This is a genomic window from Streptomyces sp. NPDC048383, from assembly GCF_040651775.1.
Classification (GTDB): Bacteria; Actinomycetota; Actinomycetes; order Streptomycetales; family Streptomycetaceae; genus Streptomyces.
The window spans coordinates 1-113,720 of the sequence record NZ_JBEZKS010000015.1 but is presented as its reverse complement, the minus strand read 5'-3'; the positions used below and the strand labels follow the sequence as shown (position 1 = coordinate 113,720).

106 protein-coding genes (1 of these 106 running past the window's edge) are annotated in these 113,720 nt (G+C 72.3%); 43 read left to right on the top strand and 63 right to left on the bottom strand.

Translation table 11 applies throughout. The annotated features are described in order from the left end of the window. From AB0D46_RS13630 to AB0D46_RS13585, 10 genes are all read right to left on the bottom strand, one after another. Nucleotides 1–693, bottom strand: the 5' portion of a protein-coding gene (locus AB0D46_RS13630; protein ID WP_362877493.1) for an NAD-dependent epimerase/dehydratase. 300 nt of this gene lie to the left of the window's left edge; 693 of the gene's 993 nt are visible here — the first part of the coding sequence; the start codon lies at nt 691–693; its stop codon lies off the left edge, out of view. Between the two features lie 98 nt (nt 694–791). Beyond that, on the bottom strand, nt 792–1,895 hold the full coding sequence (locus tag AB0D46_RS13625; protein WP_362877492.1) for a hypothetical protein: 1,104 nt from the start codon (nt 1,893–1,895) through the stop codon (nt 792–794). Continuing rightward, complete coding sequence (gene pelF, locus AB0D46_RS13620; RefSeq protein WP_362877491.1) at nt 1,892–3,520, bottom strand: GT4 family glycosyltransferase PelF; 1,629 nt, start codon at nt 3,518–3,520, stop codon at nt 1,892–1,894. Before pelF ends, AB0D46_RS13625 begins: the two co-directional genes overlap by 4 nt. 240 nt (nt 3,521–3,760) lie before the next feature. Continuing rightward, the gene (locus tag AB0D46_RS13615) at nt 3,761–5,386 is read right to left on the bottom strand and encodes an ABC transporter ATP-binding protein (RefSeq protein WP_362877490.1); all 1,626 of its coding nucleotides are present in this window, start codon (nt 5,384–5,386) and stop codon (nt 3,761–3,763) included. Next, the gene (locus AB0D46_RS13610) at nt 5,383–6,375 is read right to left on the bottom strand and encodes an ABC transporter permease (RefSeq protein ID WP_362877489.1); all 993 of its coding nucleotides are present in this window, start codon (nt 6,373–6,375) and stop codon (nt 5,383–5,385) included. The genes AB0D46_RS13615 and AB0D46_RS13610 overlap by 4 nt, the downstream gene beginning before the upstream one ends. After that, nucleotides 6,372–7,355: an ABC transporter permease gene (locus AB0D46_RS13605; RefSeq protein ID WP_362877488.1), complete on the bottom strand. Its 984-nt coding sequence runs from the start codon at nt 7,353–7,355 to the stop codon at nt 6,372–6,374. The genes AB0D46_RS13610 and AB0D46_RS13605 overlap by 4 nt, the downstream gene beginning before the upstream one ends. Continuing rightward, complete coding sequence (locus tag AB0D46_RS13600; protein WP_362877487.1) at nt 7,352–9,106, bottom strand: ABC transporter substrate-binding protein; 1,755 nt, start codon at nt 9,104–9,106, stop codon at nt 7,352–7,354. Before AB0D46_RS13600 ends, AB0D46_RS13605 begins: the two co-directional genes overlap by 4 nt. Before the next feature lie 174 nt (nt 9,107–9,280). After that, nucleotides 9,281–9,376, bottom strand: a complete 96-nt coding sequence (locus AB0D46_RS13595; protein ID WP_319189154.1) for an Ms4533A family Cys-rich leader peptide — start codon at nt 9,374–9,376, stop codon at nt 9,281–9,283. A 70-nt stretch (nt 9,377–9,446) separates the two neighbouring features. Beyond that, nucleotides 9,447–10,913, bottom strand: a complete 1,467-nt coding sequence (locus tag AB0D46_RS13590; protein ID WP_362877486.1) for a DUF3152 domain-containing protein — start codon at nt 10,911–10,913, stop codon at nt 9,447–9,449. A gap of 5 nt (nt 10,914–10,918) precedes the next feature. Next, the gene (locus AB0D46_RS13585; protein WP_362877485.1) at nt 10,919–11,899 is read right to left on the bottom strand and encodes an alpha/beta hydrolase; all 981 of its coding nucleotides are present in this window, start codon (nt 11,897–11,899) and stop codon (nt 10,919–10,921) included. A 134-nt stretch (nt 11,900–12,033) separates the two neighbouring features. On the opposite strand from AB0D46_RS13585, the gene AB0D46_RS13580 reads away from it, so the two are divergent. From AB0D46_RS13580 to AB0D46_RS13565, 4 genes are all read left to right on the top strand, one after another. Then, the gene (locus AB0D46_RS13580; protein ID WP_362877484.1) at nt 12,034–12,249 is read left to right on the top strand and encodes a hypothetical protein; all 216 of its coding nucleotides are present in this window, start codon (nt 12,034–12,036) and stop codon (nt 12,247–12,249) included. Between the two features lie 168 nt (nt 12,250–12,417). After that, nucleotides 12,418–13,056 carry a TetR/AcrR family transcriptional regulator gene (locus AB0D46_RS13575; RefSeq protein ID WP_362877483.1) on the top strand — a complete coding sequence of 213 codons (639 nt, stop codon included), beginning with the start codon at nt 12,418–12,420 and terminating at the stop codon, nt 13,054–13,056. 120 nt (nt 13,057–13,176) lie between these two features. Next, complete coding sequence (locus AB0D46_RS13570; RefSeq protein WP_362877482.1) at nt 13,177–13,407, top strand: DUF3107 domain-containing protein; 231 nt, start codon at nt 13,177–13,179, stop codon at nt 13,405–13,407. Nucleotides 13,408–13,522: 115 nt separating this feature from the next. Next, nucleotides 13,523–13,825 (top strand): hypothetical protein, encoded by a 303-nt coding sequence (locus AB0D46_RS13565; protein WP_362877481.1) that lies wholly within the window; start codon nt 13,523–13,525, stop codon nt 13,823–13,825. A 132-nt stretch (nt 13,826–13,957) separates the two neighbouring features. On the opposite strand, the gene AB0D46_RS13560 is transcribed toward AB0D46_RS13565, so the two are convergent. Then, entirely contained in the window at nt 13,958–14,716 is a 759-nt protein-coding gene (locus AB0D46_RS13560) for a ferritin-like fold-containing protein (protein WP_362877480.1), read from the bottom strand. Nucleotides 14,717–15,165: 449 nt separating this feature from the next. Between AB0D46_RS13560 and AB0D46_RS13555 the strand changes: the two genes are divergently transcribed. The 3 genes from AB0D46_RS13555 to AB0D46_RS13545 all read left to right on the top strand — a co-directional run bounded on the left by AB0D46_RS13555 (nt 15,166) and on the right by AB0D46_RS13545 (nt 18,457). After that, complete coding sequence (locus AB0D46_RS13555; protein ID WP_362877479.1) at nt 15,166–17,244, top strand: DEAD/DEAH box helicase; 2,079 nt, start codon at nt 15,166–15,168, stop codon at nt 17,242–17,244. Nucleotides 17,245–17,332: 88 nt separating this feature from the next. Further along, nucleotides 17,333–18,208: an alpha/beta hydrolase gene (locus AB0D46_RS13550; RefSeq protein WP_362877478.1), complete on the top strand. Its 876-nt coding sequence runs from the start codon at nt 17,333–17,335 to the stop codon at nt 18,206–18,208. Nucleotides 18,209–18,304: 96 nt separating this feature from the next. Beyond that, on the top strand, nt 18,305–18,457 hold the full coding sequence (locus AB0D46_RS13545) for a hypothetical protein (RefSeq protein WP_362877477.1): 153 nt from the start codon (nt 18,305–18,307) through the stop codon (nt 18,455–18,457). A gap of 85 nt (nt 18,458–18,542) precedes the next feature. Here AB0D46_RS13545 and AB0D46_RS13540 read toward each other — a convergent pair whose 3' ends face one another. The 4 genes from AB0D46_RS13540 to AB0D46_RS13525 form a co-directional block, all read right to left on the bottom strand. Then, nucleotides 18,543–19,148, bottom strand: coding sequence for a MarC family protein (locus AB0D46_RS13540; protein WP_362877476.1), 606 nt, complete (start codon nt 19,146–19,148; stop codon nt 18,543–18,545). Between the two features lie 62 nt (nt 19,149–19,210). Continuing rightward, on the bottom strand, nt 19,211–20,077 hold the full coding sequence (locus AB0D46_RS13535; protein WP_362877475.1) for a PHP domain-containing protein: 867 nt from the start codon (nt 20,075–20,077) through the stop codon (nt 19,211–19,213). A 109-nt stretch (nt 20,078–20,186) separates the two neighbouring features. Then, a complete protein-coding gene (locus AB0D46_RS13530; RefSeq protein ID WP_362877474.1) occupies nt 20,187–20,828 on the bottom strand; it encodes a DUF6758 family protein in 642 nt (213 codons plus the stop codon). 83 nt (nt 20,829–20,911) lie between these two features. Next, the gene (locus AB0D46_RS13525; protein ID WP_362877473.1) at nt 20,912–21,496 is read right to left on the bottom strand and encodes a suppressor of fused domain protein; all 585 of its coding nucleotides are present in this window, start codon (nt 21,494–21,496) and stop codon (nt 20,912–20,914) included. Between the two features lie 371 nt (nt 21,497–21,867). Here AB0D46_RS13525 and AB0D46_RS13520 point away from each other — a divergent pair, with 371 nt between their 5' ends. Then, complete coding sequence (locus AB0D46_RS13520) at nt 21,868–22,992, top strand: magnesium and cobalt transport protein CorA (protein WP_362877472.1); 1,125 nt, start codon at nt 21,868–21,870, stop codon at nt 22,990–22,992. A gap of 31 nt (nt 22,993–23,023) precedes the next feature. Then, nucleotides 23,024–23,539, top strand: a complete 516-nt coding sequence (locus tag AB0D46_RS13515; protein WP_362877471.1) for a hypothetical protein — start codon at nt 23,024–23,026, stop codon at nt 23,537–23,539. 10 nt (nt 23,540–23,549) lie between these two features. Here AB0D46_RS13515 and AB0D46_RS13510 read toward each other — a convergent pair whose 3' ends face one another. Then, nucleotides 23,550–24,356, bottom strand: coding sequence for a hypothetical protein (locus AB0D46_RS13510; protein ID WP_362877470.1), 807 nt, complete (start codon nt 24,354–24,356; stop codon nt 23,550–23,552). Nucleotides 24,357–24,524: 168 nt separating this feature from the next. On the opposite strand from AB0D46_RS13510, the gene AB0D46_RS13505 reads away from it, so the two are divergent. The 3 genes from AB0D46_RS13505 (at nt 24,525) to AB0D46_RS13495 (ending at nt 27,672) form a co-directional block, all read left to right on the top strand. Further along, a complete protein-coding gene (locus AB0D46_RS13505; protein WP_362877469.1) occupies nt 24,525–25,796 on the top strand; it encodes a CBS domain-containing protein in 1,272 nt (423 codons plus the stop codon). Between the two features lie 166 nt (nt 25,797–25,962). Continuing rightward, nucleotides 25,963–26,469: a DUF1003 domain-containing protein gene (locus AB0D46_RS13500; protein WP_362877515.1), complete on the top strand. Its 507-nt coding sequence runs from the start codon at nt 25,963–25,965 to the stop codon at nt 26,467–26,469. Between the two features lie 69 nt (nt 26,470–26,538). Continuing rightward, entirely contained in the window at nt 26,539–27,672 is a 1,134-nt protein-coding gene (locus tag AB0D46_RS13495; protein WP_362877514.1) for an Mrp/NBP35 family ATP-binding protein, read from the top strand. 118 nt (nt 27,673–27,790) lie between these two features. Here the strand turns inward: AB0D46_RS13495 and AB0D46_RS13490 are convergent, their stop codons facing one another. The 5 genes from AB0D46_RS13490 to sigE all read right to left on the bottom strand — a co-directional run bounded on the left by AB0D46_RS13490 (nt 27,791) and on the right by sigE (nt 32,500). Further along, on the bottom strand, nt 27,791–28,525 hold the full coding sequence (locus AB0D46_RS13490; RefSeq protein ID WP_362877468.1) for a hypothetical protein: 735 nt from the start codon (nt 28,523–28,525) through the stop codon (nt 27,791–27,793). A 138-nt stretch (nt 28,526–28,663) separates the two neighbouring features. After that, a complete protein-coding gene (locus AB0D46_RS13485) occupies nt 28,664–29,113 on the bottom strand; it encodes a sec-independent translocase (RefSeq protein ID WP_362877467.1) in 450 nt (149 codons plus the stop codon). A 122-nt stretch (nt 29,114–29,235) separates the two neighbouring features. After that, a complete protein-coding gene (locus AB0D46_RS13480) occupies nt 29,236–30,960 on the bottom strand; it encodes a trypsin-like peptidase domain-containing protein (RefSeq protein WP_362877466.1) in 1,725 nt (574 codons plus the stop codon). 104 nt (nt 30,961–31,064) lie between these two features. Beyond that, nucleotides 31,065–31,724 carry a zf-HC2 domain-containing protein gene (locus AB0D46_RS13475; RefSeq protein ID WP_362877465.1) on the bottom strand — a complete coding sequence of 220 codons (660 nt, stop codon included), beginning with the start codon at nt 31,722–31,724 and terminating at the stop codon, nt 31,065–31,067. Then, nucleotides 31,721–32,500 (bottom strand): RNA polymerase sigma factor SigE, encoded by a 780-nt coding sequence (gene sigE / locus AB0D46_RS13470; RefSeq protein WP_362877464.1) that lies wholly within the window; start codon nt 32,498–32,500, stop codon nt 31,721–31,723. Before sigE ends, AB0D46_RS13475 begins: the two co-directional genes overlap by 4 nt. Before the next feature lie 166 nt (nt 32,501–32,666). Here sigE and AB0D46_RS13465 point away from each other — a divergent pair, with 166 nt between their 5' ends. Further along, on the top strand, nt 32,667–33,329 hold the full coding sequence (locus AB0D46_RS13465; RefSeq protein WP_319189129.1) for a class I SAM-dependent methyltransferase: 663 nt from the start codon (nt 32,667–32,669) through the stop codon (nt 33,327–33,329). Nucleotides 33,330–33,534: 205 nt separating this feature from the next. On the opposite strand, the gene AB0D46_RS13460 is transcribed toward AB0D46_RS13465, so the two are convergent. Then, nucleotides 33,535–33,702 (bottom strand): DUF3117 domain-containing protein, encoded by a 168-nt coding sequence (locus tag AB0D46_RS13460; RefSeq protein ID WP_009997451.1) that lies wholly within the window; start codon nt 33,700–33,702, stop codon nt 33,535–33,537. A 332-nt stretch (nt 33,703–34,034) separates the two neighbouring features. Between AB0D46_RS13460 and AB0D46_RS13455 the strand changes: the two genes are divergently transcribed. Beyond that, complete coding sequence (locus tag AB0D46_RS13455) at nt 34,035–34,838, top strand: enoyl-CoA hydratase-related protein (protein ID WP_362877463.1); 804 nt, start codon at nt 34,035–34,037, stop codon at nt 34,836–34,838. Nucleotides 34,839–34,903: 65 nt separating this feature from the next. Here AB0D46_RS13455 and AB0D46_RS13450 read toward each other — a convergent pair whose 3' ends face one another. Next, entirely contained in the window at nt 34,904–35,485 is a 582-nt protein-coding gene (locus AB0D46_RS13450) for a DNA-3-methyladenine glycosylase I (RefSeq protein WP_362877462.1), read from the bottom strand. Continuing rightward, nucleotides 35,482–35,835: a DivIVA domain-containing protein gene (locus AB0D46_RS13445; RefSeq protein ID WP_362877461.1), complete on the bottom strand. Its 354-nt coding sequence runs from the start codon at nt 35,833–35,835 to the stop codon at nt 35,482–35,484. The genes AB0D46_RS13450 and AB0D46_RS13445 overlap by 4 nt, the downstream gene beginning before the upstream one ends. Before the next feature lie 76 nt (nt 35,836–35,911). Here AB0D46_RS13445 and folP point away from each other — a divergent pair, with 76 nt between their 5' ends. Further along, the gene (gene folP / locus AB0D46_RS13440; RefSeq protein WP_362877460.1) at nt 35,912–36,772 is read left to right on the top strand and encodes a dihydropteroate synthase; all 861 of its coding nucleotides are present in this window, start codon (nt 35,912–35,914) and stop codon (nt 36,770–36,772) included. Between the two features lie 88 nt (nt 36,773–36,860). On the opposite strand, the gene AB0D46_RS13435 is transcribed toward folP, so the two are convergent. Together AB0D46_RS13435 and dapE are read right to left on the bottom strand one after the other, a co-directional pair. Next, nucleotides 36,861–37,628 (bottom strand): TIGR00730 family Rossman fold protein, encoded by a 768-nt coding sequence (locus tag AB0D46_RS13435; RefSeq protein ID WP_362877459.1) that lies wholly within the window; start codon nt 37,626–37,628, stop codon nt 36,861–36,863. A gap of 64 nt (nt 37,629–37,692) precedes the next feature. Further along, the gene (gene dapE, locus AB0D46_RS13430) at nt 37,693–38,772 is read right to left on the bottom strand and encodes a succinyl-diaminopimelate desuccinylase (RefSeq protein WP_362877458.1); all 1,080 of its coding nucleotides are present in this window, start codon (nt 38,770–38,772) and stop codon (nt 37,693–37,695) included. Between the two features lie 86 nt (nt 38,773–38,858). Here dapE and AB0D46_RS13425 point away from each other — a divergent pair, with 86 nt between their 5' ends. Together AB0D46_RS13425 and AB0D46_RS13420 are read left to right on the top strand one after the other, a co-directional pair. Further along, nucleotides 38,859–39,806, top strand: a complete 948-nt coding sequence (locus AB0D46_RS13425; RefSeq protein WP_362877457.1) for a hypothetical protein — start codon at nt 38,859–38,861, stop codon at nt 39,804–39,806. A gap of 255 nt (nt 39,807–40,061) precedes the next feature. Beyond that, complete coding sequence (locus tag AB0D46_RS13420; protein WP_362877456.1) at nt 40,062–40,385, top strand: ATP-binding protein; 324 nt, start codon at nt 40,062–40,064, stop codon at nt 40,383–40,385. An 85-nt stretch (nt 40,386–40,470) separates the two neighbouring features. Here AB0D46_RS13420 and dapC read toward each other — a convergent pair whose 3' ends face one another. Together dapC and fdxA are read right to left on the bottom strand one after the other, a co-directional pair. Beyond that, nucleotides 40,471–41,565, bottom strand: coding sequence for a succinyldiaminopimelate transaminase (gene dapC / locus AB0D46_RS13415; RefSeq protein ID WP_362877455.1), 1,095 nt, complete (start codon nt 41,563–41,565; stop codon nt 40,471–40,473). A gap of 106 nt (nt 41,566–41,671) precedes the next feature. After that, entirely contained in the window at nt 41,672–42,001 is a 330-nt protein-coding gene (fdxA, locus tag AB0D46_RS13410) for a ferredoxin (RefSeq protein WP_362877454.1), read from the bottom strand. Between the two features lie 116 nt (nt 42,002–42,117). On the opposite strand from fdxA, the gene AB0D46_RS13405 reads away from it, so the two are divergent. Then, on the top strand, nt 42,118–43,107 hold the full coding sequence (locus tag AB0D46_RS13405) for a GNAT family N-acetyltransferase (RefSeq protein ID WP_362877453.1): 990 nt from the start codon (nt 42,118–42,120) through the stop codon (nt 43,105–43,107). Beyond that, complete coding sequence (locus AB0D46_RS13400; protein WP_362877452.1) at nt 43,104–43,895, top strand: transglutaminase-like domain-containing protein; 792 nt, start codon at nt 43,104–43,106, stop codon at nt 43,893–43,895. The genes AB0D46_RS13405 and AB0D46_RS13400 overlap by 4 nt, the downstream gene beginning before the upstream one ends. A gap of 69 nt (nt 43,896–43,964) precedes the next feature. Here the strand turns inward: AB0D46_RS13400 and AB0D46_RS13395 are convergent, their stop codons facing one another. The 9 genes from AB0D46_RS13395 to AB0D46_RS13355 form a co-directional block, all read right to left on the bottom strand. Beyond that, a complete protein-coding gene (locus AB0D46_RS13395; RefSeq protein WP_362877451.1) occupies nt 43,965–45,773 on the bottom strand; it encodes a hypothetical protein in 1,809 nt (602 codons plus the stop codon). A gap of 343 nt (nt 45,774–46,116) precedes the next feature. Next, nucleotides 46,117–46,488, bottom strand: a complete 372-nt coding sequence (locus AB0D46_RS13390; RefSeq protein ID WP_362877450.1) for a DUF6113 family protein — start codon at nt 46,486–46,488, stop codon at nt 46,117–46,119. Then, on the bottom strand, nt 46,485–47,387 hold the full coding sequence (mshB, locus tag AB0D46_RS13385; protein WP_362877449.1) for an N-acetyl-1-D-myo-inositol-2-amino-2-deoxy-alpha-D-glucopyranoside deacetylase: 903 nt from the start codon (nt 47,385–47,387) through the stop codon (nt 46,485–46,487). Before mshB ends, AB0D46_RS13390 begins: the two co-directional genes overlap by 4 nt. Before the next feature lie 22 nt (nt 47,388–47,409). After that, nucleotides 47,410–47,604 carry a hypothetical protein gene (locus AB0D46_RS13380; protein WP_136213899.1) on the bottom strand — a complete coding sequence of 65 codons (195 nt, stop codon included), beginning with the start codon at nt 47,602–47,604 and terminating at the stop codon, nt 47,410–47,412. A gap of 417 nt (nt 47,605–48,021) precedes the next feature. Further along, on the bottom strand, nt 48,022–49,080 hold the full coding sequence (locus AB0D46_RS13375; RefSeq protein WP_362877448.1) for a dipeptide ABC transporter ATP-binding protein: 1,059 nt from the start codon (nt 49,078–49,080) through the stop codon (nt 48,022–48,024). After that, on the bottom strand, nt 49,073–50,047 hold the full coding sequence (locus AB0D46_RS13370; RefSeq protein ID WP_362877447.1) for an ABC transporter ATP-binding protein: 975 nt from the start codon (nt 50,045–50,047) through the stop codon (nt 49,073–49,075). The genes AB0D46_RS13375 and AB0D46_RS13370 overlap by 8 nt, the downstream gene beginning before the upstream one ends. Before the next feature lie 15 nt (nt 50,048–50,062). Further along, on the bottom strand, nt 50,063–51,010 hold the full coding sequence (locus AB0D46_RS13365; protein ID WP_362877446.1) for an ABC transporter permease: 948 nt from the start codon (nt 51,008–51,010) through the stop codon (nt 50,063–50,065). Nucleotides 51,011–51,071: 61 nt separating this feature from the next. Then, nucleotides 51,072–51,995: an ABC transporter permease gene (locus tag AB0D46_RS13360; RefSeq protein WP_362877445.1), complete on the bottom strand. Its 924-nt coding sequence runs from the start codon at nt 51,993–51,995 to the stop codon at nt 51,072–51,074. 85 nt (nt 51,996–52,080) lie between these two features. After that, nucleotides 52,081–53,712 carry an ABC transporter substrate-binding protein gene (locus AB0D46_RS13355; RefSeq protein WP_362877444.1) on the bottom strand — a complete coding sequence of 544 codons (1,632 nt, stop codon included), beginning with the start codon at nt 53,710–53,712 and terminating at the stop codon, nt 52,081–52,083. Between the two features lie 381 nt (nt 53,713–54,093). On the opposite strand from AB0D46_RS13355, the gene AB0D46_RS13350 reads away from it, so the two are divergent. The 6 genes from AB0D46_RS13350 (at nt 54,094) to AB0D46_RS13325 (ending at nt 62,256) form a co-directional block, all read left to right on the top strand. After that, entirely contained in the window at nt 54,094–54,288 is a 195-nt protein-coding gene (locus AB0D46_RS13350; protein WP_362877443.1) for a hypothetical protein, read from the top strand. 94 nt (nt 54,289–54,382) lie between these two features. After that, complete coding sequence (locus AB0D46_RS13345; RefSeq protein ID WP_362877442.1) at nt 54,383–57,514, top strand: lantibiotic dehydratase; 3,132 nt, start codon at nt 54,383–54,385, stop codon at nt 57,512–57,514. After that, a complete protein-coding gene (locus AB0D46_RS13340) occupies nt 57,511–58,857 on the top strand; it encodes a lanthionine synthetase C family protein (protein WP_362877441.1) in 1,347 nt (448 codons plus the stop codon). The genes AB0D46_RS13345 and AB0D46_RS13340 overlap by 4 nt, the downstream gene beginning before the upstream one ends. Nucleotides 58,858–58,874: 17 nt before the next feature. After that, nucleotides 58,875–59,864: a thiopeptide-type bacteriocin biosynthesis protein gene (locus AB0D46_RS13335; RefSeq protein ID WP_362877440.1), complete on the top strand. Its 990-nt coding sequence runs from the start codon at nt 58,875–58,877 to the stop codon at nt 59,862–59,864. Next, complete coding sequence (locus AB0D46_RS13330) at nt 59,861–61,660, top strand: ABC transporter ATP-binding protein (RefSeq protein WP_362877439.1); 1,800 nt, start codon at nt 59,861–59,863, stop codon at nt 61,658–61,660. The genes AB0D46_RS13335 and AB0D46_RS13330 overlap by 4 nt, the downstream gene beginning before the upstream one ends. Beyond that, entirely contained in the window at nt 61,648–62,256 is a 609-nt protein-coding gene (locus tag AB0D46_RS13325; RefSeq protein WP_362877438.1) for a GNAT family N-acetyltransferase, read from the top strand. Before AB0D46_RS13330 ends, AB0D46_RS13325 begins: the two co-directional genes overlap by 13 nt. Here AB0D46_RS13325 and AB0D46_RS13320 read toward each other — a convergent pair. The 8 genes from AB0D46_RS13320 to AB0D46_RS13285 form a co-directional block, all read right to left on the bottom strand. Beyond that, the gene (locus tag AB0D46_RS13320) at nt 62,246–63,190 is read right to left on the bottom strand and encodes a GNAT family N-acetyltransferase (RefSeq protein ID WP_362877437.1); all 945 of its coding nucleotides are present in this window, start codon (nt 63,188–63,190) and stop codon (nt 62,246–62,248) included. The genes AB0D46_RS13325 and AB0D46_RS13320 overlap by 11 nt on opposite strands. Before the next feature lie 146 nt (nt 63,191–63,336). After that, complete coding sequence (locus tag AB0D46_RS13315) at nt 63,337–64,383, bottom strand: dipeptide ABC transporter ATP-binding protein (RefSeq protein WP_362877436.1); 1,047 nt, start codon at nt 64,381–64,383, stop codon at nt 63,337–63,339. Further along, a complete protein-coding gene (locus AB0D46_RS13310) occupies nt 64,376–65,434 on the bottom strand; it encodes an ABC transporter ATP-binding protein (protein WP_362877435.1) in 1,059 nt (352 codons plus the stop codon). Before AB0D46_RS13310 ends, AB0D46_RS13315 begins: the two co-directional genes overlap by 8 nt. Before the next feature lie 13 nt (nt 65,435–65,447). Beyond that, nucleotides 65,448–66,404 (bottom strand): ABC transporter permease, encoded by a 957-nt coding sequence (locus AB0D46_RS13305; RefSeq protein WP_362877434.1) that lies wholly within the window; start codon nt 66,402–66,404, stop codon nt 65,448–65,450. Next, the gene (locus AB0D46_RS13300; RefSeq protein WP_362877433.1) at nt 66,397–67,341 is read right to left on the bottom strand and encodes an ABC transporter permease; all 945 of its coding nucleotides are present in this window, start codon (nt 67,339–67,341) and stop codon (nt 66,397–66,399) included. The genes AB0D46_RS13305 and AB0D46_RS13300 overlap by 8 nt, the downstream gene beginning before the upstream one ends. Before the next feature lie 92 nt (nt 67,342–67,433). After that, complete coding sequence (locus AB0D46_RS13295; RefSeq protein ID WP_362877432.1) at nt 67,434–69,053, bottom strand: ABC transporter substrate-binding protein; 1,620 nt, start codon at nt 69,051–69,053, stop codon at nt 67,434–67,436. Between the two features lie 530 nt (nt 69,054–69,583). Beyond that, complete coding sequence (typA, locus tag AB0D46_RS13290; protein ID WP_362877431.1) at nt 69,584–71,488, bottom strand: translational GTPase TypA; 1,905 nt, start codon at nt 71,486–71,488, stop codon at nt 69,584–69,586. Between the two features lie 353 nt (nt 71,489–71,841). Further along, nucleotides 71,842–74,298, bottom strand: a complete 2,457-nt coding sequence (locus AB0D46_RS13285) for an ABC transporter family substrate-binding protein (protein WP_362877430.1) — start codon at nt 74,296–74,298, stop codon at nt 71,842–71,844. A gap of 353 nt (nt 74,299–74,651) precedes the next feature. Between AB0D46_RS13285 and AB0D46_RS13280 the strand changes: the two genes are divergently transcribed. The 7 genes from AB0D46_RS13280 (at nt 74,652) to AB0D46_RS13250 (ending at nt 83,771) form a co-directional block, all read left to right on the top strand. Next, nucleotides 74,652–74,876: a hypothetical protein gene (locus AB0D46_RS13280; RefSeq protein WP_362877429.1), complete on the top strand. Its 225-nt coding sequence runs from the start codon at nt 74,652–74,654 to the stop codon at nt 74,874–74,876. A 95-nt stretch (nt 74,877–74,971) separates the two neighbouring features. Continuing rightward, a complete protein-coding gene (locus AB0D46_RS13275) occupies nt 74,972–75,796 on the top strand; it encodes a hypothetical protein (RefSeq protein WP_362877428.1) in 825 nt (274 codons plus the stop codon). A gap of 1 nt (nt 75,797) precedes the next feature. After that, nucleotides 75,798–77,708 (top strand): fumarate reductase/succinate dehydrogenase flavoprotein subunit, encoded by a 1,911-nt coding sequence (locus AB0D46_RS13270; protein WP_362877427.1) that lies wholly within the window; start codon nt 75,798–75,800, stop codon nt 77,706–77,708. Next, on the top strand, nt 77,705–78,478 hold the full coding sequence (locus tag AB0D46_RS13265; RefSeq protein WP_362877426.1) for a succinate dehydrogenase/fumarate reductase iron-sulfur subunit: 774 nt from the start codon (nt 77,705–77,707) through the stop codon (nt 78,476–78,478). Before AB0D46_RS13270 ends, AB0D46_RS13265 begins: the two co-directional genes overlap by 4 nt. Nucleotides 78,479–78,581: 103 nt before the next feature. Beyond that, nucleotides 78,582–80,738 carry a protein kinase gene (locus AB0D46_RS13260; protein ID WP_362877425.1) on the top strand — a complete coding sequence of 719 codons (2,157 nt, stop codon included), beginning with the start codon at nt 78,582–78,584 and terminating at the stop codon, nt 80,736–80,738. A 176-nt stretch (nt 80,739–80,914) separates the two neighbouring features. After that, the gene (locus AB0D46_RS13255) at nt 80,915–82,972 is read left to right on the top strand and encodes a TPM domain-containing protein (protein WP_362877513.1); all 2,058 of its coding nucleotides are present in this window, start codon (nt 80,915–80,917) and stop codon (nt 82,970–82,972) included. A 70-nt stretch (nt 82,973–83,042) separates the two neighbouring features. Continuing rightward, nucleotides 83,043–83,771, top strand: a complete 729-nt coding sequence (locus AB0D46_RS13250) for a PspA/IM30 family protein (RefSeq protein WP_362877424.1) — start codon at nt 83,043–83,045, stop codon at nt 83,769–83,771. Between the two features lie 95 nt (nt 83,772–83,866). Here AB0D46_RS13250 and AB0D46_RS13245 read toward each other — a convergent pair whose 3' ends face one another. The 7 genes from AB0D46_RS13245 to AB0D46_RS13215 form a co-directional block, all read right to left on the bottom strand. Then, nucleotides 83,867–86,455, bottom strand: a complete 2,589-nt coding sequence (locus AB0D46_RS13245; protein WP_362877512.1) for a SpoIIE family protein phosphatase — start codon at nt 86,453–86,455, stop codon at nt 83,867–83,869. Nucleotides 86,456–86,640: 185 nt separating this feature from the next. Continuing rightward, a complete protein-coding gene (locus tag AB0D46_RS13240; protein ID WP_362877423.1) occupies nt 86,641–87,069 on the bottom strand; it encodes an ATP-binding protein in 429 nt (142 codons plus the stop codon). 154 nt (nt 87,070–87,223) lie between these two features. Continuing rightward, on the bottom strand, nt 87,224–87,658 hold the full coding sequence (locus AB0D46_RS13235; protein ID WP_362877422.1) for a (deoxy)nucleoside triphosphate pyrophosphohydrolase: 435 nt from the start codon (nt 87,656–87,658) through the stop codon (nt 87,224–87,226). Nucleotides 87,659–87,698: 40 nt separating this feature from the next. Then, nucleotides 87,699–87,893, bottom strand: coding sequence for an SPOR domain-containing protein (locus AB0D46_RS13230; RefSeq protein WP_362877421.1), 195 nt, complete (start codon nt 87,891–87,893; stop codon nt 87,699–87,701). 620 nt (nt 87,894–88,513) lie between these two features. Next, nucleotides 88,514–89,266, bottom strand: coding sequence for a GntR family transcriptional regulator (locus AB0D46_RS13225; protein WP_362877420.1), 753 nt, complete (start codon nt 89,264–89,266; stop codon nt 88,514–88,516). A 208-nt stretch (nt 89,267–89,474) separates the two neighbouring features. Next, nucleotides 89,475–90,632 (bottom strand): DUF4190 domain-containing protein, encoded by a 1,158-nt coding sequence (locus AB0D46_RS13220; RefSeq protein ID WP_362877419.1) that lies wholly within the window; start codon nt 90,630–90,632, stop codon nt 89,475–89,477. 147 nt (nt 90,633–90,779) lie between these two features. Beyond that, the gene (locus AB0D46_RS13215; RefSeq protein ID WP_362877418.1) at nt 90,780–92,354 is read right to left on the bottom strand and encodes a S8 family serine peptidase; all 1,575 of its coding nucleotides are present in this window, start codon (nt 92,352–92,354) and stop codon (nt 90,780–90,782) included. Between the two features lie 209 nt (nt 92,355–92,563). Between AB0D46_RS13215 and AB0D46_RS13210 the strand changes: the two genes are divergently transcribed. The 3 genes from AB0D46_RS13210 to AB0D46_RS13200 all read left to right on the top strand — a co-directional run bounded on the left by AB0D46_RS13210 (nt 92,564) and on the right by AB0D46_RS13200 (nt 95,586). Further along, on the top strand, nt 92,564–93,676 hold the full coding sequence (locus AB0D46_RS13210; RefSeq protein WP_362877417.1) for a pyridoxal-phosphate dependent enzyme: 1,113 nt from the start codon (nt 92,564–92,566) through the stop codon (nt 93,674–93,676). A gap of 96 nt (nt 93,677–93,772) precedes the next feature. Next, entirely contained in the window at nt 93,773–94,606 is an 834-nt protein-coding gene (locus AB0D46_RS13205) for an isocitrate lyase/phosphoenolpyruvate mutase family protein (RefSeq protein ID WP_362877416.1), read from the top strand. Nucleotides 94,607–94,650: 44 nt separating this feature from the next. Continuing rightward, nucleotides 94,651–95,586, top strand: coding sequence for an EamA family transporter (locus AB0D46_RS13200; RefSeq protein WP_362877415.1), 936 nt, complete (start codon nt 94,651–94,653; stop codon nt 95,584–95,586). Between the two features lie 15 nt (nt 95,587–95,601). Here the strand turns inward: AB0D46_RS13200 and AB0D46_RS13195 are convergent, their stop codons facing one another. From AB0D46_RS13195 to AB0D46_RS13180, 4 genes are all read right to left on the bottom strand, one after another. Continuing rightward, the gene (locus tag AB0D46_RS13195; protein WP_362877414.1) at nt 95,602–96,369 is read right to left on the bottom strand and encodes a trypsin-like peptidase domain-containing protein; all 768 of its coding nucleotides are present in this window, start codon (nt 96,367–96,369) and stop codon (nt 95,602–95,604) included. Nucleotides 96,370–96,386: 17 nt separating this feature from the next. After that, entirely contained in the window at nt 96,387–97,481 is a 1,095-nt protein-coding gene (locus AB0D46_RS13190) for an alpha/beta hydrolase-fold protein (protein ID WP_362877413.1), read from the bottom strand. Nucleotides 97,482–97,674: 193 nt separating this feature from the next. Continuing rightward, nucleotides 97,675–98,799: an alpha/beta hydrolase-fold protein gene (locus AB0D46_RS13185; protein WP_362877412.1), complete on the bottom strand. Its 1,125-nt coding sequence runs from the start codon at nt 98,797–98,799 to the stop codon at nt 97,675–97,677. Between the two features lie 136 nt (nt 98,800–98,935). Further along, nucleotides 98,936–99,373: a MarR family transcriptional regulator gene (locus AB0D46_RS13180; protein ID WP_362877411.1), complete on the bottom strand. Its 438-nt coding sequence runs from the start codon at nt 99,371–99,373 to the stop codon at nt 98,936–98,938. A gap of 77 nt (nt 99,374–99,450) precedes the next feature. Here AB0D46_RS13180 and AB0D46_RS13175 point away from each other — a divergent pair, with 77 nt between their 5' ends. After that, complete coding sequence (locus AB0D46_RS13175) at nt 99,451–100,479, top strand: superoxide dismutase (protein WP_362877410.1); 1,029 nt, start codon at nt 99,451–99,453, stop codon at nt 100,477–100,479. Here the strand turns inward: AB0D46_RS13175 and AB0D46_RS13170 are convergent. Beyond that, nucleotides 100,451–100,882: a hypothetical protein gene (locus AB0D46_RS13170; protein WP_362877409.1), complete on the bottom strand. Its 432-nt coding sequence runs from the start codon at nt 100,880–100,882 to the stop codon at nt 100,451–100,453. The genes AB0D46_RS13175 and AB0D46_RS13170 overlap by 29 nt on opposite strands. 152 nt (nt 100,883–101,034) lie before the next feature. Beyond that, a complete protein-coding gene (gene ychF, locus AB0D46_RS13165; protein ID WP_362877408.1) occupies nt 101,035–102,123 on the bottom strand; it encodes a redox-regulated ATPase YchF in 1,089 nt (362 codons plus the stop codon). Nucleotides 102,124–102,419: 296 nt separating this feature from the next. Between ychF and AB0D46_RS13160 the strand changes: the two genes are divergently transcribed. Next, the gene (locus AB0D46_RS13160; RefSeq protein ID WP_362877511.1) at nt 102,420–102,818 is read left to right on the top strand and encodes a DUF6542 domain-containing protein; all 399 of its coding nucleotides are present in this window, start codon (nt 102,420–102,422) and stop codon (nt 102,816–102,818) included. A 19-nt stretch (nt 102,819–102,837) separates the two neighbouring features. On the opposite strand, the gene ppgK is transcribed toward AB0D46_RS13160, so the two are convergent. Together ppgK and AB0D46_RS13150 are read right to left on the bottom strand one after the other, a co-directional pair. Beyond that, the gene (gene ppgK / locus AB0D46_RS13155) at nt 102,838–103,584 is read right to left on the bottom strand and encodes a polyphosphate--glucose phosphotransferase (RefSeq protein ID WP_362877407.1); all 747 of its coding nucleotides are present in this window, start codon (nt 103,582–103,584) and stop codon (nt 102,838–102,840) included. Between the two features lie 75 nt (nt 103,585–103,659). Next, nucleotides 103,660–104,673 (bottom strand): 4-hydroxy-3-methylbut-2-enyl diphosphate reductase, encoded by a 1,014-nt coding sequence (locus AB0D46_RS13150; RefSeq protein ID WP_362877406.1) that lies wholly within the window; start codon nt 104,671–104,673, stop codon nt 103,660–103,662. A gap of 86 nt (nt 104,674–104,759) precedes the next feature. Here AB0D46_RS13150 and AB0D46_RS13145 point away from each other — a divergent pair, with 86 nt between their 5' ends. From AB0D46_RS13145 to AB0D46_RS13130, 4 genes are all read left to right on the top strand, one after another. Further along, a complete protein-coding gene (locus tag AB0D46_RS13145) occupies nt 104,760–106,103 on the top strand; it encodes an APC family permease (protein WP_362877405.1) in 1,344 nt (447 codons plus the stop codon). A gap of 63 nt (nt 106,104–106,166) precedes the next feature. Further along, complete coding sequence (xseA, locus tag AB0D46_RS13140) at nt 106,167–107,462, top strand: exodeoxyribonuclease VII large subunit (RefSeq protein WP_362877404.1); 1,296 nt, start codon at nt 106,167–106,169, stop codon at nt 107,460–107,462. A 56-nt stretch (nt 107,463–107,518) separates the two neighbouring features. Next, nucleotides 107,519–107,752, top strand: a complete 234-nt coding sequence (locus AB0D46_RS13135) for an exodeoxyribonuclease VII small subunit (protein WP_362877403.1) — start codon at nt 107,519–107,521, stop codon at nt 107,750–107,752. A 115-nt stretch (nt 107,753–107,867) separates the two neighbouring features. Next, the gene (locus AB0D46_RS13130) at nt 107,868–108,455 is read left to right on the top strand and encodes a malonic semialdehyde reductase (RefSeq protein WP_362877402.1); all 588 of its coding nucleotides are present in this window, start codon (nt 107,868–107,870) and stop codon (nt 108,453–108,455) included. Between the two features lie 120 nt (nt 108,456–108,575). Here the strand turns inward: AB0D46_RS13130 and AB0D46_RS13125 are convergent, their stop codons facing one another. Beyond that, the gene (locus AB0D46_RS13125) at nt 108,576–109,103 is read right to left on the bottom strand and encodes a DUF4245 domain-containing protein (RefSeq protein WP_362877510.1); all 528 of its coding nucleotides are present in this window, start codon (nt 109,101–109,103) and stop codon (nt 108,576–108,578) included. 228 nt (nt 109,104–109,331) lie between these two features. Here AB0D46_RS13125 and glpX point away from each other — a divergent pair, with 228 nt between their 5' ends. After that, nucleotides 109,332–110,363 (top strand): class II fructose-bisphosphatase, encoded by a 1,032-nt coding sequence (gene glpX / locus AB0D46_RS13120; protein ID WP_362877401.1) that lies wholly within the window; start codon nt 109,332–109,334, stop codon nt 110,361–110,363. Between the two features lie 155 nt (nt 110,364–110,518). Here glpX and AB0D46_RS13115 read toward each other — a convergent pair whose 3' ends face one another. Beyond that, the gene (locus tag AB0D46_RS13115) at nt 110,519–110,896 is read right to left on the bottom strand and encodes a WhiB family transcriptional regulator (protein ID WP_362877509.1); all 378 of its coding nucleotides are present in this window, start codon (nt 110,894–110,896) and stop codon (nt 110,519–110,521) included. Nucleotides 110,897–111,130: 234 nt separating this feature from the next. Next, entirely contained in the window at nt 111,131–111,784 is a 654-nt protein-coding gene (locus AB0D46_RS13110; RefSeq protein ID WP_362877400.1) for a DUF1707 domain-containing protein, read from the bottom strand. 146 nt (nt 111,785–111,930) lie between these two features. On the opposite strand from AB0D46_RS13110, the gene AB0D46_RS13105 reads away from it, so the two are divergent. Next, nucleotides 111,931–113,619 carry a fumarate hydratase gene (locus tag AB0D46_RS13105; protein WP_362877399.1) on the top strand — a complete coding sequence of 563 codons (1,689 nt, stop codon included), beginning with the start codon at nt 111,931–111,933 and terminating at the stop codon, nt 113,617–113,619. Nucleotides 113,620–113,720 lie beyond the last annotated feature (101 nt).

Sequence of the window (113,720 nt, the reverse complement as noted above, 5' to 3'; positions counted from 1 at the left end):
GTCGCGCAGCCGGACGGCGCGGCCGGTGCCGATGTTGACGACGCCCTGGGCGGCGGACAGCGAGGCGGCGTGCACGGCTCGCGCGACGTCCCGTACGTCGACGAAGTCGCGCTGCACGCCGAGGCCGCTCAGCTTGAGTTCGCCGTCCCCGGACTGCATGGCCCGCCGCATGGCCTCGGCGAGCCGGCCGAGCGGGGAGCCGGCGGGGGTGCCGGGACCGACGGGCGAGAAGATCCGCAGGACGACGGCGTCCAACCCCGACCCGAGGACGAGCTCGGTGGCGGCCAACTTGCTGACGCCGTACGGCCCCCCGGGTCTCGGCACGGCGTCCTCGGCCGTGGACGAACCGGGCTGGCTGGGCCCGTACTCGGCGGCGCAGCCGAGCTGGACGAGCCGGGCCCCGCAGCCGCTGCGGCGCAGCGACTCGCAGATGGTGGCGACGGCGACGGTGTTGTGCCGGGTCAGTTCCCGGGCGCCGCCGCGGGTGGCGCCCGCGCAGTTGATGACGACGCCCGGGTGGACGGCGTCGAGGAAGCGGGTGAGCGCGCCGGGGCTGCCCGTGGCGAGGTCGAAGCGGACGTCGGCGTCGTCCCCGCGGCCGAGCGCGGTGAGCTGGACGGCGGGGTCGGCGAGCAACCGGTCCGCGACGTAGCGGCCGAGGTACCCGTTGGCTCCGATCAGCAGCACCCTCATCGCGCCGCCCCTTGGTTGTTTGGCTGGCCGGTCATCCTGTTGCTCCTTGGTGGTGGGGTTCGGTAGGGGGTACGGCGCTCCGGCGTCGGCTCCGAAGCTCAGGGACGCGCGTGGGCCGAGGCCCGGGACAGCGCGAGGAAGGCGTGGACGAGGAGTCCCGCGGCGGCGGCCGTCACCACCGCCGGGACCGGGACCAGGGCCAGGGCCAGGGCCACGGCCGGCGGAGCGCCGCGGCTGCCGTGGCCGAGCAGCAGGCGGGCCAGGAACAGCAGCACCGCGAGCGGCACCGCCGTGGCGAGGGCGGCTCCGGTCACCGCGGCCGCCCCCGTGGCGGCCGCGGTGAACAGCAGGAGGGTCCCGGCGAGCAGGGGCCGCGCCCCGTCGGCGAAGTCCTCCAGGGCCCGGCTGGCGGCGAGCCGGCGCCGGGCCCCGGCGGCGAACAGGACCGCGGCGAGGTGCCCGGGGGCGACGGCCAGGGCGAGGGCGGCGCCGAGGGCGGGTCCGTGTCGGTGCACGGCCCAGCCGACGGCGGCGGCGCCGAGCAGGTGGGCGAGCCGGGGGAACCTGCCCCCGGCGACCCGCCCGGGCCACACCAGGGCCCCGGCGGTGACGAGCACCGCGAGGGGGCCTGCCCACGGCGTCCCGGTGGCGGCCGCACCGAGCGCGAGGGCGCCGGGCAGCAGGGAGTACCCGACGCGGCGCAGTGCCGGCCCGCTCGCCGCCCGGCCGGCCGGCGCCGGGGCGGCGGGAACGGGGCGGGCGGCCTCGTCCCGGGGGGCACGGGCGTACAGCTCCTCCGCGAGGGAGAAGACGTCGCGGTGCCGGAACCGGGCGGCGGTGCGGTCGGTGATGCCGTGCGCTTCGAGTCCGGCGGCGATCTCCAGCGGGTCGACGGCCCGCTCGCAGAGCTCCCGGTGCCGGTACAGCAGCGACTTGACGGGGTCCCCGCCGGGGGTCCGCCGCCGGGGGGCCTGCGGGGCGGTCCCGTCGGAACCCGCACCCGGGCCGGGGCCAGGGCCGGGGCCGGGGCCGGGGCCAGGGCCGGGTCCAGGCCCGGGATCGGCGGGAGCCGGCCCGGCCGGGGCGACCGGTACGGCCGACGCGACGGAGACGACCGGCCCGACCGGGGCGACGGGTACGGCCGCCGGCCCGCCGGGGCCGTGCGCGTCGCCCGCGAGGGGGCCGTGGTCGAGGGTGGTCACGCGGTGGCCTCCGTGATCCCGGAGGCGCCGCCGGTGGGGCCGGGGGTCGCCCAGGTGGGGGTCGTCCAGTGGCCCGGGACCCGGGCTTCGGCGGGCTGCTCGAACGGGATCTCCCCGTCGGGCCGGGCGGAGCCGCGGGCCAGCAGCCGCAGGTAGATCTCCTGGAAGGCGCCGACGTTCTGCTCGACGGTGAACAGTTCGAGGGCCCGGGCCCGGGCGGCCGCGCCGAGCCGCTGGGCCCGTTCGGGTTCCCCGAGCAGGGCGAGGCAGGCGTCGGCGAGGGCGCGGGGGTTGCGGGGCGGGACGACGAGCCCGGTGCCGCCGATGACCTCGCGGACGGCGCCGACGTCGGTGGAGACGGTGGCCCGGCCGCAGAACATGGCTTCGGCGAGGGTGAGGGGGAAGCCCTCGATCACCGAGGACAGCACCACGATCCGCCCCGCTCCGTACGCGTCGGCCGGCGAGGGCACCTCGGGGCCGCCGACCTCCTCGAAGGTGACCGGGCTCTCCCCCACCGTGCGGGCGTCGGCGGCCTCGTAGGGGAAGAGCTGCGCGGCCAACGAGCGGCAGTCGGCGAGGTAGTTCACGGCGGTGGCGCCGGGCGCGACGGCCGTGGCGAGGATCCGCAGCCGGGCGCGCGGGGCGGCCCTGCGGACGTCGGCGAAGGCGTGCAGCAGGGCGATCAGGTCCTTGGCCGGGTCGATCCTGCCGACCCACACCAGGGTGTCGGGGTCGCCGCGGTCCGGCTCCTCCCCGACGGCGGCGAATCGGTCCGCCTCCATTCCCGGGTAGACGGTCCGCAGCCGGTCGCGGGGGGCGCCGCAGCGCTCCTGCCAGCGGCGGGCGTGGGCGTTGCCGGGGGTCAGCAGGTCGGCCCGGGCGTAGATCTCGCCGGCGAGGCGGGTCTGGAAGGCGGCGAGCAGGGCGCGCAGCGCGGGCCGGGTGTCGTCGGTGTCGGCCAGGTAGTGGGAGCGCAGTTGCACCCCGTACTCGGTGACCAGCAGCGGGACCCCGAAGAAGCGTTTGGCCAGGAGTCCGGGGAGCGCGGCGATCCCACCGGCGGCGGCGTGGCAGACGTCGACCGCGCCGAGGCCCTCGGCGCCGTCCTCGTACCAGTCCAGGGACAGCGGGCGCAGCGCCCGTTCCAGTTCGTCGACGAACTCCAGCAGGTCCGGTACCTGCGCCGTGCGCACGGCGCGGCCCGCGCCCGCGGCCCGGCAGGCGGACTCGACCGTGCGCACGGCCGTCTCGGAGCGCAGGGCGGCGTACATCCCGCCCTGTTCGCGGGCGAGTTCGGCGAGGCCGTAGAGGCCGGCGGCGAAGGGGTCGCCCTGGCCGGCGCAGACGCCCCGGACCAGGTCCCCGAAGGCTTCGGTGAAGCGGCGGCGCTCGCGGCGGGAGTGGGTGCGCCCGTCGTCGGCGGGGGCCCACAGCGGGGCGGTCCGTACGCGGGTGACGTGGTCGGGGAGCGGGACGCGGCCCGCGCTCTCCTGACCGGCGCTGCGGCTCAGCGCGTAGAGCTCGAACTCGTGCTGCGGGAGCCCGCGCACGAGCCGGTCGCACCACAGCCTCGCCTCTCCGGCCGCATACGGATATCCGCCTTCCGTGAGCAGTGCGATCCGCACGGGTGGTACCCCCGATCTCCCTTTCAGGGGGTCGCCGTTGGCCCGGCGACCCGCCGCGGAAGAACTCAAGCGGATATGCCGAAGGCGCGACGGACGGTTGTCCGTCGCGCCACCGGAAGGGGTGAAGAGTCGTAACTTTCCCGTACGGTTCGCGTTCGAGCACGCTAGGAAAGGGTGTCTCAACGGCCTCCCGCGCACTCCCCCGAACGCGCCCCGACTTCCCGGGAGCGTCCCCCACGACTACGCGATGGCCTCCTGTCGCGCGGAGCGCCGGTCGGCGGCCAGCGCGGGGTCGAGGGCCGGTACGGCGTCGAGCAGCCGGCGGGTGTACGGGTGCTCGGGCCGGTCGTAGACCCGGTCGACGGGGCCCTCCTCGACGATCAGTCCGCCGCGCATGACGGCGACCCGGTCGCTGACCTGTCGGACCACCGCGAGGTCGTGCGCGATGAAGACCAGCGCGATGCCGAGCTCCCGCTGGAGTTCCGCGAGCAGGGCCGTGACCTGGGCCTGGGTGGTGACGTCGAGGGCGGAGACCGGTTCGTCGCAGACGATGAGGCGGGGCCGGGGGGCGAGCGCGCGGGCGATGCCGACGCGCTGGCGCTGGCCGCCGCTGAACTCGTGCGGGTAGCGGTCGTGGTGCCCGGCCTCCAGTCCGACGCGGACGAGGAGTTCCCCGACTCGGGAGCGGATGGCGTCCTCGTCGCGTTCCCCGGCGGCGCGCAGCGGGTCGGCGATGGACTCCCCGACGGAGCGGCGCGGGTTGAGGGAGGACACCGGGTCCTGGAAGACCATCTGGGCCCCGGCGGAGATGCCCTTGACCTCGGCGCCCGCGCGGCGGACCTGCCCGGAGGTGGGCGCCAGCAGGCCGACGAGCATCCGGCCGAGGGTGCTCTTGCCGCTGCCGCTCTCCCCGACGATGCCCAGCGTCTCGCCTTCCCGTACGGCGAGGGACACGCCTGCGACGGCGGTGGTCCGGCGCCCGCCCCGGCCGAACTCGCGGCGCAGGTCGAGGGCCTCGACGGCGGGCGCGGACTCGGCGGGGGCGGCCCGCAGCCGGGGCGGGCGAGGGGTGTCGAGCCGGGGCACGGCGGCCAGCAGGGTCCGGGTGTACGCGGCTCGCGGCGCGGTGAGGACCTCGGCGACGGGTCCCCGTTCGACGGCGGCGCCGTCCCGCATGACGAGCAGGTCGTCGACGCTCTCCGCGGCCACGCCCACGTCGTGGGTGACGAGCAGCAGGCCGAGGCCGCGTTCCTCGCGCAGTCCGTGCAGCAGGTCGAGGATCTGCGCCTGGACGGTGACGTCGAGGGCGGTGGTCGGTTCGTCGGCGATCAGCAGGCGCGGTTCGCAGGCCAGGGCCATCGCGATGAGGGCGCGCTGACGCATGCCGCCGCTGAACTCGTGGGGTCGGGACCGGGAGCGTCGTACGGCGTCGGCGATGCCGACCCGGTCCAGGACCTGGACGGCCCGGGCCCGGGCGGCCCGGCGGGTGCCGCCCGCGTGGACCCGGTACACCTCGGCGATCTGGTCGCCCACGGCCTGGTACGGGTCCAGCGCGCTCAGCGGGTCCTGGAAGACCATCGCGGCGGTCGAGCCGCGCAGCCGGCGCAGGTCGGCGGCGGAGGCCGCGTCCACGTCGGTGCCGGCGACGCGGACGGTGCCGCCGAGGCGGGCGCCCGTACCGCGGTGCAGCCCCAACAGCGCGGCGGCGACGGTGGACTTGCCGCTGCCGGACTCGCCGACGATGGCCAGCGCGCGGCCGTGTTCCAGGGTGAACGAGACGCCGTCGACGGCCCGTAGGCGCCGACCGGGCCCGCCGATCGGGAAGTCGACGACGAGGTCGTCGACCTCCACCAGGAGTTCCGTCATGCGAGGGCCACCCTTCGGTCGGCGACGGCGTGGAGCAGGTCGGCGACGGCGCCGGCGATGACGACCGCCGCTCCGATGGTGAGGACGACGCCCACGACCACGGGCAGGTCGACGACGCGCACGCCGTCGATCAGGGTCTTGCCGAGGCCGGGGATGCCGAAGAGGGACTCGGTGAGGACCGCGCCGCCGATCATGGTGCCGAAGTCCACGGCGCTGAGCGCGATCACGGGGGCCACGGCGCCGCGCACGGCGTGCCGGGTGATGAGGGCGCGCTCGCCGACGCCGTAGGCGCGGAAGGTGCGGATGTGGTCCTCCGCGAGCGTCTCCAGCGTCGAACTGCGGCTCAGTCGGGCGTACTTGGCGCTTTCGAACAGGCCGAGGGTGAGCCAGGGCAGCAGCAGGTTCCAGGCCCATTGCTCGGGGTCCTCGCTCAGCGGGACGTACGTCGGGAAGGGCAGCCACTGGAGGTGGGCGCAGACCGTCATGAGCAGCAGCAGGCCGAGGATGAAGACGGGCGTGCCCGTTCCGGCGAGGGTCAGGACGGTCAGGGCCCGCTCGGTGAGGCCGCCGCGGCGCAGCGCGGAGAGCAGTCCCGTGCCGACGCCGACGACGAGCCAGACGACGAGCGCGCCGACGGCGAGCGAGAAGGTCGCGGGCAGCCGTTCCAGGAGCAGCTCGGTGACCTGTCGGTCGTTCTGGTAGGAGAAGCCGAGGCAGGGCGCGTCGCAGTGCAGCAGCAGTCCGGCGCCGCCGGAGTAGTCCCGACCGACCAGGATCCCTTGGACGAAGCGCAGGTACTGCACGGTCACGGAGTCGTTCAGGCCGAGTTGTTCGCGGACCTGGGCGATCTGTTGCGGGTTGCAGCGCTCGCCGCAGGCGAGGCGGGCGGGATCGCCGGGGGCGACGTAGAAGAGGGCGTAGATGACGACGGACAGGGCGAGCATGACGAGCAGGGCGCCGCCGGTCCGTTTGAGCGCGAAGGAGGTCACGCCGTGCGTTCCTTCCTGGTGCCGACCCGCAGGCGCGAGCCCTCGCGCGGGTCGAGGGCCGTGCGGACGGCGTCGCCGAGGACGGTGAAGGCCAGCACGGTGGCGAAGAGCAGCCCGGCGGGGAGCAGGACGTAGGCGGGATCGGCGCGGAACCAGGTCTGCGCGCTTGAGAGCATCTGCCCCCACGAGGGGGTCGGCGGTTTGACCCCGACGCCGAGGAAGGACAGCGAGGCCTCGGCCACCATGGCGGTGGGGACCTTGATCGCGGCGAGGGTGATGACGGGCGCGGCCAGCGCGGGCAGCAGTTCGCGGCGGGCGATCCGCAGCGTGCCGTTCCCGGAGAGCCGGGCGGACTGGACGAAGTCGAGGCCGGTCAGGGCGAGCGTCTGGGCGCGCACCATGCGGGCGGTGCCGCCCCAGTCGAACAGTCCGATGAGCAGGATCAGCAGCAGTTCGCGGGGGAAGTCGGACGGGACGACGGCGGTGAGGGCGATGCCGATGACCAGCATGGGCAGCGCGATCATCACGTCGGTGAACCGGCCGATGAACTGTCCGACGAAGCGGTTGCCGAGGGCCGCGGCGAGTCCGACGGCCACGCCGACGGCGATCTGTACGGCGGTGGCACCGAGGGCGACGAGCAGCGAGACCCGCGCTCCGTACAGGAGGCGGGTGAAGAGGTCGCGGCCGGTGCCCGGTTCGACGCCGAGCCAGTGGTCGGCGGAGACGCCGCCGAAGGAGCCGAGGGGGACGCCGCCGCGCGCGGAGTCGACGAGGTCGTCATGGTAGGCGTTCGGGTCCTGGCCGGTGAGCTGGGCGAACAGCGGTGCGGTGAGGGCGAGCAGGACGAGCAGGGCCAGGGTCGTGGCGGCGGCGATCGCCGAGGGGCGGCGCAGCACCCGGCGCAGGACCTGGCGCGCGGCGCCCGCCGCCGGGGGGACGGCCCCGGCGGCGGAGACCGGCTTGTCGATCAGGACGCTCACTTGACGGAGACCTGCGAGATGTCGAGGACGCCGGTCCAGTCGCTGATGACGACGTTCTTGACGTCTTTGCCGACGAGGCGCTTGTAGACCGGGTGGAAGAGCGGAACGTCGAGGGCCTGCTCGCCGATCTTCTTGTCGAGGGCGCCCCAGCGCTTGCCCGCGGCGGCGAGGTCGGTGAGCTTGGCGATCTCGTCGATCTCGGTGTTCACGGCCGGGTCGTCGAGTTGCGCGTGGTTGTAGTTGGAGCCGTTGGTGACGATCTGCCGGCCGTCGAAGATCGGGGCGAGGAAGGGGGCGCCGGAGGGCCAGTCGGCGCCCCAGCGGGAGAGGAAGAAGCCGGGCGTGTTCTTGACGTCCCAGCGCTTCTCGTTGAAGGCGTTGTTCTCCAGGCCCTCCAGCTTGACGGTGATGCCGGCGGCGGCGAGGGCCTGCTGGACGGCGGTGGCGACCTCGGGGCTGGTCTGCCGGTTCTGCGCGGTGGAGTGGGTCAGGGTGATGGTGAGGCCGTCGGGGTGGCCGGCTTCCCTGAGGAGCTCCTTGGCCTTCTCCGGGTTGCCGGTCTTTCCCGCCGGGAAGTGGTCGTAGGCGGTGAAGCCGAAGGCCTCGCGTTCGGGCAGGAAGGTGGTGGCGGGCTCGGCGAGGGCGGAGCCGCCGGCCGCGTTGATGACGCTGGTGCGGTTGATCGCGTACGAGATGGCCTGGCGGACCTTCGGGTTGTCGAAGGGGGCGACCTTCGGGTTGAAGGCCAGGTAGTTGATGTAGCCGAAGTGGCCGGTACCGACGCGGGAGGCCAGTTCCTCGTTGCCACCGATCTGGGCGAGTTCCGCGGGACCGAGGTTGGTATCAGTGGTGACGGCAGCCGCGTCGGGGCCGGAACTGGTGGTCAGGCGCTGGTTGATGACGGCGGCGTCGAGTCCGGAGCGGACGTCGATCCTGTCCGGGTAGGCCTTGCGCTCCTCGTCGGTCTTCTCGTCCCAGTGCTCGTTGCGCTCCAGGGTGAGGTGTTCGCCGTCGCCGTCGTTCTTGACGACCTTGTACGGGCCGGAGGAGACCGGGTGTTCCTCGTACTTGACTCCGGTGTCCTTGGACTTGGGCACGGGGGCGAACTGGGTCTGGGTGGCGAGGAAGGGGAACTCGCCTTCGGGCTTGCGGAGTTTGAAGACGATCGTCCTCGCGTCCGGCACGACGATGGAGTCGAGGCCCTTCCCGCCGTCCTTGTAGGGACCCTCGTAGCTCTCCCCGCCGACCAGCCAGTCCCTCAAGTAGGGCGCGCCGCCCGAGAGTTCGGCGGCGAAGGACCGTTCGATGCCGTACTTGATGTCGGCGGTGGTGATCGGGGAGCCGTCCTCGTACTTCAGCCCGTCCTTGAGGGTGTACGTCCACTCGGTGGCGTCGGCGTTGGGCTTGCCGAGGTCGGTGGCGAGGTCGGGGACGACCTTCGCGCCGGCCGGTCCGTCCTCGCGGTTGCGGGTGGTCAGGGTGCGGAAGACCAGCGAGGGAACGTTTCCGCCGCCCGAGGTGTAGAGCCGTGCGGGGTCGAAGTCGCTCTGCGGCTCGTTGTTGAGGACGGTCAGGGTGCCGCCCTTCTGCGGGGCGGCCCCGGCGGTGCCCGGCTTGCCCTCGGCGGCGGCCTTGCCGGTGGCGTCCTCGGGTCCGCACGCCGCGGCTCCCCCGGCCAGTACGAGGCTGACGGCGACCGCGGCGACGCGGCGCGCTCGGTGGGACTGACGGGCTGGACCGACGGAATGCATGGGAAATGGGACCTCTCGGCACGGAGCGGGATGCGGAAAAGGCCACGCGAAGGGCAGCTGTCGCCGGTCGGCGAACGGAAGGGACCGTCAAGAACAGGGCAGCCGCGCCCGCGGGCAGGAAGGGCCCGGGCGCGGCGAAGCAGTCGGTGAGGAAGTCGCGCGCTCAGGCAGGCGTCAGCGACAGGAGATGTCGGCCACGCTGTGCGCGGCCACACCGAGGAGCGCCAGCTCGATGGCGGCGCTCGCGAAGAGGGTGTGGCGGTGCGACATGCGGAGAACAATGACCGATGAGCGGACGCGTTGTCAACGAAACGGCTATGGCCCGCTCCGCGCCTTTGCGTCAACTCCCGGGATATACCCAGGGATTGGGCTTGCATTGAATATTGTTGATGTTGAGGGATTTCGTCTGCTGCTGCATGATCGGCGCGAGCGCACCCGGCGTCTGGCAGTTGACGTGCCCGTGTCCGAGTCGGTGTCCGACCTCGTGGTTGATGAGCATCTGGCGGTAGGCCACCATCTGGTCCGGCCCGAAGGTCGTCGAGCCCTGGGCCCAGCGGAACGCGTTGATCATCACGCGTTCGGTGGAGGCGGAGTCGCAGGAGACGTTGTCGACGGTGGTGTCCAGCGAGGACTTGGCGCACCACACGCCGGTCGTCCCGGGACTGGCCAGGGTGATCACGAACAGCACCTCACCGGCCGGGACCCGCTCGAAGGCCATCTGCCCGCCGTGCGCCCAGCTGCGCGGGTCGTTGAGGGTGCGCTGCACGGCTTCCGCGAAGAGCTTCTGGTCCATGCCGAGCCCCTGCTCGACGTCGACCCGGTAGCGCACCACCGTGCCCTTGCCGGGCGCCTTCTCCACGCCGGGCACGGTGTCGAAGGTGCCGGGGCCCTTCAGTTGGGCGTCGATGGGCAGTTGCAGGGCCATCTGTTGTTCGTACGTCAACGGCTGCGCGGGCGCGGCCACGACCGGCGGGGAGTCGGGGGTCGGGCGGCCCTCGGAGCGGTCCGTACGGCCGCTCATGGCCCGTTCGCCGCCGTCACCGCCGGCGACCGCCGTCCCGGCGCCGGAGTCCCCGTCGAGCGCCACCTGACCCGCGACGACGACGGCCAGCACGGTGGTGACGGCGGCGGCGGCCATCCCGGTGTAGGTACGGAACTTCGCGCCGCGCCCGGAGCCGGTGCGCTCGTCGGGGGCGGCCGGCTCGGACTCCCGCGGCCCGGGCACCAGCGGCGCCGCCGACGGGTCGTCGGCGAAGGGCCGGCCGGTCACGAAGGGGTCGTCGGCGAAGGGGCCGGAGGGGCGGGAACCGGGGCCGGAGGCGCGGGAGCCGGTGCCGAAGCGGGCGGCCGGGAACGGATCGGCGACGGGCGGAGCGGGGGCGGGCGGCGCGGCCGAGCGCGCCGGCGCAGAGGCGTACGCGGACGTTCGGGGGACGCCCCCCCGGTCCCCGTGACCGGCCTGGGCCCCGGTCTCCGTCAGCGGGTTCGCGCCCCAGGCGCCGCCCGGTTCGTGCTGCTCGGGCCGGCCGCCGGGCCGCGCGGCGGGGCCGGAGCGGGCCGGCGGTACGTACCCCTGGTGGATGACGGTGGGCTCCGGCGTCCGGCGCGGGCCGCGCGCGTCCTCGTGGGGGGCGGCGGGCCCCGCCGCGAACGCGGGGGCCGCGGACGCCTCGTGGGGCGCCGGTTCGTACAGGTCGCCGGGGAAGGATCCCCAGGGATCCTCGTACGGCGCGGGCTCCGGCCGCGGCGGGCCGTCCGCCGGAGCGGGTCCGGCGGGTGCGGCGGCCTTGCGACTATGTCGTCCCACGGTCCTCAGCCCTTGCCGTCTTCGGTATCTCGATCGGTGTCGTGCAGCAGCTCCCGGAACGCGGTGGCGACCACGTCCGGGTACTCCATCATCGCCACGTGCCCGGCCTCGGGCAGACACAGCAACCGCGAACCCCGGAAGGCGGCGGCGGCCTTGCGCGCCATACGGTACGAGACCAGTTGGTCCCGGCCACCGTAGACCAACAGGGTCGGTGCGAGCACCCGCTGGGCCTGACGCCACAATCCGTGCTGCCCACCGAGGGTGTAGGCGTCGACGATCCCCCGCGACGAGCGGGCCAACGCGTCCCAGAAGTACGGCAGCGCCATCCGCCGCTCCATCTCCTCGACGGCCCAGCCGAAGCCCTCCGGCGTCACCCGTGCGGGGTCCCCGTAACAGAGCGCCGTCACCCCCCGGGTGCGCTGCTCGGCGGTCAATCCGCGGCTCAGGCGCGTGCACAGCGCGGCCATGCCGGGCAGCGCCAGCAGGGCGGTGGGGACGGCCGACCGCTGCACGCGCAGTTCCGGCAGCGCCGGCGACACCAGCGTCAACGTGCGCACCAGGTCGGGCCGGACGGCCGCGATCCGGGTGCAGACCGCGCCGCCGAGGGAGTTCCCGAACAGGTGGACGGGACCGCGCCCGGCGGCGTCGAGGTGGCGGATGACGGCGCGGGCGAGCGCGCTCAGCGAGTAGTCCCGGTCGGCGGGGGGTGGCGACCAGCCGAAGCCGGGGAGGTCCACGGCCTCGGCGTCGACGCTGTCGGCCAGCTGCTCCATGAGCGCCGACCAGTTCTGGGAGGAACCGCCGAGTCCGTGCACGAACAGCACGGGCGGCAGACCCTCCCGTACGGGTGGCCGGAAACGTACGTTCAGCTCCAGGCCCGGCAGCGTGACGGTGCGCAGCTGCTCCCCCTCGGCCACTCGTACCGCCCCCACCTGGGGGTTCGGCTCGACGGTGGACCGCACACCCGGCAGCTCGGTCGAAGACATGCGGCAATGTTACGAGAGGATCACGCCCACCCCCCGGACTTCCCTTGTGTTGGCGGTCACAGGACCACCTGGCGGCGCATCGCCGATCCTCCTAGGCTCGTAGATGAGGTACGAGCGAAGGCGAGGGGAGCGCGATGACAGCCGACCCCGCGGAACCGGACACCTTCCGGGAAAGCGTTCCGGACATCACCGACCCCGAGGCGCCCGAGGCCGACGCCGCGGAGCAACGGACCGAACTCCAGCCGCAGGAGGACGACCCCCTGTCCGGCCTGGAGCCGGGCGAGGCACCCGAGGCGGACGCCGCCGAGCAGGCCCGCGTCGTCCCGCTCGACGAGGAGGACTACCGCTGACCGGCCCCCGGCGGCCCGCCCACGGCCCGCGCCCGCCGCTGACCAGCGTGTCCGGCCGGTCCGTACCGCGAGAAAACTCGGCTTGAACCCACCAGATCGGGTTACCGAAAAGTACGATGGCGGCGCGGCGCAGAGCGCACTGTGTACTGAAAGAAAGTGGGAGGCGGCGTGACAGCCATCGAGCAGACCGAGGCAGCGCGTCCGCGGGGCACGCGACTGCCGCGTCGCGCCCGGCGCAACCAGCTCCTGGGCGCGGCCCAGGAGGTCTTCGTCGCACAGGGTTACCACGCCGCCGCGATGGACGACATCGCGGAGCGCGCCGGAGTCAGCAAGCCGGTGCTCTACCAGCACTTCCCCGGCAAGCTCGACCTCTACCTGGCGCTGCTGGACCAGCACTGCGAGTCCCTGCTGGTCGCCGTGCGCACGGCGCTGGAGTCGACCACCGACAACAAGCTGCGCGTGGCCGCGACGATGGACGCCTACTTCGCGTACGTCCAGGACGAGGGCGGCGCCTTCCGCCTGGTCTTCGAGTCGGACCTGACGAACGAGCCGGCGGTGCGCGAGCGCGTCGACCGGGTCTCGCTCCAGTGCGCCGAGGCGATCTCCGACGTCATCGCCGAGGACACCGGCCTGTCGAAGGACGAGTCGATGCTCCTGGCCGTGGGCCTGGGCGGGGTCTCCCAGGTGGTGGCCCGCTACTGGCTGTCCAGCGCGAGCCCGGTCGCCCGGGACACCGCCGTGGACCTGCTGACGTCGCTGGCCTGGCGCGGCATCGCCGGCTTCCCGCTGCACGGTACGGACGTCTGACCGGCGCCTGTTCGCTGCGAGCGTGTCCGCCACGAGCCGATCGTGTCCCCTCACCGGGCTAATGTGGACCGGGTACGGCGCGGCTGATCGCGCGAACCGGACCGTCGGAGGGACAAGGCCGTGGAGGTCAAGATCGGCGTGCAGCACGCACCCCGGGAGATCGTGCTGGAGAGCGACCTGAGCGCCGAGGAGCTGGAGAGCATCGTCTCCGCCGCGCTGTCGGGCACGGCGCCGCTGCTCAGCCTCACCGACATCAAGGGCCGCAAGGTCCTGGTGCCGTCGGACCGCCTGTCGTACGTCGACCTGGGCGAGCCGAGCGTGCGCAAGGTCGGCTTCGGAGCCGCGCTCTGAGGCACCGAGAACTGAGAGGAACGGCCCGGTGGTTGACTCCGCCGGGCCGTTTCCCATTGTTCCGCTTCGGGTAGGACCGCAGTGACCGCTTGCCCCGACGCATGGGAGTGACCAGATGCTGCTGATGGAGGCGCTCGGATCCGGTCTACTGGGTCTCGCCCTGGCCGGCGCGGCCGTCCGGGTGTTCGCCCCCCGGCTGCCGTCTCCCGGAACCGTCCTGGTCAGTGGCGCGGCGGGCGCGCTCTTCGGGGCCTACCTCACGCACACCGCGCTGGGCCCCGGGCACAACACCCTGGCCTACACCTTCCTCGGCGCCGCCCTGGTCTCGGCCGTCGTGCTGTCCTTGCTGCTGCGCCCCGCCCCGCAGGCGGGGAGGCAGCGCCGCCGGGCTCCGTTTTCGCTCCCGTCGCAGGGCTGAGCGGCCGCCGCCGAGCGAACCCGGTACCGGGCCCTGAGGCCGCGAGGGGCTGCCGGGGCTACGTGGGGATCCGGAACAGCCGAACGGGGGCCCTGCGGGCAGGACCCCCGTTCTTGCGCGCCCGGGCCGCCGTCAGGCGGCCAGGCCCAGTGCGGCCATCCGCTTGGTGTGCGCCTTGGTGATCCGGGCGAACATCTCGCCGACCGCCGCCAGGTCGAAGCCGGCCGCCATTCCGTCGACGCCGCCGACCAGCATCGTGGACAGCGCGTCGCGCTCGGCGACCACCCGCTGGGCTTGCGAGAGCGCCTCGCCCATCAGCCGGCGGGCCCACAGTGCGAGCCGGCCGCCGCAGCGCGGGTCGGCCTCGATCGCGGCGCGGACCTTCTCCACCGCGAAGCCGCCGTGGCCGGTGTCGTCGAGGACGCCGACGACGAGCGCGCGGGTGTCGGTGTCCAGGTGGGTGGCGACCTCGCGGTAGAAGTCGCTGGCGATCGAGTCGCCGACGTACGCCTTGACCAGGCCCTCCAACCAGTCCGAAGGGGCCGTCTGGCGGTGGAAGTCGTCGACGCCCTTCGCGAAGGGCTCCATCGCTGACGTCGGCTCCACGTCGATGGCCGCGAGCCGCTCGCGCAGCCGCTCGAAGTGGTGGAACTCGGCGGAGGCCATCTTCGCGAGTTCGGCCTTGTCGTCGAGAGTGGGTGCGAGCTTCGCGTCCTCCGCGAGCCGCTCGAACGCGGCGAGCTCACCGTAGGCCAGCGCGCCGAGGAGGTCCACGACGGCGGCCCGGTACTGGGGCGACGCCGAAGCCGTCGCCCAGTCCTGGGCGGCGATTCCGTGCACCTCGGCGGGGGCGCTGTCGTCGGCGGGAGATGCGTTTTCTACGGTCGACATGCTCCGCACAATAGCCGCCCGAAAGGCCGCACAAGTCACCACACCTGCACACTGTCGGTCCGTGTAAACGCGCCTACCCGGTGAATTCACCCGACACAGCTGCGCGATTCCGAGGTACAGTGGTAATGCGCCTGCCGAACACTCGGCGGGCCATCCGAATGAGGATGCCCGGTCGGTGGCCCGATCGGCTCCAACCCGACCGCCCTCGGTGTGGTGCGTACGTCCATGCGTACCGCCTCCGCACGAGGGGCCCCCTCAGCGGCAGATGCGCTTGAGCGAAGGCTAGTGGTCCCGCGCAGCTTCGTACGTAGCAGTACTGCAAGCACGGCACGGTACGACCCCCCTCGCCGCCTCGCGCCGCGTCTCACAGAAGAGGCAGCACCCTGACTACGTTCCGAGACCTCGGGATCTATCCCGAGACGGCCGAGGCCCTTGAGGCCGTCGGCATCGTGTCCCCCTTCCCGATCCAGGAGATGACCCTCCCCGTCGCCCTCTCCGGCTCGGACGTCATCGGCCAGGCGAAGACCGGCACCGGCAAGACGCTGGGCTTCGGCCTCCCCCTGCTGGAGCGCGTCACCGTTCCCGCTGACGTCGAGGCCGGCCGCGCCCGCCCCGACCAGCTGACGGACGCCCCGCAGGCCCTCGTGGTGGTTCCCACCCGCGAGCTGTGCACCCAGGTCACCAACGACCTCCTCACCGCGGGCAAGGTCCGCAACGTCCGCGTCCTCGCCATATACGGCGGCCGCGCGTACGAGCCGCAGGTCGAGGCGCTCAAGAAGGGCGTCGACATCATCGTCGGCACCCCGGGCCGCCTGCTCGACCTGGCCGGCCAGAAGAAGCTCGACCTGTCGCACGTGCGCGCCCTGGTGCTGGACGAGGCCGACGAGATGCTCGACCTGGGCTTCCTGCCCGATGTCGAGCGCATCATGAGCTACCTGCCGCCCAAGCGTCAGACGATGCTGTTCTCGGCGACCATGCCGGGCGCGGTCATCGGCCTGGCCCGCCGGTACATGACGCAGCCGACGCACATCCGCGCCGTCTCCGAGGACGGTGAGGGCGCGACCGTCGCCAACACCACGCAGCACGTCTTCCGTGCGCACAACATGGACAAGCCGGAGCTCGTCTCCCGCATCCTGCAGGCCGAGGGTCGTGGCCTCGCCATGATCTTCTGCCGCACCAAGCGCACGGCGGCCGACATCGCCGAGCAGCTGGAGAAGCGCGGCTTCGCCTCGGGCGCCGTCCACGGCGACCTGGGCCAGGGCGCCCGCGAGCAGGCGCTGCGGGCCTTCCGCAACGGCAAGGTCGACGTGCTGGTCTGCACCGACGTCGCCGCCCGCGGCATCGATGTCGAGGGCGTGACGCACGTCATCAACTACCAGACGCCGGAGGACGAGAAGACCTTCCTGCACCGTGTGGGCCGCACCGGCCGCGCGGGCAAGAAGGGCATCGCCGTCACCCTGGTCGACTGGGACGACATCCCGCGCTGGCAGCTGATCAACAAGGCGCTGGAGCTGGACTTCCACGACCCGGTCGAGACGTACTCCACGTCCCCGCACCTGTACGAGCAGATGAACATCCCGGCCGGCACCAAGGGCATCCTGCCCCGCGCCGATCGCACCCGGGCCGGTCTGAAGGCCGAGAACGTCGAAGACCTCGGCGAGACCGGTGGGCGCGGTGGCCGTGGTGGTCGCGGCCCCGCCGCCGCCGCTCCCGTGGTGACCGAGGAGCGGCCCGCCCGCACCCGTACGCCGCGTCAGCGCCGCCGTACCCGCGGTGGGTCGGACCTCGGCCCCGAGGCCGTGGACGCGCCGGTGACCCCGGCCCCCGAGGCGGCCGAGGCCGCTCCGGGCGTCGACGAGCCGCGCAGGCCGCGCCGCCGCCGCACCCGGGTGGCCGCCACGGCGGCCGCCGCCGCGGTGGCCGAGGCCGCCGTCGTCGAGGCGCCGTTCGCCGAGGCCCCGGCCGTCGTCGAGGCTCCAGTCGCGACCGAGGCTCCGGCCGTGGTCGACGAGGCCCCGGTCAAGGCGCGTCGGACCCGCACCCGCAAGGCCGTGGCGTCCGCCGACGAGGTCGTCGCCGAAGCCGCCGTCATCCCGGCCCCGGCGGAGGAGGCCCCGGCCGCGCCGCGGCGCAGCCGGGCCCGCAAGGCCGTGGCGCCCGTGGCCGAGGCCGTCGTCGTCCCGGCTCCGGCCGTGGCCGAGGAGGCCCCGGTCGCCCCGCGCCGTCCCCGCGTCCGCAAGGTCGTGGCGCCGGCCGCCGACGAGCCCGACTTCCAGATGGCTCCGATGGTGGAGCCGCCGGTGAAGGTCCGCCGGACCCGGCAGCCCCGCAAGGTCGTCGAGGCCGCGCCGGTCGTCGAGGCGGCCGCGCCGGCCGAGGAGGCCGCCACGAAGCCGAAGCGCACCCGGACCCGCAAGGCGGCCCCGGCCGCCGAGGTCGCCACCGCGGCGGCCGTCGCCGAGGAGGCCCCGGCCAAGCCGCGGCGCAGCCGCGCCCGCAAGGTCGCGGAGAGCGCCCCGGAGGCGTAGGCACCCGCCTGGAACGGCCCCGGCCCCTTTCACGAGGGGGCCGGGGCCGTTCGCGCACCCGGGGGCTACGGGCCGGTAGCCTCGGGCCATGAGCAAGCCCTCGCGCCTCACCCTGCCGTCCGTCGCCCGTGCGTACCGCCTGAACACCGCGCGCGGCGCGTTCGCCGTGCACGAGGCCGGGCAGCCCGTACGGGGCACCGCCCTGCTGGTCCCCGGGTACACGGGCAGCAAGGAGGACTTCGTCGGCCTGTTGGAGCCGCTTGCCGGCGCCGGGTACCGGGTCGTCGCCGTCGACGGGCGCGGCCAGTACGAGAGCCCCGGCCCGCGCGACGAGGCGGCGTACGGGTTGGAGGAGCTGGCCCGCGACGTGCTGGCCCAGGCCGCCGCGCTGGGCGGCGGGCCGCTGCACCTGGTCGGCCACTCCCTCGGTGGCCTGATCGCCCGCGCGGCGGTCCTGCGCGACGCCGCGCCGTTCGCCTCGCTCACCTTGATGAGCAGCGGGCCGGGAGCGATCACCGAGGTCCAGCAGGCCCGTACGAAGCTGCTGGTCGCCGGCCTGGAGGCGCTGCGGGACGACATGCCGGCGCTGTGGGCGGCGATGCGGTCCCAGGACCCCCAGAACCCCGAGGACCCGGACGACACGGTCCCGGACGGCCCGGCGATGACGGAATTCCTGCGGGAGCGCTGGCTGGCGACCGTGCCCGAGCAGTTGATCGCCACCGGCCGGGCGCTGATCGGTGAGCCGGACCGGGTGGCGGAGCTGGCCCTGGTGCCGCTGCCCAAGCTGGTTCTGTCCGGAAAGGTCGACTACGCCTGGCCCGTCCCGTTGCTGGACGACATGGCCGTCCGCTTGAGCGCGACACGAGTGGTGGTCGAGGATGCCGAACACTCCCCCAACGCCGAGAACCCGCAGGTCACAGCAGATGCGCTGGCCTCCTTCTGGGGAACCGTCCCGCAGAGGTAGTTAGCGAGGGAAAAAATTTCGTTAGCGTAGGGAATGTTTGCCGCTTACACTTCGTTAACCCTGTGCAAGGAGAAACACCGACGAAGGGAGAAGCCCATGCGCTTCGAGATTCTGCGCCTGAACGACGTCAACGGGTCCGCCGTGGACAGCACCGTCGTGGACGCGGCCTCCGTCAACCGGATCGTGCAGCAGGCCGCCTCTGTGGGCCAGCGCATTCTGATCCGACCGGCCGGACCGGCGTCCTCCTGAACTTCGCGCAACGCCCCCGCACCGGGATCCGGTGCGGGGGCGTTCGTGTGTCCGGGGGCGTGCGCGCGGCCCGGCCCGCGTTTCGTCAGGCGCCGCGGACGACCTGGAGCACGCCGTTGATGATCTGCTGGACGGCGATGGCGGAGAGCATCATGCCCGCGAGCCGGGTCACGAGCACCACGCCGCCGTCCTTGATGACCCGGATGATCACCAGCGAGTAGCGCATGGTCAGCCACAGCACCACGTGCATGGCGATGATGGCGCACCACACCGAAACCTGCCCGGTCACCCCGTCGGCCTTCTGGACGGCCAGGATGACGGACACGATGGCACCGGGGCCCGCCAGCAGCGGCATGCCCAGCGGGACGAGGGCGACGTTCACGTCCTTGGTCTGCTGGGGTTCGTCGGTCTTGCCGGTGAGCAGGTCGAGCGCGATCAGCAGGAGCAGCAGACCACCCGCGATCATCAGCGCGGGCACGGAGACGTGCAGGTAGTCCAGGATCTGCTGACCGCAGATCCCGAAGACGGCGATGACGCCGAAGGCCACGCAGACGGCCTGCCAGGCCATGCGGCGCTGCACCTTGGCGGGACGCCCGGAGGTCAGCGCGAGGAAGATCGGCGTGATTCCCGGGGGGTCCATAATCACGAAAAGCGTGAGAAAGAGGGATCCGAAGACGGCGAAGTCGAGCACAGTGATGCCTTGCAGGTGAGGGGTGTGACGAAAAGGGGGAAGGGCAGCGCGGGACGCGGCGCTTACGCGCGGGGGGCTCCGCCGGCGCCGGGCACGGGGAAGGCGCCGGTCGCCCGGCGCGTGATCTCGCCGTAGATCTCGGGGTCGGTCGTGTGGTCGCCGAGCCGGCAGGTCTTGCGGCTGCCGTGGTAGTCGCTGGACCCGGTCGTCAGCAGACCGAGGTCGGCGGCCAGGCCGCGCAGCCGGACCCGGGTGTCCGGGTCGTGGTCCATGTGGTCCACCTCGACGCCGTCCAGGCCGGCGGCCGCCATCGCGGCCATCGACGCCTCGGACACGCAGGCGCCGCGCTTGGCGGCGCCGGGGTGCGCGAGGACGGTGACCCCGCCGGCCGCCTTGACCAGGCGTATGGCGTCGAAGGGGTCGAACTCGTGTTTCTGCGCGTACGCCCGGCCGCCGTCGGCGAGCCACTCGGGCGTGAACGCGTCGGAGACCGTGGGGACCACACCCAGCTCGACGAGGGCGGTGGCGACGTGCGGGCGGCCGACCGAGCCGTCACCGGCGATCCGCGCCACCTGCTCCCAGGTGATGTCCACGCCGAGCGCCCGCAGCTTGCCGATCATGGCCTGGGCCCGGGGGGTGCGGTCGTCGCGGACGAGCTCCCGCTCCCGGAAGAGCGCGGGCTCCCGCGGGTCGAAGAGGTACGCCAGCATGTGCAGGTTCACGCCGTCGAGGCGGCACGACAGCTCGGCACCGGTGATCAGGGTCAGCCCGGCGGGGAGGGCGGCGATCGCCTCCGCGTATCCGCCGACGGTGTCGTGGTCCGTCAGCGCGACCACGTCGAGACCCGCGGCGGCGGCGTTGCGCACCAGCTCGGCGGGGGTGTCCGTACCGTCGGAGGCGGTGGAGTGGGCGTGCAGATCGATGCGCACAGCCGAACTCCAGGGCTCGCGGGGACGGGGGGACACTCCAGGATAACCGTGTCGGCCCGGTGCCCTTTACCCTGCCGGGCGCCCACTGGCAAGCCCCCGCCGGCCGCCGCTACGGAGTCAGGATGCGCGGGCTCAGGGCGCCGCAGGGCAGGAGCTCGACCTCGGAGCCCGCGTCGCGGAGGTCGGTGAGGACCAGCTCGTCGTACATGAGGAGGCCGGACTGTTCCGGCCAGACGATGGCCCACAGCCACAGTCCCCGCGCCTCGCCCGCGAAGACGGCGCGGTCGTCGGGGACCCCCTTGAGGTGCCACAGCGGCGCCGGTCGCCCCGCCGCGACGACCTTCGCGTCCGGCGGGCCCGATACGTCGATGTGCGGGCCGGGGTCCGGGCCGTCGATGCCCGCGAAGCGCGCGCCGAGTCCGACGCCGAGTTCCTCCGCGACCAGCAGCAGCTCCCCGAGGCCGCCCAGCGGCCCGGGCCCCGAACAGGCGACGGCGGTGGCGCGGCCGCCGCTGCGGTCGTCGCCGGCGGAGACGATCCCGGTGAACAGCCACCCCACCGGCAGGGGCCACGGCATCCACACCGGCACCCGCGCCCGGTGGACGACCACGCCGAGTCCCTCGACGCTGGGCGGGATGACGGGCTGCAACGGGTGGACGGCGCCGTGCGCGGCGCACTGCCAGGAGTCGGCGAAAAGACCGGGCGCACGCACCCGGCCACCGCACTTCGGGCAACTCGGTTCGCCCCTCATAGGAAGCACGCTCCTCCCCGCCCGGCGCCCCGTCAAGGCACGCTCACCCGTCCGGATGTCATCCGTACCCGCGAGCGCGGCGCTCAGTCCAGTGCGACGGCCGTACGCAGAGGGTCCCGCAGATCGGTGCCGCGCGCGAGCCAGCGCTCTTGGAGGGCGGCGGCGCCGTGGACGCGCTTCCAGGCGGCCTCGTTCGCGGTCATCGGCAGCAGGGGCAGGAAGCGGACCGGGTCCAGGGGTTCGTCCAGGTCGAGGTCCTCGACGAGGCCGCCGGACTCGGCGACCAGGACGGAGGTGAACGGGGCTCCGCCCCAGAGCGGTGCGCCCACGTCGAGGGAGGCGCCGGGGGCGACGACGAGCCCCTCGACCATCGGGGAGGCCGCCAGCACCGCGAGCGGGCGCAGCAGTTCGTCGGTCGGGGCGAGCCCGGCCCGTACGGTCAGGACCAGCTCGGCGCGCGGGCCGCGCAGCGGGTCGGCGACCATGTCGGTCGGGTCGGTCATGGGGTGCGCGGACATGCCGAGGGTCGCGTACCGCAGGAGGTCGCCCTCGGCGAAGCGGAGGACCTCGATGCGGTCGGTGCCCAGGAAGGTGACGGCGGCGCGGGCGTCGGGTTCGCCGAACGCGCTGCGGAGCCGGGCTTCCACGAGTGCCGGAATTTCTGCCATGGAGCGAGCATAGAACTCGTATCGCGTGGGTAAAGCGCGGGTCCTGACCACCCGTCGGCTGTTAGTGTGGACAGCTGGTCGGGGCCGCGTACAGCAGGTCCCGTCCCAAGGCGGTTGAGGACGTCCCCCACGGGGGACCGGCCGGAGGAGGTGGGGCTGCAATGGATCGAAGTCGATCGTGCAGTACCAATCGCTCTTCCACTTCTGCGGCGGACGTTTCCCGCCCTCTGTGATCTTCTGATCAGTAGAAGAGCGACGGCAGAACTTAGTCCTCCCGTCCTGCTTCCTTCCGTTCGCCCGGGGCCTGCCCGCCCGCGCCGGAAGGTCTCCCACCCGTACGGTCCGCAGCCGTGCGCGCGAAGGAGCCTGCCATGTCGATGCTGCCCTACCTCCGTGCCGCCGTCCGTCCGGCCCTGCGCAGGTCCACGCCCGCGCAGCCCGGTTACGACACCACCCGCGACCCCTCCGCCAGTAGCGCGGTCGTCGACTGCGCCGTGTACCGCGACGGGCGCAGGGACCGGCGCGAGCCGGGGTCGGCGTGCCTGACGCCGCGTGAGGCGATCCGTCGGGTCCGCGAGGACGGCGGGTTCGCCTGGATCGGTCTGCACGAGCCGACCGAAGCCGAGTTCGCCGGGATCGCCGCCACCTTCGGCCTGCACCCGCTGGCCGTCGAGGACGCGGTGCACGCACACCAGCGGCCGAAGCTGGAGCGCTACGACGACACCCTGTTCACCGTCTTCAAGACCATCCACTACGTCGAGCACGCCGAACTCACGGCGACCAGCGAGGTCGTGGAGACCGGCGAGGTGATGTGCTTCACCGGCCCCGACTTCGTCATCACCGTCCGGCACGGCGGCCAGGGCTCCCTCAAGGGCCTGCGCCACCGCCTCCAGGACGATCCGGACCTGCTCTCGCGCGGCCCCTCCGCGGTGCTGCACTCGATCGCCGACCACGTCGTCGACGGGTACATCGCGGTCGCGGCGGCCGTGCAGGACGACATCGACGTGGTGGAGAGCGAGGTCTTCGCCGCTCCCGCCAAGGGCGTCGCGCGCGGCGGTGACGCGGGCCGGATCTACCAGCTCAAGCGCGAGGTGCTGGAGTTCAAGCGGGCCGTCGCGCCGCTGCTGCGGCCGATGGAGCTGCTGAGCGAGCGGCCGATGCGGCTGGTGGACCCGGCCGTGCAGAAGTACTTCCGCGACGTGGCCGACCACCTGGCGCGGGTGCACGAGCAGGTCGTCGGTTTCGACGAACTGCTGAACTCGATCCTCCAGGCCAACCTCGCGCAGGCGACGGTCGCCCAGAACGAGGACATGCGCAAGATCACCTCGTGGGCGGCGATCATCGCGGTGCCGACGATGATCTGCGGGGTGTACGGGATGAACTTCGAGCACATGCCCGAGCTCCAGTGGAAGTACGGCTACCCGATGGTGATGGGCACGATCGTCGGGGTCTGCTTCACGATCCACCGCGCGCTGCGCCGTCACGGCTGGCTGTAGCGCGCCGCACGCGAAGGCCTACGCTGTGCGCATGACTCTCAGCGCGCTCGACCTGGCCCTCGTCGAGGAGGCCTCCAAGAAGTCCGGCCTGATCTGGGTCCGCGGCGACGGCGCCGACCGGGCCCTGTGGCACGCCTGGGTGGACGGCGCCGCGCACGTCCTCGGTGACGGTCCCGGTGAGCAGCCGTTCCCGGGCCTGGTCGACGGGTCGACCGCCGAGGTGACCGTGCGCAGCAAGGACAAGGGCGGGCGCCTCGTGGCCTGGACCGCGGCCGTGCGGGAGCTGGAGCCGCGCGGCGGGGCGTGGGAGGCGGCGGTGGCCGAGCTCAAGGGTAAGCGGCTGAACGCGCCCGACTCGGAGCACATGACGGACCGCTGGGCGCGCGAGTGCCGGTTGCTGCGCCTGGAGCCGGTGGCGGTGTCGGGGCAACTGCCGGACGGTTCACTGGCCGCGGTCCCGCTGCCGACGCAGGCGACGACCCGCCGGGCGATGCCGGCGGGGTTGCCGAAGCTGCTGCTGAAGCGGAAGAGGAAGAGCGGGCGCTGAGGGCGCGCGCTCAGCCCGTACCCGACCCCGAACCCGAACCGCTGCCCGAGCCGGTGCCCGCGGTGTGGGTGGGGGCCGGTGCGGAGCCGCCGCCCTGGCCGTCCTTGGTGGTCGGCAGTTCGACCGTCTGGTCGTCCTGCGGCGGGTCCAGCGGGAAGGCCTTGCCCCAGTCGGCGAGTTCCACCCGGCCCGCGCCGCCCGCGCGTTCCATCAGCAGCGGGTACGGGGTTCCCGTCAGGGAGACGGAGAGCCGGCCGCCCTTGCCGCCCCCCGCCAGCACGGGTACCACCCGGGTCGGTCCGACCGTGCTGTACGCGCCCTTGGTGAGCTTGCCGTCGAGGCCGAGCAGCCCGTCGAGCAGCACGTCCATGTCGGTGAAGCCGCGGAACTGCTTGTAGGAGGGGTCGTTCTCGGGGACCTTCACGTACTTGTCGCCGAGCTTGCCGGCCGAGTCGGACTTCCCCCAGAAGGCGGCGCTCGCCTTCAGGTAGAGCTGCTCGCCGACGCGCAGCAGTTGGAAGGTGTCCTCCTGCGACTTCACCTCGCCGGTGCCGCCCCCGGACTTCAGCCGCATGTCGAGGGTGAAGGTCTTGCCGCCGGTCACCAGGGTCCCGGACAGGTGTACCGATTCGGCCGCGCCGGCGGCCGCCTTCGCCTGTTCCTCGATCTTCTCCGGGGTCAGCTTGCCGACCCCGTTCGTGCCCTTGTCGGGGTCCTCCTTCTCGCCGCAGCCCGTACCGGTGACGGCGAGGCCCGCGCACAGGGCGCCGATGACGGCGGCTCGGCGCAGCCGTACGGCGGAGGGGTTGGCGGTCACGGGCGGGTGCCTCTCGTCGTGCGGCTGCGGGCAGCAGGCAGCGTACCCGGCCGTGGCCCGGCGGCTTCCGGACCCCCGTGCGGACGGCCCCACCAGGACGGTTGCGCGCGGCACGGGCTAGCCTGAGGCACGGCACGACTGTCGATTGACGCTCTAGGAGGCGCTCGGATGGCTGCAGGCGCCCCGCGGATCTTCGTCTCGCATCTGTCGGGTGTGCCCGTCTTCGATCCCAACGGCGATCAGGTCGGCCGGGTCCGGGACCTGGTCGCGATGCTCCGCGTGGGCGGCCGACCGCCCCGGCTGCTGGGCCTGGTCGTCGAGGTGGTCAGCCGGCGCCGGATCTTCCTGCCGATGACCCGGGTGACGGGCGTGGAGTCCGGTCAGGTCATCACGACCGGTGTGGTCAACATGCGGCGCTTCGAGCAGCGCCCCACGGAGCGGTTGATCCTCGGCGAGCTGCTGGACCGGCGGGTGACGCTGGGGGCGACCGGCGAGGAGGTCACCGTCCTCGACGTGGCCATCCAGCAGCTCCCGGCCCGCCGGGACTGGGAGATCGACCGGATCTTCGTCCGCAAGGGCAAGGCGGGCGCGCTGCGCCGCCGCGGCGAGACCCTGACGGTGGAGTGGTCCGCGGTGACCGGCTTCTCGTTGGAGGAGGACGGGCAGGGCGCCGAGAGCCTGGTGGCGACCTTCGAGCAGATGCGCCCGGCGGACCTGGCGAACGTCCTGCACCACCTGACCCCGAAGCGGCGCGCCGAGGTGGCCAACGCCCTCGACGACGACCGGCTCGCGGACGTCCTGGAGGAGCTCCCCGAGGACGACCAGGTGGAGATCCTCGGCAAGCTGAAGGAGGAGCGCGCCGCGGACGTCCTGGAGGCGATGGACCCCGACGACGCGGCCGACCTGCTGTCCGAGCTGCCGGAGGACGACAAGGAACGGCTGCTGACGCTGATGCAGCCGGACGACGCCGCCGACGTGCGGCGCCTGCTGTCGTACGAGGAGCGGACGGCGGGCGGTCTGATGACCACCGAACCGATCGTGCTGCGCCCGGACGCGACCGTCGCCGACGCGCTGGCCCGGGTACGGCAGTCGGACCTGTCGCCGGCGCTGGCGGCGCAGGTGTACGTGTGCCGGCCGCCGGACGAGACGCCGACGGGCAAGTACCTGGGCACGGTGCACTTCCAGCGGCTGCTGCGGGACCCGCCGTTCACCCTGGTCAGCTCTATCGTGGACACGGACCTGCCGCCGCTGCGGCCGGACGCCTCGCTGCCGGTGGTGACCAGCTACCTGGCCGCGTACAACATGGTCGCGGTACCGGTGGTCGACGAGAGCGGCTCGCTGCTCGGCGCGGTCACCGTCGACGACGTGCTCGACCACCTGCTGCCCGAGGACTGGCGCGAGACGGACTTCCATTCCGAGGAGGCCGTGCGTGGCCACTGAGCGGGGGCGCGGCGAAGCCGCGCGCGAACGGCGCCGGGAGCGGCGCGAGCACGCCCGGGACGGGCTGTCCGACCGGCTGGAGGAGGCGGCGGAGCGGCTGCGGCACGAGCGGCCGGAACGTTCCGCCGACCGGGCGAAGAGCGGCGCGCCGTCCGGGTCGAGCGGGCTGTCGCGTTCACGCGTACGACTCGACCTGCCGCGGCCGGCGCGCCGCCGGTTGCTGCCCGAGTACGACCCGGAGGCGTTCGGGCGGCTGTCGGAGAGGGTGGCGCGGTTCCTCGGCACGGGCCGGTTCATCGTCTGGATGACGCTGGTCATCATCGTCTGGGTGCTGTGGAACATCTTCGCGCCGGACGACCTGCGGTTCGACCAGTACCCGTTCATCTTCCTGACGCTGATGCTGTCGCTGCAGGCCTCGTACGCCGCCCCGCTGATCCTGCTCGCGCAGAACCGGCAGGACGACCGGGACCGGGTCAACCTGGAGCAGGACCGCAAGCAGAACGAGCGCTCCATCGCGGACACCGAGTACCTGACGCGGGAGATCGCGGCGCTGCGGATGGGCCTGGGCGAGGTCGCCACGCGCGACTGGATCAGGTCCGAGTTCCAGGACCTGATCAAGGAGATGGACGAGCGGCGGCTGTTCCCGCCCGAACGTGACGAAGGCGACCGCTGAGGAGCTTTCCCGAGCCGTGCTACCGAGCCGTACCATCGGGGCATGGCTACCGACACAAGCTCCGCCGCCGTGCCTGAGCAGGACGCGATCCTGGACGCGCTGGCGACGGTGAACGACCCCGAGATCCACCGGCCGATCACCGAACTCGGCATGGTGAAATCGGTGGAGATCGGCGAGGGCGGCGCGGTGGCCGTCACGGTCTTCCTGACGGTGTCGGGCTGTCCGATGCGCGAGACCATCACCAAGAACGTCACCGAGGCCGTGGAGCGGGTCGCCGGCGTCACCTCCGTCGCGGTGACCCTCGACGTGATGAGCGACGAGCAGCGCAAGGACCTGGCGGCCACCCTGCGCGGCGGCACCGCCGAGCGCGAGGTGCCGTTCGCCAAGCCCGGCTCGCTGACCCGCGTGTACGCGGTCGCGTCCGGCAAGGGCGGTGTCGGCAAGTCCTCGGTGACGGTCAACCTGGCCGCGGCGATGGCGGCCGACGGCCTGAAGGTCGGCGTGGTCGACGCGGACATCTACGGGCACAGCGTGCCGCGGATGCTCGGCGTCGAGGGCCGCCCCACCCAGGTCGAGAACATGATCATGCCCCCGTCCTCGCACGGCGTGAAGGTCATCTCCATCGGCATGTTCACCCCGGGCAACGCGCCGGTCGTGTGGCGCGGTCCGATGCTGCACCGCGCGCTCCAGCAGTTCCTCGCGGACGTCTTCTGGGGCGACCTGGACGTGCTGCTGCTGGACCTGCCGCCGGGTACGGGTGACATCGCGATCTCCGTGGCGCAGCTGGTGCCGAACGCCGAGATCCTCGTGGTGACCACCCCGCAGCAGGCGGCGGCCGAGGTCGCGGAGCGGGCGGGCTCGATCGCGGTGCAGACGCACCAGAAGATCGTCGGCGTGGTCGAGAACATGTCGGGCCTGCCGTGCCCGCACTGCGACGAGATGGTCGACGTCTTCGGCTCGGGCGGTGGCCAGAAGGTCGCCGACGGCCTGACGAAGACGGTCGGCGCGTCCGTGCCGGTGCTCGGCACCATCCCGATCGACGTACGGCTGCGCGAGGGCGGCGACGACGGCACCCCGGTCGTGCTGTCCGACCCGGACTCCCCGGCCGGCGCGGCCCTGCGCGCCATCGCGGGCAAGCTGGGCGGTCGCGCCCGCGGCCTGTCGGGCATGTCGCTGGGCATCACCCCGCGCAACAAGTTCTGATCCGAAAGTTCTGATCCGACACCTCGCGCCCGTCGCGAACGAGGAGGGGGTCACCGCCGGTCGTCGGCGGTGACCCCCTCCTCGTCGTGCGCGGCCCACGCTCGTGGCCGGCCGGGTGCTACTCGTAGGCGGCCAGGTCCCCGATGACGGAGAAGCCGATCCCGTAGGCGCTCATGCCCCGCCCGTAGGCGCCCAGGTGGACGCCGCCGGGGGTGGATCCGGCGAGCACCCAGCCGAACTCGGACTCCCGGTAGTGGAAGGGCGTCGGCTCCCCGTCGACCGGCAGGGACAGCGTGGACCAGTCCTCGCCGTCGAGGTCGTCGGCGAGCTCCCAGGCGGCCTCGGTCTGCTGGTCCAGCCAGTCGCTGCGCAGGGAGTGGTCCATCTGCCCCGGCCAGCTGTACGAGAGCAGTCCGGAGCCGGCCAGCCAGGCCGCCGAGGAGACCGAGGTGGCCTCCAGGGTGCCGGTGCCGTCACCGCTGCGGCGCAACGGGTTGCTGGCGACGGTGATCACCACCGCGAAGCGTTCCTTCTCACCGGTGGCGAGCTCGCCGCGGGCGGACGGCTCGTCACCGTGCCCGGTGGAGCCGTGTTCCACGGTGCCGTCGGCGCCGGTACCCACCTGCATGAGCCAGCGGCGGCCGGTGAAGGCCGCGTCCAGGCCGTACCAGGGGAAATCCGCGCTCAGGTACCCGTCCACCGTCCTGCGGGCCGCCGGGACGGGCGCAGCGCCGTCCTGGGGCTGCCCGGGCGCCTCCCGGGGGTCCTGCTCGGTGGGCTCGGTCTGCGGTGGTGCTGCGGCGGGGATGTCGGCGGGCTGTGTGCCCACCCGGCTACTGCTCGTCGTCTCCATCTGGGCGGCCTCTCGTTCCGTCGGGTCCGGAACGGCCCTCCCCCTCGCTTCGCTGGGGGGACCCCCTCCCTCGGGCGTCTTCGGTCCGGACAGATGGAGGATAGCCATCGGACCGGGGATCGCCGGGCAGGCTGCGGCTCAGGTGGCGTCGGCGTCGTAGGGCGTACGCGGCTCCGGGGCCGGGGCGGCGGGCTTCTTCAACAGGTCCGGGCCGGTCGCCGCGGCGGGCGTGGCGGCGGCCGCCGCGGCCGGGTCCGCCGGGTCGTGTTCCTTGCCGTTCACCGCGTCCGTGACGTCGGTGAGCTCCTTGCGGAGGTCGAAACTGGTCCGCAGTTCCTTGAGGTCCTCGTTCTCCGTGAGCTGCTTGCGGATGAACGTCTTCGGGTTCAGATCCTCGAACTCGAAGTCCTTGAACTGCGGGCCGAGTTCGGAACGGATGTCCTGCTTGGCGCTGTCGGAGAACGACCGGATCTTGCGGATCACGTTCGAAACGTCCTGGATCACCTTCGGCAGCTTGTCCGGGCCGAAGACGAGGATGGCGAGAACCACGATGGTGACCAGTTCGAGTGCGCCTATGTCGTTGAACACCTTGCCGCTCCTCGGCTCTCTCCACGTCGGGCCCGGACAACGGTACCCGGCGATGACCTCGGTCCCCTACGCCGGTGCGGACCCTTTCCCGGATTCACCCCGCCGTCACCGCGCATTCGGCGTCAGGAGCCGTTCGCGGCGCCGAGCACCACCTCCAGCGTGCGCTCCCTTCCGTCGCGGAGCACGGTCAGGCGCAGCGGGTCACCGGGGCGGTGGGCCCGGATCTTGATGATCAGTTCGTCGCCACCCTGGACGCGGACCCCGTCGACCTTGGTGATCACGTCGCCCGGCTTGATGCCGGCGCGGGCGCCGGGCCCGTCGGCGACCACCGGGGGCTTGCCGTCCTCGCCCTTGGTCCCGACGCGGGCGCCGTCGCCCTTGAACTGCATGTCCAGGGTGACGCCGATGACGGGGTGGGTGGCGCGGCCGGTGCGGATCAGCTCCTCGGCGACCCGCTTGCCCTGGTTGACCGGGATGGCGAAGCCCAGGCCGATGCTGCCGCTCTGGCGGGACCCGGACTCGTCGTCCTCGCCCTGGTCCGCGCCGCGGATCGCGCTGTTGATGCCGATCACGTGGGCGCGGGAGTCCAGGAGCGGGCCGCCGGAGTTGCCCGGGTTGATGGGGGCGTCGGTCTGGAGGGCGTCCACGTAGCTGATGTCGCTGCCGTCGCCCTTGTCGCCGCCCGCCGTGATGGGGCGGCCGGTCGCGCTGATGATGCCCGCGGTGACGGTGTTGGAGAGGTCGAAGGGGGCGCCGATGGCCACCACCGGGTCGCCGACCTTGACGTTCTCGGAGTTGCCGAGGGCCAGCGGCCGCAGGCCCCGTACGCCGGTGACCTTGACGACGGCCAGGTCGTAGCCGCCGTCGCGGCCGACCAGGGTCGCGGGCACGCTCTCGCCGGTGCTGAAGGTGACCGTCATGTCCTTGGCGCCGGCGACCACGTGGTTGTTCGTCAGGATGTGGCCCTGGTCGTCGAGGACGAAGCCGGTGCCGGTGCCGCCGGTCGCGCCGCCGTTGACGTGCAGGGTGACCACGCCGGGCAGGGCCGTCGCGGCGATCCCCGCCACGCTGTCCGGCGCCCGGCCCTTGTTCTCCGCGGCCGCCTGCGGGAGTTCCAGCCGGGTGCTGCTGCGGCGCTCGGCGACGATCCCGAGGTAGCCGCCGAGGGCGCCCGCGAGGAGCGCGATGACCGCGCCGACGGCGGCGAGCTGCCACAGTCGGGGCGCGCGGGGGATGTGGCCGCCCAGGTCCGTGACCTGGAGCGGGCGGTCGGCCCAGGGGTCGTAGCGGGGGGTGCCGACCGGCGCGGCGCCGGGGAACGCGAAGGGGTCCGCGGCGTCCGGGTCGCCCGCGTCCGGCTTCGGCTCCGCCGACCGCGCCTCGTCCACCGGGGCGGCGGCGGGTCGGCTCCACCACCGCGGGGCCGACTCCTGCCGCCGATCGTCGCGCCGCGACGCGGCGTCGGAGCCCTCGCCGTCGAACCGTGGGCCGTCGCCGCCCGCCCCGGGCATGCCGCCGAAAACCTGGTCGCCGGACTCCGCGGCCTCCGGCTCCCGGACGTCGGGTCCGGCGGCGGGCTGGGTTGCGGGGGCTGCCGCGTCCGGCCGCCGGACGTCGGAGGAACCCTCGACGGAGGCCCGGCCGACGGACTCCGCGGCCTCCGGCCCCCGGACGTCGGGTCCGGCGGCGGGCTGGGCTGCGGGGGCTGCCGCGTCCGACTTCCCGCCCTCGGGGGAACGTGCGGCGGAGGGGCGGTGGGCGGCGGTGGGCGGCGGGCCGTCTGCGGGGGGCCGGTTCGGGGGCCCGGCGGGCGGCTGTGGGCGGTCGGGCTGCTGGCTGTCGGACATGGATGCTCCCCGCGGCGTGTCGCACCGCACGGCGGCGCATCTGCCGCAGATTCAACCAGGTACCCGGGCCCACCGGGGGCCCGGGTCCGCGAGGCCCCGCCGGTTCAGCGGGAGAGCGAAACCGGCAGCGCACTGGCCGGCGGCGCGGTCGCGGTCACCGGCAGCTGACCGGACGGGGCCAGGCTGGGCACGCCGCCGGGGCTGGGCAACCGGTCCCGGACGACCGCCGTCAACGGCACCGAGGGCCCGGGCCGGGAAGCCGGAGCCTCACCCCGGGCGTTCGGCTCGACCGCTTCCAGCGGCAGCGAGCCACCCAGCGCGATCGCGGCCAGCGACACGGCTCCGGCCGCGACGAAGGCGAGCCGGCGTCTGGGCCGGCCCATCTCATGGATGCGGAAGCCGTCGCGCTGGGCGCTCGCGGCCGCGTACGCGAAACCGTCGAACGGCTCGGCTCCGGGCGGGGGCGCGAGACCCGGTCCGCGCGCGGGACCGGACGGCCCCGGTGGACCCGACGGACCGTCAACGGAACCCCCCGGCAGCCCCTGGAGCCGGGCGAGCAGCCCGGCGGACAGCGGTGGTGGCGCGCTCTGCACGAACATGGTCTTCAGACGGCGCTGGGCATCGGCCTCGGCCTTGCACTTGGCGCAGGTCGCCAGGTGGGCCAGGACCCGCTCCCGGGCGTCGTGGTTCAGCTCCCCGTCCACCAGGGCGGCGAGCCGGTCGCCCAAGTGTTGTTCCGCGGGGGACGGACTGGCTCCGCTCACTCGGCTCCGCCCTCTCCCCCGGCGCCCGGCGCGCCGACCGCCACCCCGGCCAGCGCACGCTGTTCGGCGCGCGCCTGGGGGGACCGGTGCTTGAGCGCCTTGCGCAGGTGCGAGCGGCCGCGGTGGATGCGGCTGCGGACGGTGCCCAGCTTCACCCCGAGGGTGGCGGCGATCTCCTCGTAGGACAGGCCCTCGATGTCGCACAGCACCACGGCGGCACGGAACTCCGGCGCGAGGGTGTCCAGCGCCTGCTGCACGTCCGCGTCGAAGTGGGTGTCGTGGAGGACCTGCTGGGGGGACGGTTCGCGACTCGGCAGCCGCTCCGCGGCGTCGTCGGCGAGGGCGTCGAAGCGGATCCGCTGCTTCCGGCGCACCATGTCGAGGAAGAGGTTGGTGGTGATGCGGTGCAGCCAGCCCTCGAAGGTGCCCGGCGTGTACGTCGACAGCGAGCGGAAGACCCGGACGAAGACTTCCTGCGTCAGGTCCTCGGCGTCGTGCTGGTTGCCCGTCAGACGGTAGGCGAGACGGTAGACCCGCGCACTGTGCGTGCTGACGATCTCCTCCCACGTGGGAGGGGTCCACGCCTGGGAGCCCGCATCGGCGGCAAAGGTCGCGGTGGTTGCGGTGTCGGCGGTGTGGAAGCGGTCAGCAATGTCGGTCACGGATTTCGGCTCACCAGACGACCAGAAGAAGCGTCTCAGGACGCCCCCACGATCCACAGGCGCAGCCGCACCTCCCCTATCGGCTCTGGTGGTGTCCAGTGGAGCCCCTACCATAACCACCCTTCCCGTCAGCTCCGGATAAGCGTTTTTACGCTAACTTTGCACGGGCCTCGGGCCCCGGCCGCCGATCTGCCCGCTGCCGTCCCCTGCGTCCCGCGTCCACCCCTCCCAACGCCCGGTCCCATCTGCGGGTTCCCGACGCCAGCGGATACAGTCACCGTTGCGCCAACTATGGGGACAGGAGAGGGTCATTAGCGGCAACCGGCAGACGAGCTGGGCGTTCGCCGACGCGTTTGTCGCCGAGGACGACGCTCTGCGATGGGCCCGCGACCGGTCCAGGGAAGCAGGGCTGCGGTCCGTCTCCCCCGGCACCGGGGCCGCGCTGCGCCTGCTGGCCGCCACCGCGGACGCCAAAGCGGTCGCCGAGATCGGTACCGGAACCGGTGTTTCCGGCATCCACCTGCTCCACGGAATGCGCCCGGACGGCGTCCTGACCACCGTCGATCCCGAACCCGACCGGCAGGCCTTCGCCCGTCAGGCGTTCCGCGCCGCCGGCTTCGCGGGCAACCGGGCGCGCTTCATCCCCGGCCGCGCGCTGGACGTACTGCCCCGGCTCGCCGACGGCGGCTACGACCTCGTCTTCTGCGACGGCGACCCCGCGGAGTCCCTCGAATACCTCGCCGAATCGTTGCGCCTGCTGCGACCCGGGGGGCTGGTGTGCTTCGAGGGGGTCTTCTCCGACGGCCTCACGGTCGACTCCACGGCCGTTCACATAGAAGTGACCCGGGTCCGCGAGCTGCTGCGCAGCGTCCGCGAGAGCCCGGCACTGGAGGCGGCGCTGCTCCCGGTGGGCGACGGCCTGCTGTGCGCGGTCCGTCGCTGAGACCGGTACGTCCTGACCGGTCGCCGCCGAGACCCGTACGCCCCTGAGACCGGTCGTCGTCGAGACCCGCACGTCCGTGGAGCCGGTCCGCCACTGGGACCCGGACGCCCCGGACGAAACCCGCACACCTCCCGGAAAACCAACACCGCCCCGGACGCAAGAGCGGCCGGGGCGGTGCGGAGATGGCTCAGATGGTGCCGACGCTTCAGCCGACAACCTTCTTCAGGGCGTCACCCAGGGCTTCCGCTTCGTCAGGAGTCAGCTCGACGACGAGCCGACCGCCGCCCTCGAGCGGTACGCGCATGACGATGCCCCGCCCCTCCTTGGTGACCTCGAGCGGGCCGTCGCCCGTCCGCGGCTTCATGGCCGCCATGCTCGTTCCCCTTCCTGAAACCAGCTCATCGTCAGCCGACGGCCCCGTTCAGGCGCCTAGTACCCGGCATCGAACACATTGCTTCCCGGCCATTATCCCGCATGTCAGGACCCGATGACCAACATCGGTGGGGAACGCTTGCGCAACGCGCTCTGCCAAAACCACTCATTTCGGGGACCCGCCTGCGATACTTCGCCGCCGCTCCTCGGGATGGGCCTCCGCATTGTTTGACGCACATCACATGTCCCAGGGTCGCGGCGTCCGCCATGCTGGCCATTGCACCGGCCGGTACCGGCCGGTAGCCAGCCCGCGACGAAGGGGGACCCCCTGCCATGGCCGACAGCGTGCTCTACGAAGTGACCGACGGACTCGCGACCATCACGATCAACCGTCCGGACGCGATGAACGCCATGAACACGGAGGCCAAGGTCGCCCTGCGAGACGCCGCCCTGGCGGCGGCCGCGGACACCGGCGTGCGGGCCGTCCTGCTCACCGCGGCGGGCACCCGGGCGTTCTGCGTGGGTCAGGACCTCAAGGAGCACATCGGGAACCTCGCGGCCGACCGCGAGAACGGCTCGTCGCTGACGATGGACACCGTCGCCGAGCACTACAACCCGATCGTCCGGGCGCTGACGGAGATGCCCAAGCCCGTGGTGGTCGGCGTCAACGGCGTCGCGGCCGGAGCCGGCTTCGGTTTCGCCCTGGCGGCGGACTACCGGGTGGTCTCCGAGGACGCGTCCTTCAACACCTCCTTCGCGGGGGTCGCGCTGACCGCGGACTCCGGCGTGTCCTGGACGCTGCCCCGCCTGATCGGCGCTTCCCGCGCCGCCGATCTGCTGCTGTTCCCCCGCTCGGTGAAGGCCCGCGAGGCCTACGAGCTGGGCATCGCGAACCGCCTCGTGCCCGCGGCCGACCTGCACGCGGAGGCCGAGTCCGTGGCCCGCGCCCTCGCGCAGGGCCCCACGGTGGCCTACGCCGCACTGAAGGAGTCCCTGGCGTACGGGGCGTCCCGCACGCTCCCCGAGGCCCTGGAGCGCGAGGAGGCGCTCCAGGCCCGCGCCGGTGCCTCGGAGGACCACTCCATCGCCGTCCGGGCGTTCCTCGACAAGCAGCCGCCGAAGTACCTGGGCCGCTGAAGCACGCTGCCCCCGACGCGCCGACCCGGCCCGCCGACATCCCTTCCGGGTTCCTCCCGCGGGGCTCAGCGGGCCCCGCGGGAGACGCAGCCCGCCAGGTGGTCGTCGACCAGCCCGCAGGCCTGCATCAGGGCGTAGGCCGTCGTGGGACCGACGAACCGGATCCCGGCCTTCTTCAGGGCCTTGGCCAGGGCCGTGGACCCGGGGGTGACCGCCGGGACGTCCGCCACGGATTTCGGGGCCGGGCCGGGTTCCTCCGGGGCGTGGGACCAGATCAGCGCGTCCAGCTCCCCCGGCTTCCACCCGGCGAGCTCCTTCGCGTTGGCGAGGGTCGCCTCGATCTTGGCCCGGTTGCGGATGATCCCCTCGTCGGCCAGCAGCCGCAGCGCGTCCGCCTCGCCGAACCGGGCGACGGCCGCGATCTCGAAGCCGGCGAAGGCGCTGCGGAAGCCCTCGCGGCGGCGCAGGATCGTCAGCCAGGACAGGCCCGACTGGAACGCCTCCAGGCACAGCCGCTCGTACAGGGCGTCGTCGCCGTGGACCGGCCTGCCCCACTCGGTGTCGTGGTAGGCGACGTAGTCCTCGGTGGCCAGCCCCCACGGGCAGCGCCGGACGCCGTCCGGGCCGGCGACGAGCCCTCCGCTCACCGGGCGTCCTTGGTCAGGTCGATGGCGGCGGCGGGCGCCTCGTCGCGGGGCGCGGGCGCGGGCGCGGCGGCCGACAGCTCCGCGATCCGCGCGTCGCGTTCGGCCAGTTCGGCCCCAAGGCGGTCCAGTACGTCGTCCACCTCCGCCATCCGGTAGCCGCGCGGGGCGACCGGCAGCCGCAGTCCGTCGATGTCCGCCCGGACGACCGGCCGGCTCTCCGGGAGGCCGTCGGCCACCCGGTCCGGTTCGGCTTCCGGAAGCACGGCCTCCGTACCTCCGCCGACCACCGCGAGGGTGACCGCGGCCACGACCACGACCAGCGCGATCAGCAAGAACCAGAACACGATCATCTCCCCTGAGAGGCTCCGGCCACCAGGTTAAGGTCACAGACGAGGCGCGAGGGTCGCCGAAGGAGGAAAGAGCAGGATGCTGCGACTGGGCCGACGCGAGTTCGCCACCCACGAGCCGGTGATCATGGCCATCGTGAACCGGACTCCCGACTCCTTCTACGACCAGGGCGCGACGTTCCACGACGAGCCCGCGCTGGACCGGGTCGAGCGGGCGGTCGCCGAGGGCGCGGCCATCATCGACATCGGCGGGGTGAAGGCGGGCCCCGGGGAGCACGTCGACGCGGCCGAGGAGGCCCGGCGCACGGTCGGTTTCGTGGCCGAGGTACGGCGCCGCCACCCCGACGTGGTGATCAGCGTCGACACCTGGCGGCACGAGGTCGGCGAGGCCGTGTGCGAGGCCGGCGCGGACCTGCTGAACGACGCCTGGGGCGGGGTGGACCCCAAGCTCGCGGAGGTCGCGGCGCGTTTCGACGCGGGTCTGGTCTGCACCCACGCGGGCGGCGTCGAACCGCGCACGCGCCCGCACCGGACCTCGTACGGGGACGTGATGGAGGACGTCCTGGCCGTCACGGTCGGGTTGGCGGAACGCGCGGTGGCGCTCGGCGTCCGACGGGACGCGATCATGATCGACCCGGGGCACGACTTCGGGAAGAACACCCGGCACTCGCTGGAGGCCACCCGGCGGCTCGGCGAGATGACCGACACGGGCTGGCCGGTGCTGGTGTCCCTGTCGAACAAGGACTTCGTCGGCGAGAGCCTCGACAAGCCGGTCAAGGAGCGCCTGCTGGGCACCCTGGCGACCACGGCCGTGTCGGCGTGGCTGGGCGCGCGGGTCTACCGGGTCCACGAGGTGGCGGAGACCAAGCAGGTCCTCGACATGGTGGCGACGATCCAGGGACACCGTCCGCCGGCGGTCGCCCGCCGCGGCCTGGCCTGAGCCCCGCGGAGGCCGAACCCGGTCCGTGCCCTCCCCCGGCGGTCTACCGCCGGGGGGTGGGGCCGGTGGGTGGGTGGAGCGGCTCGCGCTACTTGCCGACTTCCTTCGTCACCAGGGCGATCGCCTCGTCCACGTCGTCCGTCACGTGGAAGAGGTACAGGTCCTTCTCCGAGGCCTTGCCCTGGGCGATCACCGTGTTGCGCAGCCAGTCGATCAGGCCGCTCCAGTACTCCGTGCCGAACAGCACGATCGGGAAGCGGGTGATCTTCTGGGTCTGGACCAGGGTCAGCGCCTCGAACATCTCGTCGAGGGTGCCGAGGCCGCCGGGCAGGACCACGAAGCCCTGGCTGTACTTCACGAACATCGTCTTGCGGACGAAGAAGTACCGGAAGTTCAGACCGAGGTCGACGTGCTCGTTGAGCCCCTGCTCGAAGGGCAGCTCGATGCCGAGCCCGACGGAGATGCCCCCGCCGTCGCGCGCTCCCTTGTTGGCCGCCTCCATCGCGCCGGGGCCGCCGCCGGTGATGACGGCGAAGCCGGCGTCGACGAGGGCCCGGCCGATCCGTACGCCGGAGTCGTACTCCGGCGAGTCGACCGGAGTGCGGGCCGAGCCGAACACGCTGATCGCGGGCGGCAGCTCCGCGAGCGTGCCGAAGCCCTCGATGAACTCCGACTGGATGCGCAGGACCCGCCAGGGATCGGTGTGCACCCACTCGGAGGGTCCGGCCGAGTCCAACAGCCGCTGGTCCGTCGTACTGCCCGCCTGCACCTGGCTCCGCCTGCGCAGCACGGGCCCGAGCTGCTGCTCCTCGGGCCGACGACGAGCGTCCCCTTCGGCATTGCGGTGGTTGCCCATGATGTGCTCCCTCCTGCTGATCGTTGGATCAGGTTAGGCGCACAAAGGTGACGAGAAGGGGAATTTACGAGGTCAGCCAGGCACGGAGTCGTTCTTCGCAGTGCAGGATCGCCTTCGTCCCGACGCGTTCGTCGACCTTGTGGGCCAGCAACGCGTCCCCCGGACCGTAGTTGACCGCCGGCACGCCGAGGGCGCTGAAGCGGGCCACGTCGGTCCAGCCGAACTTCGGCATGGCGCGGCCGCCGACCGCCTCCATGAAGGCCGCGGCGGCCGGGTGGGACAGGCCGGGCAGGGCGCCACCGGAGAAGTCGTCGATCACGAACTCGGCGATCCCGCAGTCCGCGAACACCTCCTTCACGTGGGCCAGGGCGTCCTCGGCGCTGCGGTCGGGGGCGTAGCGGAAGTTCACGGTGACCGTGCACGCGTCGGGGATGACGTTGTTGGCGACGCCGCCCTCGATGCGGACCGCGTTGAGCCCTTCGTGGTACTCCAGGCCGTCGATGAGCGGCTTGCGGGGCTCGTACGCCGCCAGCTTCGCCAGGATCGGGGCGGCGGAGTGGATGGCGTTGGAGCCCATCCAGCTGCGCGCGGAGTGCGCGCGCTCGCCGGCCGTGCGGAGCAGGACGCGCAGGGTGCCCTGGCAGCCGCCCTCGACCTCGGCGTTGGAGGGTTCCAACAGGACGGCGAAGTCCCCGGTGAGCCAGTCGGGGTGGGCCTCGGCGACCTTGCCGAGGCCGTTGAGGTCGGCGGCGACCTCTTCCTGGTCGTAGAAGACGAAGGTGAGGTCGCGGTTCGGCTCGGGCACGGTCGCGGCGATGCGCAGCTGCACGGCGACCCCGGACTTCATGTCCGTCGTGCCGCAGCCCCACAGGACGCCGTTCTCGTCGAGGCGGGAGGGCACGTTGTCGGCGATCGGCACCGTGTCGAGGTGGCCGGCGAGGACGACGCGCTCGGCACGCCCGAGGTGCGTGCGGGCGACGACGTTGTTGCCGTACCGGTCGACGGTGAGGTGCGGGATGCCGCGCAGCGCGTTCTCCACGAGGTCGGCGAGTACCTTCTCGTCGCCGCTCACGGAGGGGATGTCGACGAGCCGGGCGGTCAGCTCGGCAGCGTCCAGGGTGAGGTCCAGCTCGGATTCGGACATGGCCCCGACCCTAACGCCCCGGGATGCCCCGGAACCGGGTGCGTCCGGCCGCTGGACGCGTCATATGCCTCAAGTACGGTAGCCGCGTGTCCGAGACCGATCGCTCCCGTCCCCGGCGCCGCCGCCCGCTCCGCGGGGCCGCGGCACTGTTCGCGTTGCTCGGCCTGGCCGGGTACTGCGTCCTTCAGTACGAGTCCAACGGCGGGGCCGGCGCCCCGTACTGCACGGTCCGCGACGCCCGTGACGCGGCGGCCGGAGGCGCCGGGCACAGCTACGAGCTGAGCCCCGAGCAGGCCCGGTACGCGGCGACGATAGCCGCCGTCGGGACGACGAAGGGGATGCCCGAGCGGGCGGTGACGATCGCGCTGGCCACCGCCATGCAGGAGTCGGCGCTGCGCAACCTCGACCACGGCGACCGGGACTCGCTGGGCCTCTTCCAGCAGCGCCCCTCGCAGGGCTGGGGCACCCCGGAGCAGGTCATGGACCCGGTGTACTCGGCCGGGATCTTCTACGACCGGCTGGAGGACGTCCCCGGGTACGGGGGGATGCCGCTGACGGTGGCCGCGCAGAAGGTGCAGCGCAGCGGTTTCCCGGACGCCTACGCCAAGCACGAGCCGGACGCGGCGCTCCTGACCACGGCCTTCACCGGCAAGGCCCGCGCCATGCTCGCGTGCGCCGGCCCGAAGGCCCAACCGGAGGGCGATCCGGCGCGCGTGCGCGACGCCCTCGGCCGGGACTTCGGCGCGGGCGTGCTGCCGAAGGCGGGCGCCCCGCACGGCAGTTCCGCGCCCCGGGACACGAGTGAGGTCGCGCTGCCGGTGCGGGACCAGCGGCGCGGCTGGGAGCTGGCGAACTGGGCCGTCGCGCACGCGGCCGAACTCGGCATCCAGCGCGTCTCCTACGACGGCGTGGCCTGGACCGCGGGCGAGAACCGCGGCGAGTGGGTGCCGAGCGTCCCCGGCGCGTCGGGTTCGGGCGATCCGCGCGCGGCGGGCCCGCAGGACGTACGGATCTTCCCGACCCGCCCCCGCTGACCGGAGCCGCGCGGACGGACGTGCGAACCGTCCCCCGTGCGGGGAGGGGCGCGCGGCGCCCGCACGGCGGCCGGACCGGAGCGCGGACCCGCTGGTCGGCGGGCGTGGCGGGAGGGCGTGCGGCCATCTCATGCGCTTGTCGCCGAAGCCGATAAGCGCACGCATTACCCATCCTTTACCCGGGGCATCCGCAACTCGACGCACCCCGGGAGCGGTTGTACACGGCGTACTCAGCCGCTACCGCTTAGGAGCATCATGTCCCTCCCCCTGACCCGTCGGATCGCCCGTACCGCGCTGCTCCTGGCCGCCGGTGCCGCTCCGGTGGTCGGTGCGGCCGGCGCGGCCAGTGCCGCCGGTCTGGAGTCCGTGCCGCAGCTGGGCGCGCTGACGGCGCCGGACTCCGCGGACGCGACCGCCGCCGCGGCCGGCGACGCCACGGGCGCCGTCACCGACGCCGTCCCCGCGGCCGGTCCGGCCGGCGAGCTGGCCGGTACGGCGACCAAGACGCTCGGCGGCCTGCCCGTGGGCGCCCTGCCGATCAGCACCCTGCCCGTGGGCGGTCTGCCGCTGGGTGGCTGACCCCGCCGCGGGACCCACGAACGGCCGGAGGGGCCGGGAGCGCGTGCTCCCGGCCCCTCGGGTGTTCGCGGGGCTCCCGCCCCGCTCAGCCCAGGCGCTTGACCGCGGCGGCGACCCGCTCGTCGGTGGCGGTGAAGGCCACGCGGACGAACCGTGCGCCCGCCTCGCCGTAGAAGTCGCCGGGCGCTGCCAGGATGCCGAGGTCCGCGAGGTGGGCGACGGTGTCCCAGCAGGGCTCGTCCCGGGTCACCCACAGGTAGAGGCTCGCCTCGCTGTGCTCGACGCGGAAGCCGTGTGCCTCCAGGGCCGTGCGCAGCGCCTCGCGGCGGGCGGCGTAGCGCCCGCGCTGCTGGGCGACGTGGGCGTCGTCGCCCAGGGCCGCGATGACGGCGGCCTGGACCGGCGCCGCGGTCATCATCCCGCCGTGCTTGCGGATCTCCAGCAGTTCGCCGAGCACGTCGGCGTCGCCGGCGATGAAGGCGGCGCGGTAGCCCGCCAGGTTGGACCGCTTGGAGAGGGAGTGGACGGCGACGATGCCCTCGTAGGAGCCGCCGCAGACCTCGTCGTGCAGGACCGAGACGGGCTCCGCCTCCCAGCCGAGCTCCAGGTAGCACTCGTCGCTGAAGAGCAGGACGCCGTGCTCGCGCGCCCAGGCCACGATCCGGATCAGGTCCTCCTTGGGGAGGACCCTTCCGGTCGGGTTGGACGGGGAGTTGAGCCAGAGCAGCTTCACGCCGGTCGGGTCGAGGTCGGTCGGGTCGTCGTAGACCACCGCCTCGGCGCCGCACAGGCGGGCGCCGACCTCGTACGTCGGGTAGGCCAGGCGGGGGTAAGCGACCTTGTCGCCGGCGCCGAGGCCGAGCTGGGTCGGCAGCCAGGCCACGAGCTCCTTGGAGCCGACCACCGGCAGGACGTTGCGGTGACCGGCGGCGCTCGCGCCGAGCCGCCCGCGCAGCCAGCCGGTGATCGCGTCGCGCAGCGCCGGCGTCCCCCACACCGTCGGGTAGCCCGGGGAGTCGGCGGCGTCCGCCAGGGCGCGCCGGATCAGCTCCGGGACCGGGTCGACGGGCGTGCCGACCGACAGGTCGACGATGCCGTCGGGGTGGGTCGCGGCCGTCGCCTTGTACGGCTCCAGCTTGTCCCAGGGAAAGGCGGGAAGGCGGTCGGATACTGCGGCCACGGGGGTCTCTGCTCTCTCTGGGTACGTGCTGGTGCGGGGGGTGAAACGGCTCGGTCCCGCGCGGCACGAATGCCGGACGGGACCGAGGAGCTTCTGCCGTGAACGGTCAGTGCTGCGGGTTGATGTCCGCCGGCAGCGCCGCGACGAAGGGGTGGTCGCGCTCGATCAGGCCGAGCTTGGAGGCACCACCGGGCGAACCGAGCTCGTCGAAGAACTCGACGTTCGCCTTGTAGTAGTCCTTCCACTCCTCCGGGGTGTCGTCCTCGTAGAAGATGGCCTCGACCGGGCAGACCGGCTCACACGCGCCGCAGTCGACGCACTCGTCCGGGTGGATGTACAAGGACCGCCGGCCCTCGTAGATGCAGTCGACGGGGCACTCTTCGATGCATGCCTTGTCCTTGACGTCGACACAAGGCTCCGCGATGACGTAGGTCACGCTCTCGTTCCTCCTCGGTAGGGCTGTCCATTCGCGCGGGAGCGCGGCGTCGTCGATGCCCGCACCTAGTATCTCCGTTCCCGGGCACGATCCGAACAGGAGGGGCGGACAGAGCTGTGGAAATCACTGCCGGTGGGCTGCTGGAGATCCGTATCACCCCGGCTGACGTGGGTAAACGAGTCTCTGTACGACGGGTGGAGGAGGAGTCGGGGCGGTCCCCCGTCTTCGCCGACGCCGTAGGGGTTCTCACATCCTGGAACGAGGGTGTGCTCACGATCACACGCAAGGACGGCGTGTCCGTCCACATCCCGGAATCCGCCCTGGTCGCGGGCAAGACGGTGCCTCCGGCGCCGGCCCGGCGCAGGGGTCCGGCGGCCTCCTTCGAGGAGCTGGCCCGGATCACGGCGCGGGCCTGGGTACCCCTGGAGAGCGAGCCGCTCGGGGAGTGGACGCTCCGGGCCGCGGGGGGCTTCACCCGGCGGGCCAACTCCGTCCTGCCGCTCGGCGATCCCGGCATACCCCTGGACGAAGCACTAGGCCGGGTGAGCTCCTGGTACGCGGAACGCGACCTTCCGGCGTACGTGCAGGCCGCGACCGGTTCGGCGGGCACGCAGGAGCTGCTCTGCGCGGAGCTGGAACGGCGCGGCTGGGTCAACGAGGTCTCGGCGGAGGTCCGCACCGCCGGCCTGGCCCCGGTCGCCGACCTGGACGCCGACGTGACGGACGTACGCCTGACCCGCGCGCCCGACGAGGCGTGGTTGGGCCGCTACGGCCGGGTCCGGGACCCGGACCTGGCCCGCCGGACGCTCGTGGCGGGCCCCTCGGTGTGGTTCGCCTCCCTCGCGGACGGCCGGGCGATCGGCCGGTGCGTGGTGGACGGGCGCTGGGCCGGCTTCGCGGCCGTCACGGTCGCCCCGGAACACCGGCGGCGGGGTCTGGCCACGGTGGTCATGACGGCGCTGGCCCGGCGGGCGTTGGAGGAGGGCGCCTCCGCGGCGTGGCTCCAGGTGGAGACGGACAACCCCGGGGCGCGGGCGCTGTACGACGGGATGGGCTTCGCGACGCACCACGCGTACCACCACTTCCGGGCCGGGGCGGCCCGATGAGCGCGCGGACCCGGGAGCTGTTCGCGGCGGAGGCCCGGGCGGAGCGGCCCGACCTGGCGCAGTTGTGCCTGTTGCTGGCGGCGGAGGCGGACCCGGAGCTGGACGAACGCGCCATGGACTGGGCGCAGATCGAGCTGGACCGGCTGGCGGGGATGCTGCCGTACGGGCTGAGCGGCGGGCAGGCCTGGGCCTCGGCGCTGACGGAGCTGCTGGGCGGCCGGATGGGCTTCCACGGCACTCCGGCGGACTACGACCGGCTCTCCTCCTCCCTGCTGCACGAGGTGCTGCGGCGCCGGCGGGGGCTGCCGATCCTGCTGTCCGTCGTCTGGATGGAGGTGGCGCGGCGGGCGGGCGCGCCCGTGTACGGGCTGGCGCTGCCCGGGCACTTCGTGGTGGGCTTCGGCGACCCGGAGGACGGGCACGTCGCGGACCCCTTCGCGGGCGGGGCCTCGCTCGGTACGGGCCCGGCGGAGTTGGCCTCGGGGCCGCGGACCCCGGCCCGGACCCCGGCCATCGTGCTGCGGATCCTGAACAACATCCGGGCCTGGGCGTCGGCCCGGCCGGAGCATTCGGCGGTGGCCCTCTGGTCGTTGGACCTGGCGCTGCTGCTGCCCTCGCACCCGGCGGCGCTGCGCTACGAGCGCGCGCGGCTGCTGGTGGAGCGGGGCGCCTTCACCGAGGGCGCGGGCGAACTGGAGGCGTACGCCGAGGTGATGGACGCGGTGGACACCGAGTCGGCGGCCCGCATCCGCGGCGAGGCCGTGTCGGCGCGCGCGCTGCTGAACTGAGTCCGTACGTGCGCGAGCCCCTTCCCCGGCCGGGAAGGGGCTCGCGCACGCGTGGCCGGACGCCGCCGGTCAGCCGGCGTTGGTCTCGATGACCGCGATCCGCTCGGCGGCCGTCTTGCCCTTGAGGGCCTTGCCGAGGGCGCCCGCGACGTCCTCGGGGGTCACGGCGGTCTTCGCGCCGGTGCCCCGGGTGATCATGACTCCGTCGAAGGCGTTCCCGTAGGTGGCCTTGAGGGCCTCCAGGTCGTACTTCTCGACGAGGCGGCCGTCCACGGCCGTCATGCTCAGGATCTTGGGCAGGGACCTGGCACCGAACGGGAGGGCCTTGCCGCCCGCCTTGACCGTCGCGGGGGAGGCCATCGCCGGTTCGGCGAACTCCTTCATCGCCCGGTCCAGTTCGGCCTGGGTGATGGTGGGTTCCCGGGTGGTGACGGGCAGTTCGACGGGGGCCGCCTTGCCGCCGCCGACGAGCGCGCCGAAGGCCTTGCGGACCAGGTCGACCGAGCCGTCGACGTCGAGGCCCTGGCCCGCCTTGCCGGGGACGGCGACGGCCTTGCCGGTGTCGAACTTGATCGTCGCCTCGGTGACGCCGCCGGCGCCGCCCGCCAGTTCCTGGAGCGCGACGCGCAGCTTCTCCTCGTCGACCGGCATGACGGCCTCGGCCGTGCGCTCGACGCCGAAGAGGCTGCCGATGACGGTGACGGGGTTGTAGTCGCTGCCGGCCGCGTTGCGGACGGTGGTCTGCGCGTCGAGGGTGAGCCCGGCCTTCTCCGGCTTCAGCTCGACCTGCTTGCCGCCGACGCTGAGCTGGAGCGGGGTCGCGGCGCGGGTGCCGAAGGCCTTCTCCAGCTTGTTGACGGCCTCGTCGCGGCTGCCGCTGATGTCGACGCCGAGGACGGTGGTGCCCTTGGGGACGTCGGAGTGGTTCAGCAGCAGACCGGCGCCGTAGGCCAGGCCGACCAGCGCGATGACGCCACCGCCGAGGAGGACCAGCTTGGAGCGGCCCTTCTTGGCGGGCTTGCCGGCCGGCTTGGCGCCCTTGGTCTGCTTGCCCGCCGGGGGCGCGGGCGGCGTCGGCCGGGTCTGCTTCGGCGGCTGCGGTCCGGGCGGGGGCACCGGCGCCACGGGCCCGGGCGGCGGGGTCGGCACGCCGCCGGCCTCGGGGCCCGGCCAGCGCGGAGCCTCGTCGGCGTGTACGGGGACGGTCCCCATCGCGGGCCCGCCCGTCGGCCCGGCGGGCTCCGTGTAGGCGGGGAAGGCCTCCGTGACGGGCCCGGCGTCGTACGCCGGGTAGCCCTGCGGCGGCGTCCCGACGCCGGGGCCGCCGATGTTCGGGGGCGGCGCGAAGCCCGCCCCGTTGCCGTGCGTCAGGGGCGGTTGCGGCATGCCCTGGGCGGCGGGGGGCGCGAATCCGGCGCCGGGACCCGGCGTGCCGGGTCCGCCGTGTCCGGCGGGGACGCCGGGGGCGCCCGGACCGGCGGGACGTCCCGGCTCGGAGCCGTAGCTCGCGCCCGGCGCGGGTCCCTGGCCGGTGGCGGGCGGCGGCGGGCCGGCCTTGCGCGGCGCGAACCAGTTGCTGTTGGCCGCCTCCTGCGGCTCGGCGGGCCCGGGGGCCGGGGGCGCCGGCGGGGTCGGGGCCGGCGCGGCCGGCGGCAGGGCCGAGCGCACGGGCGGCGCGGACCGCGCCGGAGCCGGCGCGGGCTCGGGCGCGGCCTGGACGGGCTCGGGGCCGGCGGGCCGGCCGGTGTCCCGCACCGGCTTGCGCACGACCACGGGCGGGATCGGCCGCGAACCCGGAATGTTGATCCGGATACGGGTCGTCAGGGTGGTCTCGGTCTTCGGCCCGTCATTGTCGGGCGTGGACGGGTTCGACGTCACAGGGTTCTCCTCCGGGGCGGTCGCCGCGGCGTCCGTGGACGGGTAGTGGCCGGTTCCGTACGGCGGTGTACCCGAGGGGTAGACGGCTCCACCGTGCCCTTGGGGCCCGGGGGGCGAACTGTCGGTTTCACGACTCAAGGCAGGTTCTCCCGGTTGGCTCCGCCGCCCGTCATACCGTGCGCGGGCAGCTCGGCGGCCCGTCCACCATACTGGCCGTCGCCACCGCACAACTGTCCCCCAGGAATCCCAGGTTCCTCTTGGCTCTCCCCGGACAGCGTCCCGAGGGCCCGTCAAACCCCCTCAAGCCGTCCCCGATCGGAGTCCCGAGGAGTGGGACGCACCGTCAAGCGCGCGGCCGCACGGCCGAAACGGGACGGTCCGGGAGCAGCCGCATCGTGGCGCAGATCACAGCGATCGCACTACCACCCAAAAGGTATGCGTACATACCGATTCCGGATGAACCGAGCAGGAAATCACCCTCGGGACGCGGAAGGCTGAGCACCACGTACGAGACGAACCAGCCGACCGCCGCCGCGCCCACGCCGATCCCCGTGCCGGTCGAGATCCGACCGGCGAGGAAGAGTCCGAAGAGGGCGAACAGCGCGAGCAGCAGCCCGCCGGGGAACCACAGGTCCACCACGAGCCAGCCGGCCGCGCCGGTGAGCGCGCCGAGGACCAGCAGGCCGAGCAGGACGGCGATCCGGGCGGTGCTCACGCGTCCACCCCCGCGAACAGGTCGCGCTCGCGCCGCCCCGCCGGAGCGCCCGACTCACCGGCGACCAACTCGTAGTACTCGCGGGTGAACAGCGGCTGGGCCAGGTGGTTCGACAGCGCGAAGAACGGCCCGTCGACGGCCACCTGGGTGACGTGGGCCCGCATCGCGGCGGCCTTGGCCGCGGCGAACACCTCCCCCGCGTCGTCGCCGATCTCGGTGGTGATCCGCCGGTCGGTGACCACTCCGGGGATGTCGGCGGGCGTCGCGACACCCGCGAAGGGCACCACGTCGCCGGCCTCGTGGAGCCGGGCGAAGCCCTCCTCGACGACCGAGCGCGGGACGCGGTTCCAGTAGATCTTCGCGATGGCGTGGGCGGCGCCCAGTTCGGGCCGGTAGTCGGCCTGCTCGGCGAGTTCCGCGGCCCGCACCGCGACGCGGTGGGCCTGGATGTGGTCCGGGTGGCCGTACCCGCCGTCCGGGTCGTAGGTGACGAGGACCTGCGGGCGCAGCTCGCGGATCACCTCCACGAGGTACCCGGCGGCCTCGTCCGGGTCGGCGGACCAGAAGGCGCCGGGGCGCGTGTTCTGGGGTGCGCCCATCATCCCGGAGTCCCGGAAGCGGCCCGGGCCGCCGAGGAAGCGGTGGTCGGCGACCCCGAGCTCCTTCATGGCGGCGGCGAGTTCGCCGACCCGGAAGGGGCCGAGCGCGTCCTCGCGATCGGCCGTCAGGTGGGCCAGCTCCGGCGGGATGACCTCGCCCTCCTCGCCGAGGGTGCAGGTCACCAACGCCACGTGGGCGCCCTCGGCCGCGTACTTGGCCATGGTGACGCCGTTGTTGATGGACTCGTCGTCCGGGTGCGCGTGCACGAGGAGCAGCCGGCGGGCGGGAAGACCGTTCATGGGTTCAGCCTACGAGCAGGACCTACAACTTGAGGCCACTGATCATGCTCGCCACGTTGGACGTGAGCTGGCTGAGCGTCGGAGCGATCGTCGAGCTCGCCAGGTAGAACCCGAGCAGTACGCAGACGAACGCGTGTCCCGCCTTCAGTCCCGACTTCCGGACCAGAAGGAAGACGACGATCGCCAGCAGCACCACGGCCGAGATCGAGAGTGCCACGGCGGTTCACCTCCACGTCGAGCGGACATCGGTCGCGTCATTCGCGCGCGCGGCGAAGTCATACCCACCGTGCGCTACGGATCATAACTATCCGTACCAGCGTATCGATCGAATTCCGGCAGCACGAGGGGCGTACGGCGGCCACGGACGGGGGCACGAAAACGCCGGCCGGGGTGGCTGCGCGCCTCCCCGGCCGGCTGTCGGCACCCGCACGGCCGCACCCGCTCAGGGTGCCCAACCCAGATCTCGGGTCAGAAACGGTCAAGTTGCCCCCGTGTTAAGCGTGTTGTCGTTACGGCGGTCACGGGGGCGTCATCGCCGACCGGCGCCGACGGGTGGCCAAAAATGATCGACGGAAGGAGCCCGTCCGGGCGGTCCGCGGGGGTGCCCGGAGCGGGCTTCCCGGGACAGGCCGGGCTAAACCTCAGCCCGGGGCGGCGGGGCGGGCGGCTCCGGGGACGGCGGGACCACCTGCTTCTCGGCCGCGAAGTGACAGGCCGACGGATGGGCGGCCGGACCCGTGGGGAAGACCGCCGGCACCGCCGGCAGCGGCTCCTCCTCGGCGCAGCGCGCCTCGGCCTTCCAGCAGCGGGTGCGGAAGCGGCAGCCCGAGGGCGGGTTGGCCGGCGAGGGCACGTCCCCGGACAGGATGATCCGCTCCCGGTGCGCGCGGGCCCGCGGGTCGGGGACGGGGACGGCGGAGAGCAGCGCCTGGGTGTACGGGTGGGTGGGGTGCTCGTAGATCTGGGTGTCGGAGCCGATCTCCACGATGCGCCCGAGGTACATGACGCCGACCCGGTCGGAGATGTGGCGCACGATCGAGAGGTCGTGCGCGATGAACACGTACGACAGGTCGAACTCGTCCTGGAGCCGTTCCAGCAGGTTGATCACCTGGGCCTGGACGGAGACGTCCAGCGCGGAGACGGGTTCGTCGGCGACGATGACCTCGGGTCGGAGCGCGAGGCCGCGGGCGATGCCGATGCGCTGGCGCTGGCCGCCGGAGAACTGGTGCGGGTAGCGGTTGATGTACTCCGGGTTCAGGCCGACCACGTCGAGGAGGTCCTGGACCTTGCGGCGGCGGTCGCCCTTGGGGGCCACCTCGGGGTGGATCTCGTAGGGCTCGCCGATGATGTCGCCGACCGTCATGCGCGGGTTGAGCGAGGTGTACGGGTCCTGGAAGACCATCTGGATGTTGCGGCGGACGGCCTTGAGGGCCTTGCCGGACAGCCGGGTCAGGTCCTCGCCCTTGTACGAGATCGCGCCGGCGGTCGGCCGCTCCAGGTTGACCAGCATCCGGGCGACGGTGGACTTGCCGCAGCCGGACTCGCCGACGATGCCGAGGGTCTCGCCGCGGGCCAGCGCGAAGGAGACCCCGTCGACGGCCTTGACGGCGCCGACCTGCTTGCGGAAGAGGACGCCCTGGGTCAGCGGGTAGTGCTTGACGAGGTCGCGGACCTCCAGGATGGCTTCAGGCACCGAGGCACTCCTTCCAGAAGAAGCACGCGCTCGTCCGGTCCGGGCCCACCTCGGCCAGCGGCGGCACCTCGGCCCGGCACAGCGGCCGGGCCATCGGGCAGCGCGGGTTGAAGGCGCAACCGGGCGGGATGGCGAGCAGGTTGGGCGGCAACCCCTTGATCGCGTACAGCTCCTGGCCCTTCTGGTCCAGGCGCGGGATCGAGTCGAGCAGGCCGCGGGTGTACGGATGGGCGGGGGCGCCGTAGATCGCGTGGACGGGTGCGGCCTCGACGATCCGGCCCGCGTACATGACGGCGATCTTGTCGGCCACGTCGGCGACGACGCCGAGGTCGTGGGTGATCAGGATCAGGCCCATGTTGAGTTCGCGCTGGAGCTCGGCGAGCAGGTCCATGACCTGGGCCTGCACGGTGACGTCCAGGGCGGTGGTCGGCTCGTCGGCGATGATCAGGGAGGGTTCCAGGGCCATCGCCATGGCGATCATGATGCGTTGGCGCATGCCGCCGGAGAACTGGTGCGGGTAGTCCCCCACCCGCTGCTTCGCGGCGGGGATCCGGACCCGGTCCATCAGCTCGACGGCCTTGGCGCGGGAGGCCTTGCGGGACATCCCGCGGTGGACCTCGTACATCTCGCCGAGCTGGGCGCCCACGCTGACCACGGGGTTGAGGGAGGACAGCGCGTCCTGGAAGATCATGGCCATGCGGGCGCCGCGGATCCGGCGGCGTTCGTCCTCCTTCATCTTCAGCAGGTCCTGGCCCTGGAAGAGGATCTCGCCGCCCGTGATCCGGCCGGGCGGGGTGTCGAGGATGCCCATGATGGCCTGCGCCGTCACGGACTTGCCGGAGCCGGACTCGCCGAGCACGGCGAGGGTCTCGCCCTCGTCGACCGAGTAGTTCACGCCGTTGACGGCCTTCGCGACGCCGTCGCGGGTCTTGAACTCCACGTGCAGGTCGCGGACTTCGAGCAGCATCTGACGGCTCACTCCTCAGCGCAGCTTGGGGTCGAGGGCGTCGCGCACCGCGTCGCCGAGCATGATGAAGGCGAGCACGGTGATGCTGAGCGCGCCCGCGGGATAGAGCAGCATGTGCGGGGCGTTGCGGATCTGCGAGGCGGCGTTGGAGATGTCGATGCCCCAGGAGACCGTCGGCGGGCGCAGCCCGACGCCGAGGAACGACAGGGTGGCTTCGAGGGCGATGTAGGTGCCCAACGCGATGGTGGCGACGACGATGACGGGCGCCACGGCGTTGGGGGCCACGTGCCGCAGCAGCATCCGGCCGTTGCCGGCGCCGAGGGCGCGGGCGGCCTGGACGTAGTCGTTCTGTTTGGCGGTGATGACCGAGCCGCGCGCGATGCGGGCGATCTGCGGCCAGCCGAGCAGCACGATGAATCCGACGACGGGCCACACGGTGGTGCTGGTGACCACGGACAGGAACACGAGGCCGCCGAGGACGACGGGGATGCCGAAGAAGATGTCGGCGACCCGGGAGAGCAGCGAGTCCCCCCAGCCCCCGAAGAACCCGGCGAGGCCGCCGAAGACGGAGCCGAGCAGGGCGGCTCCCACGGTCGCGCAGATGCCGACGGTGATGGAGGCGCGGGCCCCGTGGACGGTACGGGTGTAGACGTCGCAGCCCTGGGTGTCGTAGCCGAAGGGGTGGCCCGGGGAGGAGCCCTCCTGGGACTTGGACAGGTCGCACTGCAGGGGGTCGCCGCTCGCGATGAGCTGCGGCCAGATGGAGATGACGACGAGGAAGAGGATCAGCAGCGAGGAGACGACGAAGACGGGGTTGCGGCGCAGTTGGTGCCAGGCGTCGGACCACAGGGAGCGGGCCTTCTCGCCGGAGCCGCCGGGGCCGTCGGTCTTGCGGACGCCCTCGACGCTCTCGGCCTCCTCCAGCGCGAGGTCCATGGCACCGCCCTGGCCGGTGGGTGACATGGCCTCTCCCTCACGGGGACCGACGGGGTCGTACCCGCCCGGTTGGTCGGGACGCTCGGACTCAGGCATAACGGATCCTCGGGTCCAGGACCGCGTAGAGCAGGTCGACGAGCAGGTTCGCCAGCAGGAAGACGATGACGAGGATGGTCACGAAGCCGACCACGGTCGGTGAGTTGTTGCGCAGGATGCCTTGGTAGAGCTGGTAGCCGACGCCGTGGATGTTGAAGATCCGCTCGGTGACGATGGCGCCGCCCATCAGCGCGCCGATGTCGGTGCCGATGAAGGTGACGACCGGGATCAGGGAGTTGCGCAGCAGGTGCCGGGTGATGACCCGTTGGCGCGGCAGCCCCTTGGCGACGGCGGTGCGGACGTAGTCGGCCCTGACGTTCTCGGCGATGGAGGTGCGCGAGAGGCGGGTGACGTACGCCAGGGAGACCAGGGCGAGGACGATGCCGGGCAGGATCAGCTCGCTGAACGGCGCGTCCGGGGACACCGTGGGCCGCACCCAGCCCCATTTGACGCCGAAGAGGTACTGGAGCAGGTAGCCGGTCACGAAGGTGGGCACCGAGATGACGACGAGGGTGAGGACCAGGACCGTGGAGTCGGTGGCCCGGCCGCGGCGCAGACCGCTGACGACGCCGAGGGTGATGCCGACGAGGACCTCGATGACGATGGCGACGATGGTCAGGCGCAGGGTGACGGGGAACGAGCTCGCCATCAGCTCGGTGACGGGCTGCCCGTTGAAGGCGGTGCCGAAGTCGCCGTGGAAGATCTGGCCCATGTAGTGGAGGTACTGCTTCCACAGGGGTTGGTCGAGGTAGAGGTCCTTGCGGATGCGGGCCGCGGTGGCCGGGTCCGGTGCCTTGTCGCCGAAGAGGGCGGCCACCGGATCGCCGAGCGCGTACACCATGAAGAAGATCAGGAACGTGCTGCCGATGAACACGGGGATCATCTGGAGCAGCCGCCGGATCACGTAACGTCCCATGGAATGCTCCATGCTGTCGGTGGGCGCGGCGGGCCTCCCCCGCCCCGGGGGCGGTGGGAGGCCCGGTTCGATCCGTCGGGGGCGGTCAGGCGACCTTGATCTGGTCGTACACCGGGACGCTGAACTGGTTCAGGGCCACGTCGGAGAGCCGCTCGGAGTAGCCGGCGCTGCCGTTCTGGTACCAGAGCGGGATGGACGGCATCTGCTCGGCGAGGATCTTCTCCGCGTCCCGGAAGATCGCGGTCGCCTTCGTGGCGTCGTTCTCCTTGTTGGCGTCGTCGATGAGCCTGTCGAAGTCCGGGTTGCTGAACTTCCCGTAGTTGGAGGAGGCGCCGGTGTAGTAGAGCGGCTCCAGGAAGTTCTGGATCAGCGGGTAGTCGGCCTGCCAGCCGGAGCGGAAGGGCCCGGTGAGCTTGAAGGAGCTCTGCTGGTTGCGGAAGTCCGCGAAGGTGCCGACCGGGTTGACCGTGCAGACGGGGCCCTCGCCGAGCGCGTTGTTGACGCTGTTGCAGACGGCGTCCATCCAGTCGCGGTGCGAGCCGGTGTCCACGTTGGAGGTCAGCGTGACCTTGCCGCCGGGCAGCCCGCCGCCCTCCTGGATGAGCTTCTTGGCCTGCGCCGGGTCGTAGGCGCAGCCGTCCCCGCAGGCGGTGGAGGAGAAGCCACCCGCCTCGCCGAGCGCCGGGGAGGTCCAGTCCTTGGCCGGGGTGCGGGTCTCGCGGAAGATCTGCTTGGTGATCTCGTCGCGGTTGATCGCCATGGAGATGCCGCGGCGGACCTTCTCCATGCCCTCCTTGCCCCACTGCGGGTCGTACAGCGGGAAGGTGAGGGTCTGGATGATCAGCGCCGGCTGGTTGATGTACCGGTCGCCGAGGTCGTCCTTGACCTTCTTGAGCTGCTGCGCCGGGACGTCGTCGACGAGGTCGAGGTTGCCGGAGATCAGGTCGGTGTAGGCCGTGTTGTTGTCGGTGTACACCTTGAGGTCGACGCCGCTGTTCTGCGCCTTGTCCGCGCCCGGGTACCCCTCCCACGTGCGCAGCTTCATGCCGGTGCCCTTGGTGTACGAGTCCACCGTGTACGGGCCGTTGCCGACGGGCTTGGCGAGCCAGCCGGAGTGGTCGGTGAAGAAGGACTTCGGCAGCGGGGAGAAGGCCTGGTAGCCGAGGGTCTCGGGCCAGGTGGAGAACTTCTCCTTGAGGGCGACGGTGAAGGTCTTGGGGTCCTTGACGACCAGACCGGACATGGTCTTCGTCTTCGGCTCGCCGGCGGCCGGGTGGACGTCGTCGTAGCCGACGATGTCGGAGAAGAACGGCGAGTTGTTCTGCTTGTTGCGGACGTCGGCCCCGTAGTTCCAGGCGTCCACGAAGGACTGGGCGGTGACCGGCTCGTCGTTGCTGAACTTCCAGCCGTCCTTCAGTGTGACGGTGAAGTTCTGGCTGTCGGTGGTCTCGATCTTCTCGGCGAGCATGTCCTTGGCCTCGCCGGTCTTCGCGTCGTACCGCTTGAGACCGCGGAACAGCATGTCGAGGACCTTGCCGCCCTGCACCTCGTTGGTGTTGGCGGGCTCCAGCGGGTTCTGCGGGTCACCCCACGAGGAACTGACGATCCCCGCGCCACCGCCCGCGTCCCCGCCGTCGCTGCCACCGCCGCAGGCCGTCACCGTGAGGGCGACGGCCGCCGCGCATGCGGCCCACTTGACGTGGGTGGCTCCGCGCATGGAGTGCCTCCTATGGGTCCCGGACTCGCTTAGGGCCCACTGTCACCCTCCGCACGGCCCCCTACACTCCCGTTCGACCGATTGCACCCGCACGTCCCGCCGCTGTCACCCCTGCGGGTGACGACACGGCGGACCGAATTTCGCCACACCGTCGCGAATCAGTCAAAGCATCGGTCCACGCGGGGCGAATGAGTCACTCCGCCTCAAGTTTCCCTCAATCATCAACCGTCACATCACCCCGTGAATTAGCATTGACGAATTTTTTTGAATTCCGGATCCAAGAGTGGTCGGATTTTAATTCCTTGACATCCCAAGAAGCGTCAACCTAGGATCACGGAAGGCCGAACAACGGCCCTTGCAATTCGGAATGAGGAGCCCAGCATGACCTCTGCAACACTTCTCTCGACTCCGACGATGGACCTCTCTGATTTCGATCTCGAAATCCAGACGGTCCTCACCGGCGACCCGAACATCCCGATCGCCCCCACGGCCCGATTCACGTCGATCACCTGCACCCCCGCCAACACGACCAACAGCTTCGCGGAGGCCAACGTGCAGGGCCCGATCTGCTGTTAATCGCCGGCTTGCGGAGCCCAGCGCTCCGCAAGGGACCGCCGCGCCCACCCATGGCACGGCGGTCCCGCCCCAGCACTCAGAAAGTGCTCTCCTCATGACATCCGGCAATTACTTCCAGACCGCCGAGCCGATACTCCTCAGGATTTCATCGCTCGCAGCGGACGGAAATCATTCCGAAAACTTTCGACCGGGGCGCGACGAGCTCCCCGACGACGAGCAGCTGATTTCCTACATCCAGGAAATGGCGAAGGACGACTTTTTCCGGGAGTCCGTCGCCGTATCCAGCACCTCCTTGGCGTCGGCACTCGACAAAGTTCAACGACGTGCTGCCATGAGCCGTAAGAACCTTCTGAGCGCGGCCGTCTCACTGACCCGCTACTTCCTGCGCATCACGGGGCGCCCCACCCCGTTCGGACTGCACGCGGGCGTGGCCGAGGTACGGACGGGCGACCGGGCGCGCGCGGTATTCACCGGCACCGCGCAGAAGGCGGTCCGGCTCGACGCAGGCTGGCTGGCCGGCGCCGCGGACTCCTGGCTCGCCCTGCCCGCGGTGCGGCGTTCCGTCGATGTCATGGCCAACGACCTCTGTGCCGTCCGCGGGGACCGGCTCGTCCTGCCCTATGTAACGGCCTCCCCCGCGGGCGATGCGCCCGGCGCCGCACAGACCACCGGCCAGGAACTCTCCCTGCGCGAAACCGCCCTGACGGCCTGGATCCGCGACCGCGCACGAACACCCCTGAAGTACGGGGCCCTGCTCGCGGACGCCGTCGAGGCCTTTCCCGCAGCGGACGAGGAGCGACTGGACCAGTTGCTGCTGTCCCTGGTTCGCAGCGAGATCCTGCTGACCTCCCTGTCTCCCCGCCTGATCGACGAGGAGTTCCTGGCCCGAACGATGACCGCGCTCGGTCCCTCCTCAGACGAGGCCGCCCGCCTGCGCGCCGTACTGTCCGCCCTGGAGGACTACCGCTCGGCTCCTCCCGGCGACGGCACCGGTGCATGGACGGCCCTGGAGGACGTCGGACGGGCCGTCCACCGCGATGGCCGGTCCGTCGCGCAGGTGGACCTACGGTCCCCAGCCGAGGTCGAACTGCCCCGTGGTGTCCTCGACGAGGCCGAGGCGTACGCCACCGCCCTGTGGCGGATCGCCCCCGAGGACAAGGCGCACCGCCGGATGCGCGCCTACTACGAGGCCTTCGTCGAGAAGTACGGGGAAGGCATCGCCGTCCGGCTGCCCGACCTGATCGATCCCCACCGCGGCCTCGGATACCCCGGCGGCTACCTCAACCCCCGTGTGAGCAGGGATCCCCGGCTGTACGTCCACGAACAGGCGCTGGAGGCCGAAGGACCCGGCGACCGGCTGGAACACCTCGCCTCCCTCATTCAGCGGGGCGTCCTCAGCTCCGACCGCGAACTCGTCCTGGGCGACGAGGACATCACACGGCTCACCGTCGAGTCTCGCCCCAGTGCGCTGCCGCACTCCCTGGACCTGTGCTTCCAGCTCCTCGCCGACAGCACCGATGGCATCGACGCGGGCGACTTCCGGCTGCTGGCTTCCCCCATGATCGGCGCAGGCCTCGCGGGCGCGACCACGGCGCGGTTCGCCTCCGTCAGCGGAACCGAGCAGGCCGTCGCCCGGCTCGTGAATCCGGGCGAGGACGAGGACGTGATCACCGCCCAGCTCGTCTTCCGACCGCAGATCCCGAGGCTGCTCAACGTCGTGCAGGTGCCCGAGCTCACCCGCTACGACATACCCGTCGGCGCCTTCCCGGCCGGCACCGGCAGTCGGCACATCGACTGGCGGGCCCTCGTCGTGACGGCCGACGGCGAACGTCTGCGCCTGCTGCTGCCGGACTCCGGCCGCGAGGTGCGACCCGTCGTACCGCACATGCTCTCCATGTCCTCCGTCGCCCCCAACCTCGCCCGGTTCCTCGGTGAACTCCGCTTCACCGGGGAGCGCAAGGTCTGGCAGCCCTGGGACTGGGCCGGCTACGGCCTCTCGCCCTGGCAGCCCCGGGTCCGGATCGGGAAGGTCGTCGCCTCGCCGCTGACGTGGCGGCCGAGCCCGGAGATGCGCCACCTGACGGGCCGTCGGGACGACTGGGAACGGGCCGTCGAACGCTGGCGCCGGGAAGTGCGGGTCGACGACCAGGTCACCGTCGTCAGCGGTGACAAGACGTACGGCATCGACCTGCGCGACGCGTTCCATCGCGAAATCCTGCGCCGCGATCTCACACGCGAGGAGCTCGTCCTCACGGAGACGCCGCAGGCCTTGGGGTTCGGGCACGGCTGGTCCGCCGGCCGGAGCAACGAGATCTGCGTACCTCTGGTCGCCTGCGCGCCCCGCCCGACGTACGTGCCTGCGGCGACGCCGGCGATCGGCGTGGTCGAGCATCACCCGGTCGGCGGCCTGTGGACCAGCGTCCACGTCCAAGCCGTCCTGGAGGCCCACGACGCCCTCGTACGCGGACTCGGCGACCTGGCCGAAGCTGTCGCCGACAGCGTCGACCGCTGGTTCTACCTGCGCTACTTCTCCCCGGAACCGCACCTGCGCCTGCGGCTGCGCTCACCCGACGAGGCTTCGGCCTCGGCCGTGCGCCGGGCCGTCCAGGACCACCTGTACCGCGCCCGGGAGGCCGGGCTGCTCCGTGAGTTCAGCACGCAGGCGTACGAGCCGGAGACGACGCGGTACGGAGGCCCGCGGGCTCTGGACGCGGCCGAGGAGGTCTTCTGCCGGGACAGCCGTACGGCCGTCGCGCAGCTTGCCCTGCTCGGTTCCGGCCGCAGCCCGGTCCCCCGGGACCTGATGATGTGCGCCGGCCACGCGGTGCTGCTGGAATCGCTCGGCGACTGGGACTGGCAGAGCTGGGCCGCCCGCCAGTTCCCGAAGTCCACCGACGGGTCGATCACGCGCGGCGACGTCGAGGCCGCGGCGCGGCTGATCCAGCCGGGCCGGACCGCCGCGAACCTTGCGGCCGCTTGCGGGATCCCGGGGATCGAGACGCTCTGGCGGGAACCGAGCCGGCTCGGCCGCGAGCTGGACCTGTCCGGCGACGCCGGCCACCGGGCCGACCGCAGGCGCGACACGGCACTGGTCAGTCTGCTCCACATGCAACACAACCGGCTGATCGGCAACAACCTGGCGAGCGAGTCCCGGGCGGTCGTGCTGCTCGGACACGTGGCCCGACAGCAGCTCGGCCGGGCCCGGAACGGGAAGGCGAAGTCATGACCCCGACCACCACGCCGCCGGCGCGCACCCCGGCGCCCCTTCACCGCAACGCCACGCTGCGGATCGCGGACACGATCGCCGGGCGGCTTGCCAACGCCGAGGCCGTCGCTGAGGCCACCGGCGTGCCGGGCGTGTTCACCTCCGCGGAACTGCCCTGGAGCCCGCCCTCACTGGGCCGAGGCCATGCGGGGATCTCGCTGCTGTTCACTTCGCGCGTCGCACGGGATCCGGCCAATGCCGCCCTCGCCCACGGACACCTGGCCCGTTCCGCGGCCCTCCGGCAGGAGACCCACGGGACGGAGGTCGGCCTGTACGGGGACGTCTGTGGTCTGTCCTTCGCGATGGAGTGCGCACGCCGCGCCACGGGCGGCTACGGCAAGGCACTCGCGGCCATGGACCCGCAAGTGGCTGCCCAGGCGGATGGCTGGTGCGAGCTGGTGCGCCGGGAGCCCCGGGGCACCATGAACCGGTACGACGTGATCAGCGGGCTGTGCGGTTTCGGCCGGAACCTGCTGCTACGGGGCAGCGCCTGCCGTGACCCGCTCATCCGGGTCCTCGAAACGCTGGTGACGATGGCCCGCTCCACCGGGGACGCGGACGCCGGAACGCCGCCGGGACTGTGGGCCGACGGCCCGCCCTCCAGTGACGGGCGCGGCTCCGACTCGGTCCGAAAGCAGGGCCACCTGAACCTCGGGATCGCCCACGGCATCGCCGGTCCGTTGGCCCTGCTGTCCCTTGCCCACCGACAAGGCGTCGTGGTGCCCGGACAGCGCGAGGCCGCCGAGCAACTGGTCGAGCTGTTGGGCCGGTTCGAGGAAAGCGACGCTTACGGACCCTTCTGGCCAGCGATCCTCCCGTGGGAGGACTGGTGCGCCGGCCGGGTACGGGACGCCCGCCGCGCCCGCCCGTCCTGGTGCTACGGAACCCCGGGAGTGGCCCGCGCGCTCCAACTGGCCGGAGAGAGCTTCGACTGGCCGGACCAAGTGGGTGTGGCCCGCCGGGCCGTGGCCGCCCTGGCCCGTGCCCCGTTCTCCGACTGGGGGCTCGACGAGTCCGGCCTGTGCCACGGCTTGGCGGGCACCCTGCACCTGCTGGGGTACTTCACCGAACCCGAATCCGAGCCCGGCGTCGTCCGAGGCCTGCGGGATGGCCTGGCCGCAGCGATCGTCGCCCGGTTCCGCCCGGAGCAGGCCTTCGGATACCGGGTGGAGATGCTCAACTCCCCCGGGGGCGGGGACTTCCCCGGATTCCTGGAGGGCGCGGCCGGCATCGCCCTGGCGTTGGACGCCTACGCGGACGGCGGTGTGCGTTCCCCTTGGGACGCCGCCCTGCTGACGGCATGAGCGGGAGGGACGACGTCGTGACCCGTACGCCCGGTCCTCACGCTCCCGCGGCGCCGGTACCCGGTACCGACGGCCTCACCCTGCCCGAGTTCCTGCGCCGCATTGCCGACTGGTACGACGCCCCGGACGCGTCTCCCGACCCGCGGCTCACACGCCTCGGCGACGTGTTCACCGCCGCCGGCCTGGCAGCGCTGCACCGGGCGGCGGCCGGATCGGCCTGGTCGGAATTCAGGCTGCGCCCGGCCGACGGCCGGCGCGGGGAACTGTACGCGCGGATGTACCGCCTCGCCCGCGAGGCGCTGGATACCAAGGAGATCGACGCCTTCTTCTTCGTCCACAAGGAGCCGGGCCTGCGCCTGCGCTTCCGGACCGGACCGCACCCGACGGCAGAGCCCGTCCACCGGGCGGCGCCCCGCCTCTGGCAGGACCGCGGCTGCGTGGCGAGCTGGGTCCCGGCCGTCTACGAACCCGAGGAACACCTGTTCGGGGGACCGGTCTCCATGAACAGCGTGCACCGGATCTTCACGGCCGACTCCCTCCTGTGGGCCGGACGCCACGCCTCGGCCGAACGCACCGGTCCGTCCTGGGCCCTGTCCCTGCTGATGGTCCGAGCCCTCTTCGAGGAACTCGGCGTGTCCGGCTGGGAGGACCGCGAGATCTGGGACCTGTTGCGCCGCCGGGCGCACCGCCGGTTCACGGGGGCGACGCCGCCCTCCTGGCAAGGCACCGCCGAGGGTCTCGGGCGCCTGTGGGCGGAGCCGGAGCGCCTGCGTTCCCTGCTGGATCCACTGTGCCTGGAAGCGCTCGGCGAGTACCGCGCGGCCGTGCGCCACGCGTGCGCCCTTTGGCACGAGACGTACTTCGGGTGCCCCGGTGCCGACGTCGGACCGCGGGAAGCAGCCGCCTTCCTCGTCGTCCACCACTGGAACCGGGCGCACCTGCCCATGGAACGGCAGATCGCCGTTACCGAGGCCCTCGTGGGCCCCCACAACCTGGCGGTGCTGTGAGTCCCGGGAAGCGGAGCGCGGAGTCGGCCGCGCAGGTGCACGTGCCGGTGGGACGACTGTTGGAGCTCTTCCGTCCTTACCGCGTGCAGGCGGGGCTGGTTCTGCTGACCATCCTCGCGGACGCCCTGGCCTCGGCCGCCTGGCCGTTCCTACTGCGCGGCATCATCGACACCGCCCTGCCGCAGAAGCGGGTGGGGCTCCTGACGGTGCTGGCCCTGAGCATCCTCACGATCTGCGTGGTGACGAACGTCCTGGACGTGGTCCGCGGTTCTCTGGCGACCCGGACGGGCCAGGCCGTCATGCACCGGGTGCGGACCCAGGTCTACGACAGGCTCCAGGGCATGTCGCTCGGTTTCTACACCCGCACCGGGGTCGGTGACGTCCAATCGCGCGTGGTCAACGACGTGGGCGCGATGCAGGCAACGGTGACCTCCACCGCGACCTCCGTGGTCACGAACGCCACCGGGGTCCTGGCGGTCCTGGCCGGGATGCTGCTGCTGGACTGGAAGCTGACCGCCTTCTCCCTACCCCTCCTCGTGATCTTCGTGTGGGTCAGCCGGCGGGTGGGCAGGGAGCGCCGTACGGTTACCGGTGAACGGCAGGAACAGCTCGCCGTGGTGGGTGGCACGGTCACCGACTTCCTGTCCGTGGGCGGGATCCTGCTCGGCCGCACCCTGGGGCGCCGGGAGCAGCTGTTGGACGACTTCGCCACCGAGTCCCGGCGGCTCGGAGCGCTGGAAACCCGGACGGCGCTGGCCGGCCGGTGGCGGATGTCGTCCATCGGCATGGTGATGGGGGCCATGCCGGTGCTCCTGTACTGGGCGGCGGGCGTGCTGGCCGGGGTGGGCGGCGGCGCGCCGTCGATCGGGACGCTCGTCGCGTTCGTGACCCTCCAGCAAGCACTGGCCTGGCCCGCTGCCCAGTTGATGAGCGCCGGTGTGCAGATCCAGTCCTCCTTGGCGGTGTTCCAGAGGATCTTCGAGTACCTGGACCTGGAGGAGGAGGTCCCCGAGTCCGCGGCGCCGGTGACACTGTCCACGCCGCGTGGCGAGGTCCGCTTCGAGTCCGTCGGCTTCCGTTACGCCGAGGGACTGGACCCGGCCCTGCGCGACGTCACCCTGCACGTGCCGCCGGGCAGCCGGGTGGCGCTCGTGGGCCCGACGGGGGCGGGGAAGACAACGCTCGGCTACCTGGTGCCCCGGCTCTACGACGTGTCCGCGGGTCGGGTGACCATCGACGGGATCGACGTCCGGGACGTCTCCGCGCAGTCGCTGTCCCAGGTGGTGGGGGTGGTGTCGCAGGACACGTACTTCTTCAACGCGTCCGTGGCGGACAACCTGCGCTTCGCCCGGCCGTCCGCGACCGACGCCGAGATCGAGGAGGCGGCCCGCGCCGCGCAGATCCACGACTTCGTGATGTCGCTGCCCGACGGGTACGCGACCCGGGTCGGAGAACGCGGGCACCGGTTCTCCGGCGGGGAGCGGCAACGGCTGGCCATTGCCCGCGTGTTGCTCCGCGATCCGGCGGTGCTGGTCCTCGACGAGGCGACGAGCGCGCTCGACACGAAGACGGAGGCGGCAGTCCAGCGAGCCCTGGACGCGCTGTCGGCCGGCCGCACGACGCTCACCATCGCGCACCGCCTGGGGGTCGTACGGAACGCGGACCTGATCGCGGTGCTGGACGGCGGACGCGTGGTCGAGACGGGCACGCACGCGGAACTCCTGGCACACGGCGGCCGGTACGCCGAACTGGTTGACTGCGACAGCAAGGAAACGGAGACGACATGGAGCCGGTGACCCTGACCAGCGAGCGGCTGGTGTTCAAGCCGCTGGATCCGAGGGACGCCCCGGTGATCGCGGGTGCGTGGCAGGATCCGGACATCCGCCGATGGACGGTGGTGCCGGAGCCCGGCACCGAGGAACAGGCCATGGCCTTCGTCTCCCGGACCTGTGCGTCCGGTTGGACCGACGACACCAACTACGTCTTCGGGACGTACGTCGCGGAGACCAGCGAACTCGTCGGCGTGATAGGCGTGTTCGGTCTCAGCTGGGTATGCCGCTCCGAGAACCTCGCGTCCATGGGGGCCTGGGCGGTGCCCGGCCACCGCGGGCTCGGCTACACCGTGGAGGCCGTCCGTAGAGTGGCGCGCTGGGCGTTCGAGGACCTGCGGACGGACCGGGTCGAGAGCCTCATCGAGGTCGGCAACGACGCTTCGCTGGCCGTCGTGCGCAGAGCGGGCTTCGTTCTGGAAGGCACCCTGCGCTCGCGCGTCATCCAGCACGGAACCCGCAGGGACGCCTGGCTGACGTCCCTGCTGCCGCAGGACGTCGGGGTGGCCCCGCAGCTCCCCTACCCTGCGGAGGCCGGGGCGCCCGCGCCCCTCACCAGGTGAGCTCCCAGGTGTCGACCGCGTAGTGCAGCGCCATGCCGTGCGCCTCGTACAGCGCGAGGGCGCCCGTCTCGTTGTGGGTGTCGACGCCCAGGCCCACCGTCCGCCGGCCGCGGGCCGCGTAGGCGGCGAAGCCGTGGCGCAGCAGGTGGCCGCCGATGCCGCGACCCCGGAGGTCGGCGCGGACGCCGATGTGGCTGAGCCAGCCCATGCTGGTGCGGTCGTCCCGGGTGAGGAGCACGCCGACGTCGCCCTCGGCGGGCAGCGAGGCGATCCACACCAGCGACCAGTCGAGGTCGCGGGCGTCGAGGTGGTCCAACCAGGGCTCGTACGCCCGCTCCACGTGTCCGAAGTGCGCGGCGAAGGTCTCCTCGACGAGGACGTGGGCCCTGCGCCGGTCGGCCTCGTCGGCAGCGCAGTCGCGCAGGGCGAGCCCGGCGGGCGGGGCGGGCGACAGGTCCGTGTCCGGGGCGGTGTCGGCATCCGGGGCGAGGGCGCGGGTCATCACCTGGTAGCGGCGGATCGTGCGGTAACCGCGCTTCCTGAGCAGGCCGAGGTCGAGGGTGGGCTTCACGTTGAGCTGGATCCGCAGGCGGGCCTTCGGGGATCCGGCCGCGAGGACGGCCGCCCGGGCCTCCATCAGCGTCAGCAGTCGCAGGGCGGCCTCGTCCTCGCCGGGCAGGACGTAGTGGTCGCCGTCGACGCGGCCCGGTCCGGAGTCGGCCCAGACCAGGGCGTAGGCGACGAGCCGGCCGCCGCGGAAGGCGAGCCAGGAATCGGCGGCCAGGTCCACGTCGGGGTGGTTCAGGTCGGCCTCGACGGTGCCCAGGTCCGTCTCGGGTCTGCCGATCTCGATGACGTCGACGGCGTTGAGCAGTGCGCAGATGTCGGACGCGTCCCCGGGCCCCGCCGGACGGACGGTCAGCAAGTCGGTCATCCGCCCACTCTCGATGCCGCCGGGGGCTCGCCGCAACCGGCTTTTCCCCTACGGCGGCCGGGCCGCGAACGCGCCGGGGCGCCCGGACCGGAGGTTTCCGGTGCCGGGCGCCCTGGGCGTCGTACGGCCGTGGCCGAGGCGGGGGATCAGACGGGCAGGACCGCCCGCTCCTCCGCGAAGTGGCACGCCGACTCGTGCGCGGCCGGGGTGTCCACGCCGGTGAACCGGGTCGGGATCGCCAGCAGCGGCTCCTCCTCGGCGCAGCGCGCCTCGGCCTTCCAGCAGCGGGTGCGGAAGCGGCAGCCCGACGGCGGGTTGGCCGGCGAGGGGACGTCACCGGTGAGGATGATCCGGTCGCGGCCCTCGCGGGCCTCCGGGTCCGGCACGGGCACGGCGGAGAGCAGTGCCTGCGTGTACGGGTGGGTCGGGTGCTCGTAGATCTCGGCGTCGGAGCCGATCTCGGCCATCTTGCCCAGGTACATGACGCCCACGCGGTCCGAGATGTGCCGGACGATCGAGAGGTCGTGCGCGATGAACACGTAGGACAGGTTGAACTCGTCCTGCAGCTTGCCCATCAGGTTGATGACCTGCGCCTGCACCGACACGTCGAGCGCGGAGACCGGCTCGTCGCAGATGATGATCTCCGGGTTGAGCGCGAGGCCGCGGGCGATGCCGATGCGCTGGCGCTGGCCGCCGGAGAACTGGTGCGGGTAGCGGTTGATGTACTCCGGGTTCAGACCCACGACGTCCAGGAGCTCCTGGACCTTGCGGCGCCGGTCGCCCTTGGGAGCCACCTCGGGGTGGATCTCGTAGGGCTCGCCGATGATGTCGCCGACCGTCATGCGGGGGTTGAGCGAGGTGTACGGGTCCTGGAACACCATCTGGATGTTGCGGCGGACGGCCTTGAGGGCCTTGCCGGACAGCCGGGTGATGTCCTGGCCCTTGTAGAAGACCTCGCCCGCGGTGGCCTTCTCCAGGCTCATCAGCAGCTTGGCGACGGTGGACTTGCCACAGCCGGACTCGCCGACGATGCCGAGGGTCTCGCCCTGGTACAGGTCGAAGGAGACGCCGTCCACGGCCTTGACCGCGCCGACCTGCTTCTTGAACAGGATGCCCTGGGTCAGCGGGAAGTGCTTGACCAGGTTGCGCACCTGAAGGATCGGCTCGCCCTTGGGCTTGGTGAGGTCAGCCATGGATCTGCTCCTTCCAGAAGTGGCACGCGCTGCCGCGGCCGGGCAGCTCGGTGCCGTCCTGCTCGGTCACCTGGTGCAGCACGGGAACGTCCGTGCGGCAGATGTCCTGAGCCTTGGGGCAGCGCGGGTTGAAGGCGCAGCCCGAGGGGATGGCGAGCAGGTTGGGCGGCAGGCCCTTGATCGCGTAGAGCTCCTGGCCCTTCTGGTCCAGGCGCGGGATCGAGTCGAGCAGGCCGCGGGTGTACGGGTGCGCGGGGCGCTTGTAGATCTCGTGGACCGGGGCGTTCTCGACGATCCGGCCGCCGTACATGACGGCGATCTTGTCCGCGACGTCGGCGACGACGCCGAGGTCGTGGGTGATCAGGATCAGGCCCATGTTCATCTCGCGCTGGAGTTCCGCGAGGAGGTCCATGACCTGGGCCTGGACCGTCACGTCGAGGGCCGTGGTCGGCTCGTCGGCGATGATCAGCTCGGGCTCCAGGGCCATCGCCATGGCGATCATGATGCGCTGGCGCATGCCGCCGGAGAACTGGTGCGGGTAGTCCCCCACGCGCGCCTTGGCGGCGGGGATCTTCACCCGGTCCATGAGCTCGATGGCCTTGGCCGTCGAGTCCTTCTTGGACATGCCGCGGTGCACCCGGAACATCTCGCCGAGCTGGGCGCCGACGGTGTGCACGGGGTTCAGCGAGGACAGCGCGTCCTGGAAGATCATGGCGATCTTCGAGCCGCGGACCTTGCGGAACTCCTCGGCGGGGAGCTTCAGCAGGTCGGTGCCCTGGAAAAGGATCTCGCCCTGCGGGATCTTGCCCGGAGGCATGTCGAGGATGCCCATGATGGCCTGCGCCGTCACGGACTTGCCCGAGCCGGACTCTCCGAGGACGGCGAGGGTCTCGCCGGCGTTCACCGAGTACGAGACGCCGTTGACGGCCTTGGCCACGCCGTCGCGGGTGTGGAACTCGACGTGCAGGTCGCGCACGTCCAGCAGGGGGGTGTTGCCCTCCGGCGCCGATCGGGGCGCGGGGACGTTCGAGGTCTTGTCGATGATGGTCAACGTACGCCCTTCCTCAGCGCAGCTTCGGGTCGAGGGCGTCGCGCACCGCGTCGCCGACCATGATGAACGCGAGCACGGTGATGCTCAGCGCGGCGGCCGGGAAGAGGAGCACGTGCGGTGCCTGGAGCCAGCGGACGGAGGCGTCGCTGACCATCAGGCCCCAGGAGATCTCCGGCGGTTGGACGCCGATTCCGAGGTAGGACAGAGCTGCCTCGGCTCCGATGTACACACCGAGGCTGATCGCGCCGACGACGATGACCGGCGCGATGGCGTTCGGCAGGATGTGCCGAACGGTGATGCGCAGGCTGCCGGCACCCAATGCCCGGGCGGCGACCACGTAGTCGTTGTTCTTGTTCTGCAGCACCGAGGACCGCATGATGCGGAAGATCTGGGGCCAGCCGAGGGTGGCGAGGACGACCGAGACGGTCCACGCGTTGCCCGTGCCGAGACCCGACATGATCAGCATGCCGCCGAGGAGCAGCGGGATGGCGAAGAAGATCTCGGTGAACCGGGACAGGACGCTGTCGACGATGCCGCCGACCCACCCGGCCAGCAGGCCGAGGACGCTGCCGACGGTCACCACGAGTGTCGTGGTGACGATGCCGACGATCACGGAGTTACGGGTGGCCCAGATGGTGCGGGTGTAGATGTCGCAGCCCTGGATGTCGAAGCCGAACCAATGGTCGGCGCTCGGACGCTTCAGGGAGTTCTGCAGGGTGCACGCGTCGGACGCGAACGGGCTGCTGGCCGTGAACCACTGCGGGACAGCGGAGAGGACGAGCAGGCACACGACGAGGAATGCTCCGATCAAGAAGACCGGGTTGCGGCGCAGGTCGCCGAGCGCGTCCGACCAGAGGCTGGCGACGCGCTCCTTCTTCCGGTTCGGCTTGTCGGCCGGTGCACCGGTCGTGGGGGCGCCGACGGTCTGAGTGTCGGTCATCTCGGCCCCCACCGTGGTTGTGTCACGCATAACGGATCCTCGGGTCGAGCACGGCGTACAGGAGGTCCACGACGAGGTTGGCCACCACGTAGACGAGGACGAGGAGGGTCACCACTCCCACCAGGACCGTGCCCTGCTGAAGGTGAATCGACTGGGCGATCAGGCCACCGATGCCGTGGATGTTGAAGATGCGCTCCGTGATGACCGCGCCGCCCATCAGCGATCCCAGGTCGGCACCGAGGAAGGTGACGATCGGGATGAGGGCGTTGCGCAGGGCGTGGTGGACGACCACGCGACGACGGGGCAGACCCTTGGCGGTGGCCGTGCGCACGTAGTCGGCGCGCATGGTCTCCATGAGGCTGGTGCGCGTCAGGCGCGCCACATACGCGAGAGACGTGGAGGCCAGTACGAACGCCGGGAGGAGGTACGCGCGCAGGCCGTCGTTCTCGTTGAAGGAGACGGAGAAGATCTCCACGTTCCAGCTGTTCTTCAGCTGGACGCCGAGAGTCAGCTGCAGCACGAAGCCGGTGACGAAGACCGGGATGGAGATGACCATCAGCGTGCTGAGGAGGACCAGCTGGTCGAGGAACTTGCCGCGGCGCAGGGCGGCCATGACGCCGGCGGCGACACCTACGACCGCCTCGATGGCGAAGGCGACCAACGCGAGGTTCAGGGTGTACGGGAACGCGTCGGTGATCAGGTCGATGACGGGGCGGCCGGTGAAGGTCTCGCCGAAGTCGCCCTGGAACACATTGGTGATGTAGTTCCAGTACTGCATGAGGAACGGGTCGTTGAGGTGGTACTTCTCCCTCAGCATGGCGGCGACGATCGGGTCTGCTCGCTTCTCGCCGGCCAGCGCCTGGATCGGGTCGCCCGGCAGCCAGAAAGTAAGCACGTAGATCAGGAAAGTGGCACCGATCAGAACAGGGATCGCCTGTATGAGTCGGCGGATGAGGTAGCGGCCCATCAGACCTCCAGCAAGAACAGGGGGAAAGGGCAGGCAGGCGGAGACCTGCCTCCGCCTGCCCGCCCCCGGGTTCCCCTAAGTGAAGAGGGGTGTTAGTTGAGCTCGACGTTCGCCAGGTCCATGCGGCCCTGGGCGTCGACCTGAACGTTCTTCACGGACTTGGAGTAGGCCGCAGAAGACATGTAGGTGAAGACCGGGATGTACGGAAGGTCCTTGATGATGATGTCATCGGCCTTCTGGTACAGCTTCAGGCCCTCAGCCGCGTCGGTGGCCTTGTCGGCCTCCGCCATGACCTGCTCGAACTCGTCGTTCTTGTAGTGGCCGTAGTTGGAGCCGTTCTCGATCGCGACCTTCGAGAAGATCGGACGGAGGTAGTTCTCCGCCGCCGGGTAGTCCATGGACCACGCCATGCGGAAGGCACCCTTGTACTTCGAGGCGCCGAGGTCGTCCAGCATCTCGCCGAACTTGGCGTACGGCTTGGTGGTGACGTCGATCTTGAGGTTGGTCTTCAGCTGGTTCGCGACAGCCTCGATCCACTCCTTGTGACCACCGTCGGAGTTGTAGCCGAGCTCGATCTTGTTGCCGGGAACGCCACCGGCCTTGTCGAAGACTTCCTTGGCCTTGGTCGGGTTGTACGTGCCGACCTCGCCCAGGGCGCCCTTGCGGTAGCCCGGGATGATCGGGCTGATGAAGTCGTCGGCCGGCTTGCGGGTGCCGTTGAAGATGGTCTTCGTGATGGCGTCCCGGTCGATGGCCATGGAGATGGCCTGACGGATCTCCACCTTGCCGTACGTCTCGGGGTTCTGCTCCAGCGGGAGACCGAGGTAGCCGACGCCCGACTCGGGCTTGTACAGGTACCGGTCGCCGAACTCCTGCGAGACGTTGGCCATCGCGGAGATCGGGAGCTTGTCGACGATCTGGAGGTTGTCGGCGCGCAGGTCGTTGTACGCCGTGTCCAGGTTGTCGTAGATCTTGAAGGTGACGCCGGCCAGCTTGGCGCGACCCTCGGCCGGGTACTTGTCGTACCGCTTGACCTTGATCTGCTTGTTGTGCTCCCAGGCGCCGTCCATCTGGAAGGCGCCGTTGCCGATCGGGGCCTCGCCGAACTTCTTCGGGTCGGCCTCGAACGCCTTCGGCAGCGGGTAGAAGGCGTTGTAGCCCAGCATGGTCTTGAACTGGGAGAAGGGCTCCTTCAGCGTGACGGTGAAGGTCTTCTCGTCAACGACCTTCAGGCCCTTGAGCTCCTTGGAGGTGGGCTTCTTGTCCTTGCCCGGCGCGAGCTCCTCGGAGCCCTCGATCTTCGAGAAGAACGGCAGGCCCTCGGCCGCGTTGTCCTGGTTGGCACCCCAGTTCCAGGCGCGGACGAACGACTGGGCGTCGACCTTCTCGCCGTTGTGGAAGGTGTAGCCGTCCTTGATCTTGACGGTCCAGGTCTTCGAGTCCGTGGTGTCGATGGACTCCGCGACCGCGAGCTTCGGCTCGTTGGTCTTGTTGTCGTAGTCGACCAGACCGACGAAGAGCGCGTTGAGGACCTCGGCGCCCTCGGACTCGGCGGTGTTCTGACCCACCAGTCCGTGCTGCGGCTCGCCGAGCAGCACGGTGATGTTGCCGCCCTCGCCGCCCGCGTTGTCCTTGCTGGTGCTGCAAGCCGTGGCAGCCATCGCCACGATGACGGCACCCGCGACCCACTTGGCGCTCGTTGCTCCGCGCATGGGTAATTGCCTCCTCAGGAGTCACTGTCGATTCGTGAAGGACCCGGCTCCGCTGACACCCCTGACAGCGAAATCCGGTCCCATCGTGTGTGCTCGTGAGTCGACGCTCCCCACAGCGTGTGACCCATTGACCCGAGCTCAATGGAGCCATCCTCGGGGACACCCCGACCGTAAACCACACTTAAGTGGTCTCGTTTTCACAACATCACCTCATGTCGAAAACCCGATATCCGGACAAACTGATATGAGACAGACACGTGCGAAACGGACGGTTAGCCCACCTTCCGGAGTGTCACGGTCGGAATGCGGACACCAGAACGCAATAATCCGCTTGACAAACGCGAACGGCCCCTCCCCTCGCCGGCTCGGCGAGGGGAGGGGCCGTTTCCAGCCGCACGACATTTCAACAGTCGATCGGCCGGCCGTGCTCCCGCTGCGGTACCGCGCTGACGGTACGACAGCACCCTGGAACCCTCTCGGGGTTCACCGGGGCACAACCGCGGCCGGCTACCGCCGGCCGCGGCCGTTGACTACTTGGCGGACTTGGCGCGCGAAGCGGTGCGCGAGCGGTCCTTCTGGTCCAGGACGACCTTGCGGATGCGGACGGCCTCCGGGGTCACCTCGACGCACTCGTCGTCGCGGCAGAACTCCAGGGACTGCTCCAGGGAGAGCTTGCGCGGCGGCACCACGTTCTCGGTGTTGTCCGCCGAAGCCGCACGCATGTTGGTGAGCTTCTTCTCCTTGGTGATGTTCACGTCCATGTCGTCGGAGCGCGAGTTCTCGCCGACGATCATGCCCTCGTACACCTCGGTGCCGGGGTCGGTGAACAGGACGCCGCGCTCCTGCAGGTTGATCATCGCGAACGGCGTGACCGAACCGGAGCGGTCGGCGACCAGGGAACCGTTGTTGCGGGTCACCAGCGGGCCGAACCACGGCTCGTGGCCCTCGTGGATCGAGTGGGCGATGCCGGTGCCGCGCGTACCGGTCAGGAACTCGGTACGGAAGCCGATGAGGCCGCGCGACGGGACGACGAACTCCATGCGGACCCAGCCGGAGCCGTGGTTCGACATGTTGTCCATGCGGCCCTTGCGGACGCCCATGAGCTGCGTGACGGCGCCCATGTGCTCCTCGGGGACGTCGATGGTCATGCGCTCGACCGGCTCGTGCACCTTGCCGTCGATCTCCTGCGTGACGACCTGCGGCTTGCCGATGGTGAGCTCGAAGCCCTCGCGGCGCATCTGCTCGACCAGGATGGCGAGCGCGAGCTCACCACGGCCCTGGACCTCCCAGGCGTCGGGACGCTCGGTGTCGAGGACGCGGAGCGAGACGTTACCGATCAGCTCGCGGTCGAGACGGTCCTTGACCTGGCGGGCGGTGACCTTGCGGTCCTTGACCGCGGACTTGGCGTCCGCGCCCTTGCCGCTGCCGCCGCGACCGACCATCGGGGAGGTGTTCGTACCGATCGTCATGGAGATCGCCGGCTCGTCGACCGAGATCAGCGGCAGTGCGATCGGGTTCTCCGGGTCGGCCAGCGTCTCGCCGATCATGATGTCGGGGAAACCGGCGACGGCGCAGATGTCACCGGGGCCCGCCACCTCGGCCGGCTTGCGGGTGAGCGCCTCGGTCATCATCAGCTCGGTGATGCGGACGTTGGAGATCGTGCCGTCACGCTTGATCCACGCGACGGTCTGACCCTTGCGGAGCTCACCCTGCTCGACGCGGACCAGGGCGATGCGGCCCAGGAAGTTGTCGGCGTCCAGGTTGGTGACGTGGGCCTGGAGGGGGGCCTCCTCGTCGTACACCGGGGCGGGGACGTGCTCCAGGATGGTGGAGAAGAACGGCTCCAGGCTGTCGCTGTCCGCGGGGACGGTGCCGTCCTCCGGCTTGGTCAGCGACGCCACGCCGTCACGGCCGCAGGCGTAGACGATCGGGAACTCGATCTGGTCCTCGTCCGCGTCCAGGTCCAGGAACAGGTCGTACGTCTCGTTGACGACCTCGTCGATCCGGGAGTCCGGGCGGTCCGTCTTGTTGATGCACAGGATGACCGGCATCTTCGCCTGCAGGGCCTTGCGCAGGACGAAGCGCGTCTGCGGCAGCGGGCCCTCGGACGCGTCCACCAGCAGGACGACCGCGTCCACCATCGACAGACCGCGCTCGACCTCACCACCGAAGTCGGCGTGGCCGGGGGTGTCGATGATGTTGATCGTGATGGGCGCCCCGCCGGACTTGGGGTGGTACTTCACCGCCGTGTTCTTGGCGAGGATCGTGATGCCCTTCTCACGCTCCAGGTCGTTCGAGTCCATCATGCGGTCGTCGAGGTGCTGGTGGGCGGCGAAGGCACCGGCCTGCTTGAGCATGGCATCGACGATGGTCGTCTTGCCATGGTCGACGTGGGCGACGATGGCGACGTTACGGATGTCGTGGCGCGTGGGCACTTCGGCGCTTCTCCCGGGATCGTGGATGGCGTCGCGTACGGCCTGGCACGCGCGCCTCGACCGGGCGAAAACCTGCCACGGCCTTACCCCATCGTACGTCGGTTGGCGGGAACCGGCTGCCGGGGGGTCTGTCAAGAGGCCGGACGAGCGAGGACGACCGGGTGTGGGGTGGGGTGTCCCGGTCATCGGTGGAGCCTGTGTTCATGCGGGTCAACGGGTATGAACGACCTTGCCCGCCGGGTGTCCGGCGGGCAAGGGACTTGAGTCACTTCTGAGCTTGTGACCCGCGGGTCACCCGCCGGCACACCCGTTTGTCACCACTTCTCCTCCGGCGGTACGCCCGCCGGCCGCCCCTACTTCTTCTTGTCCTTCGCCTGGACGGCCTTCTTCCACCCGATGTCCTGGAAGCGGGGCGCTCCGAGGCCGAAGGCGCCGGCGTTCACCAGCCCGGGCTTGGCCGCCACCAGCTCGGGGCGCTGGTAGAGCGGGACGGATCCGGCGGCGGCCCAGATCCGGGCGTCCGCCTTGCGCATCAGTTCGCGGGCCTGCTTCTCGTCGAGTTCACCGAGGGCCTCGTCGAAGAGCTGGTCGATGTGGTCGGTGCCGACGCGGGTGTAGTTCTGTTCGACGAGCAGCGAGCCGTCGGCGGCCGGCTCCGGCTTGGCGAAGATCGGCCGGGCGTCGGTGGCCGGGTAGGCCGTCGCGGGCCAGGAGTAGAGGGCCAGGTCGTACTGGCCCGAGGCGATGTGGTCCTTGAAGAAGCTCTCGTCCGCGACCTTGGTGATCTCGGTGCCGATGCCGATCTCGCGGAGCATCACGGCGATCCGGTCGCCGACCGAGCGCAGGGCCTCCGAGCCCGGGCCGGCGGGGAGCACGAAGCGCAGGGTGAGCTGCTTGCCGTCCTTGGCGAGCATGGTGCCGGAGGTGCGGGTCGTCTGCTTGGCGGGGGCGGGGGCGGGGCTGGCCTCCGCGGGCTCCTTGGCGTCGTCCTCGTCCGCCGGCGCCTTGCCCTCGGCGTCCGCCGCGCCCTCGGCGCGCTTGCCGTCGTCCACGGCCTCGGCCTGCGCCAGCAGGACGTCCTCCTGCTGGGCGGCGAGGGAGGCGGGGGCCAGCGCGGCGGGCCGGTCCTGCCGGGCGCCGGGTCCGCCCGGCAGGAAGGCGTCGGCGTCGACGATCTCCCCGTCGAGGCCGTACGCGGACCCGTCCGGGAGCGGCGGCAGGGCGTCGTGCCCCGGCGCCCCGTCGTGGTCGCCCGGAGCCGCGGCGGGGCGGCCGGGGAGGGCTCGGGTGCGGGCGGTCAGCTGGGCGGTGGCCGAGCGCAGGTCGCCGTTGCGGCCGTCGTCCTCGCCCACGATGTACAGGCCGTCGTTGCCGGTGCCCGGGCCCGCGGCGGCCGAGGGGGTCTTCGAGTCGTCCGTCGCGGCGCCCTCCGGGCCCGCCTTGGTGCCGGCGGGGTCGGTCAGCCGGCCGCCCCGGCGCCAGCCCGCGTCGGCGAGGAGCGCCTGGGAGGCCTTGGGGTCCTGGCCGCCGAGGGCGTCGCTGTTGTCGGCGTACGCCTGCTGCCCGGCCAGCGCCAGGTGGCTGCCGACGGGCTCGGCGGGCAGGCCGAGCGGCTTGAGCACGATCTCGGCCAGTGCCTTGCGGTCCAGGGCCCGGGCGACGGCGCGCCGGACCCGTTCGTCGGCCAGCGGGCCGGAGGCGCCGTTCATGGCGAGCTGGGTGTAGGCGGGCTCCAGCGACTTGCGGACGGCGAAGGTGCGCAGGGCCGCCTGCTCGTCGGCGTACTTCTTGACGGCGTCGGCGTTCTTCTGCCGCAGCTCCTGCTCCTCCCGGGCCTTGCCCTCGTCCGCGCCGTGGGCCAGTGCCCAGGACAGGGTGGCCTGCGCGGGCGTCAGGGCGGCGGCGGGGCCGTGCGCCCCGTTGGCGCCCCGGTCGCGCCCGGCGTCGCGGTGGGCGAGGGCGATCCGGTCGGCGCCCGCCCGGTCGAGCTCGCCGAGGTCGATCTTCCCGGCGGCCAGCGCGGCGGGCCGCTGCGCGCGCGGCACCGCCGTCAGGACCAGGGTGTCGAGCTTCGCGGGGTGGCCCCACCAGCGCGGGTTGCGGGTCAGCGCCGCGGTGCCGGTCTGCTTGTCGACGGCCCCGAGGGAGAAGGGTCCGGCGGTGACCTTGAGGGTGCCGCGGGCGCCCTCGTTGAAGGCGTCCGGGGTGCCGGTGACCTGCTTGGGGTACAGCGGGCTGAACAGCGAGCGCCAGTCCGCGTAGGGCTTGGAGAAGGTGACCTTGACCTCCAGGTCGGTCTTGCCCTTCTCGATCTTCTCGATCCGGTCGTAGCCCGCGTTGCGCGCCGTCCAGTACGCCGAGTCCTTGCCGTTCAGGGCCCGCCACTGGGCGACGAAGTCGGCGGCCCCGATCTCGCGGCCGTCGCTCCAGACGGCCTGCTGGTGCAGCTTGTAGAGGACGACCTGCTTGGGCTCGCGGTCGACGACCTCGGCCTTCTCCAGGTAGTCGGGATTGGCCACGGGCCGCCCCTTGCCGTCCAGGACGAACAGGTGCGGCAGGACGGCGCCGGCGATGCGGGAGGTGGTGGCGTCCGCGTCGGCCTGGAACGTGTTCAGCGTATTCGGCACGCTGTCCACCGCCCAGCGCAGGACGCCGCCGTCGGTGACCCGGTCGCGGGCCGTCGTCGCGATGTCCGGACCCGCTGCGGCCCGTCCACCTTCCTCGTCGCCCGCGCCGCAGCCCGCGAGGAGCGGCAGTGCGAGGACTCCCGAGGTCAGGAGCGCCAAGGACCTGCGCGTTCGCTGGGACATGGGTGGTACCTCCGGAGCGGGGCGTGATGGGACGCGAGAGGGGGGTCAAGATCACGTTCGGCGGTATATGGAGCTGATCACACTGGTGTTGAAACCCACTGAAATAGACAGCCCCCCGGGCGCCCCGGAGCCGGACCGCGCCACGCCGCGAACCCCACCCGGGCGGACCAATCCGGCTCGCGAACGGGGCCGTCGCTGCGCCGATCGAGGGACGGGACGGGGCGGGAGGGGCGCGCGTTTCGGCCTGCGCGCCCGCAATCGCCGCACGCGTCTTCACAACCGGGGACGGCAGGGGCGACACTCGCAGGCGCCCATGAGCACGGTCACCGCACCCGCGGAAGTGAGGGCACGTCATGTCCCTGCAAGACGATCTGACCGCCGTACGACGCAACCTGGACGAGCTGGTCCGCTCGGTGGAGCGGCTGGAGCGCGACGTTGCCCGGCAGGCGTCGGGCGACGCACCGCAGCCGCCCGGTCAGGCCCCGATGATCACCGTCCCGGACACGCCGTACGACAGCTCGCTCTGGACGGACTCCGACGACGAGGGCCTCGGAGCCCGCGACCGCCGCGCCCCCTGAGGCGCCGTCGGACCGTCCGCACCCATCCCATCTGGCCCGGCGCCCGCGGCGCCGGGTCTCCTGGGCCACCCCCGACACTCCACCCGGAGTTCTCCTTGGCCACAGGCACGGAACCATCCCAGCAGCGGCCCGGCGGCGTCCACGGGCCCTCCCGGGCCGCCATCGCGGCCCGACACCTGCGCACCGACCGGTGGTGGCTCTCGCCCGCCGGCACCGCGGCCGGGCTGCTCGCCTTCATCGCGTACTCGACCTGGCGGGCGTTCGCCGGCGCCCACTACTACGCGGCCCCGTACGTCTCCCCGTTCTACTCCCCCTGCCTGGCGGAGAACTGCGAACGGATGCGCGGCGGCCCCAACCTGGACCTGTTCGGCAGCTGGTGGGGCCTGTCCCCCGCGCTGCTGATCCTGATCTTCCCGCTCGGCTTCCGGTTGACCTGCTACTACTACCGCAAGGCCTATTACCGGGGCTTCTGGGCGTCGCCGCCCGCCTGCGCGGTCGCCGAGCCGCACGCCTCGTACACGGGTGAGACGCGCTTCCCGCTGATCCTGCAGAACGCGCACCGCTACTTCTTCTACGCGGCGGTCCCGGTCGCCGGGATCCTGACCTACGACACCGTGCTGACCTTCCGCGACGCGCACTACGACTGGGGCCACGCGGGCCTGGGCACCTTGATCTTCCTGGCCAACACCGTGCTGATCTGGGCGTACACCCTGTCCTGCCACTCCTGTCGGCACATCATGGGCGGCCGCCTGAAGCACTTCTCGAAGCACCCGGTGCGCTACCGGCTGTGGGGCCGGGTCAGCCGGCTCAACGCCCGCCACATGCAGTTGGCGTGGGCCTCGCTGATCAGCGTCGCCCTGTGCGACCTCTACGTGTACCTGCTGGCCACCGGCACCTTCGACGACCCGAGGATCTTCTGACATGGCGCAAGTCGACCGGCAGCAGTGGGACGTGGTCGTGGTCGGCGCCGGCGGCGCCGGACTGCGGGCCGCCATCGAGGCCCGGGAGCGGGGCGCGCGGACGGCCGTGATCTGCAAGTCCCTCTTCGGCAAGGCCCACACGGTGATGGCCGAGGGCGGCATCGCCGCCTCCATGGGAAACGTCAACGGGGGCGACAACTGGCAGGTCCACTTCCGCGACACCATGCGCGGCGGGAAGTTCCTCAACCAGTGGCGGATGGCCGAGCTGCACGCCAAGGAGGCCCCGGACCGGGTCTGGGAACTGGAGACCTGGGGGGCGCTGTTCGACCGCACGCCCGACGGGAGGATCTCCCAGCGCAACTTCGGCGGCCACGAGTACCCGCGCCTCGCGCACGTCGGCGACCGCACCGGCCTGGAGTTGATCCGCACCCTCCAGCAGAAGATCGTCGCCCTCCAGCAGGAGGACTTCAAGGAGCACGGGGACCACGAGGCCCGGCTCAAGGTCTTCCAGGAGTGCACGGTGACCCGGATCCTGAAGGACGGCGACGCCGTCTCGGGGGCGTTCTGCTACGAGCGCGAGTCGGGCCGCTTCTTCGTCCTGGAGGCGCCGGCGGTGGTGCTGGCCACGGGCGGGATCGGCAAGTCCTTCAAGACCACCTCCAACTCCTGGGAGTACACCGGCGACGGGCACGCGCTCGCGCTGCTCGCCGGAGCGCCCCTGCTGAACATGGAGTTCGTGCAGTTCCATCCGACCGGCATGGTCTGGCCGCCCTCGGTCAAGGGCATCCTCGTCACCGAATCGGTGCGCGGCGACGGCGGGGTGCTGCGCAACAGCGAGGGCGAGCGGTTCATGTTCGACTACGTCCCGGACGTCTTCAAGGAGAAGTACGCCGAGTCGGAGGAGGAGGGCGACCGCTGGTACGAGGACCCGGACCACAACCGGCGTCCGCCCGAACTGCTCCCCCGCGACGAGGTGGCCCGGGCGATCAACTCCGAGGTCAAGGCGGGCCGCGGTTCCCCGCACGGCGGGGTGTTCCTCGACGTGTCGACCCGGATGCCGGCCGAGCGGATCCGGCGGCGGCTGCCCTCGATGTACCACCAGTTCAAGGAGCTGGCGGACGTGGACATCACCGCCGAGGCGATGGAGGTCGGCCCGACCTGCCACTACGTGATGGGCGGGATCGCGGTCGACTCCGACACCGCGGCGACGGTGGGGGTGCCCGGGCTGTTCGCCGCCGGTGAGGTCGCCGGCGGCATGCACGGCTCGAACCGGCTCGGCGGCAACTCCCTCTCCGACCTGCTGGTGTTCGGCCGCCGGGCCGGCCTGCACGCGGCGGAGCACGCCGCGGCGGCCGGGCCCGCCCGGCCGGCCGTCTCCCCGGGACAGGTCGACGCGGCGGCGGAGGAGGCCCTGGCCCCCTTCCACGCCGCCGAGGGCGCGGAGAACCCGTACACGCTCCACCAGGAGCTCCAGACGACCATGAACGACCTGGTCGGCATCATCCGCCGGGAGGCGGAGATGGCCGAGGCGCTGGAGAAGCTCGCGGGGCTGCGCGTACGGGCCGCCCGGGCCGGGGTCGAGGGGCACCGGCAGTTCAACCCGGGCTGGCACCTGGCGCTGGACCTGCGCAACATGCTGCTGGTCAGCGAGTGCGTGGCCCGGGCGGCGCTGGAGCGCACCGAGAGCCGGGGCGGCCACACCCGCGAGGACCGCCCGACGATGGAGCGGGACTGGCGTGCGGTGAACCTGCTGTGCGTCCCGGCGGAGCCCGGGCCGGACCCGGCCGACCCGGCGGCCGACCGGATCGCGCTCGTGCGGACCCGGACCGAACCCATCCGCCCCGACCTGCTCGCGCTGTTCGAGAAGGACGAGCTGGTCAAGTACCTCGCCGAAGAGGAGCTCTACGGATGACCACCTACGATGCCGCCTTCCGGGTCTGGCGCGGCGACGCCGAGGGCGGCGAACTGCGGGACTTCACCGTCGAGGTGCACGACGGCGAGGTGGTGCTCGACATCGTGCACCGGCTCCAGGCGACGCAGACCCCGGACCTGGCGGTGCGCTGGAACTGCAAGGCGGGCAAGTGCGGTTCGTGCAGCGCCGAGGTCAACGGGCGACCGCGGCTGCTGTGCATGACGCGGATGTCCGTCTTCGACCGGGAGGAGACCGTCACGATCACCCCGCTGCGGGCGTTCCCCGTGGTCCGGGACCTGGTCACGGACGTGTCCTTCAACTACGCGAAGGCGCGGGAGGTGCCCGCGTTCGTCCCGCCGGAGGGGGTGCCGGCGGGCGCGTACCGGATGGACCAGGTGGACGTGGAACGCTCGCAGGAGTTCCGCAAGTGCATCGAGTGCTTCCTGTGCCAGGACACCTGTCACGTGGTCCGCGACCACGAGGAGAACAAGGGCGCCTTCGCCGGTCCGCGCTTCCTGATGCGGGTCGCCGAGCTCGACATGCACCCGCTGGACGCGGCGGCCGAGGCCGGACTGGACCGCGGGCGCGCGGCCCAGGAGGAGCACGGGCTGGGGCTGTGCAACATCACCAAGTGCTGTACGGAGGTCTGCCCCGAGGGCATCCGGATCACCGACAACGCCCTGATCCCGCTGAAGGAGCGGGCCGTGGACCGCAAGTACGACCCGCTGGTGTGGCTGGGGAGCCGGATCCGCAGGCGCGGCGCCCCGTAGGAACGCCGTGCCCCCCCATCGACCCGACCCCCTGCCGTTCACTTCGCGGTACACAATGCCCCCTGGGGAAACGTCATTGACGTGGAGTCAGGGGGCATGCGCGGTGCGGGTGGGGGATGAACTGGCGGGCCGGTACCGGCTGGACGAGCGGCTCGGTCGGGGCGGGATGGGCGAGGTGTGGCGCGGGCACGACCTGAACCTGGACCGGTCGGTCGCGGTGAAGGTGCTGCTGGAGGCCGCCAGCGGCGACGAGCCGGTCGCGCGGTTCCGGCGCGAGGCGACGATCGGGGCGCGGCTCCAGCACCCCGGGATCACCGTGGTGCACGACGTGGGCCGGCAGGACGGCCGGCTGTTCCTCGTCATGGAGCTGCTGTCCGGCGAGGACCTGGCGGCGGTCCTGGCCCGCTCACGGGGCGGGCTACCGGTGGCGACGGCCCTCGACCTGGCCGCGCAGACGGCCGAGGCCCTGTCCGCGGCGCACGCGCAGGCCGTGGTGCACCGGGACCTCAAGCCCGGGAACCTGTTCCTGCTGCCCGGCGGCCGACTCAAGATCTGCGACTTCGGCATCGCCCACTCCTCGGACGCGACGCCGGGCTGGACGGTCACGGGCCGGATGTTCGGCACCCCCGCGTACATGGCGCCCGAGCAGTGGCGGGGCGAGCGGGTCGACGCCCGGTGCGACCTGTACGCGCTGGGGTGCGTGCTGTACGCCCTGCTGAGCGGGGAGCCGCCGTTCGGCTCCGCCGGGAGCCCGTACGCGCTCATGCTGCGCCACGTCGAGGAGGTCCCGGCGGCGCTGCCGGTGGCGCCGGACCTGGCTGCGCTGCTGGCGACGCTGTTGGAGAAGGCCCCGGACGACCGCCCCGCGTCGGCGGCGCGGACCGCGACGGCGCTGCGCGCGCTGGAGCGGGCGTCGGCGGCGGAAACCGCGGCGGCGGCCGGGGCGACCGGCGCCGGGGCGACCGCGGCGGGCCGGGCGGCGGGGGCGGGGGCCGTGAGCGCCGAGCCGGGGGGCGGGCCCGGGACGGGACGGGCGGGGCGCGCGGACCCCGGCGCCGGCCGTGACCCGTCACCCGGCTCCCCGGCCCGGGGCCCCGGGCCCGGGACGGGCCGGGCCGCCGGCGGGGGTCCGGCCGCCGGCGGGCCGGCCCGGACGCGGGACGCGGCCCCGCCCGGGGAGGTGCTGTGGCGCTCCCGCGTCCGGCCGCAGGCCCTGCACGCGGCCGGGGACAGCGTGGTGTGGCGTACCGGGCCGGAGGTGGGCTCGGTGTGGGCCGCCACCGGGGCCGCGCTGTGGACGGCCCACGCCGACGAGGGCGTGCCCGCGTCGGAGCTGCCCGCGGTCTCGGCCGTGTCCTCGGCGGCGGACCCCGGGGCGGTGTACGTGGCCGTGTCGGGCCGGGACGGCGAGGGCGTGCGGGTACTGGCCCGGGAGGCCGGCGACGGCCGGGTCCGCTGGTGGCGCGACCTGCCGGAACCGCCGGCCAGGACCCCGGTGCTGACCGCGCCCGGCGGGCTGGTCCTGTACGGGGCGGGCGGCGGGCTCACCGCCCTGGACGCGGCGAGCGGGGAGACCGTGTGGCGGTACGGGGTCCAGGGCACCGTCTCCCGCCGGCCGACCGTCTCCGGGAACTGCCTGGTCCTGGCGGACGGCCTGCTGCTCACCGCCCTGCACCTGCCCACGGGGAAGCCGCTGTGGCACTGGCCGCGCAACACCCACCGCGGCGGACCGAGACTGCCCGGCGGCCCGGTGCACGTGACGGACGGGAAGACCGTACGGGCACTGCACCGGCGCGAGGGGCACGTCGTCTGGCACTTCGACGCCGGCACTCCGGCTCCGACCGGGCTGCTGTCCCTCGACGACACCGTCCACGTGGCCGCGCACCGGGCGCAGGAGGGCTGGGACACGGTGTGCGCGCTGGACGCGGAGAGCGGCGCGGTGCGCTGGCGGCGGCCGCTGGTCCGCCGTCAGGGCCCGGACTGCGCGGTCGAGCTGCTGGGCGCCGGCCCGGATCCGCGCGGCGTGCGGGACGCGCCCGGCGCGCCCGGCGCGCGGGACCTGCTGTACGTGAAGGCCGCGGACGGCGGCCGCGGCGGGCTGCTCGGGCGCACCCCCCGGGCCCCGTTCCTGGCCGCTCTGGACCTGCTGACGGGGGAACTCCACTGGCGGTGGGAGCACGCCGGCATCGGCAGCGCGGTACGGACCGGCGCCGGCGTCGCGCTCGCCCTGCCGGAGCTGACGACCATCGCGGTCCCGTAGCCGGAGCCGGCCGGTCGCGGCCGGCCCGTCGGGACCGGGTCGCCGCCGGGAGCACGGCAGGCGGTCCACTCCGGGTGCGGGCGGGGCGAACCGACCATAATCTCCGAAATGTGACTCGGCCCCCCTGGACGAAGAGGCGCTCCGCCGCCCGGATATCCCTGCGCACCGGATCGGCCCTGGCCGCCGCGCTGCTGGCGTTCGGCGGGTGGGGGGTGGTCGGGGCGCCCGCGGCCCGCGCCGAGGATCCCGTCACCCTGTCGCGGCAGGGGCAGGTCACCGACCGCGTCGGGGCGCTGGGCGACCGGCTGCCGGCGGTGACGGCGGCGCTCGACCAGTTGTACGCCGACCGTCGGATCCAACTCTTCGTCACCTACGTCAACGACTTCTCCGGGCGCTCCGCGCAGAGCTGGGCGGACGCCACGGCGCAGAAGAACGGGCTGGGGCAGAACGACGTGCTGCTCGCGGTGGCGACCGGGGACCGGCAGTACGCCTATTCGGCCGATACCGAGTCCGGTTTCACGGAGCGGCAGCTGGCGGACGTCGCCCGGACCGCCGTCGAGCCCGCCCTGCGGGAGAACGACTGGGCGGGCGCCGCGATCGGCGCGGCGAACGGTTACGGCGCGGTGCTCGGCGGACTGCCGGTGCCGGTCCCGGCCATCACCCCCGGCGCGGCCGATCCGGGGGGCGGCGCGGGCGGCGGGAGCGGCGCGGGCGACTTCGTCCTGCCGGTCGTCGCGGTCGGCGCGGCCGGCGCGCTCGGCGCGTACGCGTACAGCCGCCGCAAGCGCGGCAGGGCCGGCGGCGGCCGCGGTGCGGCGACCTCGCACGCGGGCTGGGACGGGCAGCGCGCGGAGATGCCGCTGCCGGAGCTGGACGCCCGGGCCAAGGCGCTGCTGGTCGGGACGGACGACGCGGTCCGCACCAGCACGGAGGAACTCGGCTTCGCCGCAGCACAGTTCGGCGACGAGGCCGTCGGCACCTTCACGGAGGCCGTGGCCCACGCGAAGGACGAGCTGACGCACGCCTTCCGGCTGCGCCAACAGCTCGACGACGCCTACCCGGAGGACGACGCGACCCGCCGCCGGATGCTGGACGAGATCGTGGCCCGCTGCACGGAGGCCAACCGTCGGCTCGACGCGGAGTCGGAGGCCTTCGACCGGCTCCGGGACCTGGAGAAGAACGCCCCGGGGGTGGTGGAGACCGTCGAGGCGCACTTGCGGGAGCTGACCGGCCGGACGACGACGGCGGTGGCCACGCTGACGGCGTTGGCCGGACGGTACGCGGACTCCGCGTCGGCCCCGGTGGCCTCCAACCCGGAACAGGCCAAGGACCGGCTGCTGTTCGCGACGACCCATCTCGGGGAGGCCCGGGCCGCGCTCCACGAGGAGCAGAACGGCCGGGCGGCCGTGCACGTACGGGCGGCCGAGGGCGCGGTGGACCAGGCGGCGACCCTGGTGGACGCGGTGGAGCGGCGGGCCCAGGAGCTGGCGGAGGCGGCCGGAAAACTGCCGGGCGCGCTGACCGAGACGGAGTCCGACCTCGCCGACGCCGCCGGGCTGCTGACCGGCACCGCGGAGGGCGTCTCGACGGCGGACCTGCGCGGCCGGATCGGCCGGGCGCAGGCCGTACTGGCGGACGTGCGCCGGGAGCAGGAGGCCGGACGGTACGACCCGATCGACGCGCTGCGGCGCGTGGAGGAGGCCGACGCGGCCCTCGACGGGGCGTTGGCCGGGGCGCGGGAGCAGGAGACGGGCCGGCGCCGCGCGGCGGGCCTGCTGGACCAGGCCCTGCTGTCGGCCCGCAGCGCGATCGGCGCGGCGACGGACTACATCACCACCAGCCGGGGCGCGGTCGCCAGCCAGGCCCGGACCCGGCTCGCGGAGGCGCAGCGGCACCTGGAGCGTTCGGTGTCGCTGGCCGCGACGGACCCGGCGGGCGCGCTGACGGAGGCGCAGCAGGCGGATTCGATGGCCCGGCAGGCGCAGCAACTGGCGGAGCAGGACGTACGGGCGTACCAGAACCCGTACGCCGGTTCCCGCGCCGGCGGCGGACGGGGCGGCGCCGTGCTCGGCGGCATCATCCTCGGCGAGATCCTGCGCGGCGGCGGGGGCTTCGGCGGGGGCGGGTACGGCGGCCGGGGCGGTTTCGGCGGGGGCGGCGGCGGGAGCCGCGGTCCGGGCTCCTTCGGCGGCGGCGGGACGCGCGGCCGGATGGGCGGTGGCGGCCGCTTCTGACCGACCGGCGCGACCGTGGCCATGGCGACCCGGCCACCGGATGTTGACGTTCCCTCACCAGGAGAGACCCATGAGCAAGCAGACCATCCTCGGCCGCGTCACCCAGCTCGCGAAGGCCAACATCAACGCGCTGCTGGACCAGGCGGAGGATCCGCAGAAGATGCTGGACCAGCTGATCCGCGACTACACGAACAACATCTCGGAGGCCGAGCAGGCGGTGGCCACCACCATCGGCAACCTGCGGATGCTGGAGGCGGACCACAAGGAGGACCGGGACGCGGCGGCCGAGTGGGGCGACAAGGCGCTGGCGGCCAGCCGGAAGGCGGACGAGCTGCGGGCGGCGGGGAGCGTCACGGACGCCGACAGGTTCGACAACCTCGCGAAGGTGGCCCTCGGCCGGCAGATGCAGTCGGAGCGGGAGGCGAAGACGGCGGAGCCGACGATCGCCGCCCAGAGCGAGGTCGTCGACAAGCTGAAGTCGGGCCTGGCGTCGATGAAGGACAAGCTGACGGAGCTCCAGGCGAAGCGGGACGAGCTGGTGGCCCGGGCCAGGACCGCGCAGGCGCAGAACACGATGATGGACGCGGTGAAGAACATCGACGTCATGGACCCGACCAGCGACCTGAACCGGTTCGAGGAGAAGGTCCGCCGGGAGGAGGCCATGGCGATGGGCAAGCAGGAGCTGGCGGCGTCCTCCCTGGACGCGCAGTTCGAGTCCCTGGAGGACCTCGGCAGGAGCGCGGAGATCGAGGACCGCCTCGCCGCCCTCAAGGCGGGCCGGCCGGGCCGGGCGGCCTGACCCGGATCCGAACCGACCCCCGGCCCGGGCGGCGGGGGGTGCGACGGGGGTGCGCGGTGGCGCGCCCCCGCGCCCCCCCGCGCCCCCGCGCCCGGCTATCCGTACAGGCCGAGGAGCTGTTCCGCCGTCAGTTCGGTGACGGACTCGCCCGGGCCGCCCGGCATGGGCAGCGGGAGTTCGAACCAGACGGTCTTTCCCCGGTGGGTGCGGCGGGTGCCCCAGCCCGCGGAGAGCAGGCCGACGAGTTGCAGGCCGCGGCCGCCCTCGTCGGTGTCCCGGGCCCGGCGGCGGCGGGGTTGGGCCAGGTTCGCGTCCCACACCTCGCACACCAGGGTCCGGTCCAGCAGCAGTCGGAGCCGGATCTCGCCCTCGCCGTACCGCAGCGCGTTCGTCACCAGCTCACTGACCAGCAGTTCCGTGGTGTCGAGCAGGCCTTCGAGCCCCCAGGCGGGCAGTTTGCCCCGGGCCAGTTCGCGGGCGCGACCGACCGAACGGGCCTCGCGGGGCAGTTGCCAGTCGCCGACCGCGTCCAGGGGCAGTCCCTGGACGCGGGCCATGAGCAGGGCGATGTCGTCCTCCCCGTGCCGGGTGTCGAGGGTGTTCAGTACGTGGTCGCAGACGTCCTCCAGCGGGCGCACCGGGTCCGCGAGGGCTTCGCGCAGTCCGCGCAACCCCTCCTCCAGCGGGTGGTCGCGGGATTCGACCAATCCGTCGGTGTAGAGCGCGAGCAGGGCGCCCTCGGGCAGTTCCACCTCGACCTCCTCGAAGGGCTCGCCGCCCACGCCGAGCGGCATCCCGGTGGGGATCTCCAGGAGCAGCCCGGGGCGGGGGGCGCCGCCCTCCTCGGCCGGTTCGACCAGCACGGGCGGCATGTGGCCCGCGTTGGCGATGGTGCAGCGCCGGGTGACCGGGTCGTAGACGGCGTACACGCAGGTGGCGAGGTACACCTCGGAGCGGTCGGCGTCCCGCGAGTGCAGGGCGGCGCGGGACGCCTGCTGGGAGCCGCCGGGGGCGCCGAGACCGCGCGCGACCTCGTCGAGGGCGGTGAGGACCTCCGCCGGTTCGAGGTCCAGCAGGGCCAGGGTGCGGACGGCGGTCCGCAGCTCGCCCATGGCGACGGCGGCCCGCAGGCCGCGCCCCATCACGTCGCCGACGACGAGCGCCGTGCGGTGTCCGGGCAGCTCGATGACGTCGAACCAGTCCCCGCCGACCTCGGTCGCCGCGTTCCCCGGCAGGTACCGGCAGGCGATGTCGAGGCCGGCGGCCTCCGGGTCGCCGGGGGGCAGCAGGCTGCGTTGCAGTATCAGGGCCCTTTCGTGTTCCCGCCGGTAGAGGCGGGCGTTGTCGATGCAGACGGCCGCCCGCGCGGCCAGTTCGACGGCGACGGCCCGGTCCCGCTCGCCGAAGGGCTCGCTGCCCTTCGTACGGGAGAACTGGGCGAGGCCGACCACCGTGTCGTGGGCCACCATCGGCACGAGCAGCGTGGACTGCACGAGGTCGTCCGATCCCCCGGCGGGGGTGAGCCGGGGCCGCGCCGTGCGCAGGGCGAGCGCCCCGGGCGAGGCGGCCGGATAGCGGTGGATCTCCCCTACGGAGACCAGCGCGCCGGGCCCCGACAGCGGGGCGTCCGACACGGCGGAGGCGAACGCGACCCGCCGCAGCGGCGCGGACGGGGCGCGGCCGGCCCCCTGGCCGGGCAGCGAGGGCACTCCGGGCCCCTGCGGGCGGGCGGGGCGGTCGTCGTCGCCGAGCAGCAGCCCCTGGTACAGGTCGACGGCGGCCAGGTCGCAGAAGCCGGGGACGGTGACGTCGAGCAGTTCCCGGGCGGTGGTCTCCAGGTCGAGGGAGTTCCCGATCCGGTGCCCGGCCTCGTTGAGGAGCGCGAGGTTGCGGCGCACCCCGGCGGCCTCCCGGGCGGCGAGGTGCCGGCGGGTGACGTCGGTGCCGAGGCCGGCGATGCCGATGGGCAGGCCGGTGCCGCCGTGGACCCGGTAGAGGTTGATGGACCAGTGGCGCTTCTCGCGGCTGCCCGGCGCCGCGCCGGTGATCCTCAGGTCGGTGACGGACTGACCGGTCTCCAGGACCCGGCGCAGGGCGTCGGCCATCCGGTCGGCCTCGTGGGCGGGCAGGTAGTCGTGCACGGTCCGGCCGCGGTGTTCCTCCACGGCTCCCCCGAACACCGTCGCGAAGCGGCGGTTGGCGCGCTGCACCGTGAGGTCCGTACCGAAGAGCAGGAACCCGAAAGGAGATTGGCCGAATATCGCCTGCGAAGCCGCGAGATCGGATTCGATCCGCCGCAGCGCGCGCACGTCGACCACGACGCACAGCGCCGCCCGCTCGGCGGCCTCGGTCAGCGTCGGCATCACATAGATCTCGGCCACCCCGTGCGCCCCGTCGCCCTCGGGCAGCCGGAAGGGGACCAGACCGGTCCACTCCTTGCCGTCGAGGATCTCCGCGACCTTGCGGTGCCCGCCGGCCCGCAGCTCCGGGGGCATGAAGGCCTCGACCGGATCGCGCCCGACCGCCTGGGCGGCGGTGAGCCCGAACAGCTCCTCGGCGCGCAGGCTCCATTGGTCGACGAGCCCGTCCGGACCGATCGAGAAAGAAGCGACCTTTATGTAGTCATATATCGAGCCAGGCGGACTGCTGTGCCACAAGGAGTCGTGCCACGTCTCCCTGGGCACTCGGCCCTGATGTGCCTGCGCAGGTATCTCGCTCACGCGACCGTCCCCTCCAGCTCACCGCAACCGGACCGGCCATGACCGAAGTATTCAGCACCACGGCCCCGGACGGCACGGCGTTCACGATCACAAAAAGGTCCCGTTGTTTTCGAGCCATGTCCGGTGATCGTTGGCCACCCTTCACCTTGTTACTCACCAGGAAGAGCCAACTCGAACCACACAGTCTTGCCCGATTTCCCGTGACGGGTTCCCCAGCGCTGCGCCGAGACGGCCACGAGGTGGAGTCCCCGGCCCCCTTCGTCGTCCGGCTGGGCGACCTTCGCGCGGGGCGGATCCGGAAGCGGATCGGAAACTTCCACGAGCAGCGCGTCGCCGCCCGCGAGATCCCCGGCGGCCGGTTTGCGCCGTACCAGACGGACCCCGATGGGGCCGGAGGCGTAGCGCAGGGAGTTCGTCACCAGCTCACTGACCAGCAGGACGGTCACATCGCCGACGGAGTCCAGGCCCCAGGAGCGCAGGGTGCCGCGGACGGCGTGGCGAGCGGTGCGGACGGCACCGGGTTCGGCGGGGAAGGCCCATTCGGCACGTTCACCGTCTGCGTCGATCACGCCGATCACTTCCCGGGCCAGCGGTGACCCCAGTCCGGTTCGTCGGGGACGAAAGGGGGACGAGATAGGGATTAATAGCGACATACCCGATATTCGGGGCGTCGTACCACTCGATCCCCCACGCACCGGCGCACGGTGGCGCAGACGGCCTACCGCGTGAGCTTCACGCGCCCCGGTGCGCCCCGTCGTGCGGCTGCGGGAGCGCGGCGGCGCGCAGCCGGCGCCCGGCCTCGGCGACCGCGGGCCGGTCCTGGTCCAGCCAGTCGACGGAGTCCAGTTCCGCGGGCCCCAGCCAGCGCAGCTCGTCGTGGTCCTCCAGCGGGGCGGGCTCCCCGGACACCAGCCGGGCCGTCCACACGTGCAGCACGAGACCCGGCTTGAGCGGCCACTCCCCCGGAATCCGCTCCAGCGCCTCGGTCTCGACGCCGAGCTCCTCGCGCAGTTCGCGCACCAGCGCCTCGGATACGGATTCGCCGGGCTCGGCCTTGCCCCCGGGCAGCTCCCACCGTCCGGCCAGCTCGGGCGGGGCGCTGCGCCGGGCGGCCAGCAGGCGCCCGTCATGACAAAGGGCTCCGCCCACGACCACGCGTTCAGTCATGGACGGAGCCTATGTCAGTGCCGTCGGGGTTCCGGCGGCCTCAGTTCGTGGTGGCGGTCTGGCTGCCCTGTCCGATCCGCTCGACCCAGTAGAGCTGCTTGTGTCCCCGGTCGTCGAGGCTGTCGACCACCTTCTGGGCCTCGACCCGGGTGGGGTACCGACCCACCCGGTAGCGGTTGCCGTTGTCGTCCTGACGTATGACCAGCCACTGGAGCAGGGCACCGCTGTCGTTCATCGCGCTTCACCCTCCGCCGATGTACCTGCCCAGGAAACCGCATTGCGCATATGCCCGAGCTTACGCCCGACCTTTACTGTGCGGATACGGTTTTTCACGAAGAGGTACCTCGGGGGCGTACGCATCCGGCCAGGCGTACGAATGACATGCGCGCCGGAGCGTCCTCGCAGGTGCGTGGAGGTGGCGGCCCGGCGAACGGGTCGGCCCGGGCCGGGCCGGGCGGTCCGCGGTGCCCGGGGGCTCGTACGCCGTCCCCGAGGCGGAGCGGATGCGCGGGCGGCGCCGTCCGCGACCTCCGCGCCGGAGCGGTTCACGACGTTCGGCCCGGCCGGACCGTTGCTTCCCCCGGTCGCCCGCGCGGTCAACGGACACGACGCGAGCGCCGGTCCGGCGGCGACCCTGGCGGAGGAGGGCCCCGGCACCGCTACCGCCGAGCCCGCCGGGGGCATGGCTCGACACCGCGAAGCCGATCACCATCGCGCCGAAACCCACCGGGTGGACGGCGCCCAGGAAACGCCGATCACGCCGACCGCCAGGGTCGGCACCCCCACCCGGCGCACGCCACCGCGCGCCCCGCCGGGGTCGGGGGCGGCGTTCGCGCGGGGTCGGTTGTCGTGCGGCTACCTCACCGGTAGGTGGTACGCGAGGCGGTAGCGGTCCGCCGGGACGACGACGTCGGCCGTTTCCACCGCCCGCCCGGACGCGAAGTACGTACGGCTGACGACGAGGACCACGTGGCCCGGTACCCCGCCGAGCGACATGATCTCCTCCGCCAGACCGGGTCTCGCGCCGACCTCCTCGACCACGTTGTCGACGACCACGTCGATCGCGGCCATCCGGTCGACCACGCCGGAGCCGCCCAACGGTCCCTCCTCCGGCAGCATCACCGGGGTGCGGCCGGTCACGGCGAGCGGCTCCCAGGAGGTGGAGAGCATCATCGCCTCCCCCGCGTCGCGGAACACGTACCGCGTGCGCATGACCCGGTCGCCCGGTTCGATGCCGAGCCGCTCCGCGATCTCGGCCGGCGCCTGCGCCTGCTCGCTGTTCGACTCCCACGTGCCGCGCGCGCCCGTCTCCGCCTGCTCCTGCCGGAACGGCGTCGACGTCCCGCCCGTGCGGTAGCCGGAACGCGCGACCCGGCGCGGTACGGGTTGCTCGCGGACGTAGGTGCCGGAGCCCGAGCGGCCCTCGACCAGCCCCTCGGCCATGAGGACCTTGCGCGCCTCCAGGGCGACGGTGTCGGAGACCCCGTACTCCTCGCGGATCCGGGCCTGTGAAGGGAGCCGGGCGTGCGGGGGCAGGGACCCATCGACGATCTTCCGTCGCAGATCACCGGCGACGCGAAGATAGGCCGGCTGCTCACCGAAAGTCACTGGCCACTCCCATCAGGTTGACAGACAGCTACACCCTGGCAACCGACGGTTGTACTGCGCAAGCACGGGCCAGAGTTTCACCCGAAGTGATGAAGCCAGGTCACCCAAACCCGTGACCACCCGTTACCCACGAGGCCCCGGACCGATCCGACCGCCGTTGCGCGTACCGACCCCGCGAAGGACCCCGCCCGCCCCGGCGCCCGCACCCTCAGACCGACTCCGCGGAGGGCGCGCCCCCCGCATCCTCGCCCGCGTCACCCGGGTGGTCCTCAAGCCACTCCGGAACCTCGGTCGACAACCCGTAGGCGCCGCGCAACGCCCGCTCCGTGTCGACGGAGACCGCCGCCAGCGCCTGGTCCCACGCGGCCTGGAAATCGGCCGGGCGCGACGCACCCGACGCCTTCTGCCACGCCCGGCGCGCCGCCTCGATCTCCCCCAGCTGCGCGGCTGCCGCCGGACCCGTCCCCGGCCGCCGCGTCACGTCCTGGAGCATCCGGACCTCCGCGCCCAGCGCCTCCTCGACCTCCCGCGCCCACGTCCGGTACCGCGGCAGCGCGTCGGCGACCTCCGCGTCGGGACCGCGCCCCAGCGCCTGGTCCGCCGTGTTCAGCGAACGCAGCAGGGTCACCTGCTCCGGCGTCAGCATCCCCTCGTCCCGGCGCAGGCTGCCCCGGTGCTCCTCCCCCGAGGTGCCGATCACGCAGATCAGGCGCCGGTCGCCCTCCCGCCAGGACTCGCGCGTGGGCGCGAAGTAGAACATCTCCGCGTAGCCGGGCAGGGCCCAGGTGTCCATGGCGTACGCGTCCTGCGCCTTCCAGCACAGGTCCGTGACCGTCTGCTGGAGCTGCTGCGTACCCGGGAAGGAGGCGATGTCGAGCAGGGTCGTGGAGGTCACCTCGGCGTCGTGCACCTGCCCGCAGCCGATGCGGTGGGCGAGCGGGTCCTCGTCGAGGAGGTCGCCGCCGGGGACGTTGAAGCACTCGCCCGCCCGCAGCTCCTCCAGGACGGCCGGCTCGCCCTCGGCCCGCTCGTACGCGGGTGACGGGCCCATCCGGTCGAGGAAGGCCCTCCCGTAGGCGTCGACGCCCACCGCCGCGACGACGGTCATCACCAGCGAGAGGACCAGGCCCACGACGGCCAACGTCCGACCCCGCTCCCCCTTGCGCGCGATCTGCACCAGCGCCACGACCCCGAACACGATCCCGAGCGGCGGGAAGCACAGCAGCCCGACCAGCAGGGAGGCGAGGGCGAACCCGTTGAGCGCCGGCGGGTACGCGTGGGCCGGCGGCCCCCACGCCGGCTGCGGGGGCGGCGGAGGCCAGTGGTGGCCGGGACCGGGGGCCTGCGGCGGGGGCGGGGTGCTCACAGGGTGAGGGGCTCCATCACGGGGGGGCGCGAACGAATGCGCGAAATAGTACGCAGCGGGGGCGACCGGTCATCCGGTCGCCCCCGCGTTCATCGCGCGATCCAGCCTGTTATCGCGCCCCTTGCCACCCGGTCGCCCGGGAGGTCATCAGAACTGCAGCGCCCACGAGTCGATCTTGCCGACGTCGGCGCCCGCCAGGTCGGCGACCCGCAGCTTCCAGACCCCGTTGGCGACCTCGGAGGAGGCGTTCACGGTGAAGGTCTGGATGATGTTGTCCGCGCTGCCGCCGGTGCGGTTGCGCAGGTTGTAGACGGACCCGTCGGGGGCGACCAGGTCGACCTTCAGGTCACCGACGTAGGTGTGCTTGATGTCGACCGGCACGCTCAGCGTGGCCGGGGCGTTGCCGGAGATCCCGCTGACGGTGATCGGCGACTCGACGGTGGCGTTGTCGTTGATCGCGTAGTCGTTGAGGTTCTCGAAGCGGGTGCCCGGGCCGGGCGGGGTGGTCCCCGCGCCGACGTTCAGCAGCCGGTTCGGGGAGCCGGCGCCGGGACCGGTGACCACGTTCGGGGTGGCCGCGGCGACCAGGCCCGCGGAGACCTGAGCCGGGGTACTGGCCGGGTTTTGCGAAAGGTGGATCGCCGCAGCGCCCGCGACGTGCGGGGAGGCCATGGACGTGCCCGAGATGGTGTTCGTCGCGGTGTCCCCGGTGCCCCACGTCGAGGTGATGTTGGAGCCCGGCGCGAAGATGTCCAGGATGCTGCCGTAGTTGGAGAAGCTGGACTTGGCGTCGGTGTTGGTGGTGGAACCGACGGTGATGGCCTCGCCGACGCGCGCCGGGGACTTGGTGCTCGCGTCCGTCGACTCGTTGCCGGCCGCGACCGCGTACGTGATGCCGGCGGCTATGGAGTTGCGTACGGCCGTGTCGAGCGCGGAGTCCGCGCCGCCGCCGAGCGACATGTTGGCGACGGCCGGCTTGACGGCGTTGCGCGTCACCCAGTCGATGCCCGCGACGACCTGGGCCGTGGTGCCCGAGCCCTGGTTGTTGAGCACGCGGACCCCGACGATCTTGGCCTTCTTGGCCACGCCGTGCGCCGTGCCGCCGACGGTGCCCGCCACGTGGGTGCCGTGGCCGTGGCCGTCCTGGGCGGTGTTGTCGTTGTCGATCGCGTCGTAGCCGTAGGAGGCGCGCCCGCCGAAGTCCTGGTGGGTGATCCGGACGCCGGTGTCGATGATGTAGGCGGTGACGCCCTCGCCGGCCTTGTCCGGGTAGGTGTAGCTGTTGTCCAGCGGGAGCGCTCGCTGGTCGATGCGGTCCAGACCCCAGGACGGCGGGTTGGGCTGGGTGGCGTCGACGGTGAAGAGGCGGTTCTGCACGACCGACTTCACGGCGGGGTCGGCGGCGAGCTTTCTGGCCTGCGCCTCGGAGACCTCGACGGAGTAGCCGTTGAGGGCGGCGCTGTAGGTCCGGTCGATCTTCGCGCCGTACCGCTTGGCGACGACCTTGCCGCTCTCGGCGGTGGAGCGGGCGGCGGAGTCGTTCAGGGTCACGATGTAGCTGCCGGAGATCGCTCCCTCGACACCTGCGTTCTCGATGACGCCCAGTGCGCCGCGGTCGGCCGCCGAGGCGGGGAGGGCGGCGGCCGCGCCGAGAGCGAGGGCCACGACGGCGGTCGCGCTGATGCCGGCGATCTTCCGGCGGGTGTGACGCATCACGGACATGTGAGGGGTCCTCCTCATAGGTGGTGCGCTGCGGGGGGTGTGCGACGGCGCACGAAGACCCTGAAAGGCATGTCCATGACAATGAACAGCGCCCAACAGGCCGTCGCTTCCGAAAGGTTGACCCACCTGTGCGCCATCCCACAAGAGGACAACGGACGCGTAACATCCGTGCCATACAACGGCCATGATTGAGCAAAGGCGTTCCGCACATGACGCACGCACTCCCTGGTTATCTCTGCCCCGAGGACGGCACCCGCGCGGACGTGCGGACCGCCCCGTGGTGCTGCCCGGTCTGCGGTGGCCCGTGGGACCTCGACTTCGCACCGGATCCGGCCATCGCCCTGGAGCCGGCCGCCGGCCCGCATTCCCTGTGGCGTTTCGCGGCCGCGCTGCCGCTGCCGGGGGCGTTCTCGGTATCCCTGTCCGAGGGGCACACCCCGCTGGTGCCGCTGGCGGAACGCGTTCACGCCAAACTCGACTTCCTGATGCCGACCCTGTCCTTCAAGGACCGCGGCGCCGTGATGCTCGCGGAACTGGCCCGCCGGCTGGCGCCCGAGCGGGTCGTCGCGGACAGCAGCGGCAACGCCGGCACCTCCGTCGCGGCCTACTGCGCGCGGGCCGGCCTCAGTTGTGAAGTTTTCGTGCCCGAGGGCACCTCGCAGAAGAAGACCGAGCAGATGCGGGCCCACGGCGCGACCGTACGGATCGTGCCGGGCGGCCGCGAGGCCACCGCACTGGCCGCCCGGGCCGCCGCGGACGCCCCCGGGGTCTTCTACGCGAGCCACGTCTTCAACCCCTACTTCCTCCAGGGCACGAAGACGTACGTGTACGAGATCTGGGAGGCCATGGCGGGCCGGCTGCCCGAGGTCCTGGTCGTCCCGGTCGGCAACGGCACCCTGCTGCTCGGCGCCGCGCTGGCGGTGGAGGAGCTGGCCCGGCGCGGGGTGCGGCCCCCCGCCCTTATGGCGGTGCAGGCGACGGCGGTCGCCCCGCTGGCCACGGCGTTCGCCGCGGGGGCGGAGGACGCCGATCCGGTGCCCCAACTGCCGACCCTGGCCGAGGGGATCGCCATTCCGGCGCCGCCGCGGGCCCGGCAGATCCTGGCGGCCGTACGGAAGTCCGGCGGCACGTTCCTGACCGTCCCGGACGACCGGCTGCGCGAGGCCCAGCGCGACCTGGCCGGCCGCGGCCTCTTCGTCGAGCCGACGGCGGCGGCCTGCTGGGCGGCGGTCCGCCCCGGGGCCCCCGACGACCCCCTCCGGGGCCGCACCGCGGTGATCCCGCTGTGCGGCGCGGGGGCGAAGACGGGCCTGGCGACGTAGTCGACCCCGCGGCCGTCGGGTCGGCGCGGCCCGGCGAGGTGACACGGTGTCGGGAATTCGCCGGCCCGGGCGGGGCCGCTCTGGTGGACTGCGTCCATGACCGACACCCGTGACCCCGCCTCCCGTGACCTCGCCTCCCGCGCCGCCGCCTTCGCCGCGCTGCACACCCCCGCCGCCCCGCTCGCCCTCGCCAACGCCTGGGACGTCGCCAGTGCCCGCGTCGTCGAGGCCGCCGGGTCCCGCGCCGTCGCCACCACCAGCGCGGGCGTGGCCTGGTCCCTCGGGTCGCCCGACGGGGACGCCCTGGCCCGCGAGCGGGCCCTCGACCTGATCGCCCGCGTCGCCGGCGCCGTCTCCGTACCCGTCACCGCGGACATCGAGGGCGGCTTCGGCGCCGACCCCGCCGGGGTCGGGGAGACCGTGACCGGGGTGCTGGCCGCCGGCGCCGTCGGCGTCAACATCGAGGACGGCGACCGCGCTCCCGCCGACCACGCGGAGCGCCTGGCCGCGGCCCGCGCCGCCGCCGAGGCCTTCGGGGTCCCGCTCTTCATCAACGCCCGCGTCGACACCTACCTGCGCGGCCTCGGCGCACCGGAGACCCGGCTCGACGAGACCCTGGCCCGCGCCGCCGCCTACCTCGACGCCGGCGCCTCGGGGATCTTCGTGCCCGGCGTGGTCGACCCGGACACCCTCGCCGAGCTGGCCAAGGGCATCGGGGCCCCGCTCAACGTCCTCGTCGGGCCGGCCGCGCCGTCCGTCGCCGCGTTGGGCGCCCTCGGGGTGGCCCGGGTCAGCCTCGGGTCCTGGGTCGCGGAGGCCGCGTACGCCGTGGTCCGTCGCGCGACCGAGGAACTGCTCGCCGGCGGCACGTACGGCTCGCTCGCCGACTCGCTCCCCTACGGCGAGCTGAACGGCCTGCTCAAGGGCTGAGATACCCGGAAGCCCCGACGGGCCGACGAACCTAGGATCCCGGCATGCGCACCTCAGCCCCGACCGTGAGCGGCCCGGCCGCACCCCCGACCGGCAGGATCACCGGCGCGGTCTGGACCGCCCTCGCCCTGGTGTACGTCGTCTGGGGGTCGACCTACCTCGGCATCCGGATCGTCGTCGAGACGATGCCGCCGTTCCTCTCCGCGGGCGTCCGCTTCATCATCGCCGGCCTGCTGCTGGCCGGCATCGTCGCCCGGCGGTTCGGGCCGGCGGCGCTCAAGGCCACGGGCGCGCAGCTGCGTTCGTCGGTGCTGGTCGGGCTGCTGCTGATCCTGGGCGGCAACGGCCTGGTGGTGCTCGCCGAGCGGGACGTGCCGTCCGGACTGGCCGCGCTGCTGGTGGCGAGCGTGCCGATGTGGGTGGTCGTGCTGCGGGCGGGCACCGGGGACCGGCCGCCGGTGCGGACGCTGCTCGGGGTGCTGGTCGGTCTCGCCGGGCTGGCGGTGCTGACCGGTCCGGGGCTTAGCGGCGAGGTCCGGCTGTCGGGGGTGCTGCTGGTGGTGGCCGCGTCGGTGCTGTGGTCGCTGGGCTCGTTCTCGGCGTCGAAGTTGCCGCTGCCGGGCAACCCGTTCACGGGCAGCGCCTACCAGATGCTCGCGGGCGGGACGGGCGCAATCGTCGTCGGCCTGCTGCGCGGCGAGCAACGCGGCCTGGACCTCGGCGCGTTCTCCACGGCGTCCTGGGTGGCCCTGGCCTACCTGGTGCTGATCGGGTCGGTGGTCGGCTTCACCGCGTACGCGTGGCTGCTGCGGGCGGCGCCGCTGTCGCTGGTGTCGACGTACGCGTACGTCAACCCGGTCGTGGCCGTGGCGCTGGGGGCGCTGATCCTCGACGAGGCGCTGACCTGGCCGATCCTGCTCGGCGGCGGGATCGTGGTGGCGGCGGTCGGCGTGATCGTCAGCACGGAGCGCGGGAAGTAGCGGGAGGGGGGCGCGTCAGCCGCCGGCCGCCCGCTCGTAGAGGGCCTTGGCGCGCTCGTCGTAGAGCGCGGCGGTGGAGTCCACGTCGGTGTCGCCGCCGCTCAGCACCCCGATCAGCCGGCCGGGGCTGCCCGTGCCGCCGCGGTCGGCGATCCAGGGGCTGCCGCTGGTACCCGTCCAGAATCCCGAGCAGCTGATGTACAGCATGTCGGGGTCCTCGTCGTCGTGGCGGGTCCGGGTGGTGCAGGAGACCGGCTTGTTCTGCGGGTTGTGCTCGGACTCCGGGTAGCCGATCACGGTCACCTCGCGCTCGTAGCCGGAGGTCCAGTCGGGTCGGGGGGCCTCGCCGGCGCCGACGCGCTGTTGGAGGCTGCGTCCGTCCTCGTCCGGCTCGACGCTGAGGAAGGCGAAGTCGGCGGTGTCGTCGCCCCACTTCGTCCAGCGTTCGTCCACGTGGATCGAGCGGACCTTCCACACGCCGAGCGGCTGGGTGCCCGCGCCCTCCCCGGAGAAGGCGGGGGCGAAGGCGAGCTCGCCGATGGCGAGACCGTCGTGCGCGACCTCGCCCGGGCTGCCGTCCTCGCCCGCCGGGGCCACGCAGTGCGCGGCGGTGGCGACGACGTTGCCCCGGGGGCTGTCGACGACGCTCGCGGTGCACCAGTGCTCCCCGCCCGCCATGAGCACGCCCACGGTGGGGAACGGGTGCACCGACCGGTCCTCGGACGCCTTGAGGAGGACGACGGCGGCCACCGCCGCGATCCCCGCGACGGCGGCGGCCGACACGCTCCGCACCACCGGGCTCAGCCCACGGCGGGCTCGGGTGTCGGTGCTCGCAACACCTTGCTGATCCACGCCAGCGAACCCTCCCTCATGCCGCGTACGTACGACTTTCCGTTGTGCTCACCATCCTGGATCACCTGGAGCCGGGTGTGCACGGGACCCTTGCCGTACTGCTTCATGAACTTCTCGGCCTGGGCCCGGCCGCTCTCCTTGGTGCCGATCTGGAAGTTGATGTAGACGTCCGGGCCGCCGGTCCTGATCAGCTTCTCGGCGAGCTTCTCCGGGTTGTTCTCGTCCATGGCCTGCCGGTTCCCCTTCCAGAGCGGGGAATCGGGGACGAAGTCGACGCCGCTGGCGATGACCGCCTTGAAGCGTTCCGGGTACTTCAGGACGTGCTTGAAGGCCCCGAAACCGCCCGAGGAGGAGCCCATGAACGCCCAGCCGTCGCGGGAGGTGAAGGTGCGGAAATTGGCCTTCGCGAAATCCGGGACGTCATCGGCCATCCAGGTGCCCATCTTCGGCTGGCCGGGGATGTCCGAGCCGTCGAAGTGGTTCTTGGCGTCGGCGTTGATCACCGGCATGACGAGGATGAAGGGCAGGCTGGTGCCCTCCCGCACCCCGTCGATCACGGCCTGCTGGAGACCGAGGCCGGGGCCGGTGCCCCAGTAGTTCTTGGGGTAGCCGCGGCCTCCGGGCAGGGAGATCAGCACCGGGAAGGCGCTCTTGGCGTACTGCGGCTCGTCGTACTCCTTGGGGACCCACACCCACACGTCCCCGGTGAACCCGGACTTCGCCCCGGTCAGGGTGGTCACGGCGATCTGTGTGCCGTCCGGCAGCCTGCTGGTACGGCTGAAGCCGGCCTTCGGACCGGTGGGCATCAGCACCTCGGGCCGGATGTCCTCGGCGGCCGCCGACTCCTGGATCTTCCCGAAGGACACCGGATCCCCTATGTCGGAGAAGAGGCCGGCCCAGTACGCCGCCCCGCCGCCCCCGGCGACGAGGAGCAGCGCGAGGGCGCCGATCAGGAGCCGACGGCGGCGCTCGGGGCGACGACCGCCCCCGGTCGTGGGGCCCCCGGTCACGGGGGTGTCGTCGCCTTGCTGGTCTTGCTGCACGGATTGTTCCCGTTCCTTCTGCGGCGCCCCGGTGGGGCGCGAGTCGGACCGATAGGTCCCCCTTACACACCTGACAGAGGTGTGAACGACCGTATGGGTTGCCTGGGACCGGGGCGACGTGGCGAGGGCCACGCGGGGAGGACGGGAACGGGACGGGCGGCGGGGGCCGGGGCCGCGGCGGCGGCCGGACGGATCAGCCCGCTTCGGGCTTCGGGCCCTTCAGGACCTTGCTGACCTCGGCCAGGGCGCTCTCCTTCATGCCCCGGACGTAGTCCCAGCCGTTGTGGTCGCCGCCCACGATCTCGTGGATGGTGACCTTGACGGGGCCCTTGCCGAACTGCTGCTGGAACGTGTTCAGGCGGGCCCGGCCGCCCTCCTTGGTCCCGTACTGGAAGGCGACGTGGACCTCGGGGCCCTTGGCGTCGATCAGCTTCTGCGCCAGCTTCTCCGGATTGTTGGCGTCCATGTCCGCCTGGTGGCCCTTCCACAGCGGGGAGTCGGGAACGATCTCACCGCCGTTGGCGATCACGGCCTTGAACCGGTCCGGGTGCTGCATGACGTGCTTGAGGCCGACGAAGGCGCCGGAGGAGTTGCCCATGAAGGCCCAGCCGTCGCGGGACTTGTACGTACGGAAGTTGGCGCGGGCGAAGTCCGGTACGTCCTCGGACATCCAGGTGCCCATCTTCGGCTGCCCGGGTATGTCGGAGCCGTCGTAGTAGTACTTGGCGTCCGGGTTGAGGACGGGCATGACGAGGATGAAGGGCAGGCTGGTGCCGGCCTTGGCGCCCTCGCTGACGGCCTTCTGGAGGCCGAGGCTGCGGTCGGACCAGTAGTTGGCCGGGTAGCCGTTGCCCCCGGGGAGCGCGATGAGGACCGGGAAGGCGCTCTTGGCGTACTTCGGGTCGTCGTACTCCTTGGGGGCCCAGACCCAGACGTCACCCTCGAAGCCCGACTTGGCTCCGACCAGTCGGGTCTTGGCGATGATCGTGCCGTCGTCGAGCTTGGCGGTCTGCTTGAAGGCGGCCTTGGGGCCGGAGGGCATGAGGACGTCCGGGTCGCCGCTCGGGGTGGCCGGCGCGACGGCGTCCGGGGACGTGGACTTGGCCCCGCCCTCGGCCGGCGCGCCCTGGTTGTTCTTGCCGAAGCTGACGGCCTCGCCGTTGCCGGAGAACCACTCGTACTTCCAGGCGGCGAAGCCGGCGCCGCCGAGGACCAGCGCGCAGGCGACGCCCGCGCCGATCCACATCGCGCGCCGGGACCGCCGGGGCGCGCGCTCGGGCTCGCGGCTGGACGGCGGCTGCTGCGGGTACTGGTGCACGAACTTCGCTCCGAACGATCATGGCTGCCCCGGGCGGGACAGAACGGCTGGACATCCCGTTGGTTCTGATGGACGAACGCTCGGGACAGTTCCACAACACGGCGAGAACTTGCCCCGAACCTCGGGGGCGGGGCGGTTACCTCAGGGTGTCGAGCACCTCGGCGCAACGGCCCAGCAACCCTACGAGCCGGGCCCGTTCCTCCTCGGAGAAGGCGGCGGCGAGCGCCCGCTCGACCCGCACGGCGGCCTCGTCGGCCAGGTCCAGTACGGCGCGGCCCTCCTCGGTGAGGCGGGTCTCCAGGACGTTGCGGTGCCAGGCGTGGGGGGTGCGTTCGATGAGACCGCGTTCCTGGAGGTTCTTCAGCACCGTGTTCATGGTCGGCGGGGTGACCCCGCAGAGCCGGGACAGGGCCGCCGCCGAGATGCCGGCGTTCTCGCCGAGCCAGTAGAGGGCGGCGTACTGCGGAACCGTTACTGCCGCCGGCTTGAGGGCGGCGTTCTTCGCCCCGAGGAGCGCCTGCTCGGCGCGCTTGACGTGCGAGCCGATGCGCTCCTCGGCGGGCATGGAAGTCATGGGGGCATCCTACGACCCTTGCCAATCATTAGGGTTCTAACTACTGTGCGCCTACACCTGATCGAAAGAGGACACCCATGCCCATGTGGTCGAAGCTCCTGCCCGTGCCCCTCCTGCTGGCCGCCGCGCTGTCGCTGGGGGCGGCGCCGTCCTCGGCGTACGGGACGTCCTCGGCGTACGGGCCACCCGGGTCCTCCGGTCCCGCCGCCCGGGTCACGACCGCCTTCACGCTGCCCGGCGCGAAGGTCTACCCCGAGGGGATAGCGGCCGACGATCGTACGGGCACGGTCTACGTCGGCTCGTACGCGGACGGCACCGTCTACCGCGCCCGCCCGGGAGCCCGCACCGCCGAGGTCTTCCTGCCGGCCGGCGCGGACGGACGCACCACCGCGAACGGCCTGCGCGTCGACGCTCGCGGCCGCCTCTGGGTCACCGACTCCACCAAGGGCGTCACCGTCTACGACACCCGGACCGGCGCCCGCCTCGCCCGCTTCGACGTCCCCGGGGACGCCCCCCGCTTCGTCAACGACCTCACGATCACCCCCGACGGCTCCGCGTACCTCACGGACAGCCTGCGCGGGGTGATCTACCGGGTCACCCCGGGGCAGTTGGCCGCCGCGCGGTCCTCCGGCGGCGGCCCGCTGCGCGTCGCGTACGACCTGACGCCGTCCCTGCGGCCCCGTCCCGCCGGCGGCTTCAGCCTCAACGGCATCGTCTCGGACCCGGTGGGCCGCTACCTGCTCACCGTCGACATGCCGGAGGGCGAGCTGCTGCGCGTCGACCTCCGCACCGGCGCCGTCGGCCGCGTCGCCCTGACCGGCGGGACCCTCACGTCGCCCGACGGGCTGGACCTCGCCGCCGACGGGACCCTGCGGGTCGCCCAGAACGTGCCCAACACCCTGACCCGCTGGCAGCTCTCCGCCGACGGCACCCGGGGCCGCCTGACCGGCACCCTGACGGACCCGTCGCTGCAGATCCCCACGACCCTGACCCACCGCCCGGGCCGCACCCTGGTGGTCCGCTCGCAGTTCGACAAGGACGGCCCGCTGACCCCGTCCACCGGCGCGCCGACGACGTTCACGATCGCCTCGGTCCGCGGCTTCTGACCGACGGACCGCCGCTCACCGCTCGCGGGGACGGACGGTAACGGTGGGGGCCGCCGCGGGAGGGGCCGGCGGCGGGGTGATCGCCTCGGCCCGCTGGGCGACGTCGGCCGGCCCGGGGCTGTGGCGGCGCGGACGACAGCATCTGCCACGCCTCGTCGGGCCGCTCCTCGTCCAGTAGCTTCGCCCCCTTCGCGAGCCACAGGTCGCAGCTCGACTCCAGCCGGAAGTCCACGTACCCGCCGATCCGGAACCGCGAGAGCAGCCGCGTACGCAGCCGGGCGCGCGGCGCGCCGAAGGCGTGCGCCCGGACGTACATCGCCTGGACGGCCTCACCCCGCCCCAGACCCGCGGCGTGCAACCCGAGCCACGCGTCGGCGGCCCCCGGATCGTGCCCGACGGCCACCCGGAAGGCCAACCCCAGCGAACGCAGGCCCTACGAGGGGGCGCCCAGCACCCATCCAGCACGGTGACGGCGAAGGGGCCGACTCCCGCAGGAGCCGACCCCTTCTGACCTGCATGTTCGCCCCGTCAGCGACGTGGTGTTACTGCAGCCGCTCAGACGTTGAAGCGGAACTCCACCACGTCGCCGTCCTGCATGACGTACTCCTTGCCCTCCATGCGGGCCTTGCCCTTGGAGCGGGCTTCGGCGACCGAGCCGCATTCGACGAGGTCGGCGAAGGAGATGACCTCGGCCTTGATGAAGCCGCGCTGGAAGTCGGTGTGGATGACGCCGGCGGCCTCGGGAGCGGTGGCGCCCTTCTTGATGGTCCAGGCGCGGGTTTCCTTCGGGCCTGCCGTCAGGTAGGTCTGGAGGCCGAGGGTGGTGAAGCCGACGCGGCCGAGGGTGGCCATGCCGGGCTCCTCCTGGCCGACCGACTGGAGGAGTTCGAGGGCCTCGTCGTCCTCCAGCTCGATGAGCTCCTGCTCCAGCTTCGCGTTCAGGAAGATCGCCTCGGCCGGGGCGACCAGCGCGCGCTGCTCGTCCTTGAAGGCCTCGTCCGTCAGCTCGTCCTCGTCGACGTTGAAGACGTACAGGAACGGCTTCGTCGTCAGGAGGTGGAGCTCGTGGAGGAGGTCGCCGCGCTCGGTGCCCTTGGTGATGCCCTTCGAGAAGAGGGTGTCGCCGGCTTCGAGGATCTTCTTCGCCTCGACGACGGCCGCGAGGACCGCGACCTTCTCCTTCTGGAGGCGGGACTCCTTCGTCAGGCGCGGCTCGGCCTTCTCGATGGACTGGAGGTCGGCGAGGATCAGCTCGGTGTTGATCGTCTCGATGTCGTCCTTCGGCGAGACCTTGCCGTCGACGTGCACGACGTTCTCGTCCTTGAAGGCACGGATGACCTGGCAGATGGCGTCCGACTCGCGGATGTTCGCGAGGAACTTGTTGCCGAGGCCCTCGCCCTCCGACGCGCCGCGCACGATGCCGGCGATGTCGACGAAGTCGACCGTCGCCGGGAGGACCTTCTGGGAGCCGAAAATGCCCGCGAGGACGGCCAGACGCGAGTCCGGGACGCCGACGACGCCGACGTTCGGCTCGATGGTGGCGAACGGGTAGTTGGCCGCCAGCACGTCGTTCTTGGTCAGGGCGTTGAACAGGGTCGACTTGCCGACATTCGGCAGGCCGACGATTCCGATCGTGAGCGACACGTTGGCGACTTCCCGTAGCTGGAGGGGGCGGCGGCCCGGAGGTGGGCCACCGGACAGTTTACTTTCAGATGAGTGCCACTCGATGTACGCGTGTCCGGGCGGCCGAACGGGGGCCTCACGCCTAGTTTGGTGGGGTGGAGCAATACAGGATGCGTTCGGTACGTCACCCTCAGGCGCCCCAGACGCCTCAGCCGCCCCAGGAGCCCCCGGCGCCCCGGCGTGCGGCGCCCGTCGGCGGCGTGCCCGCGCAGGCACAGCGGTTCCGGCCCCGGGTGCCGGCCGGTCGCCGCCGTCGGATGCCCCGGCCCCGGCTGACGGGGCTCGGCGGCGGCCTGCTCGCGTGCACCGGCACGCTGTTGGCCGCCGGGATCTGCTGGCTGCTCTTCGGGTCCTCGCTGTTCGTGTACGGGCTGCTCTTCCTGCCCGTCGCCGCCGTGACCGCCCTGTGGGTGCGCCCGGCCGACCTGATCACGGCGCCGATCTCCGTCCCGATCGCCTTCGCCGTCGGGGTGTGGCCCGTCTCCGGCGGCTCCGGCGGCTTCGCCGGGGAACTCATGGGCGTGGTGTCCGCGCTCTCCCTGCACGCCGGCTGGCTGTACGCGGGCACCCTGATCGCCGCCCTCATCGCGCTGGCCCGCCGCGCGGTGCTGAGCGACCGCCGCCGCGCCGCCCGACGCGGCACGGCGGCCCACTGACGGCACCGGTCCGTACGCGCTACCCCGCCAGGTCCCGCGCCGCCATCGCCGCGCCGACGATGCCTGCGTCGTTCTGCAGCTTCGCCGGGACGATCTCGGCCCGGATGCCCTCGATCAGCGGGACGAACTTCTCCGGCTTGCGGCTGACGCCGCCGCCGAGGATGAAGAGGTCCGGGGAGAACAGCATCTCCACGTGGGCCAGGTACCTCTCCAGCCGGCGGGCCCAGTGCGGCCAGCTGAGGTCCTCGTCCTCCTTGGCCTTGACCGAGGCGCGGGTCTCCGCGTCGTGGCCCTTCAGTTCGAGGTGGCCGAGCTCGGTGTTCGGTACGAGCAGGCCGTCTCGGAAGACGGCGCTGCCGATGCCCGTGCCGAGGGTGAGCAGGATGACCGTGCCCGAGACGTCGCGTCCCGCCCCGTAGGTGATCTCGGCGATCCCCGCCGCGTCGGCGTCGTTGAGGACCGTCACCTTGCGGCCGCCCAGCCGCGAGGACAACAGGGACGCGGCGTCGAGGCCGATCCATCCCTGGTCGACGTTGGCGGCCGACCGGGTGATGCCGTGCGTGACCACGCCGGGGAAGGTGACCCCGACCGGGCCCTTCCACGAGAAGGCGTCCACCACCTCGGCCACGCATCCGGCCACCCCCTCGGGGGTGGCCGGATGCGGTGTCAGTACTTTGTGGCGCTCCTGCGCCAGCTCGCCGCGGTCCAGGTCCACGGGAGCGCCCTTGATCCCTGAACCGCCGATGTCCACACCGAAGATCTCCATGGGATCACCGTACGAAGCCCGCGCGCCGGGAGCTAGTCGTCCGGGCCGATGGGCCCGGCGTTCGAGCCCCCGGCCTCAGCCCTGCGAGCCGCCCGCGACCAGCCCGGCCGCCTCGGCGCGCAGGTCGCGGCGCAGTTCCTTGGGCAGCGAGAAGACGATCGACTCCTCGGCGGTCTTGACGATCTCGACGTCCGCGTACCCGCGCCGCGTCAGCCACTCCAGGACCTCCTCGACCAGTACCTCCGGCACCGAGGCGCCCGAGGTGAGGCCGACGGTGGTGACGCCCTCCAGCCAGGCCTCGTCGATCTCGGACGCGAAGTCGACCAGGTGGGCGGCGCGCGCGCCGGCGTCGAGGGCGACCTCGACGAGGCGGATGGAGTTCGAGGAGTTCTTCGACCCGACGACGATGACCAGGTCGGAGTCGGCGCCCATCACCTTGACGGCGGCCTGCCGGTTCGAGGTGGCGTAGCAGATGTCGTCGCTCGGCGGCGAGACGAGCAGCGGGAACTTGGTCTTCAGCGCGTCGACGGTCTCCATCGTCTCGTCCACGGAGAGGGTGGTCTGCGACAGCCAGACGACCTTCGACTCGTCGCGCACCTCCACGTTCGCGACGTCGTCGGGACCGTCGACGATCGTGATGTGGTCCGGCGCCTCGCCGGAGGTGCCGATGACCTCCTCGTGGCCCTCGTGGCCGATGAGGAGGATGTCGAAGTCCTCGTTCGCGTAGCGGATCGCTTCCTTGTGCACCTTGGTGACCAGCGGGCACGTCGCGTCGATCGTCGCCAGCTTGCCGCGCGCGGCCTCCTCGTGGACGACGGGGGCCACGCCGTGCGCGGAGAACATCACGATGGAGCCCTCGGGGACCTCCTCCGTCCGCTCGACGAAGATGGCACCCTTCTTCTCCAACGTCTGGACGACGTACTTGTTGTGCACGATCTCGTGCCGTACGTAGACCGGCGCACCGTACTGTTCCAGGGCCTTCTCGACGGCGATCACGGCTCGGTCCACGCCCGCGCAGTAGCCGCGGGGGGCGGCGAGCAGGACGCGGCGGGATGCGGAAGCGGGAGCGGGTGCAGTCATGCCCTCCATCGTACGGGGGCCTCCAGCAGGCCGTACGTCCCCCGTCCGGCACACACTTGCCCGAAACCCTGTCCCGCCTATCCCTCGGAGGACGGATGGCGTCCGTCACGGATTCCGGTACGCCCGCGCCCACCGCCCTGCGGCGGAGCCTCGGCTTCCGGGACCTGGTCGTCTACGGTCTGCTCTTCATCGCGCCCATGGCGCCGGTCGGGGTCTTCGGGACCCTGGACGCGAAGTCGCACGGGGCGGTGGCGCTGGTCTACCTGGTCGCGACGGTCGCGATGGCCTTCACGGCGTTCAGCTACGCGCAGATGGTGCGGGTGGCCCCGCAAGCCGGTTCCGTCTTCACGTACGCCCGCAAGGGGCTCGGGGAGGGGCCGGGGCTGATCGCCGGCTGGATGGCGATGCTGGACTACCTGCTGATCCCGGCGGTGGCGTACCTGTTCTCCGGGATCGCGATGAACGCGCTGGTCCCGGAGGTGTCCCGGTGGGTGTGGACGGCCCTCGCGGTGGTGATCACGACCCTGCTGAACCTGTGGGGCGTACGGGCGGCCGCGCGGGTCGGGTTCGCCGTGCTGGCCCTGGAGATCGTGGTGCTGTTGGTCTTCCTGGTCGCGGCGGTGGCGGCGCTGGCGGACGGCGGGGCGCGGCGCGGCTGGCTGTCGCCGCTGACCGGGGACGGCTCGCTCGGCTTCTCGACGGCCGCGGTGCTGGGCGCGGTGTCGGTGGCGGTCCTGTCGTACCTGGGCTTCGACGCCATCGCCTCGTTCGCGGAGGAGGTGACGGGCGGTTCGGCGCGGGTGGCGCGCGCGGTGCTGTTCTGCCTGGCGGTGACCGGGGTGCTGTTCATCGCGCAGACCTATCTGGCGGCGCTGCTGACCCCGGTGTCCTCGGCCGAGCTGGCCGCGGATCCGGGGCTCCAGGGGCCCGCCTTCTACGACACGGTGGAGTCGGCGTCGGGGTCGTGGCTGCACGACCTGGTGGCGGTGAGCAAGGCGATCGGGGCGGCGTTCGCGGCGTTGGCCGGGCAGGCGGCGGCGGGCCGGCTGCTGTTCGCGATGGCCCGGGAGGGCCGGCTGCCGCGGGTCCTGGCCCGTACGTCGGACGGCACCCCGCGGGCGGCGCTGCTGGTGGCGGCGACGGTGACGCTGGTGGCGGCGGTGTGGGCGGCGCGCCGTGACGACGGCCTCGACCATCTGGTGTCGGTGGTGGACGTGGGCGCGCTGGTCGCGTTCACGCTGTTGCACGCCTCGGTGGTGGGCTGGTTCGTGGTGCGGCGCGCGGGGGGTCCGCCGAACTGGTGGAAGCACCTGGTGGTGCCGGTGCTGGGGGCGCTGGTGACCGTCGCCGTGATCGTCGAGGCGTCCTGGGAGGCGCAGGTCGTGGGGGCGGTGTGGCTGGTGGTGGGCCTGGGGGTGCTGGTGGCACAGCGGGGCTGACGGACCCCCGAACGCTCCGACGGGCCCGGCACCGGTGTCGGCCCCGGCGGCTAGCCTGCCTGCATGGGTCTGAATACGTCGGCTGATGCGCCGCTGCCGGTCGGTCAGGTGTCCCGGCTCATCGGGGGCTGGATCGACCGGCTGGGTCAGGTGTGGGTGGAGGGGCAGATCACGCAGCTGTCCCGGCGGCCGGGCGCGGGGGTGGTCTTCCTGACGCTGCGCGATCCCGCGCACGACATCTCCGTCGGCGTGACCTGCTTCCGGCAGGTCTTCGAGGAGGTCGCGGACGCGGTGACGGAGGGCGCGCGGGTCGTCGTCCTGGCGAAGCCGGAGTGGTACGCCCCGCGCGGGCAGTTGTCCCTGCGGGCGACGGAGATCCGGCCGGTGGGCATCGGGGAGCTGTTGGCCCGCTTGGAGCGGCTCAAGCGGTCGCTGGCCGCGGAGGGGCTGTTCGCCCTGGACCGCAAGAAGCCGCTGCCGTTCCTGCCGCAGCTGATCGGGCTGGTGGTGGGGCGGGCCTCGGCGGCCGAGCGGGACGTGCTGGAGAACGCCCGGCGGCGCTGGCCGGCGGTCCGCTTCGAGGTCCGCAACGTGGCCGTGCAGGGGGTGCACGCGGTGCCGCAGGTGGTGCGGGCGGTCCAGGAGCTGGACGCCCGCCCCGATGTGGACGTGATCATCGTGGCGCGCGGCGGCGGCAGCGTGGAGGACCTGCTGCCGTTCTCCGACGAGGAGGTCGTGCGGGCGGTCGCGGCGGCCCGTACGCCGGTGGTCTCGGCGATCGGGCACGAGCCGGACTCGCCGCTGCTGGACCTCGTCGCGGACCTGCGGGCCTCGACGCCCACGGACGCGGCGAAGAAGGTGGTCCCGGACGTCGGGGAGGAGCTGGAGCGGGTACGTCAGCTCCAGGGACGGGGGCTGCGCGCGCTGCGCGGGCTGCTCGACCGGGAGGATCGGGGGCTCGCGCACGCCCTGGCCCGGCCGGTCTTCGTCCATCCGCAGCGGATGGTGGAGACCCGGGAGGCCGAGGTGGAGGCCCTGCTGGCGCGCGGCCGGCGCACCCTCGGGCACCTGTTGGACCGGGCCGATTCGGAGCTGGCGCACACCCTGGCCCGGGTGGTGGCGCTGTCCCCGGCGGCGACGCTGGAGCGCGGGTACGCGGTCCTGCAGCGGGCGGACGGGCACGTGGTGGGCGCCCCGGGCGAGGTCGCGGTGGGCGACGTGCTGCGGGCGCGGGTGGCGGCGGGGGCGTTCTCGGTGTCGGTCGTGGACGTACCGGCCGAGGCGCGCGAGGCGGACGGGGCGCAGGAGGCGGAAGCGGGCGCGGGAGGCGTCCGGAACCCCGGCGGCGACTCCCTCTGAAGCGACACACTGCGGCAACAAATTCGATGTACGACACACATACGATGGGATCGGGAATGACTGACACCGAAACGGCGCTGGGCTACGAGCAGGCCCGTGACGAGCTCATCGAGGTCGTCCGCAAGCTGGAGGCGGGTGGCACCTCGCTGGAGGAGTCGCTGGCGCTCTGGGAGCGCGGCGAGGAGTTGGCGAAGGTGTGCCGGCACTGGCTGGAGGGGGCCCGCGCCCGGCTGGACTCGGCGCTGGCCGCCCGGGACGCGGCGGACGTCCCCGACGGGGACGTCGGCTAGGACGGCCCGGAGTGATCTCGATCACCCGCCCATCAATTTAGTTGAAAATTCACCTACTTTCGCCCTAGAGTCGGAGACACCGCGCTTCACCTCCGTTAAAGAAGAAGGCTTTCCGATGTCTCTCGTTCTCGACGCCGCCGCTCAGGACCTGCTGTTCCGCGAGGCCCGTACCGCCAACACCTTCTCCGACGAGCCGGTGACCGATGAGCAGGTCCAGGCCATCTACGACCTGGTGAAGTTCGGCCCCACCGCTTTCAACGCCACCCCGCTGCGCGTCACTCTGGTCCGCTCCCCCGAGGCCCGCGAGCGCCTCGTGAAGCACATGGCCCAGGGCAACCAGGCCAAGACCGCCACGGCGCCGCTGGTCGCGATCCTCTCCGCGGACAACGAGTTCCACGAGGAGATCCCGCAGCTGCTGCCGAGCTACCCGCAGGCCAAGGACTTCTTCACCGAGCGCCCGGTCCGCGAGCAGAGCGCGCTGGTCAACGCCTCGCTCCAGGCCGCGTACTTCATCGTCGGCGTCCGCGCCGCCGGTCTGGCCGCCGGTCCGATGACGGGCGTGGACTTCGCCGGCCTCCAGAAGGAGTTCCTGGACGACGACCACACCCCGCTGATGGTCGTCAACATCGGCAAGCCGGGCGAGGCCGCCTGGTACCCGCGCAGCCCGCGCCTGGCCTTCGACGAGGTCATCACCACCGTCTGAGCCCCGCCCGGCAGACACCGCAGCACACCGAAAGAGGCCGCCCGCCCCGGGATTCCGGGGCGGGCGGCCTCTTTCGGCTTGCACGTACGCGCACGCGGCCCCTCGCGGGCCGGCGAACGACTACCGCGCGTCCGGACCCTGCTTGAACTCCAGCGCGCCCGCCATCCGCGCCAGCTGTTCGAAGGAGGCCGTCCCGGTCACGACGGTGACCCAGCCCTGCTCCTGCCGTACGAGGGCGTCGTACTTCTCGCCCTCCCAGCGCTCCCAGGCCCGGTCACCGATCTGCTCGGTCCCGCCGGCGGCCTTGGCGCCCTGGGTGACCTTCGCCAGGTACTTCGGCGAGACGTCGGTGGACTGCTCCACCGCCACGTACTCCTTGTCCGAGGCGAGGAAGCCCAGGTGCCAGGCGTTCGCGTTCTTGCGCTCGTACGTCACCGAGGTCGCCCGCCACTGCGCGGGCAGCCCCACGGGGGCCGCCACCGGGTACGGCGCCGCGCGCCGGGCCGTGACGGTCTCCACCCGGTAGTCCACCGTGCGCGTCGGATCGGCGTCGTCGTCGTGCGGGACGAAGATGTAGATCCCCGCCACGACCAGACCGATCACCGCCAGCGACCGGACCATGTCCCAGATCGTCTGCTTGCCCTTCATACCTGCCACGGCACCATCGTCCCGCATCGCGCGGGGGCGATCACCGCCGGGGTGGACGTGTCGGGTGAGCGGGGTAACGGGCCGCCCGAACGCAAGGCGTCCGCTCACGCCAACCCCTTGACCGATATTCCGCTCATACGTGACCCGCTCTGCTCAATATGTCGACGTACCGATAGAGTTCCAGCACCCTCACATCCCGGCCGTCGTCGTACAGAAAGGTGCGCTCCGATGACCGAGCACAACCTGCCGCCCCAGCTCGAAGTCCATCCCGACTCCCCCGACCGCAACCTCGCCCTGGAACTCGTCCGGGTCACCGAGGCCGCAGCCCTGGCCGCCGGCCGGTGGGTCGGCCGCGGCGACAAGATCGGCGCCGACGGCGCCGCCGTCAACGCGATGCGCACCCTGATCTCCACCGTCTCGATGAACGGCGTCGTCGTCATCGGCGAGGGCGAGAAGGACGAAGCGCCCATGCTCTTCAACGGCGAGCGGGTCGGCGACGGCACCGGCGCCGAGGTCGACATCGCCGTGGACCCGATCGACGGGACCACGCTCAACGCCAAGGGCATGCCCAACGCCATCGCCGTACTGGCGGCCGCCGACCGCGGCACCATGTTCGACCCGTCCGCGGTCTTCTACATGGACAAGCTCGTCACCGGCCCCGAGGCCGCCGACTTCGTCGACATCAACGCCCCCGTCGCGGTGAACATCCGCCGCGTCGCCAAGGCGAAGAGCATCGCCGTCGAGGACGTCACCGTCGTCATCCTGGACCGCCCGCGCCACGAGGGCATCGTCAAGGAGATCCGCGAGACCGGCGCCCGCATCAAGTTCATCTCGGACGGCGACGTCGCGGGCTCGGTCATGGCGGTGCGCGAGGGCACCGGCGTGGACCTGCTCCTCGGCATCGGCGGCACCCCCGAGGGCATCATCTCGGCCTGCGCCATCAAGTGCCTCGGCGGCACCATCCAGGGCAAGCTGTGGCCGAAGGACGACGCCGAGCGCGGGCGCGCGATCGACGCGGGCCACGACCTGGACCGCGTCCTGACCACGACGGACCTGGTGTCCGGCGAGAACGTCTTCTTCGTCGCCACCGGCATCACGGACGGCGAGCTGCTGCGCGGTGTCCACTACCGCTCGGAGACCGCGACCACGTCCTCGCTGGTCATGCGCTCCAAGTCGGGCACGATCCGACAGATCGACTCCACCCACCGACTGTCGAAGCTGCGCGCGTACAGCGGGATCGACTTCGACCGCGCCCAGTAGGAGCGGCCGGAGGGAACGGTCGCGGAAGCGGCCGGCCCTGAGGGCGGTACGACGGTGAGGGGCGGTCCCGCGTGCGGCGGGCCGCCCCTCTCGCGCGTCCGTACGTCGTACCGCGCACCCGGCCGGGGCCGGGGTGCTGTGGGGTGGGGTGGGGCTCAGCCCGCCGCGGCGATGGGCCCGGACCCGGCGGCGCCGGGCAGCAGTTCGGTGGCGCGCCGCCGGCGCCGGCCCAGTACGACCCGCCGCTCGGCGGCGGTCAGGCCGCCCCAGACGCCGTAGGGCTCGGGCTGGAGCAGGGCGTGCTCCCGGCAGGCGACCATGACCGGGCAGCGCGCGCAGACCCGCTTGGCGGCCTCCTCGCGGGCGAGCCGGGCCGCGGTGGGTTCCTTGGAAGGGGCGAAGAAGAGTCCCGCCTCGTCCCTGCGGCACACCGCCTCCGCGTGCCAGGGGCCGTCCTCTTCCCTCGCCGGCACCCGCGGCTTCGGCACGGCGGCCGCCCGCGTCGGAAGGCTCTGGACGACGGCTGCCTGCAGGGACTGATGCGGCGGATGCGGCACGGTCTACTCCTGACGACGTATACGCGAGCGAGAGACGATGCACCAGTCCCTACCCGCTGGGCGTGCCGCTATGCCGCACGGGCCGTCGGGCGCGGGAGGTTCGACCGAAATACGACGCAGGCCCGAAACCCTCGTGCGGTCCCGGGTCCCGGGTCCCGTTCCCGGTCCCGGCGCTCGGCGCTCGCCGCTCGGCCGGGGTCCCGGCGGCGCTCAGCCCTCCGTGCGCTTGCGGAGCTTGAGGGCCAGGTCGACCAGTCGGGCCCCGGGCTTGGGACGGGCCTCGATGTTGCCGAGCAGCGAGAAGCCGCGGACGATCACGACCGGCGCCTGCGGGTCGGTGGCGCCGCGCCCCTGGCCGCGGACCTCGAAGTTGCCGAGGACCCCGCTGCCGTAGCCGCGCAGGGTGACGTTCTCCGGGACGATGATCTCGACGTTGCCGAGCACCGAGGTCACGTTGATCTCGGTGATCTGCTGCTCGAAGACGGCCTCGGTCAGGTCGATGTTGATGTCGCCCATGACCGAAACGGCCCGGGTACGGGCGCCCGGGCGCCAGCGGCCCTTGCGGGCGGAGGCGCTGCACACGGCGACGACGGTCTCGGTCCAGCCCGAGCCGGAAGCCGTCACGGGGGCGGCCGCCGCGGACCCGCCGGGAACGGCCGGGAGGTCCCGTACGAGGACGTCCAGCTCGCCGACCGTCTTGAAGGCGTAGAGGGAGTCCAGGCGGTCGGAGTGCTCCTCGGCGGTCAGCCGGCCCTCGGCGAGGGCATCGGAGAGGATCTGCGCGATCCGGTCCCGGTCGGCGTCGGAGGCGCGCAGCTCGGAGGGGGCGGCGGCGGGGGCGGCGGGGTGCTTTTCCAGGTCCACGACGCCAGCATAGCGAGACACGATAGATCGCGATACTACTGAGTGAGCCCTACCTCACAGAGTTGGCGCCGCCGGGAGGTCCTACGCTGGACACCGCGCTGCCAATTGGTCGCCAGCGCCGTCTGCCGATTGAAGGAATGCCCCCAATGTCCCTTAGCTCCCGCCCCCCCGGCCCGGCGTTCGCGTACACCGACCTGCTGCCCCTGGGCGAGGACACCACCCCCTACCGGCTGGTGACCGCCGAGGGCGTGTCCACCTTCGAGGCGGACGGTCGTACGTTCCTCAAGGTCGAGCCGGAGGCGCTGCGCAAGCTCGCCGAAGAGGCGATCCACGACATCCAGCACTTCCTGCGCCCCGCGCACCTCGCGCAGCTGCGTCGCATCATCGACGACCCGGAGGCGAGCGCGAACGACAAGTTCGTCGCGCTGGACCTGCTGAAGAACGCGAACATCGCCGCGGCCGGCGTGCTGCCGATGTGCCAGGACACGGGCACCGCGATCGTCATGGGCAAGCGCGGCCAGAACGTGCTCACCGAGGGCGGCGACGAGGCGGCGCTCTCCCGCGGCATCTTCGACGCGTACACCCGTCTGAACCTGCGCTACTCGCAGATGGCCCCGATCACCATGTGGGAGGAGAAGAACACCGGCTCGAACCTGCCCGCGCAGATCGAGCTGTACGCGACCGACGGCGGCGCGTACAAGTTCCTCTTCATGGCCAAGGGCGGCGGCTCGGCCAACAAGTCCTTCCTCTACCAGGAGACGAAGGCGGTCCTCAACGAGGCCTCCATGATGAAGTTCCTGGAGGAGAAGATCCGCTCGCTCGGTACGGCGGCCTGCCCGCCCTACCACCTGGCGATCGTCGTCGGCGGCACCTCCGCCGAGCACGCGCTCAAGACGGCGAAGTACGCCTCCGCGCACTACCTGGACGAGCTGCCCACCGAGGGCTCCCCGCTCGGCCACGGCTTCCGCGACGAGGCCCTGGAACAGCAGGTCTTCGAGCTGACCCAGCGGATCGGCATCGGCGCGCAGTTCGGCGGCAAGTACTTCTGCCACGACGTGCGCGTGGTGCGCCTGCCCCGCCACGGCGCCTCGCTGCCGGTCGCCATCGCCGTGTCCTGCTCGGCCGACCGCCAGGCCACCGCGAAGATCACCGCCGAGGGCGTGTTCCTGGAGCAGCTGGAGACGGACCCGGCGCGCTTCCTGCCGGAGACCACCGACGAGCACCTGCGCGAGGCCGCGGACGTCGTCTCCATCGACCTGAACCAGCCGATGGACGACATCCTGGCGACCCTGACCAAGCACCCGGTCAAGACCCGCCTGAGCCTGACCGGACCCCTGGTCGTGGCGCGCGACATCGCGCACGCCAAGATCAAGGAACTGTTGGACTCGGGCGCGGAGATGCCGCAGTACCTGAAGGACCACCCGGTGTACTACGCCGGCCCGGCCAAGACCCCCGAGGGCTACGCCTCCGGCTCCTTCGGCCCGACCACGGCCGGCCGCATGGACTCGTACGTCGAGCAGTTCCAGGCGGCGGGCGGCTCGAAGGTCATGCTGGCCAAGGGCAACCGCTCGCAGCAGGTGACGAACGCCTGCGGCACGCACGGCGGCTTCTACCTCGGCTCCATCGGCGGCCCGGCGGCGCGACTGGCGCAGGACTGCATCAAGAAGGTCGAGGTCCTGGAGTACGAGGAGCTCGGCATGGAGGCGGTCTGGAAGATCGAGGTCGAGGACTTCCCGGCGTTCATCGTGGTCGACGACAAGGGCAACGACTTCTTCCAGAATCCGGCCCCGGAGCCGACGTTCACCCACATCCCGGTCCGCGGCCCGGGCCTGTAGCAGGGATCCAGTTCCCGACCCAGGGTGATGGCGCAGCGCCGCACCTCGGTGAACGTCCAGCGGGGTGCGATCGGCACGAACACGTGCAGGCCGCGCCCGCC

Coding starts and splice junctions, on each gene's coding strand:
- AB0D46_RS13615 (WP_362877490.1), bottom strand. CDS start 5,386: ATGACGGAACTCCTGGTGGAGGTCGACGACCTCGTCGTCGACTTCCCG.
- AB0D46_RS13600 (WP_362877487.1), bottom strand. CDS start 9,106: ATGCATTCCGTCGGTCCAGCCCGTCAGTCCCACCGAGCGCGCCGCGTC.
- AB0D46_RS13595 (WP_319189154.1), bottom strand. CDS start 9,376: ATGTCGCACCGCCACACCCTCTTCGCGAGCGCCGCCATCGAGCTGGCG.
- AB0D46_RS13585 (WP_362877485.1), bottom strand. CDS start 11,899: ATGTCTTCGACCGAGCTGCCGGGTGTGCGGTCCACCGTCGAGCCGAAC.
- AB0D46_RS13580 (WP_362877484.1), top strand. CDS start 12,034: ATGACAGCCGACCCCGCGGAACCGGACACCTTCCGGGAAAGCGTTCCG.
- AB0D46_RS13565 (WP_362877481.1), top strand. CDS start 13,523: ATGCTGCTGATGGAGGCGCTCGGATCCGGTCTACTGGGTCTCGCCCTG.
- AB0D46_RS13560 (WP_362877480.1), bottom strand. CDS start 14,716: ATGTCGACCGTAGAAAACGCATCTCCCGCCGACGACAGCGCCCCCGCC.
- AB0D46_RS13550 (WP_362877478.1), top strand. CDS start 17,333: ATGAGCAAGCCCTCGCGCCTCACCCTGCCGTCCGTCGCCCGTGCGTAC.
- AB0D46_RS13545 (WP_362877477.1), top strand. CDS start 18,305: ATGCGCTTCGAGATTCTGCGCCTGAACGACGTCAACGGGTCCGCCGTG.
- AB0D46_RS13530 (WP_362877474.1), bottom strand. CDS start 20,828: ATGAGGGGCGAACCGAGTTGCCCGAAGTGCGGTGGCCGGGTGCGTGCG.
- AB0D46_RS13525 (WP_362877473.1), bottom strand. CDS start 21,496: ATGGCAGAAATTCCGGCACTCGTGGAAGCCCGGCTCCGCAGCGCGTTC.
- AB0D46_RS13520 (WP_362877472.1), top strand. CDS start 21,868: ATGTCGATGCTGCCCTACCTCCGTGCCGCCGTCCGTCCGGCCCTGCGC.
- AB0D46_RS13515 (WP_362877471.1), top strand. CDS start 23,024: ATGACTCTCAGCGCGCTCGACCTGGCCCTCGTCGAGGAGGCCTCCAAG.
- AB0D46_RS13505 (WP_362877469.1), top strand. CDS start 24,525: ATGGCTGCAGGCGCCCCGCGGATCTTCGTCTCGCATCTGTCGGGTGTG.
- AB0D46_RS13490 (WP_362877468.1), bottom strand. CDS start 28,525: ATGGAGACGACGAGCAGTAGCCGGGTGGGCACACAGCCCGCCGACATC.
- AB0D46_RS13480 (WP_362877466.1), bottom strand. CDS start 30,960: ATGTCCGACAGCCAGCAGCCCGACCGCCCACAGCCGCCCGCCGGGCCC.
- sigE (WP_362877464.1), bottom strand. CDS start 32,500: ATGGTAGGGGCTCCACTGGACACCACCAGAGCCGATAGGGGAGGTGCG.
- AB0D46_RS13460 (WP_009997451.1), bottom strand. CDS start 33,702: ATGGCGGCCATGAAGCCGCGGACGGGCGACGGCCCGCTCGAGGTCACC.
- AB0D46_RS13455 (WP_362877463.1), top strand. CDS start 34,035: ATGGCCGACAGCGTGCTCTACGAAGTGACCGACGGACTCGCGACCATC.
- AB0D46_RS13445 (WP_362877461.1), bottom strand. CDS start 35,835: ATGATCGTGTTCTGGTTCTTGCTGATCGCGCTGGTCGTGGTCGTGGCC.
- folP (WP_362877460.1), top strand. CDS start 35,912: ATGCTGCGACTGGGCCGACGCGAGTTCGCCACCCACGAGCCGGTGATC.
- AB0D46_RS13435 (WP_362877459.1), bottom strand. CDS start 37,628: ATGGGCAACCACCGCAATGCCGAAGGGGACGCTCGTCGTCGGCCCGAG.
- dapE (WP_362877458.1), bottom strand. CDS start 38,772: ATGTCCGAATCCGAGCTGGACCTCACCCTGGACGCTGCCGAGCTGACC.
- AB0D46_RS13420 (WP_362877456.1), top strand. CDS start 40,062: ATGTCCCTCCCCCTGACCCGTCGGATCGCCCGTACCGCGCTGCTCCTG.
- AB0D46_RS13400 (WP_362877452.1), top strand. CDS start 43,104: ATGAGCGCGCGGACCCGGGAGCTGTTCGCGGCGGAGGCCCGGGCGGAG.
- mshB (WP_362877449.1), bottom strand. CDS start 47,387: ATGAACGGTCTTCCCGCCCGCCGGCTGCTCCTCGTGCACGCGCACCCG.
- AB0D46_RS13370 (WP_362877447.1), bottom strand. CDS start 50,047: ATGCTGCTCGAAGTCCGCGACCTGCACGTGGAGTTCAAGACCCGCGAC.
- AB0D46_RS13365 (WP_362877446.1), bottom strand. CDS start 51,010: ATGTCACCCACCGGCCAGGGCGGTGCCATGGACCTCGCGCTGGAGGAG.
- AB0D46_RS13360 (WP_362877445.1), bottom strand. CDS start 51,995: ATGGGACGTTACGTGATCCGGCGGCTGCTCCAGATGATCCCCGTGTTC.
- AB0D46_RS13355 (WP_362877444.1), bottom strand. CDS start 53,712: ATGCGCGGAGCCACCCACGTCAAGTGGGCCGCATGCGCGGCGGCCGTC.
- AB0D46_RS13350 (WP_362877443.1), top strand. CDS start 54,094: ATGACCTCTGCAACACTTCTCTCGACTCCGACGATGGACCTCTCTGAT.
- AB0D46_RS13345 (WP_362877442.1), top strand. CDS start 54,383: ATGACATCCGGCAATTACTTCCAGACCGCCGAGCCGATACTCCTCAGG.
- AB0D46_RS13340 (WP_362877441.1), top strand. CDS start 57,511: ATGACCCCGACCACCACGCCGCCGGCGCGCACCCCGGCGCCCCTTCAC.
- AB0D46_RS13325 (WP_362877438.1), top strand. CDS start 61,648: ATGGAGCCGGTGACCCTGACCAGCGAGCGGCTGGTGTTCAAGCCGCTG.
- AB0D46_RS13320 (WP_362877437.1), bottom strand. CDS start 63,190: ATGACCGACTTGCTGACCGTCCGTCCGGCGGGGCCCGGGGACGCGTCC.
- AB0D46_RS13315 (WP_362877436.1), bottom strand. CDS start 64,383: ATGGCTGACCTCACCAAGCCCAAGGGCGAGCCGATCCTTCAGGTGCGC.
- AB0D46_RS13305 (WP_362877434.1), bottom strand. CDS start 66,404: ATGCGTGACACAACCACGGTGGGGGCCGAGATGACCGACACTCAGACC.
- AB0D46_RS13300 (WP_362877433.1), bottom strand. CDS start 67,341: ATGGGCCGCTACCTCATCCGCCGACTCATACAGGCGATCCCTGTTCTG.
- AB0D46_RS13295 (WP_362877432.1), bottom strand. CDS start 69,053: ATGCGCGGAGCAACGAGCGCCAAGTGGGTCGCGGGTGCCGTCATCGTG.
- AB0D46_RS13285 (WP_362877430.1), bottom strand. CDS start 74,298: ATGTCCCAGCGAACGCGCAGGTCCTTGGCGCTCCTGACCTCGGGAGTC.
- AB0D46_RS13280 (WP_362877429.1), top strand. CDS start 74,652: ATGTCCCTGCAAGACGATCTGACCGCCGTACGACGCAACCTGGACGAG.
- AB0D46_RS13270 (WP_362877427.1), top strand. CDS start 75,798: ATGGCGCAAGTCGACCGGCAGCAGTGGGACGTGGTCGTGGTCGGCGCC.
- AB0D46_RS13265 (WP_362877426.1), top strand. CDS start 77,705: ATGACCACCTACGATGCCGCCTTCCGGGTCTGGCGCGGCGACGCCGAG.
- AB0D46_RS13250 (WP_362877424.1), top strand. CDS start 83,043: ATGAGCAAGCAGACCATCCTCGGCCGCGTCACCCAGCTCGCGAAGGCC.
- AB0D46_RS13235 (WP_362877422.1), bottom strand. CDS start 87,658: ATGACTGAACGCGTGGTCGTGGGCGGAGCCCTTTGTCATGACGGGCGC.
- AB0D46_RS13230 (WP_362877421.1), bottom strand. CDS start 87,893: ATGAACGACAGCGGTGCCCTGCTCCAGTGGCTGGTCATACGTCAGGAC.
- AB0D46_RS13215 (WP_362877418.1), bottom strand. CDS start 92,354: ATGTCCGTGATGCGTCACACCCGCCGGAAGATCGCCGGCATCAGCGCG.
- AB0D46_RS13210 (WP_362877417.1), top strand. CDS start 92,564: ATGACGCACGCACTCCCTGGTTATCTCTGCCCCGAGGACGGCACCCGC.
- AB0D46_RS13205 (WP_362877416.1), top strand. CDS start 93,773: ATGACCGACACCCGTGACCCCGCCTCCCGTGACCTCGCCTCCCGCGCC.
- AB0D46_RS13200 (WP_362877415.1), top strand. CDS start 94,651: ATGCGCACCTCAGCCCCGACCGTGAGCGGCCCGGCCGCACCCCCGACC.
- AB0D46_RS13180 (WP_362877411.1), bottom strand. CDS start 99,373: ATGACTTCCATGCCCGCCGAGGAGCGCATCGGCTCGCACGTCAAGCGC.
- AB0D46_RS13175 (WP_362877410.1), top strand. CDS start 99,451: ATGCCCATGTGGTCGAAGCTCCTGCCCGTGCCCCTCCTGCTGGCCGCC.
- AB0D46_RS13160 (WP_362877511.1), top strand. CDS start 102,420: ATGCCCCGGCCCCGGCTGACGGGGCTCGGCGGCGGCCTGCTCGCGTGC.
- ppgK (WP_362877407.1), bottom strand. CDS start 103,584: ATGGAGATCTTCGGTGTGGACATCGGCGGTTCAGGGATCAAGGGCGCT.
- AB0D46_RS13150 (WP_362877406.1), bottom strand. CDS start 104,673: ATGGAGGGCATGACTGCACCCGCTCCCGCTTCCGCATCCCGCCGCGTC.
- AB0D46_RS13145 (WP_362877405.1), top strand. CDS start 104,760: ATGGCGTCCGTCACGGATTCCGGTACGCCCGCGCCCACCGCCCTGCGG.
- xseA (WP_362877404.1), top strand. CDS start 106,167: ATGGGTCTGAATACGTCGGCTGATGCGCCGCTGCCGGTCGGTCAGGTG.
- AB0D46_RS13135 (WP_362877403.1), top strand. CDS start 107,519: ATGACTGACACCGAAACGGCGCTGGGCTACGAGCAGGCCCGTGACGAG.
- AB0D46_RS13130 (WP_362877402.1), top strand. CDS start 107,868: ATGTCTCTCGTTCTCGACGCCGCCGCTCAGGACCTGCTGTTCCGCGAG.
- AB0D46_RS13125 (WP_362877510.1), bottom strand. CDS start 109,103: ATGAAGGGCAAGCAGACGATCTGGGACATGGTCCGGTCGCTGGCGGTG.
- glpX (WP_362877401.1), top strand. CDS start 109,332: ATGACCGAGCACAACCTGCCGCCCCAGCTCGAAGTCCATCCCGACTCC.
- AB0D46_RS13105 (WP_362877399.1), top strand. CDS start 111,931: ATGTCCCTTAGCTCCCGCCCCCCCGGCCCGGCGTTCGCGTACACCGAC.